We start from the raw sequence: 113,825 nt of genomic DNA, 5'->3' as shown, positions 1-113,825 counted from the left end.
AAGCTCGTGCAGGCCAGCACGGCGTAATTGGTGCTGACCCAGCCGCCCAGGCTGACCTGGACGATGAGCAGCGCCAGACACAGCCATAGCGCGATGCGCAAGCGTCCGGCAATCGGGGCCGCAGAGCGACCGGCCTGCTGCTGGCTCAGTCCCGATGCAGGAATGGCCAGCAAGGCCAGCAAGCCGGTACCGCCCAGCAGATGCAGGGTGACGATGGCCGGAAACAGCTTCATGGTGACCGTCAAGGCGCCGAAAGCGCCCTGTATGCAGACCCATACCAGAGCCAGAGTCGGCCACCAGGGGTTGGCCGCGCCGCTGAAAGACGCGTGCTGACCCTTGCGTCTGGCGGCCCGCGCCTGCTTCCAGCTCATGACCGTCATGGCAATGATGAGCACGCCGACCGTGGTCGCCAGATAGCGGTGAATCATTTCCACCCAGGCCTTGCCATGGGTGACAGGGCCGGTCGGCATGGCGGCTTGCGCCTCGGAGATCTGGGCATGTGCAGCGATAGGGCTGGCCGTGCCATAGCAGCCAGGCCAATCAGGGCAGCCCAGGCCCGAGTCCGTCAGCCGTGTGAAGGCGCCGAACAAGACCAGATCGAAGGTCAGGAACAGCGTCAGCACGCAAAGGGCCTGCAGACGTTTGCCGGGGCCGGTGCCGCGACTGCGCCACCAGACCCAGCATAAAGGTCCCAGGGCCAGCGCCAGGCCAAAAGCCATCAACTCCAGTGCAGGAGCCAGGTCATATAGCTGTTGCTCTGTCATGCCATTGCTCCGTGGGCCATCTTCCATCCCCCAGCGGCCTGCACTTCAGACAGGGCAGGGCAGTCAGCGGGCAGGAAAAAATCGCAGAAGCAAAGCGGCATGATTCGGCAGGGGCGGTCAGTACTTGGCCAGTATTTACAGAAATTATTGAAGATCTTGGTCAAGCGCAAAACGAGAGCAACCTGCTTGCCCGTAGCGAGACTTGCGTGCTCCAGGACCAGGACTTTGCTCGACGCTTGGAGCAGCAGTTGAATGCAGGCTCTTTGATCCCGCACAATTTTACCCATGTGATTTGAGGCTAGGCAGTCGTGACCGGAGTGTCCCTAACAACGAGGAAGAAAGGCTGGTCCTCAAAACCCTACTTTCGGGGAAACTCCGAGGCAAAAAATTGCCAAAATGCTCCGATTTTGAACGGAGGCTACACAGCCTTGATGTACGATAGCCCAAGCTCGCAGCCTGGAACTGTGAGTGTGTCGAAGACAGCTGCAGTCGTGGCTTCGTCGCAGACGCGGGTGTCGTTCAATGGTAGGACTCTTGCTTCCCAAGCAAATAACGTGGGTTCGATTCCCATCACCCGCTCCACTCCAGCCTTCCAGGGATTTCCACTAACGTCCGTGGAGCACTGCAAGTCATTGAAAACAAACTGTTTTTCTTCTGACTCAATCCAGTGACTCCACCGAAATCCAAGCCAAGCCAAGCCAAGCCAAGACTTTTTAGTCCATTATTTAGTCCATCTTTAGGACTGCGCGACTTTCGGATTGTTGCAGGGAGAGCGGATTGATCGTGATCAGCATCTGGTTCCTGACCCAGGTTCAGGAACTGGAACATGGCACTGTCCGATCTCGCCGTCCGCAAAGCCAAAGCCACCGGCAAGGCATACACCCTTTCCGATTTGGATGGACTCTCACTGGCTGTAGCCCCTGGCGGGGGCAAATCCTGGCATTTCCGCTATCAGTGGTTCGGCAGGCAAAGGCGGATGTCGCTGGGGTGCTACCCAGAGGTCTCTCTGCGAGACGCCCGGATCCTTCGGGATGAAGCCCGCGCCCTGTTGGCCAAGAGCACCAACCCTCACGCTCATCGCAAGCACAAGCGTGCCACTGCCTGACTGACCAACTTCAAGGCGGTCTTCCTAAAATGGCTCGTCCACCGGGGCCTGTCCTGCGACGAGGGGCGCCAGACCAGCCAGTCCCTGATCCCGCGCATCTTCGCCAACGACGTGCTACCCCTCCAGGGAAAGCGGTCCATCTACGAAATCAGGCGTGTGGACCGGCTTGAGGTCATCGGCAACATCGAGCGACGCAAGGCGCTTTCGGTCGCCGAGAAAGTCCGGACTTGGTTCAACCAGATGTTCCGCTATTCCCTGGTGGTCGTACCCGGCCTTGAGCAGAATCCTGCCTCTGACTTGGATGTGGTGGCCCAGCCACTGCCGCCAGTCAACCGCAACCCGTTCCTGCGCATGGCCGAACTGCCGAAGTACCTGCAGCGCGTACGCAGGTACCGTCGCCGGCTGCAAACGCATTGGGACTGCGGTTGCTGATGCTGACCGGCGTGCGCACCGGTGAGCTGCGCCAAGCCACCCCCGACCAGTTCAGCCTGGACCAGGGCCAGCGGTTCATGCCATCGACACCCTGTGACAGCAGATGCGCGCGCAGTTTGTCGGCCACAGTCTTGCTTACAAGCCACAGTGCATCTTGAGTCAGCCATGCGTCGGCCGGCCCTGCCGATTGGGCGGTGCGTGATGCCTCCATAAATGGAACGTCACCCGGCAAGCCGGAAGGCATCTGCCATGCGGTCCTGCTCCCACGCTGATAGGCCTAGGCCCTGAGCCAGGGCTCGCCATTGACCGACGATGTCTCGAAAATCCTCAATGATCTCGTTTGCCTCATGAAGGTTCAGCCGGAAGTAACCGGCAACCTCCCGAGCCAATTCAAGATCGAGAGCGTTATCCGCTTCGGTAATGTTGAGCTTGAGGCCGTCTGCATGAGAGACGGGGTTCATGTCGTAGGCTTGTGAAAGCTTCCAACCAGCGCCCGGCACCAGGATGAAGCCATGGTTGCGAAGGTGGTCGTCAGTGTTGGAGACCAGGATGTTGAAGACGATTCGCGACCATAGTTCGCGCAGATCCTCATTGGGCTGCGAGCCCTGATTCATCAGTACCTCCGCGAGCTCCAGGTAGCTCACCCCTGTCGAGGCATCGTCGCCATCGCTGTGTCCAGTCATGGTCATCGCCGAGGCAAAATGTAGCCGGCGCCCCGCATCGGTACGATCAAAGCGGCGCACCATGAAACAGTGGTAGTCGCTGGCAAACTTCCGAGCTTGCGCCGGAGCGACGTTGAGGCCGCAGCCGTTGGCCAAGGCATTGACCACCATCTCCCATCCACCGACATCGTAGGTATCCCGCGTGCTTGGGAACTTGGCGATGTAAAGATGCCCCGCATCGTCCGCAACGCTCGCCTTGGGCCTGGCACCGCCGAGCGAGCCCCCTGGCGCGATGAGCATGCGCAACCAGTCCTGGCCCTGGGCAGCGACGTTGTCGGGGTCCAGCTCAAGCGCGCGACTGGCCTGCTCCAGGGCGCGAATTTCAGTAAAAGGCGGGGCCGCGACGTTGACTCGGTCATCGAGAAAGTCTCCAGCATCCTCGAGGCGGTACCGCAGCGCGCCCACTCGATAGAGGTCATGCACCCCGAGCAGGAAATCCGATTCGTAGAGACGAGCTCCCGCAGGCACCAAGCCTGCCCGCTTGTCACGCTCGAATCTTCGCCCCATCAGGAGGCGCCCCCAACAGTCAGGGCTGGAGTCATCGAAAACCCCGAATTTTTCCCTGGGTGGGGCGGGGTACTGCGGACCGCCAAAGGGCTGAATGCTCGGGTCCAACTGCAGCCCGGCCAGGAGAGGATCGGCGAGCGCGGCATCGTCGTATTCGAACTCGAATCGCTCAGTCGCTCTGGTCCTACGGCTGTGCAAGAAGCCAAGTCGTCGGGGGCTCGGCAGTCCATCCCAGTCCGCATATACAGCGATCATGCTCATGACGGTGCGTTCCCTTTACGCTTCGGCTTCCGAAGCAAAGAGGCCAAACTGTGCGTGCTCGCGGCGTCGATGAACGCCCCCGTTTCCCCTTCGACTTTCTTCCACGTGCCTTCAGCCACCGGCTTGTCGCCATTCGCTTCCACTCTCTTTGCCTGAGCTGGAGAGGAACTGAGCGGCGCACGGGCTATCGGCTCCGGACCGCGAACGGTCTTCGAGGCAGCCCCTTGGCGGTTACGTACAACGTCATTCCTTATCAAGCGAGCGTCCTGGAGCTGTCGGCCAAGGTCATCCGCAACTGCAAGTTTCGCTAGGTCGCCGGCCAATCCAAGAACTTGCATGACAGACAGGTACGCACCAATCGTGACGCCGGATCCGCCACTCTCCAGCGAACGCAGAGTCATGGGAGACATCCCCGCGCGTTCGGCGACTTGTTTGGCGGTCAACTTTCGGCGCAGACGCGCAAGCCTGAGCCGCTCACCGAATTCGATGAGAAGCTTGTTTGTCGCCGGCAAGAGTGGGGCTGTCTTCTTGGCCATAGCTAATATTCCATCTCTTTTAACCAAAAACAGCCAAAATAATAGCACTTTTAAGGCTGGGAACCAACGTGAGATGCTGCTGGATCACCTCCCAGCAAGGCTTTGAGTGATAATATTTCATGCTTTCTATGAAAAAATAGCCACAATATTTACACTTTAGATCGCGAGCAAAATCGGCCTCCGTTAGAGTTTTTGAGCAGATTTCTGCCTACGTTGACGTTTTGCATCAAGAGTTAACGTTTTGGGCAGGCCAAGCAAATGCTCATTAGCTCTGGGCAGTCCGCTTCCTGGAGTCCGACCGAACCACACGGAACCGTTGGGGCACTGGCTATTGCCCGGCCTCCATCGGCCGGCATCGCCATAGTGAATGACCATACCGTCAGAACCTCGTGTCAAGAAGCGCTTAGCCATCCTTTCCCACCATGGGCAAGCTGCTTGTGCAGTCAATACCAACAGGATGCGCAGACCTGAGAAGAATCGAAACGCGATCAAGTTGACAACCGTGGGCGCAAAGTTGGTGTGCGCGTGGTCAATGATCTTCTCCACTTCCTCACAGTCGAACGGGTCGGGCGGTTCTCGCTCAGCAGTTTGTCGAGCACGGCCAGGTCCATAGCGGACCTGGGGGCCGACACATAGTTGTTGATGGTCTGCTCGCCCGCCAGTCGCACCAGTTCGCCGCGGTCTGAGGCAAGACTTCTTGGTGATTAAAAAAGCCCGCGTGTGCGGGCTGTTCCATTGATTGCATCCTTAATCTGGGCTTTCTTCGTTTAACGCTTCTTGAGCAATCTGTTCGGCTTCGTTCAGTAGCTCCTCTGTGCAGCCTTTGGCCATGAACATTTTTCGCTTGCTGATTGACAAAGCGCCATCGTTTTGCACGAGTAGTCTTGTGATCAGGTTCATGAGGTTGTTGTTCATGTCAATGGCTTTATTGAGCCGTGAATACACACGATCAAATCGGCCGAGGAAATGAACTTCTTCATGCAGGTCACGCTGGAGTGCCTCTTTGGCCATCTCCAGGCCAAACTGCACGCACTGTGTGGCGTCCCAGAAATGGTAGATCTCGGGTGAGCCCTCAAAGGCGCAGTCGTACTCCAGGTCTGAGACTTTGGCCACTGTCCATAGGTCGCGCGCGGGGGCAGAGAAGGACTTGAGGGCCCTCAGGTAGTGGCCTTCATGGCGTGCCATCGCTGTAGAGATGGGGAGTACCAGACCGTTGGGTAAATTGGCATTGCGGCAGGCAATTTTGTGGAACAAGAAACGCGATAGGCGACCGTTTCCGTCCATGAAGGGGTGGGCGAATACAAATCCAAAGCTGACCAGCGATCCCAGAACCAGTGGATGGATGCCGTTGTCTTTTTGGTTGGCCAGTGTGAGCAGGCCTTCCATTACGGGGAGGAGGTGCTCAGGTGCTGGCGGTACGTAGGTGATGCTGCTGTCGCGTCGCAGCCAGTTTTGCTGGTTGCGGTACTCCACTGCCTGATCCATGGCCGATTGCACGGTGAGATTTTGAAGCTCGACCAGATACTCTTCAGTGAGAAGGATCTCTTCATGAGCGCGAGCAAGAAGCTTGGCAAATGCTTCTGTGCGGTTGCCTGTAGGCGCTTCGCGCTCAATCGCGTATGAACCTTCGGTCTCGCTGAGATACGCCCAGCGCACCGCGCGCTCGACCATGTCGGGGTCCATGGATTGGATGAACTCGCGGGCCTGACCAAGGATATCTTCGGCCAGCAGAGCCTTGATTTCAGGTGTGAGTCTGACGGTGGGGCTGTACTGTATGGAACCTATGCCGTTGAAGTCCACGCGCCATCGGGTGTATTTGCTCGATGGGCCGGTGAGAAATAGATTGGGGTCAAATAGCGGCTTGGTCGCACCTTTGGCTGGTGGTGCATTCAAAGTTTGCTGGTTGGCTATTTCCCAGAGGAAGCAGGCTTGCTGGAGATAGCTGCTGCTGGTGGCCTGTGAAAACTGCTCCACCAGTGGTACTGGGTCGATTTTTTTGAGGGCTAGTATCGCGGCTTGCAGATCCAGCTCTTCATGCTTGAGGGCGAAGAGCAGATGCTCCAATGCACTGGCATCGGAGGCAGGAGCGGCGTGTTCAGGTACTTGCACGCAGTCAGACAGTCGCACAAATTTCTGGACAGGGTAGACTTTGGCAGGTTGTGACGGCTCGAATGCCCCTGTGCTCAGGCGCTCACGTAGATGTGCATAACCAACTTTACGGTGATGTGCCATCTGCTCCTCGAGGAAAAAAGTTATTTGGCAAATGCTAAACAAAATTTTTCCAACTTCACTGAAGAAAAAATTACTTTCTTTGTCTTTTTGAGGATTTTTCTTATCTCTGATGCCTCTGCTTAGCTGCGAAGCAATTGTTCGCGGTCTGAGGTGTCGGTCATCAAGATTCCTTGGGAATCAAGAAAGCCCGCCAAGTCTGGAACCTTGCGGGCTTTTGTTGGGGTGAGAGGTGCTTAGCTTTTACAGAAAGGCCTGTCTCTGCGATCTGAGCGCGTCGCGGTCGATGCTGGCGGCGAGCAACTCCATGTCGGACTTGCTGACCCCCAGCGCAGTAAAGTGCGCGGCCCAGCGATCGACGGCGGCGGCCACCTGCCGTATCAGTTCGACGGCGCGGGGCATTTTGATGCCGTACTCGTTGATCTGGGTGAGTGCGTTTTCCAGGCTGGATTCGGAGCCTGCGGTACCCACGACGAGTGCCTGATAGCCAAGGTTTTGCAGGCTGGGCACCACGTCATAGGCGGGCGTGAGGTCATAGTAGCCGTCTGCCAGATTGAGGCTGATGCTGTGGTTGCGCTCGTGGTCGTCGGTGTTGTCCATGAGGATGTTGAAGACCATGCGTTTGAACAGCTCCTCGCGCATGGCATTCTGCCGGTCCGGGTGGCCCAGGCGCAGCACGATGGTGGCCAGATTGCTGTAGCTTTGCTCCAGCCCCGCAGCGCGCAGGGCGGTGTGGGCGGACTGGCAGTGCACGCGGTAGGGGCCCAGGCGGTCGAAGCGCTCGATGGTGAGAGCGTGCCGAGCCTTGCCGTGGCGTGGCGGCAGTGGCAGCACGGCGGTGTCGGCCACATACATGCCGGCCTGTGCGGCCAGCGTCATGGTGGCGTGCTCGATAAGCGGGGTGTCCACGGGGTCGTCGAGCTCGCTGAACTTGATGACGCAGGGGCCGTTATCCGTCTGCAGCAATGCCTTGGGCCGCGCGCCGCCGAGGGTGACACCGGGCTGGATAAGGCGCTGTATCTCTGCGGTGATCGGGGCCTGGGTCTGCACGTCTTCCACCGCGGCGGCGAGCTGGGCCAGATCCTTCAACTGCGGATAGGGCCCGAGGTAGCGGGGAATATATTGCTCTGCCGAGGTCGACACGCCCAGCGCGCCAAAGCGGTCGTCACCCGCGAAGAGCAGCATTTCCAGAATGGACAGGCGGGCAGGCCGGTCGATGTGACGAATGATGCGCTCGCCCCAGCAGTCGGGGCGGGCGTCGTCGATTGCGCCGGGGGCGGTGTTCCTCTCGCCCGTGCTGAAGATCTGCCCTTGGACGATGGTCATGTCCTCGCTGAGCGCAAAGTTCCACCAGTCCTGTGTGTAGGTAAAAGTGGCGCAGTCTGCCACCAGCTGTGAGAGGCTGAGCTCGCCCACCAGCGTGGGCGCAGCAGGGTTGACCATGGCCCACACATAGAGCTGGTCTTGCGGCACGTAGGTGCGTGGCGAGACGGTGTTGATGGGCAGGCTCATAGCTTTTGAGGCGTTGATTTGTTCATGAGAGCGGCTAGTCCTGCTGCTGCAGCTGTCTTTTTGTCGCCCTGAGCTTGCATCTCTTGCTCTAAAGCGTACTTGGCCATCCGTTCAAACAGTCCTGCCAAGCCTTCCGGTTCTGAAGTCGATGGCTGAGGGAGTGCAGCTTTTGTTGCAGCCGCTGATGGCTTGTTCTTTTTGGGAGCGCTGCTCTTGCGCTTGCTGTCAATCTTTGCGACCTCCTTCTCCAGCGCCGCATGGTCGTTCTGCGGCGCGATCAGGTCGGCCAGGCCGCCGGCATGATTGATCAGCCACATGCACATCACATACGAGGCCATGGCGACGGACGGGTCGCCGCGCTCTATGCGCGCCATGGTGGGCTGCGATATGCCCAGCTTCTTGGCCCACTGCGCCTGCGACTCGCCGCGCCGTTTACGGGCGATGACGATGTTCTGCGCAAGCTGCTCGATCTGCTGGAGTACGGCTTGCGGGTAGTCTGCGGGCGATGTGTTCTGGCGTGGCATGCATAGATATTAGTGTTTTGGCTAAAACATGTAAATCTATGAATTATTTTTGTCTCTAAAGCATTGCTTGCATGCGACAGCAGGCGACTTCATTGTTGTCTGCGTGCTTGTTTGATACATAGATATATTTAAATATATATTTTTGATTCATCTATGAATAATTTTGTGCTTTCTATATATGAATTTGTGAGCACGTTGCGCTTTCTCTAACTGCATTTGAAAGCAGTTTGCTGCCGATAGCTTTGCTGGGATGGCGGTGGCTGCTTTGCTTTTCATAGCGCGTGGCAGGCGGCTGCGCTGGCGGTCGAGGTGCTGCAGCCCGTGCAGCACGGTGTCTATCGGATGCATCGGCAGGAGATCCTCAAGCCCAGGTGGCCCGGCGCGGCAAAGCCATGACCAAGCCATTGCCAGCGACGTTGGCATATGCCGCAAGACGCCAGTACTACTGGTGCAATGAACTTCTGGCGCAATGAACTACTGAGCCCAGAGGCTCTTTCAATGATTCATTCCTTGTTGAGGTAACTTTTCTGCAGCAAATACATGCGCAACACGCTTCGATATTGGCCGTTGGCAAAGAATTCATCGACCAGTTCACCTTCCGGCTGAAAGCCAAGCTTCGTATAGACATGAATAGCCTTGGCATTCTCCTTGTCCACATGCAAAAAGATCTTGTGCAGATTGAGAACCTTGAAGCCATAGTCAAGCGCCAGACGAGTAGCACGAGTGGCAATCCCCTTGCCCTGCTGATCAGGGGCAACAATGATCTGAAACTCCGCTCGGCGGTGTACCAGGTCGATTTCCACCAACTCAACCAACCCCCCACGGGCTCCTTCATGCTCGACTACAAAGCGACGTTCAGTTTGGTCGTGAACGTGTGAGTCGTAGAGGCTGGTCAGTTCATCAAAGGTCGCATAAGGCTCTTCAAACCAGTACCGCATGATGCTGGCGTTGTTATCCAGGTGGTGCACAAAGCGCAAATCGTCGCGCTCCAATGGTCTTAGCTGAATGGATGTCGTCATGGATTCTTTCGTTCAATGGTTGGAGAGGCCGCTTGAAGCGACCATGTTGCCAATGATCAATCAATTTTTTGTTTGAGAAAAGTTCAGATCAATCAGTAAAATTGATTTATGGAATGGACACTAGAACGTTTGAGCCAATTCGTCGCCGTGGCGGACTGTGGCTCGATGACCCAGGCCGCTCGGCGCCAGGGCCGAACTCAATCTTCAGTGAGCATGGCCATGGGACTGCTGGAGGCGGATCTCGGGCTGGAGTTGTTTCATCGTGTAGGCCGGTCGGTGCGACTCACGCAGGCTGGCGAAGTCATCTTGCTGGAGGCACGGGCCCTGCTCAATCAGGCCCAGGCGCTAGACCTGCGCGCGCGCAAGCTGTCACATGGCCAGACAGCCAAGCTTTGCGTGGCTATCGACGAAGCTTTGCCCTATCCGCCGATTGCCAGACTGCTGCAGGAGCTGGCGCACCAGTTCCCGGCTTTGGAGTTGACCCTGCTCAATGGCACGGCGGCCGAAGTCGCACGCCAGGTGCAATCAGGTCGAGCTGAGCTTGCCTTTCAGTTTGACCGGGGCCCGGCAGGCGCTCAGTTTGCTCAAACTTATGTGGCTGGCGTACCTCAGATGGTGTTCGTATCGCGCGACCACGAGCTGGCCAAGTGCAATGGAATCAAGCGCGAGGACCTGGCCTCTCACCGGCAGTTGGTGATGCACATCGAGGGTGTTGAAGACCTCGTGATCAGTCCGAGCATCTGGCGCTCGGAGAGCTTCTACGTGCTTGCCGACATGCTGGCCGACGGCATAGGCTGGGGAATTCTGCCGCGCAATATCGCCCAAGCACCCGATATTGAGCCCCGCATCGTGGCACTGGACTGCGCGGAACTGCAGCTTCCGCCGTTAGCCGTGCGTATGCTCAATTTGCAGGGTGCAGAGCTGGGCGCTACGGCCTTGTGGATCGAGCAACGGCTGGCAACGCTGCTGCGTTCGAGTTAGCAAGGAGGCCTCAGCACCTGGGAAGATGAAGCCATGAAGAGGTCGAGGGCGCGGTGAGGCTGGTGCAGGAGCCACATGGGGGAGGGCCCATCACTGTGGGCAAGCATCGAATCCGTCGCTTCCAGTATTGACTGCGTGTCGCAGACCTTGAACGAATGGGTCAAGCGTGCCGAGGTCGATGCCGGCGTACACGAAGGCACCACGACCGGCGAACTTCGGCGCAGGAAGGAACCGGAGCGCGGGTCAAGGAACTGCGCCGGCCCAGCGAGATATTGAAGCTGGTCAGCGCGTTTTTCGCCCAGGTGGAGCTCGGCCGCCGGCTCAAGTCCTGAAGGACTTCAAATCTTGGAGCCGGTAGCCTACAAGTAGCTCATGATGAATATCAGCTCTGAATTTGCTGTTCCAGGCTTGTATCTAGGCTCGTTTGTTAATCGGTAATAGTTCGCCTTCAGCGGTATCTGAAAACTACCACCTTGGCGGGAGTCGTATCCTGTAAATTTATGGGGAGTATCCAATGCAAGAGGTGCGTCATTGCCGTCTCTGATTTGAAGCCCGACTCCAATGGCATCTGATCCATTATTAAGCCCGACGATTCCCTGACTGGCGTCAATGACCTTTGTCAACGCAACAAACGTGTAGTTGACTTTGCCAATTCCAGGCGGACATCGGTTTAGATTCAGGTTGAAGGAGACCGGTATGGTACGGGTACCTGGTCCACCAAAATCAGATGAAATATAGTCATCCCCCATGGCAACGTTCACGTCCGGACTCTCGCAGGAGCCAGCGATAAAGTTTATGGGTCGAGCCAGTCTATACGTGACGAGGAAATCGGGTCCAATCTTTAGGGTTCCTATATCGCCTGCGTTGATCTGGCCGCTAGGCTCAAATGCCGAAGTCTTGAGAAGTTCCAGTGTCATGTTGCCGACCAGCATCCATTGGCCAGCTGATTGCTCTATTATCGGAGGAGGTATGATGTCATCGTTTCGCCCCTTTATTCGAAACGACAGTCCAGGTGTGCCGGTAGGAAAGTAAAACGAATCTACTGGATTAGGTCCTCGCGCAGGAGCGGCGTGAATCCCAAACGAAGTTCCGGTGTAGCAGGTGAAGCGGGTGTCCCTAGAGAGTGGCTTAATGTCAGTAAAGACCAAAGTCTCATCCGAGATATCACGAGGCACCATGATTTCCCCCGGGCCATCGAAGGTCAACGTTTGGGAGCCCCCAGTCACATCACACCGCGCCTTCGCCTGAGACGAGATTCCCATCAAGGCCACCACCAACCAACAGAACGTTATTCGCCCCCCCATTTGGCATTTGGCATTTGGCATTTTTTTACCAAGACCTTTTCGTGCGCCTTCCTGCCCGGCGTCTGCACGAGGGCGCTCCGTTTGAATGCCCGCACAAGTGCCCCAACTCGTACTGCAACATGGCTTGGGAGTGGTGCCAGCCCTTGCTGCTTCAAGCGCGGGCGTGGTTGGAGTGCTGGTCAGCCTGGTCGAACGCCGAGACGCCCAGGTCAATGCCTTGATAGGGCAGATGCAGCTGGACAGGCAACTGCTGGCGACCCACTGACCAAGCCCGCAGAAAAGGCGAAAGCCCCAGGCGTTCGGACCGACTGAGGCTTTCGTTCCCAACCCTTGAAAGCCCAAGGGTCGGAGCGCTGATGATGCTTTCCAAAGTGACCGTCACCACACCATTGAATGCCGCCGCCGCAGACCGCCATGCCCGCCGCATTGCCGTGGCCTATGTGCTGGTCGCATTGGGCACCACAGCCGCAGGCTTGGGCGGCTTGATCGCCGCCATTCGCGGGTTGTGAGTCGTTTTACTCTTTGACCACAGGCCTGTGTACCAGCACCGGAATGTGGCTGTTCACCAGCACGCGCTGGGTTTCGCTGCCCAGCAAAATGCCGGCAATGCCCTTGCGGCCGTGCGATGCCATGCAGATCAGGTCGCAGTGGCTTTCCTCGGCCTGCCGGATGATGGCCTTGTGCACCGAGGCGTTCATGGCTCGCGCAGTCTTGCAATACACCCCCTCGGCCCTGGCAATGTCCTGCACCTCCTGCAGCACCCTGTCGGCCGTTCTCTCGGCGTCCTTGTTCAGGTCGCTGGTGTTGTAAGTCATCATCGCCTCACCGCTATACATCAAGGCGGCATAGTCCGGCATCACATACAGCACCGTCACCTGGGAGTCTTGCTCCTTGGCCAGCTGCATGCCGGCGCGCAGCGCGGCTTCGGAGAGCTTCGAGCCGTCCGTAGGAATCAGAATGTGCATGAACATTTTCAGCCTCCTTGCGCGCCAGCGCCTGTGGGGTTGCCACGCAATCCAAACGATTGCCAAACCCATACTCACACTCCGGGGCGGCTGATGCAACACCCAGAAGTAGGTATTCAAGCGGTTTTTCTGATGGGCAAGAAAAGGCCTGAAATTCAGTGGGAATCGGCTCGGACCTCTTTGACCACAGGCCTATGCACCAGCACCGGAATGCCGCTGTTCACCAGCACGCGCTGGGTTTCGCAGCCCAGCAAAATGCCGGCAAGGCCCTTGCGACCGTGGGACGCCATGCAGATCAGGTCGCAGTGGCTGTCCTTGGCCTGTTGGATGATGGCCTGGTGCACCGAAAAGTTCATCGTCCGCTCCAACTTGCAATCCACTCCCTCGGCCTTGGCAATGTCCTGCACCGCCTTTAGCACTGTGTCGGCCGTTAGTTCGGCGTCCCGGCGCATCTCGCTGGGGTTGTAGGCCACCATTCCCTCGCCGCTATACATCAAAGCCGAATAGTCCGGCATCACATAAAGCACCGTCACCTCGGAGCCTTGCTCCTTGGCCAACTGCATGCCCGCGCGCAGCGCGGCTTCGGAGAGTTTCGAGCCGTCTGTCGGAATCAGAATGTGTTTGAACATTTTCAGCCTCCTTGGGCATCAGCGGTAGCTACGCAATCCGAACGATTGCCTACCCATACTCACACTCGAAGGCAGCCATTGCAACACCTGGCGTCAATATTCAAGCATTCCCCCGCTTGTGCTTGTTGCCGTATGACGGTGGCGGCGGCGCGACAGGGCGCAAGGCAAGCGCCAGGCTTGGGTAGCATGCTGGCAATGTCCTCATCTTTCGGATGACAAGGAAGTCCCATGCTCAATACGGATACCGTTGCGAAGAGGCTGTTTGGTGCCTCCGCAGATACCTTGGACGCCAGAGCGCTCAAGGTCGCCCAGCACATTGCCCGGCGCAAGCACATTTCACGCAATGTGGACCAGGAGCTAGATCAGACACCGCCCACCTTCGGCCAGCGCGCAGCCGATGCCGTCGCCACCTTTGGCGGCTCCTGGGCCTTTGTGGCGCTGTTTTGCGCAACCATGCTGGTCTGGGTGGGCCTCAACGCCTTTCTGCTTTGGGCGCGCGGCTCCACGTTCGACCCATATCCCTACATTCTGCTGAACCTGTTTCTGTCCATGCTGGCGGCCATACAGGCGCCCATCATTCTCATGTCGCAGAACCGTCAGGCAGACAAGGACCGCATTCGCGGAGAGCACGACTACGAAGTCAACCTCAAGGCCGAGCTGGAAATCATGCTGCTGCACCAAAAAATCGACGAGCTGCAGAAAACGCAGTGGAGCGAGCTCATCACCATCCAGAGCGAACAGCTCCAGCTGCTGCGCCGGCTGGCGGACGGGCCGCGGTCCGTTTAACTGTGCAGGTTTTGCGTAGTCTGAGGTGCTTGCCAGCGCCTCGTCGATGCCACACGGGGCCTGCCGCATCCGCAGTGCAGATCGCTACCAGCGGGTTGGGGCGGGAGGGGCGGTAGTACGATTCACCCATAGCAACTTGGAGAGGGTATGGGCAAATCGACGTATCGTGCATTGGTGATTGCTTCGCTGGGTATCCCGTTATTCGGAATGCTGGCGGAATATGGCTTCGATCTGGTGCCCCATGAACTGACCGATCTTTCCCAGAGCCTTTTGATGCAGTCGGAAGTCGGCCCCACGGACTGGATTTTCTTGCTGGCGCTCTCGGTGCTCGTGGTGCTCGGCCTCATTGCTTTTTACGGCCTGCTGCGGTTCAGAGCATGGGCGCCCCGGTTTACCCTGTGGTCTTCTGTTGCGACCGTAGTCGTTGCCTGTTTCAGTCCGCCGATTGTGCTGTCCGGCCTGGGGAACGCGACATCGGCCTTGGGCTTTGCACTATTTGGCGCAGTACTTGCCTTGCCGTACTACGCACCCGAAGTGCGAGAGATGTTCTGGCCCTCCAAGCCAGAGGCCTGAACAAAAGCCCCTGCCAGGGGCTTTTTGTATGGCCAGGGCAATCGGCTGGGCATGGGGCTGGGTAGGGCGGCCCTGGCTGTCGTAGTTCAGGTTCAGCAGATAGCGGCTGTGCTGCCACTCGACTGGGTCAGCTTCCATCACCGCATTGAACACCGTGCGGTGCACCTGGGCCGCGGCCTCTGCGGCCGGAGAAAAGGCCTGCTCCGTGTGCTGCGTGTCCGCAGGCTGTTGCACGGCCTCCATGCGGTTAAAGGCATCGATATAGGCGACCTTTCAGCGCAATGCCTCTGCCCATAAAGCCCATGGCCAGCAGCGTGATGCCGTCGTGGGTGATGAGGTATGCGGGGAGCGTATGGCCTGTTGAGTCCGTGAAATCGCTCAACGCAAAATTGCGTTCAGTGAATTCGGCAGGAGCATTGAGCCTTTTGATAGCACCAATCACATCAGCGTAGCGCTTGTCAAAGTGCTCGGCAATTTGAAGGCTGGTGGTGGTGGTTCCGTGATCGACGGAGGGCTCAGGGCGAGCGGGGAGGGAGGTTACGGACGAACCAATGCTGTTAGCAGCCATGATGAGGCTCCTATTGAGCAAGGTATGAGCCCATCACCTCACCGACCAAGAGAGGCCGGGTTGGTCGATCGGCAGTAGAACTGGCACACCCTCGTGGGTGTCCCCACACGGCCCACCGTAAAGCGGGAGCCATGCGCAAGCAGGCTTGGTGACCAAACTGCTACTTATAGGGAACACCTGTCACCACCTTCGAAACAAACAAGCCCGCGCGAGCGGGCTTTGTTAGGGGCGTTGTTTGCGTTACGCAACAAGCTTTGTCGCTGCTATAAGCTCCGTGGAGAAGTTGTAGATATCGTCCAGTTTGCTAAGAGGGTGGCGCACTTCCTTTTTTTCTGCATCCAAGATTCCAAGGTATTTTTGGCTGCGATTGAAGTGGAGGCGACAAACGGGCTTGCGGTTATTGTCATCTAGCAAAATGCCGAAATAGCTCTGTGTGTCCCTGTGACCAATGCGTTCCGGCTCAACACTTGTTCGCACTATCGACTTCACAATGAAGAACCCTTCCATCTCCTCAGGGGTTGTTTCGATGCGAGCGGTTTCCTCATCTTGTGATGCTATTGGCTTATCGGTTGATTTCTCTGACTTCACAGCATCATCTGTAGCAAGTGGCTGAGCCACCAGAGTCTGTGGTGCAACTCCAGTAATTGCTGACTTTAATCGATCATTGACCAAATCGCCGGTGAACTGGGTGACTGCTTTAAGTAGCAGTGGCTGGAACTGTTCACGCACACGCGCAGTGATTGCTCCGTCATAGACACGGGCAGTAAAGAATCGAAGAAATTCTTCGCATGGGTCGCTGAACTGATTGGCCAATTCACGTTTGAGTTGGCCGATATATTTCAGTTCGCCTGCTGCACTGATGATGGAGTCAACGTCAAATGCGGAGCGCGTGAGATTGCGAAGCTCTGGTGCCGCGTGCTCATCGATATCCAGTAGATCGAGCTCCAAAAATGGCTTTTCATCCATTTTGTTGGGAGCGTCTAGGTCTGTGAAAAACTTATAGACCCGTCCATTCGTGAGGATAGAGATTCTTGCGGTCGTGACGTGAAAGTAGCGGAAAAGCTGGCTTGCATGGTTGACATTCAGTGGCTCACCGAGCTTTTTGCATTCGATCAGCATTTGGACTTGACCATCTTTGAAAATGGCATAGTCGATCTTTTCCCCTTTCTTGGTGCCTACATCGCAGATGAATTCTGGAACAACTTCGGAAGGGTTGAAAACGTCATATCCCAATACGGATTGAATAAATGGCATGACGAATGCCGTTTTTGTTGCTTCTTCCGTTGAGATGTTTTGGCCCTGCTGTCGGATTTTTGCGGCAAGGTTGTTAAGGCTTTCATAGAACTCCACATTTCCTCCTTCAAGTTGTTTGTGAGGGCATCATATATAAGTGCTTACATGGGATTTTCCCAATTGCTTTTAGCGCTTGCATATTTCGAGTCTCAACATTTCAGCCGATACTGCTCATCCCGAGCAACCTTGCGTTCCCTTCGGACCCAATCCAGGTCGTAATACTGGCTGCCTGCACGTCCCATGCTGTCCAACGCTTTGACACGTTCTTCCAGCGCGTCACAGACTTGTTTTTTGCCGGGTTCGGCAGGCTGGGCAGGGCGGGTCTGATAGACAACCGCAGGGGCTGCGGTATTGCGCTGGGTTTTGCGCCATTGGGCTTCGGCTTGGGCTACTTTTTGATCCCAGGGCAGGCCGGAGGGCACGGTTTCCGTGCGTTCGAGAAAAGCGTTGTGCTGGCCGCATTGCGCGCTGCTCCAGAAAAGCCCGCCGCCATGGCCTTTGCACAGATAAACAGTGCTGCCTGAATGGCCGCTGTGCAGGGTGGTGGTTTTGTCTTCCACCACTTTGCCGCCTTTGCATGCTTCTTGAGAATAGGAATTGCCGCAGCGATAAATAGGCTGCGCTATGGCTTGATTCATAGCGGTGGCTGGCAGCAAAAATGCTGCGGCAGTCAAGGCAGGCAGAAAATGCATGCGGAGCATTATCTGTAAAAATTAGTTACTGGCGCATTAACCCCGGCCCGCAGTGCGATGTTGGGTCACTGTAATAAACCAAAGAAAAAGGCAATGTAGAGAGCTACATTGCCTTTCTTCGTGAGTGGGCGTTTTTTTGGCGCTAATCAGGTTTCAACGGCAGCCCGCGTTGGGCTGGCGTGCACTTGTGTTCATCTTGCAAAGCGCTTGATGCAGCTGGTGACGACACCCCAGATTTCCAGCGTCTGTCCTTCCTGAGGCAGGATATCGGGGTAGGTGGGGGCGCCTGCCTTGAGCTTGCAGGTGTCGCCATCGCTGTCCAGCACTCTGATGACGAGTTCGCGCTCGACAACTGCCACGACGATGCTCCCATCGCGAGCACGCAGCTCCCTGTCCACCACGACGATATCGCCGTCATCGATGCCGTGTTCCTGCATGGACGGGCCGGCCACGCGCAGCAGGAACGTGGCCTTGGGGTGCGTGACCAGCAGGTCTGTAATATCCAGTCGCTTGCCAGCGAAGTCATTCGCGGGCGAGCCCGCGCGTGCGCTGCGATCAGCCAGCGGCAAAGTAACCGGGGACGCGATCAGTTGGACGGGCATACCACTCATGAGACGATGACTGTGCATATGTACAGTGTAGCGGTTGATGCAACTCAGGTGTTGTGAACCCACGTTGATGTCGCATGCTTTCCACTCGATCTTGCACCCGGTTCTGTGCGAATCCGGGGATCCATGTTGAGTTGCATATGCTATGCCGAAAGCTGGCCAGCCCGCAGTGGCGACTGTGGCGGGCGGGCATTAGTGGGCATCAGCGGGGACTAGAAATTGACTAGCCGCATGCATTGCAGAGCACGCAGGCATTGTCCGAAAGACTGCGCTACGCGGCGGCTAGAGCGGCCAAGTGAATATCCGCCGCCCCTTGAGTGCTGGCTGCATTCACATGGTCAAAATAATCGTACCAGCCGCTGGCTTTGATGCCCGCCAGCAGAGCGTCACGAGCGTTTTGATCAGGAAAGCGCCAAATACCAAGGAATGTATGCGCGGTTCCCTGGTCAATGCTGGAGTCCGTTTCTGCCAGGGAGAGGACTTCGACACCGAGGCTGGAGAGTTGATTCAATGCGAGTCCGATGCCGCCAAGAAAGTGTTGCTTTTGTTCGGCAGGCAGTGCGAGCCAAGCCGAGTTGGGGGTGTAGAGCTCTACGAGGTAATGAGACATGGTTCCACTTTCACTTGAGATTGCGCAGTGCGCGTTGACATATACGATGTGTGGCGGCGGCTTGGGAGCTTTGAAGCCATTGGGCACAGATGTCACGCACCCAGGCAGGCTGGTCCTTGGCGGCATCATTGAGCCAATTGGCGACCGAGTCCTGCACATAGACCGAAGGGTCGTTACTCAGAGCTGAGAGCAAAGGCAGTGCTTGCTCGGGCGAGCGTTTGAGCTGCGAGATATGCGTGCTCCACACACCGCGGGGACGCAAAACCTCGCACGCGAATCGTCGGACACGTTCGGAAGGATCTTGTGTCCATGGCATCAGCTGAGCGATAGCCGCAGCCAGGTCTTGCACCAGGTGCGGCCGCATCGCCATCCAAGCCCATTCACGCACACCAAAATGGGCATCGTCTGCCAGCGGGTGCATTGCGGCCAGCCGTGCACTGAGATCCAGGTTAGGCCGGGCACCGATCATGAAACACGCCCAGCCTCGTGCCATATCGGCGCGGTGCGTTTGGCACTGTGCGATGCCCTTTGTACCCAGGTCCTCCAGCAAGACTGCGCCGATACGGGCCATGCGTTTGAGCACACCCAGTTGGCAGGCTTCATCGATCGTGCTCAGTGCTTGAGCCGTAAGTGACGGAAAGAGTGTTCGTGCCAGTACGGCCTGGTCGACTGCCAGGCACTCAGCCAGCGTCGCACATTGCAACTCCCCGCGCGATAGCGCATGAAGAACGTCCCGAGGAATGTCAGCGGTGCGCGTCGCACCCTTGCGGACTTGATCACTCATGATTCAACGTCCGATTCAGGGCCTCGTACTTTCTCCAGCAACGCTGCCAACTGCTTTCGCTCATCTACAGACAGGTTGCCAAACAAGCCTGCAATCCACCGACCATGCTGGTCGATAACGGTACCGGCTAGTTGTTTTCCTTTTGAGGTCAGCCGAATGCAAAGAGCACGGCGGTCTTCGGCGTTGGCGTGACGTTCAATCAGACCTTCGCGCTCCAGTCCGTCTAAGAGGCCGGTCACCGTGGCGCGTGTCACGCCAGCCTGTTCGGCCAGCGCGTTGGGTGCGAGTCCGTCAGGCGCCACATCGAGAAGGAACAACAGCACAAAGCGCCCCTCAGACAAACCATGAGGGGCCAGCAAGGCAGCGCAGTCGCGGTCGATGTTTGCAGCCATCGACAGCACTTGAAAGCACAGCTGGATGCCATCCACATCGGGAAGTTTGCGTCGTTGTGCCTCTTCAATTAGCGCCTGGTACTTCTGTTCAAGCTTCATTAGTTAGCCAAAATATAATATGGTGGCTAATTATATGGGCAACATCACTTCATGAATAGTGGACCGAGCACCAGCTCATCAGATGCCGGCTTGTCGATTGCAGACCTTGGCCTAGCTGAGCGCCGATTCAATGACCAAGCAGAGTAGGGTGGCGGTGAGCACTGAATCGTCAGGGGCGCTCAGGGACGGCGCTTGCGGGCGATCAAGTTGGGCAGCGATATCGGTGTGCTGGGAGCCTGTTGATCTTCATGGTCTTGTTCAAGCAGGGCAAGCGAGCCCTGCTTGCACTTGGGCGGGCCGAGGCCCGCGCTTTCATCCCGCTCAGTTGGTCGCAAAGCAGTACATCAGCCCGGCACTGCCGCTCTGCTGCAACTGCTCGACGCTGCAGCCGCGCGTGCCGTGCGATGAGTTCCACGAGGCATTGGCCACAGGGTCGGGGTTGGTGCCCTTGTGGTCGTGGTGGCCCACGATGGCAGAGCCGCCGTCGCTCTTGGTCCAGTTGCCGCAGGTGGTGTCCTTGCCGGGCTCGGGCACGGCCAGGGTGCCGTCAGGGCGCGAGCCGGTCAGGATGTCGTGGCGGTTGACCTCATCGCCAAAGCCCGAGATGATTTCGCCCTTTTCAGTCAGCGAGGTGTCCTTGCCAACCTTGGCATTGGCGCTGTGCAGGTCGGCCACGCTGGTGGCAATGACCACGCCCTTGGCGTTGCGCCACGGGCCGTTGCCGATGCGGTCGCGCGCATTGACGGCCGGTTGTCCGTTCAGCGCTGCATTGCTCAGGTAGGCGCGCCAGGTCTTGTTGCCTGCGCCCACGCTTGCGGCCAGCGACTGGCAGTAGCGGTCGGCCCCGGCCAGCCCGCCCAGGTCGCCGCCCTTGCCGGGGTTGGTGCTGGTGATGAAGAAGCTCATGGGGTTGCCGCCCGGCGCCCCCATGGCGCCGCAACCAACAATCAGTGCGGCAGCCGCAAGGGCGGTGCTGGCAGAAAGAACCAAACGACGGGACATGGCAGGCTCCTGAGCAATAGTGGAGCGTGCAGGCTAACGCAAGCTTGTGTCAGCGGCAATATGGGTGGGGCTGCAAGCTGGGCCAGGCACAGCGGGCTGACTAGCACTGCTTCAATCAAATATCCAGAAATAAGCACCCGCAGCAGCACATGCCAAAGCCATCACCAAGAAGACCCAGTGCAAGCCTGGAATTCCTTCAGCCCCGGTGTACTTGTGAGAGCGCGAAGCCCCTTGTTCTCCTACCGACAAGGGGTCGGCGCCCACAGCTCTGCCTGACACGGGGGGAACCGCCCAAACCCGATGATTCGCCGAATGGTGAAACTGAAATGCGTCGTAGGCTAAGTAGCCAAAAAAGGCGGCGAGCGCAAAGAGCCAAAGTGGTGACATTCAAGGCCTCGGTTGTTACGGAGAGAGCCTGATTATTGGCTCGATCCTGCATTTTTCTCTGTGGATAGGCTAGCGGAGCTAGGTAGCTCAGTGAGTTGCAGCGGTGACGGCTAGGGCCGGCCTGTCAGCAGTTAGCTAGGAGCCGTCATTCGTCAAAACTCTCCCGAGTTTGCTCAAACGACAGTTACACACTAATAGCGATCGCTCATTTAAGACAAGAAAAAATATGGGCGCTTCACAGGTGCTGAAGTAGGCACTTGGCCGTACTGTCAAAGAAATGAGTCTTTATTAGCTAGTGTCTAGCTCTAGGAGCTGGGACAGGTGTGAATTGCAGCGGTGCAATTTTGACATAGTGAGATATGCGCACAACTGATGCCACCGCCCAAGCCGATTGATCCAACAGCTCCGGCTGGACGGGGAGAGCGATTAATAGTTTCAAATTGCGATCGCCATCGGTGTCCATAGTGACTGTTGATCGCTGAAGGGGCGGGATGACCATATTTTGCTCCGTGCGAAAATGCGAGTTTGGAGCATCCGCTGGAAGCAATGGGTATAGCGGTGGGTACCTTTAGTGCTCCACCGTGGTGGCTCGCCACGAGATGGTTTATTCGGCTGATGGCCGTCATGTGCGCGTAAACCGATACATACTCCGCATCACTTGGTGCGAGGATATAGTCGGAACTAAATTCACTGTCATGCTGCGCTATGAATAATGCCAGTCCCGTATTATTGTTATTGCGCGGAACAGTGCCGGATGGAGTGCATTTCACGACCCAATCGCCGCTAATGCTCTGTACTCTTGTCATTAATGACGGCCAGATAAGGAGATTTCTATGTCGGTGTAGCGCTAACGCAAGCCGCCAGGCAGTTGGGGTGATTTTTTGACCAGATTGAAATCTTCCCTGATTTGGGACCAGCCAAGTTCGACTTGCAACCGCCCTTGGATCCCAGTTGATAACCAATCCTCGACTTCCATATAGGGGTTGGCCCAGCGCTGCACCTGCCCAGTGATCCATATCCCAATGAGACAGAATTACAGGAGCCTCCTGATTTACATATTTTGACCCAAGAGGGTCGATTGGCGGTGAGGGTTGCGTAGAGTAATTCCAGCCTGTAGGCACTCCAAAGTCGAAGAAAAGGTGGACAGGCGGAGGTGTATTTGGACAATTATCTACATCTACCAAAGCATGCCAATTTGCTTGTCCTACATCGTAAACGACTAGCATCCGTTTTTGTATGCCTATCATAGCATTATCAATCAGGATTTGCACTTGATTCTTGCTCGTCCGTGGTGAACCACTCAATCGAGAAAATGAGCGAAGTTTCTGAATGATTTTCTGGTTGTTGATTTTCTTGGCGGAAATAATTCTTACCGGAGATGGTATGGTTTCTTCATTAGCTTTCAAAAAATATAGCTCTGCATTAGCATGCTCGGATGGTTCGACTATGAAATCTACTTCATACCAATTACCCTGTGAATCGTCATCGACTTCTAGGTTTATACCGATCAACCTCGGATCCTTTACCATCAAGAGCCATGTTGCTGGATCCCAATCTCTTTCTAGTAACTTCCTTGGTGATGTCTGGAACGACCGTTTTTCTATTCCATCCAAGACAATTGACTCACCTCCCTTGGTCTCTTGGGAATTTTCGTCAATCAATGCATAAATGGTCTTAATGATGTACTGTTCTTCTTTTTTCAAATTTCACACTCCGTATTTATAGATCTATCAAATAGAATTCAGTATTAATTATTTTCCTGTATGCTGGCTGCTTAGTTCCAGAAAAATTCACCATAAATCGATGGACTCTAAATAACGCCACGGCCTAGCTTTACCGCCAAGACCTCTTGCGGTGATTTCTAGCGGGTATTGGTGTGGTATCTAGTGATCATGATTAGGTTGGCATCAAGTTTAAGTGCCCGGTGTTGGCTTGGGCGTATTCAGGCGGAGCAAAGCGGCTGCTTGTGTCGGTCTGTCTTGGAGACGCTCAGTCCAACCTCTTTCTTAAATGTCAGTTTTGCCAAGGCTTGCTTTGTGCACTCTCTAAATGCTTGCCCGTGCTCTGGGCAAAGGTACCTTTGACTCACCGGTGATCTATCCATATTACCTATAATCGCCGCATTGAGCACGTAGGAGGCGTCGTCTGAGCTACTTGGCGGTCGAGCATAGTAGGGGCACATTGAATCGCCAGGGGAGTTTTCTGGGGAGTTTAGGGGGCGTGACGGGAATTGAAATGATGGCGCTCAGAGGGAGATAGCCCCGCTGCACCCCCTTAAACCCCGGCCTTATCGGTTCGATTCCCATCGCATAGACACCGATGCCTCAGACCGTGTGGATCAGGCCAGATTTGTGGCCCAACTGCGAACTTGCTTTCGTGATTTGATCTTCCAGCCATCCTTTGTGCGCTCAAGGCTGTCTTCATACCAAAGGCCGCTCACAAAAGTGGTTTCTTTGCCTTCAGGCGTCTTGCCCGTCATGGGGACGATGGCCGCAGATCGAGCGGTGGCGCTATTTCCTGCCAGATCAATTTTGACGGTAGAGACTGTGTGCTGTGTCGAGGCCAGGCCGCCAAGGATTGGTACAAAAAATTCTTGCAGCTCGGCAGGAGAGCCTTTGGGTCCACCAAAGGCGGTGAAGTCCAAAATCGCATCAGAAAGAAATATCGCTTGAAACGAGTGCCAATCCTTTTCGTCTAAGGCATGACAGTACCGTGCCAGGAGTTCGTTGATTTCTACCTTGTCCGAGATGTCCTGAAGTGTCATTGCTGGCTCCGTTTGGAAGTCATGATTTGAACCAGTCAGGACAATACGTGTATCGGCTGCTTAGGCATCGTCTGTATCGACTATCGCGCATGTAGCGGTACCTTTTGAGGAACATTTGACTCACAAAGGCTGGCGAATGTCCGCAGCCGACAACCGATTGCGGCTGCCGCTGTTCGGCCCATTGCAGTCATACAACTGCCGATAGAACTTCTATATGACAGAGCTTCTACAGCCATCGAGTCGCTGAATATATGCTCTTGTCCGTCGTCATTTCTTCAGGTACAGATGCTATGAAAATCAGTGCTCGCAATGTCTTGCAAGGCAAGGTTATCTCGATTGTCACGGGCCCGGTCAGCACGGAACTGACACTAGAAGTTGCCCCTGGTGTGAGAGTCACGTCCTCTATCACCTCGACGTCGGCCCAGTCCCTGGGGTTGAAAGAGGGCGACAACGCATATGCCGTCATTAAAGCGTCGTCGGTGATGGTCGCTGTGGATTGAACAGCTCTTCTGTCTAAGCAAAGAGGCTCCTAAGGGAGCCTTTCTGATTCAGCCAGTTCAGATCAGTTGGATGCGCTAAGTTAAAAGCTTCTTTCGCAAGCAACGACCTCCAGACCGGCGCAGCGGATAGCACGGCGATGTTTGCGCAGACAGCCAACAGGCATCAGAAGCCGGACAAGGGATTGCTGCGCTTCTGAATTCCGGGGCATTGAGGTTCAATCAAGTCAGGTGGTCTTCCACAATCAACCAGCCCATGCTCCCAACCCCATCATTGATGATGTCCAGGTGGTTGCCGCCCTCGTACAGACGAATGTTCTGACCAACGAAGGCTTTGGGTGCAAGGCGCTCAATATGGGACAGGGCCAGCCTTATTTGCTCGCCAAGCTCAGAAAGTGACTTTTGAGAGTAGTCAATGTCGATAGCCTCGGCCAGCAGTCCATAGACAACTCTCTTTTTTCCCTCTTCGGGGAAGGCGAGCACCTTTGTATGCAAGAGCTCTGCATCCGAAAATTTGCGACCAGTGAGCTTTTCAAAAACTTCAATGCTTGGCAAAGTTCCCTCCTAGCGCTGCGTGACTCAATGTAACCAGCATAGTCGAGCGCATTGAAGAGATGCAAGCACCAAGAGCGCGTAGTTACGCCTACTTCCCTAATGAATTCAGGACTGCAAACGACGCAGATCAGCTGCTGGGCATGGTTTGTCAATCGCCCTCAGGTGCCTGATCCTGCCCGTGAAAGGCTTCCCATGCAGCTGCTTCCAGCTCACCGCAATCAGAGATGAGATTGCCGCTCTCATCATGAAGCGTATACGTTTGTTGCTCACCTCCAATGCTCGCGGCGCCATCAAGTCCCAGCAGCAAGGTATACATGGTGTCTCCCAGCACCGAATCCAGAATCGCTCGAAGTTGCTCGTGCTGCTTGGGCGTGAGCTCTAGGGCTGCGATCCGCGCTGCGACCTCCGACTCCTCATGAGCATTCATGAAAGACAAAAGAAGTTCTGATTTGAGCTTGACCCAGTTTTCAACAAATTGCTTGGCGTTCATCGTTACATGCGCAGTCATCGGCAGAGTCCTGGAGACTGAAGAAAAATTACCGCAAAAGTCCCGACTTGTGGCAACTCACTGCTGGCCAGCATTCGGTTTGCAGCTGTTCATCACAGCAAGCCTGAGCCAGGCCAGCGCGGGATCATTGTGCTTTCGCGCATGCCAGGCCTGTTGGTATGCCATTTTCGGCAGTTGCAATTGGCGTGGAGGCGCAAACTGCCGCAGATTCTTGAATGAGCGCAGCGGTCCGACAGCACGACGGGCAATCGTCAGAACCAGATCGGTACCTGGCAGCAATTCAACCGCAGCGCTCCAGTGTGGCAAGGCCACCGCAATCCTCCTTTTAAGTCCCTTGGCGGCGAGTGCGCGCTCGATCTCGTCGTTCGCATCCGGCTTCAATGCCAGCATGACATGAGGGCGCGTCAGCCATTCCTCCAGCGACAGTCCTCCTTTTTCCGGACTGACGGCCTTGTCTGCGAGACAGATGAAATCCTCTTCGAACAGTGTTTCGACCTGGATGTCTTGTGCAAGATCGGGAAAGATCCCCAGAGCCAGGTCCAGTTCACCATCGGCTAGCTGTACCAGCATGGCATCCCGGCTGGCCTGACTGATGGCGAAGTCAAAGCCGGGCGCATGTTTGCGGACGTATCGCATCAGGTCCGGAAGTACCAGACGAGCCGCATAGTCGGACAGTGACAGTCTGAATCGTCGTTGTGCCTGCAGTGGATCGAACTGAGGTGTTCCCAGCAGAGTATTGAGGCTGCCCAAAGCCTCCGAGAGCGGTTGCAGCAGCGCATTGCCTCGGGCCGTCAGCTCCAGCTTTCCCTGTTTGCGCACCAGCAATGGGTCATTGAAATGCTCGCGCAGCTGAGCTAGCGAATGACTCACTGCCGGTTGGCTCTTGTGCAGGCGCATGGCAGCCCTGGTCACGTGCTTCTCGGTCAGCAACGCGTGAAGTGCCAGCAGCAGATTGAGGTCGATACGGCGCAGATCATCCATGCGAAGAATAGTACACGTGCATATAAACGATTTCCATAATTAATCCGTATGAAAGACCATTCAGACATTGCTTAGACGTTTGAAGGAGTGGCAGATATGAACAGCAAGATGGCATTGATGACGGTCGCCTCACTGGGCATGGCCTTGCTGGCGGGGGCCATCCTGCCTTTTCAGGCCGCTGCAAATGCCAACGTAGGCCGTGCTCTTGGTCACCCTTTCTGGGGGGCTGCCACATCGCTGGTGATCAGCCTGGCCGTGATGGTGCCCATGCTGATTCTGGTCAAAGCCCCCATGCCGAATTTCAGCAACGCGTTTCACGGTCCCTGGTGGTTGTGGATAGGCGGTGTTCTGGGGGCTGTTTACGTCGCCAGTGCTGCAGCCCTGATACCCAAACTGGGTGCTGGCGGATTTCTGGTTGCCGTGGTCGCAGGACAGATGGTCGTGGCGGTATTGATCGATCACTTCGGTGTCATGGGGCTGGAGCCCAAGCCCATCAACGTCATGCGTGTGCTGGGTGTGCTCCTGATTCTTGGCGGGGTGTTCCTGATCCAGGGAGCGGGAGCAGCCAGGCCTGCCGCCGCTGCGATCCCCGCCACCTCCAGCGTGGGCTTGGCTTGAGCACAAAAATAGTGACGGCCCCACTGGCGCGGCGCCAGTGCGCTGAACACTTCTCGAAAGGAAATGGACATCAGCGCCTCACGCCGAAATACTCAATGCGAGCCTTTGGTTGGACATTGACGGCCTCATGCCGTAACTGCGTTTGACAAGATCAAGCAACCACAGGCCTTCCGATCAAGAAGAATGTCCCTGACGCTCGTCGAACGTCTGGGGTTCCGTCACACCAAGTGCATACGATTAGGAGTGTGCATGCCTGGAGCAGGAGATCGCCATGAGCAAATTCAGTATTCAGCACATTGATCACATCGTGTTGCGCGTCACTGACCTGGAGCGCAGCATCCGCTTCTACCAAACGGTCCTGGGCTGTACCTTGGTGAAGCGTCGTGAGGATTTGGGTATGGTTCACCTGCGAGCTGGTGCATCCATGATTGACCTGGTGGATGTTGAGGGCCCCTTAGGCCGTGCGGGCGGACCTGCGGCTTCAAGCGAGCGCAGAAATGTCGATCATTTCTGCCTGCGTATCGAGCCTTTTGATGAGCAAGCCATCCTCGCCCATTTGGCTGGCCATGGTCTTGAGGCGGATGGGGCGGTGCGGCGCTTTGGTGCTGACGGCATGGGCCTGTCCATCTACTGCAAAGACCCGGACGGCAATCAGCTTGAACTTAAAGGGCCCGCGAGCGCCGATTGACAACTCATGCGGCTGTCCGTACCCCTGGAGTGCTCGCTATGCCCGACCTGGTTGCTCGAAAGACAGCCTCTGGCTGTGGATTCAAGCGATTGCGGCTGTCGCCGTCCGGCCCGCAAGAGACGCTGCCCATCACGGTAAGGTGTCACCGCTCCTGTCCCTGTCAACTCAGGACGGGTTCGTTTGACCCTTAAACTAGCCGCATGAATCGACGTAGTCTGGTCTTATCCGCCCTGGCCGCAGGGTTTGCTCAAGTGACGGCGGCAGGCCCTCAGCCTCAAGAAATGGCCGAGTGGTCTCGGTTTTTCACAGAAGCCGATGCGCAAGGCAGCATCGTTGTTCTCGATGCACGCGATAACTCTGAAACTACCCACGTTTACAACGTGTCGCGTTCCGCTCGGCGTTACTCGCCAGCCTCTACCTTCAAGATTCCGCACAGCCTGTTTGCGCTTGATGCAGGGCTGCTGCGTGACGAATTTCAGCTCATTCAATGGGATGGTGTGAAACGACCTGTGGAGGCCTGGAACGTGGACCAGAATCTGCGCTCCGCGATGAGGAACTCCACCGTCTGGGTGTATGAGCGCTTTGCCAAGGAACTCGGCGATGCACGCGAGAGCGCCTATATGCGAAAGATTGGGTATGGCAATGCGGTCGCCACTGGCGACAAGCCATTCTGGGTTGAGGGCGACCTCGCCATCTCATCCTTCGAGCAGATTGCTTTCTTGCAACGGCTTTACCGCAATCAACTGCCTTTCCAGGTCGAGCACCAGCGGCTTGTGAAGGACGTGATGGTCAATGAAGCAGGGCCTGACTGGATACTGCGTGCAAAAACGGGCTGGACCGGAAAAATCGGCTGGTGGGTGGGCTGGGTAGAGTGGCCCAGCGGCCCCGTCTTCTTCGCCTTGAACATGGACACGCCCAACAGACTTGCCGACCTTGCCAAACGGCAAAGCATCACACGCAATGTTCTGCGCTCCATTAAAGCGCTACCCACTTCAGCATAGACCTGAACCGGGAGCAGAAGCCGGCAGAGCCATGTCTTGAAGAGCTCCTGCGGCCGGTTCCTGCCCCCCGTTTACATGCTCCAAAGGGATACTTGAGATGTGAGCCGACATGGATAGTCAGGCGACGATCTCTCCGTTGCGGATCGCCACGCGAATGGCCTGCGCCGTCGTGGCAACGCCCAGGCGCTTGCGGATGCGGCGCAGGTGGTTTTCCACAGTGCGTTCGGACAGGCCGAGGGTTGCGGCAATCTCCGTCTGCCGCCGGCCGGCGGCAGTCCATGCGAGCACCTCACGTTCGCGATCGGATAGGGGGCCGAGCTCTTCTTGCGCGGGCAACTCCAGCAGCCTGCGCGCCGTGCGGAATGCGGTTTGGGCGATCAGCTCCAGCGCCAGCCGGGCCTGCGGCGAGGCATCGATGCGCTCGCCGCCCAGGCTCATCGCGCCTTCCAGCCCCAGGAGGCCGAATACAGGCACTTGCAGACCGTGGATACCCGGGCCCTGCGGCGCGCGGACGACGCTGTAACGCTCGCCCTGAGCGCCGTTCGTCTTGGTCCAGAAGAAGGGCTGGTTCGTCTCCAGGATATGGCGCGTCACCGGGCAGTGCCGCACGTAGGTTTCAGCATCGACAGGCGCGCCCGTGCCGAACCAGTCGCCTTCGATCCAGTAGATGCGCTCCACCGCATCGTCCCGAGCGCTGGAAGCCGAAAACAGCACAAAACGGTCGTACCCCAGCGGCGCGCCGACAGCACGCACCGTATCCTGGATTGCGGCAAGGCTGCGGGCGCCCTCGATGGCGAGGGCTCCGTGCAATGCCGCCTGCGCGATTGCAGTGCTCATCTCAGGCCGTGACTTCCTTGAGCAAGGTTTCGGCCGCGAGCTTGCCAAGCGCATTGCCAGCCAGAGGGCTGTCGCCGGTGATCAGCTGGCGGTCCCGGTGCACGGCACCCGAGATGCCGTCGTTGACGATCTCGAAACCCAGGGTCTTGAGCCTTTCGCCGAACTTCCAGGTCAGGTGACCCGGCATGTAGCCGATGGCCGGGGTCTGCGCATCAAGTGCGTCGGGGAAGGCGCAGATCTTGTAGCCTCGGTAGATGTCGCTGTCGCCAACCGCTAGGAAGGCAGCAGGTCCGTGGCACAGGGAGATGACGAACCGGTTGTTGGCCGCAGCCCATTCCAGTACCGCACCTACGTCACGGCTGTCGGGGATGCCGATCAGCGCGCCATGCCCGCCGGGAACGAAGATGGCGGCGTACTGCTCCAGCCCCTGCTCAAGCACCGTCGACAGGCGCAGCGGCTCCTTGAATTGCGAGTGGTACTTGTTGAAGAAGCCCTTGACCGTCTCGTCTTCGGAAGGCATTGCCCAGAACTCGAACTTGACGGGATTTCCCGACATCGTTGCCACATCGAACGCGAATCCCGCCTTGTCCAGGTGGTACATGGGCAGAAGCGTCTCGACCGGGTGGTTGCCGGTGGAGAAAAAGCTGCCGTTATCGGTCAGCAGGTAGCGCTCGTCTGCGCCGATCATCAGGATCTTCTTGCTGCCTTGATAGGTTTTCGCGTAGTCGGCGCCGCTCAGGTCGGACTTGGGCGACGTGAACTGACTGAGCGAGTAGGGGGAGGGGAAGAACGCATTGAGTTCGGCCGGATCGGGTTGCGGTTGCTTGGTGGGAGTCGATGGTTCAGCCATGGGGCACCTCTGGGGTAGTTTGCGGAGGGCACAACAATGCGGCGGCAAGAAACCTGTGGCAATGAGGGATTTCCGTCAATGCGGGTCGGGCGAAGCCGGAATTTTGCTCTTGCTCCGTTTCAGGCTCGCACAGAGCCAAAGTCGGGAGCAGAAGCCTGGAGGCGCTCCGCCAATTCGCGTGTCTCAATGGTTGAGTCACTTTGGGCCGACTGCATTTGCGATGCTCGCCGCGCCTGTTTGTCCGCATACATGCACTGATCAGCCTCCTTGAGCACAGCCTGCGGAGAGCTGGCGGATGGATCGGCACTCACAATGCCAAAGCTTGCTCCTGGGTAGTCGAAGCTGCACTCGGCAAATTTATAGCTTCCGATCAGCAGCGGTGCCAATCGACTGCGCATGGCTTCAAGAGCCTTGTCCTGATCCATTGGGTCAGGTGGAGCAATCAGCCCGATGACGACGAATTCATCACCACCTAGTCGCCCCAGCATGTCACTCTTGCGCAAACCCGCAGACATGCGCCGGCCGACTTCGACGAGGAATTGGTCACCGACCACATGTCCGTAGGTGTCGTTGATCGCCTTGAATCCATCCAGATCGATGAAGGCCACCAGGACCCATTGCTGCGTGCGGCCCGCTAAAGCGAACAGCCGATCCAGCTGGGCCATCACATTGCGCCGGTTCGGCAGATTGGTCAGTGCATCATGGTTCGCCGCATGTCGCTCGTCCTGCCGCCGCGCCACCATTTGCCCGATCACGTGGCTGGAGAGCAGGATGAAAAGCAGGCCGATCGCCGCCACCAGCCCTGCCATCCAATAGTGCTGTCGACGCATGGCAGGCAGGTGATCCAGGGCCGCCATCGTGATCAGCTGGTACTGTGTTTTGGATAGCTGCTCACGCCGCAGCAGATAGGGTTTGCCATCGATGAGCCACTGATCAGCATGGCCGGAGCTGGCCATGGCTTGCACATCCAGAGCTATTCCTGGATCTTCTCCATTGTCTGACGAAGAGGGCGTGCTGGAAGACTGCGCGGTACCCGGCGAAAGAAGCCCTGCCGCATTGCGCAGCATGAATGGAGCGGACGAAGCGGTGGTCACTCTTCCCTGGCGATCCACGATCAGTGCAATGTGGTGTCCAGTCAGGTAGAGCGCTATTTCCGGGGCATCGAACTTCACCGTGACGGAGCCCAGAGGCATGTCGTCTTCGTTCTCGATGCGGCTGGCTACAAAATAGGACGGTGTCTTGTTCAGCCGGGCGATACCGAACGAATGGCCATTGCCGTCACGCAATGCATCGATCAGATAGGGACGGCCAGAGTAGATCATGCCCACGATGCTGTCAGGCTCGTCCCAGTTGCTGGCCGTCACCGTGTCGTCCGACATGTTGTTCATGTAGATGCGGGCATAGCGCAGATCACTGGAGAGTTCATGCATGAAGTTGCCGACCTTGCGCACCAACGGATCCTGCGTGAACTGCGCCGCGCGCTGCTGGCGCGTGAGCCTGGCCAGACTTGGCGGATCGTCGCGATACCGGGTGGCCAGCTGGATCACCGAGCCCTGGCGCGCCACCATATTGGCCACACTCGACATTTCCGTGAACAGCCGATCCATGATGCGTGCGGTCGTCTTGGCTTCGTATTCGGCGCTGGTCGCCAGGCGATCCAGCTCTGCACCCATGACTCGCTTTGACATCCACCACCCCAGACCAGCCACCAAGGTCAGCCACGCAACGGCCATTCCCAGTGTCGCCATGCGCACGGTGGGGCGCATTGACTGTTTGTGCTGAGCTTGCAGCGGTAATGCCTTGCCCACGTACTCCCTCCAGGCTGTTTTGAACGCATGGTAACAAGTACGTCTGGAGCGAAAAAGTCAGGAAAGGTCATCGGTGAAGCCGGTGTCGCGGCCGTATGAGCCCTCTGCGAAAAAAGCCGGCGCAGTCGAGGGTTGAGCCGGCCTGGATGCGACCGCATTGAGGGTGCTCCTGAATGGTGCGCCGTCTTTCCCGGGTACTTAAACCACCGCGGCGCTGAACGGCTCTGGCCTTCGTGCAAGCAGATGCGACAGCCTTTGAAGGCCCGTCTGCAAGCGTCCACGGTCCTTGATGCTGCCCAGCGAGATGCGAATGGCATTGACGGAGCCGCTGCCGGTGGCGCTGGTTGCGAATGCCTCCGCCGGCGTGACGGCGATGCCCTCGTTGTCGGCCGCACGCGCAAGCTGTGAGGAGTTCCAATACCCTGGCAACTCGAGCCATACATGCAGGCCGTCTCCAGTGCCGCTGTACCTCCCCGCAAGAATATCCCTGGCCATCCAGTGGCGCAGACGCGCCTCCTTGCGTACGCCTTCCATCAAAGCAGCAGCCGAACCGTCGAGAATCCACTGTGTGGCCAGTGCGGCCGTCAGAGGAGCGACCATCAGCGCAAATGACCTGAGCGCGACCAGGAAGCGTTCGCGTTCATGCGGGTCACGTATGAGCACGAAGGCGACACGCAAGCCGGGCGTCAGGCACTTCGACAGGGTCGAGATGTAGGACACCTGTTCCTGGGCAAACGTGGCAATAGGTGGTGGCGGTGCATCGGCAAGCAGCCAGTAGGGGTCATCTTCGACGATGCGTACATTGCAGCGCTTGGCGATGTTGGCGAGCTCCTTGCGCCGGCGCTCCGGAATGGTGATGGCGGTCGGGTTCTGCAATGTAGGGTTGAGGTAGAGCAGTCCAGGCTGGTGCTGATGGCAGGCTTGCTCCAGCATCTCGGGCACCATCCCGTGCTGGTCCGCTTCCACCGCAACGATGCGCCGGCCGAACTGGGTCGCAGCAGTACGCAGGCCCGGATAACTTGCTGGCTCTGTCAGTATCACATCGCCAGGCTTCGTCAGCGCCAGGATCAATGCGGCAATTGCGGCTTGCGCGCCCGGACAGACAACAACCTGCGCTGAATCCAGGGATCCAAACATCGGCTCCAGCCATCTGGCTCCTGCCTTACGGTCGGAGTCGCTTCCTCCGCCCAGGTGGTAAGTCATCAGCAATGCGGTGTCTGCCCCCATCATTACCTGAGAAAGGCCTTGTTTCAGCAGGTCGTCGAAGTCCACGCCAGCGGGTGGGGGAGGAGTGTTCATGCTTAGGTCGAGGACCGAGGTCAGTTCAATTCTCGGTGCCGCGACATAAGTACCTCGCGCGCCGCGGCCCTCCAGCAGATGGCGGCGTCTGGCTTCGTCGTATGCGCGCGTGACCGTCGTCAGGTCGAGGTTCAGCTGTGCTGCCAGCTGGCGCTGCGGAGGCAGACGATCACCCGGCTTCAGCGAACCGTCTGCCATTGCCGCCTGCAAGGCATCCGCAATCTGCAAGAAGCGTGGCCCGCCATGCACGGCCAATCGCGGCAGCCAAACTGGCAAACTGTCATCTTGTATGGTTTTCATACGCAGACATTTTGTCTCAATGTATGGAAATTGCTTTTAAGTAATATGCCTCAGAGCGTGTGGCGATCCCATTCTTGTATGGCAATCGCCGACGTTTTCGCCTCTCTCCTTCGGGAGGCGGTGTTCCTCACGGTAGACAGTGTCAAGTCATAGCTGGAAATTCTCAAAATGATCGATTGGGTCCCTGTAATCTTTGTTACGTTCAAGGTTCTCATCTTCGGCGCGTGCATGTTCTTCGCCATCAAGTGGCATTACGACCAAGGAAAGAAGGGAATGGACAGGCGCGCGCTGCTGCGCACGGGCGGCAAGGTGGCTGCCGCCTTCATGCTGGGGCTGCTGTTTGTTCTGCTGTTCACTTTCGGCCTTGCCAGAATGCTCGGCATGGACTTGAGCCTGCCATGACGGCAAAGGCTGGTCGGCCGATATCCAGCAATGCAATGAGCCTTGCATTCATCGCACGGCCATAATTGGTTGCCTTATCGAAGATGGCGATCTGCCTTGCGTGGCCTTTGCAGACGACCTTTGGCTCCAGGCATTCGGGAGACCACTTGCTTCGGATGACGAGGTCGCTCATTGCTCAACCGCCAGGCTGGCCCTGCTTTTCCGGGCCAGCTGGACAAAAGCCAAAGCAGCGGGCGAGAGCTTGTCAAAGCTCAGCGCGGCCAACGCGATTTTCCGGCGACAACGGGGCTTTAACGGGCGGTAGACAACACCTGCCGGGGGCTCGGGCAGAGCCAGACGTGCGGCAATGGTGACTGCCTCGCCTTGCGCGACAAAGCCCATCATCGAGGTGAGCTGCTCAAACTTGAACAGAGTTCTGGGTGAGGCGCCCTGGCTGACCAAAAAAGCATCGATATGGGGGCCCGAGCCTGCGCTGGTACGGATAAAGGGCTGTCCATGAAAGCCCATGGCAGCAATGGCCGATTGGGACGCAAGGGGGTGCGCAGCAGGCAGCACCGCCACCAGCTCGTCTTCAGCCAGGGTCAGGGTGTCGAAGCGCTCGTCGGGCAAGACGACAAAGCCCAGTTCCACACGCCGCTCCAGCAGCCACTGAACGACTGTGTCGTCCATGGCTTCCTCGATGTGCACCTCGACCAGGGGGTGCTTCTGCTGAAAGCGTGCCAGGAGCTTCGGCAGCAGACGCAGCGACGAGGTGGCGCCAAAAGATGCAATGCGCAAGGTGCCTCGGGCAATGCCATGCTCCGCATCGGCTTCCTGCTGCAATGCCTCTTTTTGCTGAAGAATGTCATTGGCGCGGCTCAGTAGCCTGGCGCCCACTTCGGTCAGTGTTGCCGCAGCCCCTTCGCGCTTGAAAAGTGAGACACCCAGCTCTGTCTCCAACTGCTTGATGGCATGGCTGACGCCGCTCTGGGAAATACCCAGCACACCCGCTGCGCGAGAGAAGCTGCCGACCCGGGCGAGCGCTGCAAAGACTTCGAGTTGTGTGAATGTCATGAGCTTTTACTCATTCGACGATGAATGCTGATTATCAGATAGTAACGTCTCATGAACACATCACGAACTTCCACCCATTTGGGATTGATTGGCATGGCTGCCCTGTGGGGCGCCTCCTGGCCCTGGGGACGCATCGTCGCGCAAACCATGCCTCCGCTGGCAGCGGCCAGCCTGCGCTTCTTTCTGGCTGGTCTCCTGCTGGTGCTGTGGCTATACCGTAGCGGGCGCATGGGTGCATTGCGTGTTCTGGGGCCTCGCCAATGGGGGGGCCTGGCCTGCGCTTCTGCCGTAGGCGTGCTGGGCTACTCCGTGTTCTTCTTGCAGGCACTCAAGACCGTGCCCGCGGGCAAGGCGGCCATGGTGGTGGCGCTCAACCCGGTACTGACCATGCTGTTCGCAGCGCTGCTGTTTCGTGAACGCGTGAACGCCGTCATGTGCCTGGGCTTGGGGCTGGCCGTGACGGGCGCCCTGTATGCGCTGAGCGGCGGCGCTTTGGGGGAGCTGGTATCTTCCTCGTCCGGCGTGGGAGAGTGGCTGCTGCTTGGCTGCGCCGCATGCTGGGTTGCCTATACCTTGATAGGACGCATCGTTCTGACCCGCGTGGATGCGCTGACCACGACGACGGCAACCGCACTCATTGGCGCTGCACTGCTTCTTATGGCCAGCATTGCCCTGGAGGGCTCGTCCGCCTGGACTGGCCTGGCAAAAGCCCCTGCCGTCGCCTGGTACAGCGTTGTGGCGCTGGCCCTGGGCGCTACGGCATTGGCTTACGCCTGGTACTTGAAGGGCGTCCAGGAGTTGGGTGCTGGCGCCGCAGCCGCGTATATGTCACTGGTGCCGCTGTTTGGCATGCTGCTGTCCAGCGTCTGGCTCGGAGAGCCCATCACCAACTCGCTGCTGGGTGGCGGCGCTGCGGCCATCTTCGGCATGTTGTTGATGAATGTCGGGCGCATACGACTGGAGAGAGCCTCTCACTCTGCGGCTGCCTGATTCGGGTCGAGTGCTGCTGCTTTCGGCCAGGAGCAGTCCTCGACTGATATATTCAAATGCAACAGCACTTGAGAAACCATCATGCCTGGCTTTGAGAATTGGCTTGCCTTCGGCCTTGTTTCCCTTGGAATGGTCCTCACTCCAGGACCGAACATGGTTTATTTGATTTCCCGATCGATATGCCAGGGGCGTGCCGCCGGTCTTATCTCCCTGGGGGGAGTTGCTCTCGGCTTCGTGTTCTACATGATGTGTGCGGCACTGGGCATTACGGCGATCGTCATGGCGGTACCGTATGCCTACGATGCGTTGCGCATTGGCGGGGCTCTGTACCTGATCTATCTGGCATGGCAAGCCGTCAAGCCGGGTGGCCGCTCTCCGTTTGAAGTCAAGAACCTTCCGCAGGACGGCCCAAAGAAGCTGTTCCTGATGGGGTTCCTGACCAATCTTCTCAACCCGAAGATCGCCGTGATGTATCTGTCACTGCTGCCTCAATTCATCAGCCCTGAACATGGCAGCGTGCTCTCTCAATCCCTGGTTCTGGGCTTTACCCAGATTGTGATCAGCGTCAGTGTGAACGCCACGATTGCCATGCTTGCAGGATCGATAGCAGTATTTCTTTCCGGCCGTCCGACGTGGATCCTGGTCCAGCGATGGCTGATGGGAACGGTTCTCGCCGGCTTGGCCGTTCGTATGTTGACCGAAGCAAGGAAATAGCACCTTGCCGAACCACCTTGGGACGTATTGCGACAGTCATAGAGGGACCATTTGCGGCCCTTCGCACATCTCAGAAGCGTTCACTGGAAGATGACGCCATGGACAATGACGATGCTGAACAGCCAATCGGCGTTCAGCATCGTCGAATGTTACACGCCTTGCCCTTGGGGCGGCTGGCACGACCCGGCAAACTCAAGACAGCTGCAGCCGGCCAGAAACTGTCCTTGAAACGGCCAATGGATTTTCAAGACACGCGAACGAATTGCTGCTCGGTCACCGTGCTTCCCCACTGCGCTCCTGGCTCCTCCTTCTGCAGCTTGAAGCCAAAAGACTCATACAGCTTGCGGGCGGCGTCCAAGCCTTTGAATGTCCACAGATGGACCTCACGGAACCCACGTATATCGCAGAATGTCATCGCCTCTGTCATCAACTGCCTGCCGACACCGCTACCGCGACAACCATCGTCCAAGATGAACCATCGCAGATGGGCTCTGTTGTCACCCAGGTCCTGCCCGTCAATCGCGAGCGAGCCAACAATTCGGTCATTGAGCAGGGCGGCCCATACCCTATTGCATGGCTCGTGCAGCCGTCCGGCGAACTCTGCCGCTCCAGCTGCGACCTGGCTCTCGAAGAACTGCCCGAAATTGGAGTGCTTCGAGTAGAACGCTGCATGCATTTCGGCAATACGTCCAACCAGTCCGGGGCGATATCCTGCGCTGACGGTGATTGGGCTTTGCTGCTTTTCTGCCATATTCAAGCGGTGGGCCTTAAGTGCTCCTGCATATGCAGACAAGCCCTGCGCAACCGCCTGTTGCTGGGAGCGATTGAGGTGCTGAAACGCAGCTTGTACCTGCATCTGGCCATAGGAATGGATCTGCCTGACCGTGCTGCGCCCCTGGGCCGTCAACTGCAATAGCTTGAAACGGCCATCATCGATAGCAGCCACTTCCTTGATCTCTCCTGCTGCAACCAGCTTCGCAAGCATTCGGCTGACGCTTGACTTCTCCAGCCCCAAAAGCTGCACGAGCTGAATCGAGGTCATGCCTTCATGGGCGTCGATTTCAAGCAATGCATGCACAGCCGATGCCGAGTAATCCGTTGCGGCCAGTGTCGGCTGCATGAATCCGAGCTCTCTTACCAGGGCGCGGGAGTCGGCTCGGATCGAGTCAATTTCAGACAGGGTGTTGGTCATCTGTGGTGTCAAGCAATCAATATTGGTTGCAATATACAACTATATAGTTGTAGTGTGCAACTGATTTGTGCTGAAGCCTGATAGGAGTGGATGGCTGTCCATGGCCAGTCCTGTACGTAAGCCATTCCGGCAGCTCAGCGAGCTGCACATCCGGGCTGCCGTTGCCCATCGATTCACGGAGCCGGGCCGCGCACAACGGCAGGCGGCGGCGTAGTCACGTCAGGGGTCGGGGCGGTGTGGCTCAGCTTAGAGCGCAGTCGTTTCAGGCGATTCGACTGCTGGCGCTGGCTTGCGGGGCGCCGCGTACCTTCTAGGCGGAAATGCTGCTTCTAACGATGTCCAGGGTTTCGTGCATGTCCTTGACAAGCAGGGTCAGCATTTCCCGTGACGCAGGAGTTTGTCCGTTGGACCTGATCTGATTTTCCAGGGATTCGGCTTGCGCAAGGAGGTCCTTGAGCGCGACAGCAGAAAGACCTCCCCGGATCCTGTGCAACACGGCGAGCATGGCTGGGGCATTGTCCCCACTGGCGGACTCCTCGAGCGTGTTCAGGTCCTGGCTCATGGTCTGGATGAAGACCTCGCGGTACTTCCTGGGGATCGCGGCAGCACTCGCCGAAGTGTCGCGCCTAGGATTGCTGGCGGGATCGTCCGAGCCGCCTGGCGGCGCTGCATCAGCGCTGGCTTTCGCATGCGCGCGCAAGTGCAGCCACAGCGATCGCAGATCGATAGGCTTCACTAGCCAGCTGTTCATACCGGCAGCCCGGCATCGGGTCTCTTCTTCCTTCATGGCATTCGCCGTCACTCCAATGATGGGCGTGGACACGCCACGCTCGCGCAGGGTGCTTGCCAGCTCATAGCCATTCATGCGCGGCATGTTCAGGTCGGTAAGCAGGAGATCGAAGTTGTTGATACTCCATAGCGCGAGGGCGTCTGCCCCGTCGGGGGCAATGGTTACCTGGCAGCCAAGCTGTTCAAGCTGGTCGCGCAGCGTGATCTGATTGATCGGATTGTCCTCGGCAACAAGAATATGCAGATTCAGCTGATGATAGGGCGGATGAGCGGGCTCCGGCGAAATCTCCAGCTCCCCGCTCACCAGATATTGAATGGCGAATCCGACGCTGCGCACAGAGTATCGGTTTGCCTGCGGCGGGAGCCTGCCAAAGTCCTCGTATCCCCTGGCCACGATCCGCGGGCCCGTCCATTCCTCAAGATCGACTCGATCATCAAGCACGACGTCCACGAGCACGCCAGGCGACTCGCTCTCGGGATAAGCATGCGGGGAGAGGGCGCTTGCCTGAGCCCCCCAGCGTGTCAGCCACAGGCACAGGTTATCGCTGAGCTCCTTGCGCGGGCTGCGTACATAGGTCGTGATATCTCGCAGCTGGGGAGCAGAGGTCGCAGGCGGGCTGCCCTTTTCAAGAACGAGATCCACGGAAAAACTGCTGCCCAAGCCGGGTTCGCTGGTGACATGGAGCTCACTGCCCATGAGCCTGGCCAATCTGGCGGAAAGGGCAAGGCCGATGCCCATGCCGCCAACCGTATGCGAGCCGCCGTTGATCCGATAGAAAGGCTCGAACAGTCGTTTTCGTTCTTCGGGGCCGATGCCCGGTCCGCTGTCCACCACCTGCAGGCACAGCCGCACCTTCTCGTCCTGCAAGGATTCGGCGCGCAGCCGGGTGATGACATGTCCGGCGTTCGTGAACTTGATGGCGTTGCCAAGCAGGCTGGTGAGAATCTGGCGTATGCGCCCTGCATCCCCGTAGACGCATGCCGGCACGGAGGTGTCCACGCAGCCATAGATGACCAGGCCTTTTTGCTCGCCGGCTGGCGCGCAGGACGCGACCGCACTTTGTACCAGCTCGCCGGGATCGAAGGCTGCTGCCTCGAGTGCAAGCTGCCCCGACTCGATCTTGGTGACATCCAGGATGTCGCTGATCAGCTGCTGCAGAATGCCCGATGAATTCTGGATGTGATCGATATGTCGGCGCTGTTCATCACTGAGTGGCGTCATGGCAAGAATCTCCAGCGTGCCCAGCAACCCATACAAGGGCGTGCGGATCTCATGGCTCATTGACGCCAGGAAGGTCGATTTCGCCTCTACGGCCCGTTGTGCCTGCACCTTGGCCTGTTCCTGGGTGCGCTCCATCTCGGCTCGTGCGCTGACGTCCGCGAACACGCAAAGCACCACGTCCTGGCTCTTGTAGCGTGTCGGCACGAATCTCACATGCAAGGGGCGGCCGTCCAGACCCTGAATGCTTTCGATGCTCCCCGGCTTCGTGGTGCCCATGATCTGCCGCAGCAGGCCATTGGCTCCCGGGGCGTTGTGCAATTCAGCGTCGGCTCCTATGCCCAGCCACTGCGCCGCGAGCTCATTGCTGAAGGCGACCTTGCCGGTCGAGCGGTACAGAACGCAGAGCGCGACCGGGACGGTGCCAAGCAGGGTGAGATTGAATGCATCCATTTCCTGCTCGCTCTGGGCTGCAGCCTGCGCAGGATCGGTGACATGCAGCCGATACCATCGCCTAAACCCCAATCCGCCTGCCAGAACCAGCAGCAAAGTGGTCAAGGCGCCCACCGGCAGCCAAGCATGGTTCTTGATGAAGCTGCTGTAGCCGAGCAAGTAGACCGCAGTCCAGTCGCCATTTTTGTCGGCAAGCCGAAGAATCAAGCCTTCGGACGAAGCCTTGAAGCCGATATCGTCGGCAGCCGGAAGCCGTCCCTCGCCTATCAGCACGCCGCTGTCGCGCCGCATCAACCAGAAATCATCGTAGGCCAGCTGGAAGGAGGGGCGCTCCGATGCACTGATTCGGTCTCGCGTGAACAGCGTCGCCGCATAGACATTGCCTGATGTGCCGGACTGCGCATCGTCTGCGTCCAAAGGCAGGGATATCGGAAGAACCCCAATCATCGCGCCGGGGAGATCTGCATCCCGTCGCCACTCGATCGGTGAATCTAGCCTGACTCCTTGCGGAACCTCGCTCGATGCGTGCTGCTGGATCGCCTGAACCACGCTCAGCAACACTCGGCGCGTCAGGGGCGTATGGCTTGAATCTGCGGCAACTGCCGGCACGCTCAGGCTGAACTGCCTGGCGGGCGATACGACAAAGACGGGCGCGGCCGGGAACGCCAGATTTGCCCAATACGTGGAATAGAAGTCTGAAAGATACGAGCCTGCCCCTGAGTGGACGCCGCTCGTCACCGGGCAGAATTCTGCCCGCTGGCAGAGCAGGGTGAACGGCATGGACGCCGCTGCGCGTTGCCCATCGAAGAATCGCCAGGAGGGCGACTCGGTGCCCGCAGCCGAGCTGACCGAAGTGCGTGAAGCAAGGCTGGCCCGTTCGGCCTGCTGGCTTTGCATGCGCAGTGTGCGCAGCATCTGCTCCTGGGCGTTGATGTTGCCCATCAGGAATGAAAAGTCCGCCTGAAGCTGGTCCTTTTCGTTCTGCAGGATATGCTGGCCGAGCCAATACACGGCACCAGCCAGCACAAGAGCAGCCGGAAAAACGTCGAAAAAAAGTGCTCTCAAGCGGCTGGAGGCGGGCATCACCATTTTTTGATGCTTCTGTCGTGTCATAGGTGGTGCACGCTTGACGCGCGCTCTTGTTTCAATGTGGCGCAGAGTCAGGGAAATGCAGCTTGGGCTCGTCAATCAGCAGCTCGCCGAATGCGGGCGCGTCGATGGCGGCTGAGATCAGGTATCCCTGGGCGCAGTCGCAGCCAAGCTGCCGCACGAATTGCAGATCCTCCATGGTTTCGACACCCTCGGCAGTCACCAGCAGGCCCAGTTGTTTGCCCAACTGAACCGATGACGCAAGTGCCGCGGCCAGCACTTCGTCGCTGGCGGCGCCATAGACAAAGGCCCGGTCAATCTTCAATTCGGTGAACGGGATGGAGATCAGGTTGTACATGGAGCTGTACCCTTTGCCGAAATCATCCTGAGACAGGCCAAAACCACGCAGTCGCAGGCGGCTGGCACCCATGTAGAACTGGCCGGCGTCCATGCTCATGTCGTCTTCGAGCAGCTCGAAAGTGACATCCTCTGTCGGCACGCCGCAATTGGTGACTATAGCGTGGAGCTCGTCCGGCAACTGCTGCTGATCCAGCAACGATGTCGGCAGGTTGATCGAGATCGGCACCCGATAGCCCTGGCGCCTCCATGTCCTGTAGGCATCGACTCCATCTTCCACCATGCGCATCAGCAACGCGTGGTCCAGTCCATAGTCATGCAGAGATTTCAGGAAGGAGGCCGGCATCATCAGACCGAAATCGCTGTGTTGCCAGCGAACCAGGGCTTCTGCCCCCACGATGCTCCCGGACAGCAGCGACTTCTTCGGCTGGAACCAGGCCCGGATGCTGCCGTCGCGAAGCGCAATCTCCATGCTCTCCTTGTCCAGGACCCTGTCGTCGCATGCGGCCGCGCTGGAGCGCTCTGCCGCGGGGCGGCGCAACAGGTTCCTGACCATCTCGTCGATCTGCTCGCGCACGATAGGCTTGACGAAGGAGCCGATGACGGCGAAGCCGCGTTCCTTTGCCATCAGGCTGATGCTGTTGGCCATGCGGCGCGAGCATGCCGTGACAATGGCCAGAACGGGATTCAGGTCCTGGCGCGCAAGCTGATCGATGAACTGGGCGCCATCCATCAGGGGCATGTTGACGTCCATGACGACGACGTTGTAGCCCTGTTCCTTGATCCGCGTCAGGGCAACACTGGCGTTTTGCTCCGCGTCGACGTGAGCGAAGCCTGCTTCCTCCAGCATGTCTTTCAAGCGGATACATTGAAAGGCGTGATCATCCAGGACAAGAACTTTGTATTTGGAAAGCATGGTCAGGTCAAATCCTCTACGAGGGTGTGCAAGGTTTGCGCCAGGGTGAGAAGTGGCAAGGGTTTGAGGAGCACCTGGTTCATGCCGGCCTCGACACCCCGGCGCGCGACATCGGGGGCGGTGCTTGCCGTCAGGCCCAGGATGGCGCCCTGGTAGTCCAGCTTTCTCAAGGCGCGGACCAGCTCGTTGCCGCCCATCAGCGGCATATTCAGGTCGGTAATGACGACGTCGTACTCCTGAGCGCTCCAGCGGCGCAGCGCCTCATGTCCATTGACGACAGTGACTACCTTGCAGCCCAGATGCTCCAGTTGCTCTCGCAGGATGATCTGGCTGATGATGTTGTCTTCCACCACCATCACACGCAATCCCAGCGATATCCGCTTGGCGTGAACCTTTGCGCTCAGCGGGCGCTCGATACCATCCTGTGCCATCCGGACGGCGCGCCCGATGCTGACCGGATTTGTGGTGCAGGTGATGCTCAGCTTGGAGCTTGTCGAGGCCAAGGACTCCTGGCCGGACCCGGGCGCCACGACGCGGACCCTCTTGTGTTTCCACGGCAGATCAGGCGGGGCCGGCGGCCAGGCCTGGACGAAGACGGCGTCTTTCGAGGCCGGAAGCTTTAGATCGCTACGGTACGGCAGCGCGACAGCGCCCCATGAGTTCAACCACTCGCACAGGTTTGCCACCACTTCCGGAGCTGCGCCATCGACATACACCGCGCGCTTGCGCAGTACCACCGGCGGGGCAGGGTCTGCCGCTGCAACATCCAGCGTGACGGCAAACGTAATGCTGGTGCCCAGGCCTTTTTCACTGACAACAGACAGGCTTCCGCCCATCAGGTCTGAAAGGCGCCGGCAGATGGCCAGGCCCAGCCCCGATCCGGAAATGTCTTCCTTGGCGCTGGCGTCGGCACGGAAGTAGGGCTCGAAGAGCTGAGCCTGGGCTTCGGCCCGAATTCCGACGCCCGTATCCGCAACCTGAAACTTGAGGCGAGCGCGCCCGGGCTGAAGATTCTCGGCGCTCACGCGCACGGCAACCCGGCCTGCTTCGGTGAACTTCACCGCATTGCCGACCAGATTGTTCAGGACCTGCAGTATGCGGGCGGAGTCGGCACGAACCGAGGAGGGAACCCCAACGTCGCAAAGCCCGTAGATCAGCAGCCCCTTGCCCTGCGCGCGCGCCGCAAAGTTCGCGACGACGCGCTCCAGCAGCTCCGCAGGCGAGACCTCGGCGATGTACAACTCTTGCCGGCCGGCCTCTATGCGCGACAGGTCCAGGGTGTCGTTGATGGTGCGCAGCAGCGTCGCGGAGGACTGCTGGATCGTGTTCAGGTATTGCTGCTGCTGCGCGTTCAAGCCTGTCAGCGCCAGCAGCTCCATCGTGCCCACGATGCCGTACAGCGGTGTACGGATCTCATGGCTGAGCGTGGCGAAGAACATCGTTTTCGCTTCGTTCACCTGGTCGGCGGCCAGCTTCGCACTTCGCAGCGACCGCTCGACCTCCTTTTGCACGGTGATGTCGCTGATGCCGCAGATGACCACGTCCTCGGACTGATAAGGCATGGAGGCGAAGGTCAGAATGACGCTGCGCCCGTCGCGAAGCTCACACTCGCGGCTGCCTGCCCGGGTCGTGGCCTGGCGGATATCCTCGCGCCAGCTGTCGTGCTCGTCGAGCAGGCGCCTGGCGGCGTCGTTGGACACAAGCAGCCTGCCATCTGAGCGGCGCACCAGGCTCAGGCCGACAGGGGCAACTTCAATGATCTTGTTGTTGAGGGCCAGGCTGTCGACAAGAGCCGCGTACTGGCGCAAAGCCGGCGCCACCAGCTTTCTCTTGATGTGGCGCACGGCCAGCAAGACGATGGCGGCCAGCACGGCTGCGACGCCTCCTGCCATCCAGAAGGAGTGGGCACTACGGGTCAGGACATCCCGCATCGGGACGTAGTAGACGAGCTTCCACTGCGCTTCCCCCACCGATTTGACCAGCACGAGATTCTCGGGAAACCACGTGCCGCCCTGGACTCCGAAAGAGTCCTGGGTCAGCTGCGTTGCAACCGTATCGCCCATCATGGGCAGCGGGCCGCCGTGCAGGGTTATGCGGCTGTTGGTGTCATAGAGCGCGTAGCTACCGCCATCGCTTGCGCATTCGGAGGCGATGACCGAGGCGACACCGTCGACCTCCAACCCGATCCAGGTTTGTTCAGGATGCGCTGCGTCCAGCGGGGTGAACAGAAAGATCCTGTCCATTTCATCTGTTGGCGGGCGCAGCCAGACTATGGGCGCACGGCTGCCTGCCTCGATTGCAGGCGCGCGCTCGGCCAGGGCTTCCGTAAGCCACGCCGTGGTGCCGGGCGACACCGGGGAGGGCCTTGCCGCCGTCTCTGCACCCAGGCGCTTTGCCGTGGAATGCTCCAGCGACAGATAGATGATGCGGGCGCTGGCCTGCTTGACATCGGCTCTATCGTGCGGGGTCAGAACCAGGGCCCAGTCATAGCTGTTCTTGTCCGTCAGCAGCGGCGTGACACTGATCTGGCGTGTTTCGCCAAATGTTTGCGGGGTACGCTCGGGCGACATGCGGTTGGTATTGCGCACGGACGATCCGGCGATCGACTTGAGCAAGGCTTCGCGCTGGTCAAAATAAAGCTGCGCGCTGTAGGCGGCTGCATTCATGCGTCGTCGGTAGTTGGAAACCTCCCCGCTGAATGCCCAATACAGATAAAGCGCGGTGCCAAACAGGATGCAGGCCAGCAGCGCTACAGCCAACAGATGAAGCAGCAGCATAGGCAAGCCGAGCGCGGTGGTGTTCAACCTCTCGGTGGGAGGGTTGGTCAAAATCATGCAAGGAATGATAGAAGTCGAGCTCTTTCACAGGTCTAGGAAAATTCTTAAAACATCGCTCTCTGAAAACAGGGCAGGGGAGAATCGGGCTGCAGATTGCCCTCGCACTCCAATATCTCAGTCCCATACCTCAGCCCAATCAATGAGAGGAGCGATTTCGGCCTCTCCTGGTCGCTGGCCGCGCGGGGGAACAACCCCAGCCCATAGTCCCGTAGTGATTGGCGGTAATGCGGCAAGCAGCACATGCTTGCTGCATGCGTGGCAGCAGGGCAGGGAAGACGCTGCTGCCGAATTCCTGCTCCGTGACGCAGAGTCTTGCTTTTCAGGTCGGCGCAGTTGCCCGGACGCGTAATTGCACTTAGTACTTGGTACTGAATACTTGGCACTTGGTAGTTGAATGACGGGCAGTGCCGGCTTAGTAGGCTTATTAGTTAGGCCATCAGGCGCAGCAATGAATTCAAGTCATCTCCATGCCCCGATTTTCTTGACCAGCTTTATAGTCCTCAGGAAATCTCCAGGCAGAAATCGAGCAGGTAGTGATGCGTGAATCTATCCCGCCGATCAATATTCAGAAAATGCCGTCCCGGCGTTTATCGGCGGCCTGCTTGATAAGATCAGGCGCAGTGAGGGCTGCAGAGCAGGGGGCTGACCATGAAACCCCGTCAGTCCTTATTTCGTCGAGCCGAAGACCGCTTTCGGCTGGAGCGCATGCAATGCCAAGGTAATCAGTCAGTTGAATGGCGAGATAAACAAACATACCAAGACGATGCGCTTTATTCGGTGTTCCCTGGTTCTCCTGATCCTGTCGCTGGCAGTCATGGCCCCAGGCCGGGCAGAGTTGAGCGTCTTCAATTTTGAACCGCGTATTACTTCGGCCTCCCGCAGTTGGCTGAGCGATGAGCAGCGCAAAACGCTGGACCAGCGTGGCCAGCTCACGCTGGGTGTTTCGCTGCCGGACTATCCTCCCCTGGGTATTTTTGATGCAGGCCGGTTTCGCGGCATCACGGCCGACTATGTGGGCCTGCTGTTTGCGTCTCCCGTGCGCGTGCAGCCGTTTCGCAGTCGAGAGGCCGCCTTGCAGGCTCTGCAGCGTGGCGAGATCGACATGCTTGGCGGCGGCACGCCCAGCGAAGCCCGGCTGGCAGGCCTGCAACTCACCCACCCCTATCTTGCGGACCAGCCTGTGCTGGTCTCCAGGATCGATGCCCCCTTTGACGCGAAGGCCCAGGGAACCAAAATGGCGGTCAACCCGGGATATCTGCCGGCGGCACAGACGGCCGAGGTATATCCCAACAGCCGTCTTCTGAACTTTGTGTCGCCCAAACGTGCGCTGGAGGCGCTGAGTCTGGGCGAGGTCGATGCGGTCCTGGCCGATGCCTCGTCAGCCCACTACCTCATCAGCGTCAACTATCTCGTGAATCTCAAGATCCAGGGCTTTGTTCCCGTGGACAGCGGTGGATTTGGTTTCCTGGTCCGCATGGGCGACGGCACGCTGCTCGACTACCTCGACCGGGCCATTCCGAAAGTTGCGGCGGAGTATGGCGACGATATTCTGTACTCCTGGAGTGGCGGACGGCCACTGCGCCTGGGCGAGGACCGCATTCCATTGACAGCATCCGAGAATCGCTGGCTGGCTGCGCATCCGAGCATTCCGGTGGTCTTGAATGGTTCGCTGGGCGCGTTGGGGCAGTTCTCCAGTGACGGGAAGGCCCAGGGCATAGGCCCGGAGTATCTGGAGTTGATCAGTCGCCGTACGGGCCTGAAATTCAACTATGTGCGCGCTCGCAACTACTCGGAGCTCAATGCCATCCTGCGCCAGCGGCAGGCCCTGCTGACCCCGGTTTTCGCGCCCTCGGATGAAGCGCCGCAGGGGCTTGAAATGCTCAGCCCCTATCTGAGGACCTCGGTCATCGTCATGGCCCCGGCAGGGGCGGCCCAGGGAGTCACGGACGACGGGCAGAGCATTCACCATCTGGCAGACCTGGAAGGGAAGAGGGTGGCCCTTGTCGAGGGTTACTTTCTCGAGGGTGTCATCCGACGCGATCACCCGGGCGTGAAGATTCGCGCGTTCCCGGACATGACGCAGGCCATGCAGAGTGTTGTGGAAGGGCGCAGCGATGCCGTTGTCGGCAGCGACTACGCGATGCGCTTCATCAACGCCAGATATCTTGGGAACCGGCTGGCGCCGATAGGCATTCTGGACGACTACATGCGCCGCGTCAGCATGGCGGTACAGGCGCAGGAGCCCGAGCTGGTTGCGATCCTGGAGAAGGCCAGGCTTTCAATCACGCCTGAGGATGTGGCAGAACTGGTGCGCAACTGGGAGCCCGGACATCCGGCCGATGGCTGGGGGTTCTGGAACGAGCATCGCCAGGCGCTTTTGCGGGTGGCAGGCGCGCTGGGCCTGGCGGCCGCGATCTCGCTGATCTGGGGGATCTACCTGACCCGTCAGGTTCGCCGGACCAGGCGTGCGGAGCAGCGTGCCGAAGCCGCCAATCAAGCCAAGACCCAGTTCCTCGCCACCATGACCCATGAGATTCGCACGCCTCTTGCGGCGATCATCGGCCTGCTGGATATGGCTCAGCAGCGAAGCCAGGGGCCGGCCGCAGAGGATGGCAGTCTGCCGGCGGCTCAGGATGCGGCACAGACCATGCTGCTGCTGCTCAACAATGTGCTGGATCTCAACCGGATCGAGTCGGGCCTGATCCACTCGAGTCCCAAACCGGTAGCGCTCAGGCCCTTGATCGAGGACATGGCTGTCCTGATCCGGGGCATGGCCTATCGCAAGCAGCTCACCCTGGAGATGTCGGTCGCACCTGAGGTCGATGCATGGGTGATGGCCGATCCGCTGCACCTCAAGCAAGTGCTGTTCAACCTTCTCAGCAACGCTGTCAAGTTCACTGCTCACGGGGGTATTGCCCTGACGGCGACTGCAAGCGCAGAGGGCGGAATGCTGAACCTGTGCTTGGAGGTCGAAGATACCGGAATGGGTATTGAGCCAGCCGATCAGGCTCGGCTCTTCGAGCCCTATGAACAGGTGGCCTCGGCTCAGCAGGGGCAGGCCTTTGGCAGCGGTCTGGGGCTGCACATCACCCGCCGTTTGGTGAAACATATGGGCGGAGCCGTATCTGTCGACAGTGAACCGGGACGAGGTTCCTGCTTCACGGTGAAGCTTGCGCTGCCCATTGTTGAGGTTAAGGCGCAGACCTTGTCGCAGCCAAAGCCGCGCACCACGCCCTGCTCGGCAGCCAGGGCGCAAGCCCATGGCGCGTCACTGCTGCGCACGCTGCTCGTGGAGGACCATGCGCTCAACCGCGAGATCGTCAAAGGCATGATGTCCGATCAAGGTGTGGCGCCTGATGTTGCCGAGGACGGCGCCCAGGCCTGGGAGCTATGCACCGAGACGGATTTCGATCTGATCGTCACGGACGGCCAGATGCCCCATATGAATGGCGCCGAACTGATCTCTAGAGTGCGCGCACGTGAAACCAGCGAGGCTCGACCTCGCTGCCGTATCGTGGCACTGACCGCCAGCATCGAAGATGCGGAGCGGCAACGCTATATGGCTGCCGGCGCTGATGAGGTGCTCTGCAAGCCCATCCGAGAAGAGGACATGGCGAGAGTGATTCGCGAGTCGATGACTCTCGTCAGAGGCTGAGCGATTTAGGGTGTGCTTGATGGCTTGGTGCGCGGCCACGGGGATTGCATGATTCAACATGGGCAACTCCTGGGGCCTGTTTCCAGCATTTGCACAGGGGGTTGATCCAGTGCTGTCGTGTGAGAGCCGTCAAGCAAGGTTTGCTGTGTAGCGATTGCTGCACCTCAACTATGACTACATGTGTTGCTGCTTTTTAGCGTGTAGCAGTCATTCATCAAGCCGCGACTGCAGAGCAGAGACATCGGGCTTTAGCTGCGCAGCTTGTGCGACGAGAATTGTTGGAAATGTCTGGACAGAGCGCTTGGCGCCGCTGTGGCTCGGTCATGGTTTTGTTGATGACCGCATCCAAAGGATGTACCCAGCATGGATTCAAGCTGGTGTCATAGCCAGCCGGCCCGGCGAAAGCGGTAGTAGACATAACTGCACACGCAGACAATCAGCAGCAATGCAACAGGGTAGCCATACTGCCACTTCAGCTCTGGCATATGCTCGAAATTCATTCCCCAGATGCCCACAAAGGCGGTGCAGATCGCAAAGATGCTTGCCCAGGCTGCCAGTCGCTTGGTGACTTCGCTTTCATCGATTGTGACCAGCGCGAGGTTGACCTGCATCGCAGTCGCTATGGTGTCGCGCATTCCCTCGATGAGGCCGTTGATGCGGACCAGGTGGTCAGCTACATCGCGGAAGTAGTCCTGCGATCCCGCGCAGACCTGAGGTACACGTCCGCCGTGGAGCTTGCTCACGGCCTCCAGCAATGGAGCAACCGCGTGCTTGAGGATCATGACACGTTGCTTCAGCCCATACAGCTGCTTGATGCTCTCGCGTGCAGCTCGCTGCGTGAAAATCTGTAGCTCGACTGCTTCCAGCTCGGCTTCCAGGGCTTCAATGATGGGGAAGTAGCGGTCAACCACCGCGTCCATCAGTGCATACAAGACGAAGCCTGAGCCGTGCTTAAGTAGCTCGGGCTCTTTCTCGCAGCGATCCCGCACTCCCAGAAAACCTTGTTTGCTGCGATTTCGGACCGACAGAACGTAGTTGGAGCCGATGAACACATCCACCTCACCCAGGTTGAAATGGCCGGGTTGAGCGGGATCAGGCTCCAGAAGATGCATGACTGTGAAGAGGGACTGGCCGTATTCCTCGATCTTGGGCCTTTGGTGTCCGTGGCTGGCATCCTCCACGGCGAGTTCGTGCAGGTTGAACTCTTCACGCATTTCGTCCAGCTCAGCCGACGTCGCATCGGACAAGGCGACCCAGACAAAGCAGTCAGGTCTTGCGATGTACTCGCTGATATCGGCGACAGCAATATCTGCCAGCTTGGATCCCTTTTCGTAGGCCACGCAATTGATCAGCATCGAGATCCTCTTTCCACAATCGAAAGGCTCAATGGTGCCATGCCTCTATCACGGCAGAGGGTAACAATGGACAGACACTGCCTGGGCTTGGGAGAGATGGACAAGTGTTGTTCAACGTCCTTTCTTCCACTGGTGCGGTTGTGGCAGCAAAACTGGCTGCTTGCCGGGAGCGGGATCGAACCGCCAGAGCCAGGTGAACTGACGCCTAGAGTAGGCGTCCTGCAGGCCACTGGCGACTGTGGATTCGGCTGGGCAGCAACGGCTTGAAGGACTGCTGTTGGAGTAAAGGACGAAATGGGGTTCTCGGCCAGGAGCAGTCGCTGACAACCTGCCGACAGGTGACGGTATTAGGCTGGTTGTCGACATCCCGTTGTATTGGACCGATGGCCGCTGCCATCTTTACCAGTCATTGGGCTTTCCCTTCGACCGCCAGCGGCTGTCGTCAGTTGACCTGCATCTGGGCCTTGCGTGCCACCTCGCCCAGTCGTTTGTATTCGGACTGTGTCAGCGCTTCAAAGCCCTGGGCCGCAGACCCCTTGGGGGTGAATCCGGCCTGCACCAGCTTGTCCTTGACGGCGGGATCGCTCAGGGCCTGGTTGATGGCGGTATTGAGTTTGGCTGTGATGGCTTGATCGAGCTTGGCTGGGCCATATACGCCGAACCATGGATCGACTGCGTAGCCTTTGAGACCGCTCTCCGCGATTGTCGGCACATTGGGTAACGATGGGCTGCGCTCGCTGCCTGCCACGGCCAGTGCCTTGAGCTTGCCTGCCTGAATGTGTGGCAGGGAAGCGGGCAGGTTATCAAACATGGCGGGTAGGTGGCCGCCGAGCATGTCGGTAATACCCGGTACGCTACCTTTATAGGGCACATGGACGGTATCCAGGCCAGTCATTTGCGCAAACATCACGCCAGCCAGGTGCATGCTGGTTCCGGCGCCGGCAGTACCGTACTGAAAGCCTGGGTTCGCTTTGATGTAGGCGATGAATTCCTGCACATTGTTTGCCGGGAAGCTCTTGCCCACCTCCAGCACGATGGTGGAGTAGCCCAGCATGGAAACCGCCGTGAAGTCCTTGCGGGGATCAAACGCCATCGATTTGTAGATGTGCGGGTTGAGCGCATTGGTGGAGATGGCTCCGAAACCGATCGTGTAGCCGTCAGGCTTGGACTTTGCCACCACATCCATGCCGATATTGCCTCCGGCGCCGGGCTTGTTCTCGATCACCACAGCTTGGCCCAGCGTACGTGCCATGTGCTCGCCCACGACTCGTGCCACGAGATCGGTTGTTCCTCCAGCCAGATACGGAACGACAAAAGTAATGGGCTTTTGCGGGAAAGCTGCTTCCGCGTGAGCGGTTGCCATGGTGGTGAGCGCACTTGCGGCGGCAATTGACGCGAGTATCTGTCGACGGTTCACGGGGTCTCCTTGGTAGTTCTATTGGGCAGCATTTGAAGTCGATATCCGGAATCTGCTTGAAGCAAGGCCTTGGAGGCCGTTGTCGCCCGAAGCAGGGTGACAAGCAGTGTATTTGTTCAAAGCAGTCCGTGGGAGCTCAATCTGGCAAGTGCTGACCAAGGACTGGGCTCAGGTGCGGATACACCCCCGTGCAGCACTGCCTTCGACTGCATGTTCCCGCTGACCTGATTATTTGTGCCGGCTATGACTGACCTGTCCGGTGATAGCGAGCAGCTGCGTTCGGCTAGGAGCTTTAGCCGGCGTCCGGCAGCTCCAGCAACACGCCGCTACCGTCGCCAATGGCCACCACATCGCAGTTGTGGCCGGGACCGCCGCGATCCACAACGAGAAAACGTGCGGGGGCCTGTAGGGCAATCAGGGAGTGATGCCAAACACCGCGGTGGTAGTTCACCCCCTGGCGGCCATTAGTCACGAAGGCCTGCAGATCGCAGGGTTGCACGCTTTCGCCCGCAGCCGCGACAACGACGACGAAAGGGGTCTCCTGCAATGGCACGAAGGCCTGGCTGCCCAGCGGGTGGCGCTCCATTTCCTCCAGCCGCAGCGGCAACTCGTAAGGCAGGGCGTGGAACAGATTGATCAGCGCGTGGCCTTCTGCGCCACCGGCATCCACCTGCGCCAGCGCGTGGTAGCGCTCGGTCATGCCGTGGTTGATCTGCAAGGGGGCATGCCCCGCGCTTTCGATCACGTCACCAAAGCGGGCAAAGGCTTCGGCAGTCAGGGGCTGAATGCTAAGGCGGTGGAGGACAGGGGCGCCGCAGGAGGCGGGCGTGGTTGCCAGGACAGTGGTCATAAAAGATTGTTGCTTGATTTGGTCTAACTGGTAATACCAGTATGTTTTGCCTTGGCGACTTTGTCAAATTGCAAATTTAAAGAGTGGCTAGGGTAATTGCGAGTGCGCAATGTTTTGATCTTGATTATGGTTGCGATCGTTAATTCATACCGGTAATACCAGTTACGAAAACCACCGCCAACAAGGATCCAAGATGTCATCCCTTTCCTCCACCCCTGACGCTGCCGCACCGGCAGCCACGCTTGCCGGCGAAACCGCCGCCGAGGCTGCGGTCTACCGCAAGGTCGCCTGGCGTCTGCTTCCCTTCATCATGGCCTGCTATGTGGCGGCCTACCTGGACCGGGTCAACGTGGGCTTTGCCAAGCTGCACATGCTGGCGGATCTGCAGTTCAGCGAGGCCATGTACGGCCTCGGTGCGGGGCTGTTTTTCATCGGCTACTTCTTCTTCGAAGTGCCGAGCAACATGCTCATGCACCGCATAGGTGCCAAGGCTACGATTGCCCGCATCATGATCATGTGGAGCCTGATCTCGGCAGCCATGATGTTCGTGACCACGCCCACGCAGTTCTATGTGCTGCGCTTCCTGCTGGGCGCGGCCGAGGCGGGCTTCTACCCCGGCATGATCCTGTACATGACCTACTGGTTCCCGTCGTACCGGCGTGCGCGCATGGTGGCGCTGTTCATGTGCGCGATCCCGGTCTCGGGCATTCTGGGCGGGCCGCTGTCGGGCGGCATCATGGACCTGATGCAGGGCGTGGCCGGCCTGCGTGGCTGGCAGTGGCTGTTCCTGATCGAGGCCATACCCTCCCTGCTGCTGGGCATTGCCGTGCTCTGGTATCTGGACAACAACATCCGCAGCGCGCGCTGGCTCAGCGAATCGGAAAAGACGCTGCTCGAGCGCAACATCGCCCGCGAGAACGCCAGCAAGGCAGACAGCCACATGACGCTGCGCGCGCTGTTCGCCGATCCGCGCATCATCAAGATGGCCATGATCTGCTTTTGTACGGTGATGGGTCAGTACGGCCTGACCTTCTGGCTGCCCTCACTGATCCGCCAGTCTGGCGTGGAAGGCGCCTTCCAGATCGGTCTGCTGACGGCCGTACCGTTCTCGGTGGCCGTGGTGTCCATGAACCTGGTCAGCCGCAGCTCGGACCGCATGCGCGAGCGCCGCTGGCACCTGATCGTGCCGTTCTGCGTAGGGGCCGCGGGGCTGATGCTGTCGGCCGTCTTCAGCGGCAACGTCTATCTGTCACTGGCCGCCCTGGCGCTGGCTGCAGGCGGCAGCCTCGCAACCTCGCCGCTGTTCTGGAGCCTGCCCACGGCCATTCTGTCCAGCGCAGGGGCAGCGGCAGGCATTGCGCTGATCAACTCCTTCGCCAATCTGGCTGGCTTCATCAGCCCTTACATGATCGGCCTGATCAAGGATGCGACCCAGAGCACCAATGCCGCCATGTTCGTGCTGGCCGGCGTGCTGCTGTTCGGTGCCTTTCTGACCTATACCGTGCCGGCCAAGCTGGTCAACAAGTAACCTCGCATCGCGGCAGTCACCGTCCGGAAGCACTGCCGCAGTGCGGTCTGGAACAATGTCAGGGGCAGTGTTCGAAGCGGGATGTGCTGCGCAGTCGTTAAGATGGCGCGCATCCCCCTTTTTGCGATGAACGATCTCCCCCGAATGGAACCCTCTGTCTCCCCCAATGTCGCCGTTGCCAGCCAGGCCGCCCGTTTGATCCGGGACTGGATCGAAGCCGGCACCTATCCGGTGGGCTCACTGCTGCCCTCGCAGCGCGATCTGTCGGAACAACTGGGCATCAGCCGGACGTCATTGCGCGAGGCCTTGTCAACGCTACAGGGGCTGGGGCTGGTCGTGGCGCGGCCCGGCAAGGGCATGTATGTAACCGAGGCGTCCGAGGCGCCAGCCAGCGAGGCCTGGCGCTTTGCCGATTCGCATGCGCTCACCGATGTCTATCAGCTACGCTACGCGCTGGAAGGCTTTGCGGCGCGCCTTGCGGCCCTGGTGGTACAGCCCGAGGACCTGACGCTGCTGCGGGCCAACCTGCAGGGCATGCAGCAATGCATAGAGGCCTCGGACTTCCTGCAAGCCAGTCGTCTGGATTTCGATTTCCACATGCTGATCGCCACCATCTCGGGCAATCACGCGATTGCCGACGTGCTGCGCGGCAGCGGCGAAGTCATGCAGGAGAGCCAGCGCCTGCCGTTCTACAAGCGCGGCGCGCGCCATGCCACCTGCGAGGAGCATGCGGCCATCATCGACGGCCTTGCACAGGGCCGGCCGGAGCTGGCGCAGCAGGCCATGTCAGCGCACATCGTGCAGGCTGCCCAGCGTGCTGGCGTGCACTTTCCAACCGGCTAGGAGCTGTTCTCCCGATTCAAAGGACGGCTTTTTACGCAAAATAAGGCGCTCATCGTTTGTGCTGAGGCGTGAGCACATTACCAGTGCGAGACGGCTATAGCGACGGGTTGGGCCTCAGGCTTGGTAGAGTCCCCAGCAGCCCGACCTCCCCAGCACGCCGCTAGATTGGCACTATCTCCCATGAATGCAGTTGAGCACTTCCCGACAGGGCAGACGCTAGAACCACCAGCGATGAAAACTGACTCGCATACCTATGAGCCCCGCAAAGGGCACGGACTGCCGCATGATCCCTTCAACGCCATCGTCGGCCCGCGGCCGATCGGATGGATTTCGAGCAGGAGCGCGAGCGGACAGGTCAATCTGGCACCCTACAGCTTCTTTAACGCCTTCAACTACGTCCCTCCCATCATCGGCTTCTCCAGCATCGGCTGGAAAGACACGGTGCGCAACATCCAGGAGACTGGCGAGTTCGCGTGGAATCTGGCCACGCGTGAGCTAGCCGATGCCATGAACCAGACCTGTGCCGCCGTCCCTGCGGAGGTGGATGAGTTCGAGCTGGCAGGGCTAGAAGCCGTGGATTCGGAGTTGATACGGGTGCCCAGAGTCGCACAGAGCCCGGTGACCTTCGAATGCCGATTGACCGACATCCACCAGTTGCGTACCGCCAGCCATGAGTCGATTCCGTCTTGGCTCGTGCTTGGAGAGGTGGTAAAGGTCTACATCGATCATCGGCTGCTCAAGGACGGTGTGTTCGACACGGCCAATGCCGGGGTGATTCTCCGCGCGGGAGGCCCAGCAGACTATTTCTCGATTGGCGATGAGCAGAAGTTCCGCATGTATCGTCCCTAGTAGCAGATGGCATGAGCCTACCCTCGCAAGCTCAGATTGAGCCCAATATCGGTTGCCTGGGTGTCTGCAATGTGGCCGACACCGTGAGTTCAGGTCTTCGCTACGACAGGCAACAACCGCTGCACATCAGACATTGCCGTGGAAGCTCGAACGAGAGCAACGGGTCGACACAAGCCTGTCAGGGCAAGCAGAAGCCGTCCTTCGTTTGGGTAAGCGGCGAATCACGCAAACGCATGACCGGTCCTGAGGGCGAAGCGGCCCTTCGAGGCAGACGACGTTCAACGGCTTGTGTTGGTGATTGCTGTCATTCAGGCGCAGGGCCGTGGATGGCTCAGATCAGCGTGAAGCAGTCAACTGAGGGAGTGCCTTCAAGAACAGCTTCTGGCCGGGAATGCAAGTTCGCGCCACATTGCAGGCTTTGACGGCGGCAGGTCTCCGTCTGCTCAGAGATCTCGCGTGCATCGTCGACCTTGATGTCCAGGTACCTCGGTGTCGACTCCGGCTTGGAGTGGCCGGGCAGCAGCTGCACAGCGCGCACCGGCTATTGCGCAGCGTCACGCAACTCCCTGAGCCAGGCCTTGCTCAGCAAGGTCTTTACCTCCTCATCCGTGGTCTGAGCGAAATCGCGGTACCACTGGCCCACGGAAAAGAAGGGCGCTGGAGTGAGCAGACAGATCAGTTGATCGACCAGAGGGCGCAGCATCGCCAGCGTCTCCACAGGTGCGACCGGTACGGCGACTGCGATGTGTGCTGGCGATTGCAAGCGTACCGCAGCAATTGCCGCACGCATGGTGGCACCGGTCGCCAGTCCGTCATCGACCAGTATCACCCGTTGCCCAGTCACGGCTGGCGCGGGGCGTTTGCCCCGATAGGCCAGGTCACGGCGCTGCAGCTCTATAACCTCCTCTTGCACGGCCGCTTCGATGGCCGCAGGGGGGATGTGCAGGCCACGGATGAGATCATCGTTCAACACCCGCACGCCGCCGCTGGCAATGGCGCCCATCGCCATCTCCTTATAACCGGGTGTGCCTAGTTTGCGTACCAGCATCAAATCCAGCCGCAGGGCCAGTGCGCTGGCAACTTCATAGGCGACTGGCACGCCGCCCCGTGGCAAGGCCAGCACGAGTACATCGGCTTGCTCACGCCACGCCGTCAATGCCGCGGCCAGGGCCTGGCCCGCCACCGCCCGGTCACGAAACGAAGCATCCGATTTCATGTCTTCGGCTCCTCAGCACCCACAGCCTTACTATGCGCCTGATTTGTGCGCCTCAGGCAATCCCCGCCTATGACCAGCTTCATCGAGCCGCGACTGCAGAGCCGAGGTACCAGGCTTTAGCTGCGCAGTCTGCACCCCCAAGCCTTGTTGGAAGTGCTTGGATGGAGTGACCGGTGTTTCAATTGGACACGGCTGCCCAGGGTGTACCCAAATGCCAAGCTTTTGAGAATATTCCTAGGAATCGCCATCTGAACCACAAATACCATGCTCAGAAAGATATTTGTGGAATCTCAATGGCAAATCAACGATTTCGAAAATGCAAATTGATGCCAGTCATTTTGCGATTCATGTGGGCTTCTTTTCTTGTGGCCGCGCCAATGGCGGCAAAGGCTCAAGACGCCTGCGTTATCAAGCTGGGCGGTGGCCGAGTGGTGCCGACGGTTGACTGGTGGCTGGAACCGTGGGAGACAGGGTCTTTTGATCCCTCGGTTCCACCGGGAACAGTTATTTATTCAAAGCACGTCGAAGCCTTTGGCATCGGCGGTTTCGTCCAGTGCAACAGGACAATCGGTAAAACGCTCTACACCGTGGCGACCAGTAGTGAGTCGGACGGGTATTCCACCTTCAAGACCTCTATCGCCGGCGTGGGGATCAGAATCAGGGGAGGCATCAAGTCCGGGAGTTGGTGGCCTCAATCGCGATATGACGACCGTACTAACTATTTTCTCGCCGAAGCCGAAGACTTTGTCGTGGAGTTGGTGAAGACTGGGCCCATCACGACAGGGGGATATATTAGAGGACTGATCGGTGAGTCCAGATATGTCGACCTGCAACATACTTTTAGAAGAATATCGGTATTAGGAGGCGGCATCGTAGTTGAGCCTAGAGTGCCGACATGCAAGCTCAATACCCCACTGGTTCCGGTATCTCTTGATAGCATCAGTGTCTCCGACCTGATGGATAACGGAAAAGGGCCGTGGAAGGATTTCAGCCTGAGCCTTGCATGCGCTGGGGGCGATATCGGGGCAAGTACAAGAATGTTCGTTGTATTTTCGGATTCACAGAATCCGGATAATCGATCGACTACTCTGTCCCTTTCCAAGAATTCGGTGGCCAAGAACGTAGGTATCGAGATTCAACGAGAAAATGACCAGCTCGTGAGTTTCGGGCCCGAGTCGGGGGAGGCCAATCAATGGGTGGTTGGCGAATTTGGTAATGAGCCGGTGAATATCAAACTGAAGGCCCGTTATACCTCGACGTCGCTGGAGCCGACTCCCGGCAGCGCGAATGCAGATGCTACCTTTGTCATGAGCTACAAATAAGAAGATAGAGATCGGGAAAGTGCCCGCCTTCCGTGATGGAGGCGGGCACTTTTTTGTATCTGCAATGCAGTGCCTTGAATCGCTGTAGCTGCTGTGCCCGGTGCGAGCTGCAAGCATGTTCCGAGGAATTCGAGGGCTGTCGGACCAGGATTTGACAGATTACGCGCTGGCTAGCGATGCTCTTGTCCTGATCTTCAAGGCCCTGGGTATTGAAAATCGCTGGAGCGCTAACCAGGGCATGAACCAGAGCGAGCTTGCAGGCTCTGGAAAGCTGCGCAGCCACTTGAAAGGCGATTGGATATTCGCGAGGCCTCGCTTGAAGCTGGTTGCTGTTGCGATCCTCTGCGCATGCGCGTTAGCAGAGGTGGTTTGGAGCGCTCTTAGGCCGCTCTTGGGTCGCTCTTGGGTCGCTCTCAAATCGCGAGGCTGTATGAGCGTCTCAGCGCGGTTGGTTCACTCCATTCCGTTTGCCGGCATAAAGGGCTTGCTGGCGAAGATGGCGTTCTGGCTGTCGCCAAGCATGTGGAGGGACTATCGCTCTATGTGGACCTGGCGGGGGAGCTCAAAAAAGGGCGGGAACCGCTTCCCGCCCTTTGGGCTTATGAGGCGTCTTTTATGAGGCGCCAGGCCTTGGAGCCCCGGCTTGGGGCGACCGTACATCGCTTGCTGCAATGGAGCCGGGGTCTTTGCGCGCGGGGGAGGGTGGAATGGGGGTCGAGCAGGTAAGTGCGTGGCGCTGGTAGTTCTCGCCTTCGACCTTCGGCGGCAGCGTATAGGCAACACGGCATGTGGCTTTATCCCAGCGTACGTCCAGTTCGCCGTGTTCGCGGTCTGCAGGCAGCAAGGTCAGGGCACGGCCGCGCGGGTCGGTAATCCCCAGCCTTGTGCCGTCCAGCTCGTCGAGCGTTGCACCAAAGGGCAGGGGCTGGCCGTCGGCCCCGCGCAACTCGAACTGCACGCGGCGTCCGGTCACTGCCGTGAACCTGGCCAGCCCGGCTGCGCCCCTTGTAGGCACCACCATCTGCGTGCCGTTGGTGATATCGACGTCTTTGGACAGTCCCTGTGTCCTGAGCGTCACCCAGTTGCCGCGGAAAGGGGTGGCGCTGGGGATGACTGCATAGCCATTGCGTCCTGTCTCGACGCCGGAGAAGCTCGAGATTGCCACGCCCGGCACCGGCGGCTCGATCTTGGCGAGCATGAAGGTTTCGCCCAATCCCTGCCCCAGGTTGACGCCGCCCGCGTGGGCCACGACGGACCCCGATGCCGAGAAATTGCTCGCACGGTATCGGTCGCCATGGGTGTAGCTGGCATTGAGGCGGCCAAATGAGGTCGCGGTGCCCACGCCGATAGAGGCTTCGCGCTGGCCGTCCGCATCCCTGTTGCCGGCCACGGTGTAGCTGACATTGCGTTCGAAGGGCAGCGTGCCGGAGACGCCGGCCTGCGCACTCGTACCGGCACGTTGTCGACTCAGCGTGGAAAATGCGTGCGTGGAGTTGCCTGGGCCGCCCAAGGGCATGCTGAGCGTGAGCATCAAGGTGTTGTCATGACGGGGCAGGGGCCCGCTTGCCCATGACGAGTTCAGGTTTCGTGATTGCGTGAACGAGATGTTGTAGTTCAGCTTGCCGATCGAGTTGCTGTACGCCAGCGACAGGCTGCGGGAGGCGGTTCCATCCCAGTTCTTGCCATAGGACCCGTTCAGGTAGACATAGCCACGGCCGACAGGTTGAGAGAGGTAGCCGTCCAGACGCTGCCGGCTGCCTTGTCCCAGGCGCCAGTGCGGGTTGGGCCGCGAGCCGGCCAGCGCGCCGTTTCGCTCGACGTGATCAGAGAGTGTGCGGAACCCTTCACGTAAGCCATGCTGCACATTGAAAGAGACATGGGATCCGGTCGTCTCGACGAATCTTGCATAGCGAAGGTTGAGACGGTCCCCGCTTGCGGACGAGCCGCCGGCGTTGCTGCGCGAGTGGATGGCATCCAGGGAGAGCGCGCCAAGCGGCGTGTTCAGGCCCGCACCCAGCGAATACGACCAATAGCCGGGCGAGGCCTGCAGACCGGCAGCCAGGCTGGTGTTGGCCGTCAGGCCGTAGATCATCGATCCGCTGACAAAACCAGGCCGCTCCTGCTGGCGACGATCCAGGCGCACCTGGCCGGCAGCAATGTCGTACTTGATCCGGCCTTCGCGGACCATCAGCGGAGGGCTGGCGAATGCCTGCCGAAATATGCGCCGGACTCCGCTGGCCTCGATGACGGCGATCTCCAGGTCGCCGTTCGTGCCGGAGGGCTGCAAGTCAGTGATTGCAAACGGGCCGGGGGCAACGGTCGTCGTGTAGATCAGATAGCCTTTCTGGCGGACTTCCACGGTCGCGTTGCTTTCCGCCGTCCCTCGGATCACCGGTGCATAGCCTCGCTCCTCGTCAGGTCGCATGGCCTCATCGGAGGCCAGTTGCATGCCGAGAAAGCGCACGCTCTCGAATAACGGCGAATAGGTGTATGTCTCTCCCACGACCATCTGGCTTTTGATGGCGTTGAAGCCGCGCTGCAGATAGGTGTTCTGGCTCCGAAATTCCGTCGCTCGGCGGCTTCCAGAAGTCAGGTATGAATCGTTGCGCAGGCGCCATTCACCCAGGTTGACACCTGAGCGGATGCTGGCGCTGAGATCGTTCCGGGAGCTGCCGTGCTGCAACTCGCTGCGGCGTGCGTTGAGGCTGTAGTTGAGAAAGGCGACGTCGGCGCCTGTCTCCCACAGGGAGGGGTCGATATAGCCACGACGCAGCGAGGTCATGTAGATCTGCGGCACGCTCACGTTCAGGCGCAGGCTTGCCATATCGTATGCAGCGCTTGCGTCCGGTATGACTTCTTGCAGGCGCAGACAGCTGGCGCCTGGCTCCAGCGGGCTGGGGAGCTTGCCCAGATCAACACCGCCTTGTTCCAGCATGGCCACGGTAATGCACGGTTCGATTTCGTCGCTTTTGGGATTGTGCGAGAACTCGACATCCATGCGGCCGGCAAGCATCTGGTTGATGTAGAAGTCGACGCGTTGAAAGCCCGGTGGAATGCCAGAGCCGGCCAGCAGTGTCCTGATGTCGGTGGTGGACGTCATTCCGTAGAGGAAGGCCGTGTTGTAGCCGACGACGACCGGGGCGTCCAGCGCAGCAACCTGCATCGCTTGCGGCTTCTTGAGGGGCGCCGCAGCCCCGCCTGGTGCCTGGTGCACGGCTTCCTGTTCTGTCCACGCTGCTGCGCCAACGGCCTGAGAGGCGCACAGCACGCCAGCCAGCCAGCGGCGAAGAACAGGATGAGGACAGAGGTCGTCGCGACGGTGTTCGTGATTGTTCGGCATAGGTGGGCGAGCAAATTGGCGGGTGGCCTCAAAAACAGGGCGCAAGAGAGCCCCATCCGCTGATGCATAGCGGAATGCTTGTCCGAACCCAGGGATGTGGAAGACAGGACGCAGACGAGGGTGCGCGCCCCGCCGCTACTGGTCTGCCTTGACTGCTGAAGAAGGCTTTGCGGACTCCTCAGACGGTTGAACGTCAAAGGCGTCAATACCGCCGAAGTCATTGATGATCTTGACGGTGATTCTGGCGTTGGGCATAACGCCGTCGACGCTATGCAAGCTCGTTTCGCCCGGAGCGATCATGGCGGGCGAAGGCAGTTCCTTGCCGCCAGCAATGCCCAGGTAGGCGAACGACACGTGGTACATGCTGGGGTTGGTGATCTTGAGCGCCTGCTTTCCTCCTGCATCCTTGACAAGGGCCCAGCGCAAGGAGCCTGGTGCATCGGCGACGGCGCCCACGATTCCGGTCGGGCGGAAAAATACCTTGATCCGCTGCCGAAGCGCGATCTGAAGCTGGTTCTTTCCTGCCGTTGACTGCGGGATTTCCTGCACGTTCAACCACATGACCGATTCGCGGTCGCCGGGAAGGCCGGTGTTGCCTCCGGCATAGAGTACGCGCATGAGCTGTTGACCGGGCGCAGCAACCTTGGCAAGTGGCGGTGTGACGGCAAAAGGAAGGTTGTCGGCAGCGTCGGGCGTATTCGAATCCAGCCATGCCTGGACAAGAACCGGGGTGCCGCTATTGCGTACCGTGATGGAGGCCTCTTGCTTGCCCTCTTGCACAATGACCCGGGTGGCACTCAGTGATATTGATGCTTGTGCGCAAGTTCCGTAAAGCATGCTCACTGCCGCAAAGCCGCCGACGAAGACGCGTTGGAATTGGGCGAAAGATGTCATTGCAATCTCTTTTTTGAGCCGCGGCGCGGCCGGCTCACCGGCTTGCCGCGGCATTTCGATATTTACTCGTACTTCAGGACGTAGTTGACCGTTGCGTTGGCGGCACCCACCTTGACGTCGGCCACTTCCTTGCCGTCAACACGGGTGTAGTAGGCCTTCAGGGGGATGCGGAACTTGCCGTCGACCGCAGGGCTGGCAGCCACATCAGCGGAGCCGGCCGTGAAGTCCAGCGCATTGCCGTCGCGCGTCAGCATGATCTGGACGTTCTCGGCACCGCCTTCCACGGCGATACCCTTGCCGGAGACGGCAGACGGAGTGATCGTCATCGACACCTTGGTGCCGGTGGCGCACTGCACATCCAGATCCAGTTCCTTCGCCTCAGCGGTCAGGGCGGTGCCGGACGTAGTAGGCGAGGCTTCGGTACCCAGCGAGGAGGCGGAGACCTCGTCCATGTTCACGGTCAGGGTCTTGCCGGCAACCGTACCGCTGGGGCTGGTCAGCTGGCACGCATCTGCATTGATCACGCCGGTGAACTTGATAAGGCCTTTGGCGCCGATGGTCGGGGCGGCTTGAGCAATGCTCGCAGCACCGAGTGCAGACAGGACGGCCAGACTCATAACGAGTTTTTTCATAATTGACTCTTTGTGATTGAAGATTGAGAAAGTGTTTCCTGTTTGTTTCCGGGCGTTGGAGTACGGGTGCGGAAACTCCCTCAAATCGAATGCAAATGCATTGCGACTTGCTTGCGCACCTTTTGTTGAGGTGCCTGGAAAGGATATGAAATCGGGGGGCTCGAAACTCTCAGAAAATTCTTAAAGTTGCCTTGCGCAAGCCTGGAATTCTGAGTTTGAGGAGGATGCCGGGCGCAATATTTGTCAAAAGTTTGCTTGCTGCAGCCAATAGTCCGGCAGTTGTAGATTTTTAACTATTGTGTTTCTGGATTATCTTTTCTAATCGGTCTTGATTGGCTTCAAGAAGCCGCGCAGTGCACTCCTGAAAGTTAATGTCGTCTTGAGACACATCTTGATAGGCAGGGGTTTGTGCCGTCAGAATTGGGGTCGAATTGAGAAAAGCATGACGAAACTACGAATAGTCCTGGCAGATGATCACCCACTAGTGCTGATGGGGCTTGGCGACCTGCTCAAGCAAAACCTCCATCTCACGCTGACCGCCACTGCCAGTTCCTCGACGGAACTTGTGGCGGCGCTGACGAAGTCTCTTCCCGACATCGTCATCGTCGACTATCACATGCCTGATTCGCAGTACGGTGACGGCATCAAGTTCATCGGCTATCTGCTGCGCCAGTTCGAGGGCCTGAAGGTCATCGTGCTGACGATGCTGTCGAACCCGATGATCGTGAAGGAGCTCTACAAGGCCGGCGTCAAGGGCGTGGTCTTCAAGCAGGACGACCCCTTCGAGGTTTTCAAGGCCATACGCCTGGTGTCGCTAGGAAACATCTACACCCCGCCATCCTTTCTGGAGACGAATGTTTCGCTTCAGCATCAGATGCTGCAGGAGCGCTTCAAGTCATTGACTCCGCGCGAGTTCGAGGTCCTGCGCTACTACGTGCGGGGAGGCAGCCTTGCCGAGATTGCCGAGCGTCTTAACCGCAGCATCAAGACAGTCAGTTCGCAGAAGATGACCGCGATGCGCAAGCTTGAGGCGAAGTCCAATCAGGAGCTGATGGCGTTCTGTCTGAATAGCGGCGTGTTCCATCAATGAGATGAGATCGCCTGCCCGGGGGGCCCCAACCGGGCATGAGATCGACATGACGCGCGGTGTCCACAATAAGAACGCCGTGAGTTCAGGCTTCTCTAGCAAAGGCTGGGCGGTTCAGACCGCCATCGCATCAATACCTGCGTGCCTCCGCCATGGCGGGGGTGGATGTGAAGGTCGCCGCCGATGCTTCGCATGCGATGAAACATGTTGATGACGCCGTGCCCGGACTTGCTGGGGTTGTCGAGCACGGCTTGAAGATCGAAGCCCTTGCCGTTGTCTTCAATGCTCAGATACCAGTCCCAGCCGAAGCTTTGCAGATCGCCCTGTTGATAGGGCTCCAGTGTCAGCCACATCTCGGTCGCATCGGCGTGCTCGATGGCGTTGCTGATACCGGCCTGAACGATGGCCAGGATTTCATGCGCAACGCGGTCTCTGGGAAGCGGCAGCGTTGTCTGCTGGCCGACCCCGAGCTCAGGGTCGGTCAACTGCCAGTGCAGTACAAGGCCTTTGCGTTCAAGCGCGGGCTCCAGTCGATAGCGCAATCGCGCCAGACGCATGGCCAGGTTGTCGGATTGGGCATCCATGGAGTCGACGATCAGGCGCAGGTCCAGCAGCGATTGCTCCAGTACCTTTCTGGCAGGGCCGTCTTCAACCGAGGACTGTGAGTTCATCAGGCTCAAGGCCTCTACCAACTGGCTGCCCAGGGTGTCATGCAGGTCTGAGGCGATGCGCTTGCGCTCTTCCTGGACTTCTTTTGAGGGTTGGGCACGGACGCGCAGCCTGGTCTTGATGAGACGATAGATTCCAGGAATGTAGCGAAGCGAGATAAGCAATCCGCTTAAAGCCACCAAAATACTGAAGACAACAAACCAATTCTGATCTCGCAGCGGCGTGAGAAAGCACCAGCTGAGTATGGTAATGGCCTGAAGGAAAATGGTTGTTGCCTTCCAACCGATATTTCTCAGCGATTCCATACGCTTGCCATCTTGGGCTATAAATAAAGAAAATGCTTCCAAATCTATATCAACCCACGCAAGGAGGCAGCTTTCACAGCATGAGCTCTTGTCTTGGCCTGCAGCTTTCGGTACATGTTCTTGACGTGCGTGGATACTGTCAATGTGCTTATTTTGAGCTGCGTGGATATTTCAGGAGAGCTGTAACCGCAGGCAATGAGCTTCAGTATTTCTATTTCTCGCTCAGAAAGTTTCTCTTCTTTGGTGAGGTTTGATGCTGGAACGACATAAGTTTGTGATCTGCTAACCAGCGACAGAATTTTCTTGGCAAGAGACGGAGTAATGGATGCACCACCATTGGCAACTTGCAATACTGCTTGTGCGTAGTCGCCAAACCAGGAGTTTTTCAGCAAATAGCCTACAGCACCTTTCTCAAAAGCCTGAAAGACCTTTTCATCTCTTTCAGTTACTGAAACGATAATGCTTTGCACATGCGGGTGTGTGCCTTGGACGAGTTCAAGCAGATCCAGACCTTCGCCGTCGCCCAGGTTGAGATCTATCATCAGAACGTCGAAGTCGTGCTGTTGAATGCTCTTGCGTGCCTCACGCAAGCTGCAGGCATGACCAACCAGCAGGGTTCTTGAGTCACCCATCAGATCCTGGGCAATCACTCTGCGGATATGGCTGTCGTCGTCTACCAGGAAGACGCGAACGGGCTGCTCTCGCTGGCCCACCATGTGCCCAGGCCACATCGAGTGGCTAAGCGATGGAGGAGGGTCATTGTGATTGCTAAACAAGGGCGGGCAAGACGAAGTCTGGACGGCTGGCATAGATGGCTCCCGATGAAAAAACAGGGGGCTTGAATACTTTAAGAAACTAATTAGTGCTCATTGGGAAATCCATAGAAAATGTCAAATAATGTCAAATTTTACTGAACTTACAAAATGAATCCTTAGAAGTGGGTAGATGCTTGCATTGTGTTTAATGAGTTAATCTATAGATTTAATTAATTAAACTAACTATGTTTATTTAATTTTTCAATATATATAAAATGAAATAATTCGTCGTTGATTTTGTGCTATCTCAGTTCTGTTTTTGGTTATTGATAGCGTATTTGAATGAGCCATTTTCTATTTTTGGTATATGTTCTTTAGAAATTCAGTTGATTATTTTTTTTGGGCTATTGAAATCATTCAAATGATTTTCTATACACCTCATTTATTATTGCGCGATTGAAATTAAAGATTGAAGGTCATTTTTTGATATTTCATTTCTGAAAAATCTTTTTTGAACGAGATGGAGGATACTCAAGGCTTGAAGGTGGCTGTTTCGGGTCATTGCCGTCGCATGCCGTGGCATGCCGGGACTATTGATGAAATACCTTCAGTAGCTTGGAAACTGCGATTCAGAAATGGCATGAATAATCGCTGATTGCCCTGGCGGTTATTGCGTCGTCCCGTATTGCCTTTGATGCGCTGAGACACTGCGGCATGGCTGTCACAAGCACGATGTCGAGTGCAGCATCTGCCTACGCTTGAGAGTAGAAGGCTTGGGCAAGGCGAGTGCGCTGAGCAGGGACCAGAGGCTTCGCCCTAGCCGGGAATGCCGGTTGACTCGTTTCGAGCAGCCCGCAGGGCAGCAGGGCATCTGCTTGCGGCCTTACTGGGCCGCTTCTGCGCGAATCCAGTCCAGGAAGGCGTGCACTTCGGGGCGGTCAGCTGCTCCAGGCCGGGTCACGGCGTAGCAGGCGAATCTTGCAGGCCAGGGCTTGTCCCCGGAGGGGCGTTCAGGCCGCACATGACGAACGAGTGGACCGATCTGGTGGATGATTCCGGCTATCCTCGGACCCACCTTGCACGGTGGCTATGTTCTGCGCACCGGGCGAAGAGGGCTGATGGCCTTGCTTGAAGAGTGGCAGGCGGCAGGGGTGAACCATGCCGCGCTTGGCATTCAGTTTTCACAGCGCCCGCCAACCGAGGTGCTGGAGGAGCTGGCCAGGGAGGTGCTGCCGCACTTTCCCTCGCACGAAGGACCGTCGGCGGCGCCCGCCTTCTGGTGAGAAACACAGAACCGGCTTGGGAATGACCAAGCCGGAGCAACCATGGACAAGAGAACCCCAATGCTGAGTGCAGTGACAATTCGCCCCCTGGAAATGAGTGATCGAACGCCATGGTGCGATCTCTACCGCCAGTACGCCCATTTCTACCAGTCGCCCATGACCGATGCGATCCTGGATCGAAGCTGGTCATGGCTGATGGACCCGCGCCATCCGATGGAAGGGCTGGTCGCAGAGTCGGAGGACCGCCAGTTGCTGGGACTGGCGCATTTTCGTGCATGTCCTGACCCGCTGATCGCGCAGGACGTCGGCTTTCTCGACGACCTTTTTGTGGCTCAAGACCAGCGAGGCTCAGGCATAGGCCGCAGCTTGATCATGGGCGTGGCTGCCAAAGCCCAGGAACGCGGCTGGCCCGTGGTGCGGTGGATTACCGCTGGCAGCAATGCCCGGGCGCGCCAGCTCTACGACAAGCTTGCGTCGGCGACCGACTGGGTCACTTACGACCTCGATGTGCAGCGATAGCGGGCATATTCGGCGGCCCGAACCTGCATCCGAGTGACTGCAAGGTAGTCATTGAAATGCCGGGCTGTAGCAGGGCTGTGGAGATGAACCCGTGTCAGTGCTCTTGTGAGGCAGCGATCGCCTTGAGGAACGTCGAGGCCTCTGAAGGCTCGGAAAATTCAAGCCATTGCAGATGCGCGAACTCGCCATGCTCGCGCAGAGCGGCGAACTTCGACTGGTTTTTTGCATAGGTGGATAGCGACCAGAGCAGGACTGAGTCTTTGGAGAAAAACGCCATCCGCAGTGACTCCCGGTTTCCGTGCGACAGACGCTTGCGGGTGATGCCATCGCCAAGAGTGCGCCGGAGCAGGCGAGAAAATACGGTGAAGCGACCGTAGTTGAGCCAAACGACGTGCGTAGCTCGTGACCAAAGCTCGTCTCGAACAGCACTGTAGTTCCCATCGGCTACCCAGCATGTTCCTTGAGTAGCTTCAACAACTGAATGCTTGAACTGCTCGGGCGGTACTGCTTGCCAGTCTTGCCCCCAGTAGTGCGAATCCAGTTCGATATATGAGGCTCGGATCTTGCGCGCCAGCTTTTTTGCAAAGGTGGATTTGCCTGCGCCACTGGTGCCGATCACTAAATAACGCATCCGAGTCCTGTGTTGCTGATAGCGGCTGGCACGACCCGGCAAACCGAAGGTTTGCGCTTGAGACGAGGCGCGAAGCCGCGGGTAGTGCGGACGTGCGACAAGGCGATGCAACGACGTATCAAGGCTTGGTAACGGCTCTCAATGACTGTCGGTCATGCTGACCATAGGTGAGGGAAACGACGAATTTCAATGTACGCGAATCACGCAGCAAATCACGCAGTACAGCCGCTGCTGGCCAGGCTGTGACCGTTGCAAATCGCTCACTGTTTCCGGCTGGATTCTAGTCCAGCGACTGCGTCTGGCTGGTAGGCGAGAGCCTCGGAACGACCCAGAGGGTACAGTGCATAACCCACCTAAAATTGATCAAAGGTACACGATAAGGCATATCGGTAGGAGCCATACATGCCCAATGAAAGAATTGGTTTCTTCGGGAGACTTCACCGTATGAAGGCTGTGCAACTCATTGTTGTAGTGCTTGTCGTTGGTGCGCTTTTTCTTGTGGTGAACGGATTATTTTCGGCGTGGGCTTTGCTTGAGCTGGCCTGGTCGACGGTTCTCAGCTTTGTAAATCTCTTTTGATGCTGGCCTGCAATAATGCGTTTCGCGCCATATGCCTGTCACATCCTTGGATCCTCCGACCCAATTTTTCATTCCATCGGATGCATAACGGCACCGTTATCCCCGGCCTGGTGGCCTGACGCTTTCGCCCGTTTAGCTGGGACGTTGAGGGTCTGCTTTCATCTGCCGGGAGCGACTGTTATTGGCCGCTAGGCAAGCGTCTCAGAACGACCCAAAGCAGAAATTCATTCAAGTCTGAGCCGAAGGCCGTTCACTGATCCGTACAGTGCCGAACATGGCTCGATAGTCCCTGGGGGACAAGCCTAGTTTGGTGCGAAAGTGATGCCTCAGGACCTGGACACTGCCGAATCCAACCCGTGCAGCAATGTCCTCGACCGGCATTGCACTGCCCTCGAGAAGGCGTTGGGCCTCTGTCACCCGCTCAGCGATCAGCCATTGCCCTGGGGGTACACCTGTCGCCCTGATGAAATGGCGCAGGAAAGACCTGGAACTCATCAGCACGCTCTGCGCCATCCGATCAACTGTCCAGTCGCCTTGAAGATCCGCACGCATCTGTTCCAGCACGTCAGAGAGCCGATTGAGCCGGTCCGGCTGCACCGGGCGTTCGATGAACTGAGCTTGCCCACCGCTGCGATGGGGAGGCATCACCAAGCGCCGGGCGACGCTGTTGGCGGCTTCCACGCCGAAGTCTCCTCGCACGATATGCAGCATCAAATCTATGCCCGCGGCGCTTCCCGCCGAAGTCAGAATACGGTCTTCTTCGACATAGAGCACGCTGGCATCGACTTCGATTGCGGGGTGCAGTTGGCTCAGCGTCTCGGCATAGCGCCAGTGTGTTGCAGCCCTTCGCCCGTCCAACAGGCCCGTTGCGGCCAGCACGAAGGCCCCAGAGCATATTGATGCCAACCGGGCGCCGCGCTCCCAGGCCAAGCGCAAGCGTCGCGCAAACTCCTGTGGTACTGGTACATGTGGGCCTTTCCATCCGGGCATCACGATCAGATCTGCACGCTCTAGCAAATCGGCTTGACCATCAGCCATGACGTGCAGGCCGCCATGAGCCCGCAGTAAGCCAGGCTCAACTGCTGCACTGGCAAAGCGGTACCAGCCCGGGCCCATCTCCGGACGCGCCAGACCGAAAACCTCTGCCACGATGGAGAACTCGAAGGTGCATAGGCCATCGTAGACCGGTGCCACAACCAGCGGGCCGCTGGTGGCCTCGGCGATTGGCGTAATCTTTTCGATAGATGTCATATACGCCAATTGTGACTCGACTGGACTCTCGGCACGATAAGCATCACTGCCACAAACACAGTCTTCTTTGTTATGACCTTCTCCAGCACCCATGTAACCGCAATTCCCGCTGCGAAGCCGTCCATTGCCATAGCTCATTTCGCTGCTGAATTCAGTTTCGAGACCGATTGTTGGGATGTGCATGACGGGCTTCTAAAGGGCCCCGATTTCGTGCTCCTCGACGTACGCTCGCCGGCACTGTTCGCCCTGGGCCATGTGCCAGGGGCAATCAATTTGCCTCATGGGAAGATCGTCGAAAGCAAGTTGGCGGCCTGGGCAGAAGAGACCCTATTCGTCATCTACTGCGCAGGGCCTCATTGCAACGGCGCGGCACGTGGTGCCTTGCGTCTGGCGAGACTGGGGCGGCCCGTGAAAATAATGGCTGGCGGTATCACGGGCTGGCTCGATGAAGGGTTTGAACTGAATGGGACAATGCTCGAGGACCACTCCGCCTGAAGCTTTGGCTTCCTGCTTCAGAAGACAGCCCTGAAGAAATAGGGACCGTCAGCTATTGGCCGGTTGCGGCTGTCGCTGTTCGGCCCAAAGTAGGTATTCAAGTTGACTTGGCTTTACTGGCTGCAACTTTAAGTGGCTGAATTTTCCCTGCCAAGGCCGCATGCATTAGCCGTTGAAACGTTGGGCAATCGAGATGATTTTTCTCGGGGCAGTTGGCCGCATGCCGTAAGCCGTCACGCACTGCCTTTAATTGCTTGATGGATCTCTCTACTAGATCGGCCTTGGCGAGCAACATTTCTCTGTGCACCTGAATTTCTCCATCAGGAGGCAACATTGCTCTAATTTCGTCGAGTGAGAACCCGGCTGCCCGTCCGAGAGCGATGACCGATAAGTGCTCTAGGACTTGAGCATCAAACAGTCGCCGCTGCCCATGTCTTCCGATAGAGCGGATCAACCCCTTCTCTTCATAGAAGCGAAGTGTTGGTGCAGATAGTCCTGTTCGCTTTGCTACTTCTGTGATGTCCATATTCAGGCCTTGCGCTCAAGTGCACTTGAGCTTTTAAAGTGGTTCACATCACTGTAAATCACCAGAAGCAATACGAAAAAATGACTAAGCTTACAAACGGTTGGACGCTGGTTTTTGGTCTCGGCGTTGGCGCAACATTACTGATGGACTTGTGGTCTGCCGTGCTCCGCCGCATGGGAATAGCCACCTTGAACTACGCAATGCTCGGGCGCTGGTGCCTTCACTGGCGCAACGGTATCTGGTTTCACAAGTCAATCAAAGAGGCTCAGCCAATGGGCGGCGAAAATGTCGTTGGCTGGACGCTGCACTATCTGACAGGAATTGCTTTCGCGCAGGTGTTTGTGCTCGTTATAGGGCGCCAGTGGATAGAAGTGCCAGCTTTGGCCCCAGCGCTGATTTTTGGCGCGGCGACAGTGCTTTTCCCGTGGACCGTCTTGCAACCAGCGCTAGGGGCTGGATTCGCAAGTGCGAAAACACCTCGTCCATGGCTCAGTCGCGTCGTGAGTCTGGCGATGCATCTGGTTTTTGGAGGCAGCCTATACCTTTGTGCCAGAGCCTTCACGGCACTTTAACGACTGCTGTTGGCCGGAAGGCGACCGTCTCAGACCGACTGAGGATTCAACCAGAGCCATGCCGCGACCCCCGTGGCGACCCACAACACGATGATCATGATCGCCCCCGCGCGACTGCTTGGCTTCGACCCTTTTTCGGCCATCCACGCATCGGCCTGAACACGGCATTCAGCAAGAACTGATTCGGGTAGCAACTTGACAGTCAGCCAGATCAGCGCCGGAAGCAAGAGGATATCGTCCACATATCCAAGAACCGGGATGAAATCAGGAATCAGATCAATCGGGCTGGGCGCATAAGCACGACAAGAAGTCCCAGTGCTTTCGCATGCCAAGGCGTGCGGGGTGCTTTCCGGCGAACCAGAGTGTCACGCCATCGCGCTTGATCCGCTTTGCCCAAGCCTTTAAGTTGCCATTGAGATTCATAGAAATTCCGAGGACAGGTCAGAATTTTCGCTCCTTATCGATGACGGCCACGCATGTTCCGATAGCTGCCGACGCAGTTTTTGGCAGTTGGAAAAGTACGAAGCATCTACGCGCATCAAGTTACAAATGCTTGGTCAACGTTCCCAAATTCCCCTCGTTAAAGAGGCCAAGCATGGCGAGCGCCATTGCCTTGAAAGTCACTTGATGAACTACACGTCACTCTCGCTGCTTGCTGCACTTGCCATGGCTGCGGCACCTGGTCATGCAGAGGTCTACCTGGGTATAGGCTACGGTGCTCCGGCTCCCTACGTTGCTGCGCCTTCGCCTTCGTACTATTACGCGGCACCGCCCGTTCAATACGGACCACCGGCTGTTCAATACGTTCCACGGCCAGTCTATGCCCCTCGACCCGTGATAGTCGCGCCGCCGCCGGAAGCGGTTCCGGGATGGCGCTGGCAGGAGGACGGCCGACGTTGGAACAGGTGGCACAGACACCATCATCGAGGCTGGCGTGAGGATGACGACGAAGATTGATGGCGACGCCAGACGTCGGCATTGGATCTCTGTGTGGCCGCGAACGGCAGGTCCAGGGTGAAAGCTTTTTTAACGGGGCTTACTTGCGCACAGGTGTCGCCGGCAAGCACCCCATACCTTCCAAAGCAGCCTCCACCGCCTCATCCAGCGGCGTATGCGGCTCATGCCCGAGCGTCGAGACCAGCTTGGCGTTGCTCATCTCTATCCGCGTGCTCCACAAATAGCGCATCTCACGTAGCTCACGCAAGGTCGGTACAAAGGGCGCTGCAAGCGCGGTAAGCCACCAGGGAAAGGCTTTCACTTTGGGCTGGACTCCGCCGCGCTTGACGACCACGCGGCAGATCGCCGCGGCCAACTGGGTGCCGTCGGCGTCGCATTGGCCTGCCATGTGGAAGGCAGCAAAGGGGGCCAGTGTGTCGCGCCGCTGCACCAGCTCCACCATAGCGCGGGCTACGTCGGGCAGGTAAGCCCATTGGTGGCCCATGCCGGGCGTGTTGGGCATGCTGATGGACTTGACCGGCTGGCCCGGCTTTAGCATGCCCTGTGAGAACCAGCTATTGCCCGGCTTGGGTCCGAAGAAGTCCCCCGCGCGCACCACGATCACTCGGCAGCTTCGGTTGCTGGCCTGCTGCAGACGCCGCTCCATCTCCGCACGGATGGCACCCTTGGGGGTGACGGGCTGCTGCGGCGAATCTTCGTGTAACGTGGGAAAGGCGCCGGGACCATAGTTGTAGACTGAGCCAGGCAGCACGATGGTGGCGCCGTTGGCCTGCGCGGCGACAATGGTGTTGTCCAGCATGGGCAGTACCAGCTCACCCCAGCGACGGTAGCCGGGCGGGTTGACGGCGTGAACAATGACGGAGCAGCCTTCGGCGGCGGCCAGCACATCGTCGCGGTTCATTGCGTCGCCGCGCACCCAGGTCATGCCGTCGCGCAGCTCAATTTGCTGCTCGCAGTTGCGGCGCAATGCGCGCACTGTCCAGCCTGCGTCGCGTAGCTGCCGTGCCACTTCGCCACCGATACCGCCGGTGGCGCCTAGAACCAAGGCCGTGTTGCTTTCCATCCCGTTACCCCTGAATTTGTTGCGATGAGAGGGAGTTTCGGGCGGGCGCCGCTATTAAGCAATTGACCAATATATGGTAGCTGTCATACATTTTTGTATGACTAAGGACAACACTACCGAGATAGGCTGGGAGCTGTACCGCTCCTATTTGGGCGTGCTGGAAGAGGGCTCACTGTCCGGTGCGGCGCGCGCCATGGGAATTGCCCAGCCCACCGTGGGGCGGCATGTGGACGCGCTGGAAAAAGCGCTGGGAGTGACGCTGTTTACACGTTCGCAAATGGGGCTTCTACCCACCGAGGCGGCGCTTGCGCTGAAGCCGTTTGCCCAGACCATGCGCAGCGCTGCCGCTGCGCTAAAACGTGTGGCCGAAAACCAAGGCTCGGGCATCCAGGGCACAGTGCGCGTGACGGCCAGCGAGGTGATAGGGCAAGAGGTATTGCCAGCCATCCTGGCGCAACTGCAGGACACACACCCGGGCCTGACGGTGGAACTGGTGCTGACCAGCCGCGTACAGGACCTGCTGCAGCGCGAGGCCGACATCGCCGTGCGCATGACACAACCCAGACAGGAGCAACTGATTGCCAGGCGCGTTGGGGTGATGCCACTTGGCCTGCATGCGCACAAGCGCTATCTGGACAAGCACGGGACGCCAGCCTCGCTGGCCGATCTGGCGCAGCACGCGCTGATTGGCTTTGATGAAGAGGCTCCGTTCGTGCGTGCCGCACGCAAGGCATTCCCGATCTGGAGCCGCGAAAACTTTGCGGTGCGCACCGACAACGACATGGCACAGATGGCGCTGATCCGGGCTGGCTGCGGTATTGGTGTGTGCCAAGTGAATCTGGCGGCGCGCGACCCGAATCTGGTGAACATATTGCCTGGAAGCATTCCGCTGAGCCTGGAGACCTGGCTCACCATGCACGAAGATCTGCGCAACAATCCAAGCTGCAAGGTGACATTTGATGCGCTGTTGAAGGGGCTGCAGGACTACATGCTTGCCTAGTAGGTCGACACGTCTGTGGGCCAGATGCGGTTGCTTGCCAATGACCTGAGAACCTCACTTTGCTATCGGCCCCCGGAATCGACGTGAATCATGGGCAGCTCAGGCAGCAGGGAACACGCGTGCGCACAAGAAATCAACCAGAGCCCGTACCTTCGGCGACGGGTACTTGCTTGCGGGCCACAGCACATAAAAAACGCCTCTGCGCTCCATATGGTCGGGAAGTAGCGGTAGCAGCCGGCCATCGGCCAGTTGTTCACGAATGGAAAATTCCGGCAGGTAGGCAATCCCCAGTCCCTGCAAGGCAAAGCACACGCGCGTCTCGATGTTGTTGCAGATCATCGGAGTGGGCCGCTGCAACTCGGTTTCGCCGGACATGGTTCGCAGAGTCCATGGCTCCAGCTTGCCGCTATGGGGGAAGCGGTAGTGCAGACAATGGTGTTGCATCAGATCCGCAGGCTCCCGAGGTGTTCCTCGCCGAGCCAGATAATCTGGCGAAGCCACCAGCAGCGAACGGAAAGCCCCGAGCCTGCGCGTCGTGAGGCGAGAGTCATTGGGCTCAGCCACATCCGCTCGCCGAAGGTGAAGTGGTTTCGCCATTCGAGGGCGCAGTCGGTATCAGATACAGCCCGGGCCGTATCTTCGATGCCCTGGCTTTCCCTTCGGGCGGAGCCGGAATGGCTGGCACGGCCTGAGACTTTCTGCGCCTGCTGGAGGCCTTGCGGCAGGGTACACCGCACGCAATACGGACGATACGCCTGCGGTTGACGATCTATGGAAGGCGGTTCAGGAAATGGATTCCTGGTGCACCGGGCTTGTCGATTCCTGGTCGGACGAAGGCCTTGTGAAAGTCGTCCATTTCGAACTTGTGGGAGGGGGACAAGGCGCCATGACGCGTGAGCAAATCGTGCTGCATATCGTGAATCACAGCACTTATCACCGAGGTTTTGTCGGCGACATGATGTATCAGATACCTTTTACGCCGCCATCGAATGATCTGCCCGTATTCATCCGAGATCACTATCGCAACACTCGGTGAGGCGTTCAATTTCGACGGGGTGCTCTGAAATCGTGTGGTGTCGACGGTAGGGCGGAGGGTATTGGCCTGTGCCACTGCAGGCCACAGCGACATGGCGTCTGGCGCCAGGCCTACGCTCTTGAATCCCTATTCATGCCCTGCGAACTCTCTCGTGGTGTTGCAACGTTCCGAACGAAGTCAGCCACTACCGCCGCGGCCTCTTGCGGAATGGCTTGCAATAGGCAGTGTGGAGCATCAAACGCCTGAACTCTTATCTTTCGAAAACACTGCTCTGCATCAGACACGGAAGACTGCGTCACCAAGCGGTCACGTATCCCTTTCAAGTAGAGAACCGGAGCATCAATTGCTTTGGCCTGTGCTCGCACATCTACGGATACCACGGCTCTCAGCCTTGAGCGTAGAACCGTCGTTTGCACCTTGGCCAAGGCGGACCGTAGCATAAACCGAAGGCCCGGCGTCGCAAACCGGCCCAGAAGCATCAGGTTCAGTATTGGAGCAGGGGGAAGCGGAACGGGCATGGTCGCCAGGCCGCTGAGCCAGCGAAGCCCCGGCCTTGGATTGCGAACGAACGAGCAGCATAGAACAACGCCCACAACGCGTCCCGGGTATGCCGCTGCCAGTGAAATGGCAATAGGTCCTGAGAAGGATTCTCCCAGCAAGACCAAACGGCCATTGGGCGGCAAGGCTGATGTGGCAAGTTCCGTTAAATCGGTATAGGTCTGTGGCGCACCAGAAGTTGGATAGCTCACCACGACGACGGGCGTCGTCTTTGCCAATGCGGCAACGAACGGTGCGAAAAGCGCACCCGTGCCATCCATTCCAGGAAGGAGAACAAGGACCACGGGCTCAACCTCGGCAAGAGATGGCGGCTGCAAATCAGAGAATCCTGCTGAAAGGTTGTTCATGGCCGGGGGCGGTAGTTGCAACCCGGTCCATTACAGCACTTTGACTAGTCTCATTCAAAGGTCAAAGGAGCTTGTTGAGAGGGGCTGCTCGGAGGAGCAGAAGTTTTGCAACGGCCACCATCGCTCAAAATTGCGATCTTCCTGATTCCAGGCACTTCGGGGACGCGGCCGCATACAACTGCATCGCACGTCGGCACTTACGCAGGCAACGCGTTTACAAAACGGGTCTGCCATTGCAGTATCGGCTGCCTTCCCGCTCCTTCTCTGTACAGATATGCCCACACGCCTTCATGCCATCTGCTCTGACATCACAACGCTTCATGTGGGCGCCATTGTCAATGCCGCAAATTCGTCTCTCCTTGGCGGAGGTGGCGTCGATGGCGCAATCCATCGCGCGGCAGGTCCGGACCTTGTGCATGAATGCCGGCTGCTCGGGGGCTGCAAGACTGGCGATGCAAAGGTGACCAAGGCTTATCGCCTATCAGCCCACTACATCATTCACACCGTCGGACCCGTGTGGAGAGGAGGGGAAAGCGGAGAAGCAGAACTGCTCGCCAGCTGTTATCGCCGATGCATAGAGTTGGCGGAGGAGAAGTTGGTTACCTCGATTGCTTTCCCAAGCATCAGCACCGGCATATACGGGTATCCGATCGAACTGGCTGCGCAAGTGGCTGTCAGGACCGTCCAGGAAAGCCTGTCGGAACATTCGCCAATTGAAGAGCTTGTCTTCTGTTGCTTCGCACCTGCCGACTTGCTTCAGTATGAATTGATTTTGAATCGACTTGCGCCATCCGGATCCAAGTAGCACCTGAGCCTGGAGTCCTGTTTTCATGACCGCTCCTGGCCTGTAGTGGGTGCGTGACAAGCTGATCATCTCTGCATGGCGAACCCTGAAGACATCCAAGGACCCATTTACGCATGACAGGCAGGGACCAGGGCAAGCCTGGTCCATTCACATTCGTAGTTGCAGCTAGTCCATTTGCTCATCCAGGCTCAGCAGGGTAGCCGCGAGCACCTGGGTGCCGGCCAGCACCTGTCCCGGCGAAGCCCATTCCACCGCGCTATGGCTGCGTCCATCGAGACACGGGATGAAGATCATCCCCGAGAGTCCGGTCTGAGCCAGGTACATGGCATCGTGGCCGGCACCGCTCGGCATGCGTCGACAGCCCAGCCCCAGGCGCTGGGCGGATTGCTCCACGGCAGCAGCAATCAGGGGCGCGCAGGCAACGGGGTCTACATGGGTGCGAGGCTCCACGCGCCAATTCACGCCCAATCGCCCGATAGCCGGGCCGCAGCGCCGCGCCAGAATCTCCCAGAACTCCTGCAGCAGGGGGGCATGGTTGCTTCGTACCTCCAGCGTCAGGTCCACCTGGCCAGGCACGGTATTGCTGGCGTTGGGGGAGATGCTCATGCGACCTACCGTGGCAACCACGTAGTGAGGTGTGCTGCGGCTCCATTGCAGCGCCAGGCGCTGGGCCTGGCGTATGACTATTGCTGCAGCCACGAGAGCATCGCTACGCTCATTCATGGGGGTGGTGCCCGCATGATCGGGCCGGCCTTCGAAGAACAGCTGAGCGCGGCGTATGCCCACGATGTCGGTCACGGCGCCTATGTCCAGGCCTTCGCGCTCCAGCACTGGCCCTTGTTCGATGTGCAGTTCCACAAAGGCCGCAAAGCCGTCCTGTCGGCGGTCGGCCTCGGCCAGAGCTTCCGGGCGGGCGCCCAGGCGCTGCAGGGCCTGCCCCAGGGTGTCGCCCTGGCCGTCGCGGGCGGCCAGCATGTCGGCGCTGAGCTGGCCGGCCATGGCGCGGCTGCCCACACAGGAGATGCCGTAGTCACTGGGCTCTTCGCAGAGGAAGTCTATGACCTCGAAGGGGTGCTTCAGCGTGATGTCCGCGTCCTTCAGGGCATGGGCCACTTCCAGGCCAGCCAGTACACCCAGAATGCCGTCGAAGCGTCCTCCGGCGTTCACCGTATCGGTGTGCGAGCCCGTGGCCAGGGGCTTCAGGTCGTCGCACCGGCCGTGGCGGCGGCCGATGAGGTTGCCTGCTGCATCCAGGCGCACCTGCAAGCCCGCGGCTTCGAAAGATTCGCGCAGCCAAACGCGTGCGGCCTGGTACTCCGCGCTGAAGGCGCGGCGGGTCCAGGGCATGTCGGCCCGGGTGAATTGGGCGAGGTCTTCGAGGCGGCGCCACAAGCGGTCGCTGTCGATCGGCGGCAGAGCCGGGGAAAGAAGAGGGGAGCAAGTAGAAGCGTTCTGCATGGAGTAATCTTCGCCCGAGATTTACCAATAAGGAATCTTTTGATGTTTATGCAAGGTATTAGTGAAACTTTGGCTAATGCCCCCGGTTTGATGCTGTTGAGGAGTTTTTGCCTGGTCGTTCAGGAGGGCAGTTTTTCGCAGGCTGCGGAGCTGTTGCAGCTGTCCCAGCCGGCGGTCAGCCTGCAAGTGCGCCAACTGGAGCGCCATCTCGGCACACGCCTCATAGAACGCGTGGGGCGGCGTGCCGTGCCGACGGCTGCCGGGAAGACCTTGCTGGAGCAACTGCCTGCCGTGAGCGTGGCGCTGGAAGGCCTGGCCCATGCGCTGAGTGCGCATGCGCGCGAGGTGAATGGTCAGGTGCGTATAGGTACGGGTCTGACCGTGTGTCTCTATCTTCTGCCCGCCGTGTTGCGCCAGATACGGGCCAGCCATCCGGGCATCGACATCGTGGTGGTCACGGGCAATACCGAGGAGTGCGTCAAGCGCGTGGAAGACAACAGTCTGGATCTTGCCCTGGTCACCTTGCCGGTAAACCGCCGCGCCTTGCTGGCCACTCCCGTGCTGCACGACGAGCTGGTGGCCGTAGCTCGCCCGGAGATGCTGATGCCGGGCGATGCGGTTGCTGCGCCAGAGCTGAGATCCCTGCCTCTGCTTGCATTGCAGAAATCAGCCAGCACGCGCGGCGTGGTCGATGCCTGGCTGCGCCGTGCCGGTGAACTGCCGCATCCTCAGATGGAGCTTGACAGCGTCGAAGCGCTCAAGGAGATGGCGGCCATAGGCCTGGGTTATGCCGTGGTTCCGCGCATGGCCATGCAGGGGCGAGGCGCTCGAGATGACCTGGTCTCACGCTCGCTAACACCCGGATTGCAGCGAACACTGGCGATGGTATTGCGTAAGGACAAGCCATTGAGCCGTTCCTTGTCGTTGGTTTGCCAGGGTATTCAGGCTCATTGTGCAGCCTGGATGCAGCGACCAGAGGTTTGAAAGTAGTTTGATCGAATCTATCCTGGCTGCGCCAGTACCGATGTCTGCCATCGGCGAGGCAGGAACTCACTGCCTTTTGCATCGGGGTCATCAATTGGTGCACACTGGCTCTTCTGTTGCCAAGTCTCCAGTGTGGGCAGCCGCTGCCGGACGAAAGCAGCGTAGGTACATGACCTTGAGCTGACCTCCGTTAGAGGGGCTGAAGGCTGAAGACCATTGGGTTTGAGTCCGGGGGCTCGGCCCTATGGACCATGTAGCAAGAAGGTCCCAGATAATCTGTCCGCAGAAGATCACGGCTGCTCCGTCAATGACCAGCATCCATCTTGGAGCAGCCAGTAGTCGAGCCGGTGCGTCGATGCTCATCAACCGAGTAAGTCAAGCATCAAACAGCAATGAATCCGTTGCAGCACATGTTGTGCAAACGCGGGGAGGCTGCTGCCGGCCGATCCACGACGCTCGTGATCAGGGCCTTTCCGCCATAGGATCCGGATTCCAAGCCTGTCGCTGCCCTGAGTCCTCAAGAACACCCAAATGAACACTTTCTCCTTTCGCGCAGCCTGCATCGTCACAAAAGACCCGGAGGACTTCTGCCACCTTGTCGGCTTTGCCGACAAGAAGCACGACACCGAGCATTACCTGATGCTCCAACGCGCCTTCGAAGAGGATGAGGACGAGCAGGATGAAGAACTGGGCATGGATACCTACCATGTCGAGTGGAGTAGGCAGCAGAGACCTCGCTATGGCGGCATTGAGCGGTTTGTGCTGAAGCGTACCGGTGCGGAGCTCACGTTCAAACGCGAGGCGGAGGAGGGCATGGATGAGCCGAAGCAAATGTCCATCGCCTTTGATCTTTCAGCCGGCGAGTACGAGGAACTGAAGGCCGCCTTGACGAATATCTTTGCCGGGGAGAGCTGCTTTGAGATGAGCGACGGCCAGGCCATCGGGGGCGCATAGGCGTGACGAACGCAGCCCTTCGGCCAGGGTGCACTATCAAGGGAAGGACGGATGCGACGCAGCCGTGATGGTCATGGAAGCTGCTAGGCAGCATCCAGCATTGGCAATAGTTGCTGCAGACAACTCATTGCGGCGTCTCCGTCGACAACCCACATTTGGGCCAACGGTTCGGCATCATCTACCGAGAGGTAAGCCATGGTCCAGCCGGAGAAAAGGCGACTCGTTATACCTCTGGCCTCGTGCTGCGGAGTGAAGTTGGTATGGCGATTGTCCAGGGATATCTTTTTGGCCAATGCAACCACCTGCTGCTGAGGGCCCTCCATGTATTGGACGAAGCGCTGACCGTCAAAAATCAGGATTCCTGTGATCCCATGGGCCTCATTGAAGCGGCGTGAGACTCTGGTGATATCTGCGACACAGCTCGTACTGGCGTCACTGGCGATTTCACTGTGGTAGAGAAAACATCCGAGCAGGTGTTTCAAGGTTGCCTCTTACTTTTCAGCGCTGCATAGGTGCGGTTGGTGCCGGTATCGAGATCGGTTGAAGCCAGGTACCCAGAACCTATTCCTTGCAGACAGAGTTGGAGTGGTGATCAACGGGCCGATTGCTTGTCACCGGGCGACATGTGCCAACGAGACAGGTCGAGATTGATGGTGGCGCAATGCGAAGTAAGCTCCATAACAAGGGGCACCATTCTGCTGCCGCAATTCATTTGCGAGGGATGCCTGCTCTTGTGCTGCTCTTTTGGAAAGATACCAGCGCCAAGTCCATCAGCAGAACCATCGACATGCCCAGGGCCAGTACAGCCACCACCATCGGGAGTCCAAGTGCGCTGAGCACATACCTTCCCGAAGGAATTGCAAGACGATTTTCCGTCGTGCAAATGAACTCGGCTGCACTCATGCCCGTGTAGTGCATGGCACAAACGGCAAGGGCCATGATCGCTGCGGCAAGCAGGCGCATGCTTGTCTGTGCGGTATGAAATGCCAGCCACAGCGCCGCAGTTGCAGCCACGAGAGCAATCAGCACAGACATGGCGATTCGCTCATAGTCCCACTCCAGGTGGCCTCCAAAACGCATGCCATACATGCCAAGGTAGTGCATGACAACGGCGCCCAGCCCAAGCATTGATCCGGCCAAAAGCAAGCGGCCAATGCTGCGCGGGTTGCGAGCCACGATATGAAAAGCCAGAGCCGAGATTGCCACCGCGGCAATGAGCGACACACCGGTCTCCCATATCGAGTAGCCGGTCCCAAGGTCCATGCGCAGTGCAAGCATGGCAATGAAATGCATTGACCATACGCCAATGCCGCCAAGAGCAATCCCTGTGCTGCCGAGACTCATCAGATAGCTCTGACGGTCATCAATCTCCGGCTCAAGTCGCTTGGCAGAGATCAGCGCAATGAAGGCGCCAATCATTGAAATCGCGTACGACAGTACAACCAATTCCATGCTGTAGCTGGTGCTGACCACTGCATCCATGAGTCTCTCCTGGTTGCCGAACAAGAAGAATCTAGAATTTGTAAATTGACTTGTATCAAATTAATTCAAATCTATCAAGATGATTCTATGAATCAGATCTGATTCGATGCTGGGTGGATACATCAGATCTGATCTCTATTCAAAAATTGAGACAAGTCAAGGAGTATGTAAGCACTTGATACGAGAAAGCGCTCAAGGAGCGGTTGCACGGGTGCCCAAGGCGTACCGGCATCACTCTAACTGGGCGGTATCTCGCTTCGTCAGGCCATTGACCATAGAAGGCACATATGAGAGTGAACGCACCGGTAACTCAGCGGGAGTACAGCTTTGATGAGCACGCGACTCTGATGTCCACCACGGACACCGAGAGCTACATCAAATATGCCAATCAGGCGTTCATGGAGGTCAGCGGCTTCGAGCCGCAAGAGATCCTCGGCCAGACGCACAATCTGGTGCGCCACCCGGACATGCCCCCGGCCGCTTTTGCCGACATGTGGGCCACCCTCAAAAGCGGCGAGCCCTGGAGTGCACTGGTCAAGAACCGGCGCAAGAACGGGGACCACTACTGGGTACGGGCCAACGCCATTCCCATCATCCGCAATGACAAGGCCAAGGGCTATATGTCGGTGCGCACCCAGCCCGAGCGTAAAGAGGTCGAGGCGGCGCAAAAGCTGTATGAGTCCATGCACGACCAGGGCGGCTCCGCCCCCGAGCTGCACAAAGGCATAGTCTCCAAGAGGGGGCTGGGGAAGCTGCTGTCGATCTGGCGGCACATGGGGGTGCGCCGGCGCATTCGCCTGAACTCGCTGGCTTTGTGGGGCGCCCTGGTGCTCGGCGCCTGGCTGCTGGGCCAAAGCCAGATGCAGTTCCTGTCAATGGCAGCCTTCATGACGTTCGCCCTGATGGTGATGACGCTGTTGCTGGAGAGCCAGTTCGCCACGCCGCTGGAGCTGCTCAAGCGTCAGTCGCTGAACGTGGCAACCGGCAACAACCGGCAGACGGAATACTTGCAGCGCTCGGATGAAATCGGCACCACGCTGCGCACGGTCAACCAGATCGGTCTCATGTTCCGCTGGCTGGTGGACGATGTGAACCAGCAGGCGCTCAATGTTCAGCAGGCCTGTAACGAAATCGAGCAGGGCAACAGCTATCTGCACGGGCAGACGGAGCAGTTGGCGGTGAATGTGGCCCAGACCTCGGCCTCCATGGAGCAGATCACGGCCCGGGTTCAATCCAGCGCCGATACGGCGCAAAAAGCCGGTGTGCTGGCCAGTGAGGCCAGCGCGGCGGCCTTGCGCGGGGGGCAGTCCATGGATCAGATCGTCTCCACCATGGAGTCGATCACGGCCAACTCCCGCCGCATTGCCGACATCGTCGGCGTGATTGACAGCATTGCCTTTCAAACCAATTTGCTGGCGCTGAATGCGGCCGTGGAGGCCGCCCGCGCGGGCGAGCATGGCAGGGGGTTTGCCGTCGTTGCCGGCGAGGTGAGGGCCCTGGCGCAGCGCAGCGCCGATGCGGCCAAGGAGATCAAGGCGCTGATTCAGGCCAGCACGGCCACCATCGAGGCCGGCTCTCTGGTGGTCAGCGATGCGGGGAGCAATATCGGCGACATCGTCTCCCAGGCCCGCAGCGTGGCGGACTTCATTGCCGAGATCAGCAAGGCCACGCGCGAACAAAGCGAGGAGATCAGCCAGGTCGGGAAGTCGGTGGCGGACATGGACTATCTGACACAGCAGAACGCGCAGTTGGTGACCCAGGGGGCGCAGGCTTCCAGCAGCATGCAATGGCAGGTGAAAAATCTTGTGGAAGCGATTGGTGTGTTCCGGTGAGCGGCCACGCCAGCGAACAATCCTGACGACTGCTTCTGACCAGCGGGCGACTGTCTCGGAACGACCCTAGGAGGACTGCTAGGGTATTAGTGACTCCAGGCGGAGCTTGGGTTCTTCATAGACCGAGTCCTCGGCGGGATAGCGCAGGCCAGAAATGCCGCGAGCTTTCGCGCTTGCCCATACGACGCTTTCGCCAGCAGGCAATGTGTCTGGCTGCGAAGAGTAGATAGGATCTTTGAAGGCGGTTGTTGCTGGTACGAACGTCCAGCCTTGCTTGCGAAAAGCCGAAACGATATCAGGCAAGGCTGCCGCATTGATCTCATTGGTGTGCAGCAGCATCACATGCGCAGGGCTTCGACCAAGTACCTGCTTGGCCAGGCCTTCATAGTAAGTAGCCCGGTCAAGCAGGTGTTCAATGTAGGCCATCTTGACCCGGACAGCCTCGTCGTGTGAACCAGCTCGTAGAAGCGAGGAGTAGATCTGGTTGTAGTACCAATCGCTGGCATCAACGGAGACTGGAGCAGGTCTATAGCCATTTGATTTCATCCAGGACCGGATGCCGTCACGCTTTTCCTCCGTATCACCTTCTTTCAGGTAAGGAAAGCGAAGCATCGGCGCCCAAGTCGGAATGTGACGCAGAGCTGCATCGGCCTTTTTCACGTCCGCAATGAATTCGTCCAGTGTCGTCTCGGCGGATGCAAGACTGCGGTGTGTCGCCGTATGGTTGCCTACTGCATGACCTGCCTTGGCCCAATCCATGATGAGCCCCATTCCTCGATCACCGCCTATGCGAATCAGCGAGGGGAACACCATCGCTGTGATGCCAGAGTCTTTGAGGCTGGAAATGATCTGCTGATTCCAAACCTGCGCTTGGGCCTGCTTGTCGGGGTTCAGTCCATCATCAAAGGTCAAACTCAACGTCTGGGCAAAGCCCAGGGATGAAAAAAACAGAGCGGTCAGCGATGCAATAGCGCGAAGAATGGTTGTCATGAGAGCTTATGAAATACGCAAGCAGTGAACCTGCAAGTCGTTGACTGTGGGTTGACCCATTGCAGACGCCCTAGGATGTCTGCCGGCTGTCCCTAGGCGTTATCACTGCCAGAGCGCACGAAAGAATACCGGCGAATGTCCGTCCTCCGCTTCCATCCTCTGCCTTCCCAATAAGCGTGGGCAGAATGGTTCTCTTGGAGAACATCAATGTGACTCTTATGAATGCCGAGTCTTTCAAGTCCGTCCAAGCACAGCTCCACCAAGCGGGAAGCAATGCCGCGTTTTCGGTGTGTAGGCCGGACGACAAGGTGCTGCAAGTAGCCGCGGCGGCCATCGTGGCCTGACATGATGCATCCAACGATATGCTCGCCTTCTAACGCAACGAAGCTCAAACCAGGGTTGCGCAACAAGTAGCGCTGGGTAGCTTCCCGTGAATCGGCATCCCGAAAAGTAACCCCATCTGTTTTCTTCATCATTGCGGTGACGCTGTCGTAGTCCCCAATGCTCATTGGTCGGATAGATACCTGATCCACGGTGTCAGGGCAGTAGGGTGTTCTCACCGCTGTCTCCAATTTCTGGCAGTCCAACGGCGAGAGCACAATCTGCTTGAAACACGTGGACCGCTTGTGGCCGGGAGCCGCTGTCTCTGTTCGACCCATGCCGGCACTTCCCATTTCGAGCCATATGAGTGAGAAGCTATTCGCCAGAAGAAATCATGCGGCGAATCTTTGTCGCTTTTTCAAAGTGATCAAGCTTGTGTTGCTTGATCCACCATTCAGCCGCCTCCATCAGCAGGTCTGGATCATCATTTCTATTGGCGAAGAAAGCGTAAAACGAAAGGCCTACAGTTTCCCCTTTCTTCATGATTTTCTCATCGCAGATAGCAATAGCCTTGGCTCTTAAGCTCGATCTCATACCAATTTTTATCCTCAACTTTTCAAAAAAGAATTGTCATCTAGGCTAGAGACTTCAACATCAATTTCCCTGCCTCTGTCTATCTTGGAGATCAGCATCACCGTATTACACAGGATCTCAAAGTCGGCTTCTGGCCGGTTGCCGCCGTCGCTGTTCAGCCCTAGGCAGATGAGCACTTGAGCCCTTGCATCCAATCAACAAAGAACACCAGCCTCTGATGGAAAACGTCGTTCGTTGCAGAGGGCGTTTTCGCATGCTCAAGAAAGAACTCCATTTGTTCGGTCATTGCGGGAAACCGACCCGAGAAAAACCTGGCGTATTCCTCCAGAGATTCAGGCCATAGACGGTCTGCCTCAAGGCGCAGAACGTTGGTTGTGCGAACCAGCTTTTTTGCAGCCTCTTTTTTCAGCCGTCTCGTTGCGTCTTCGTCATGTGCTTGAGAGATACGGGTCATGTAGTCACGGAGAACCTGGACATAGTCTCCATTGACCGCTTTCGCAACTGCGGGTGAGGGCTGAAACGCCTGAAACCGAAGTGCCAGATCTGAACCATGAATACAGCGGCACTCATGCTTGAGCCAGTAGCCCCAGCTATGCAAATTGGCCGGGTTCAGCACATCCTCAAGTACACCTAGATCCAGATCGATCTTGGTGACTTCAGGATGACCCGCTTCCAGATTGGAACGGACACGCTCAAGAGATTCAGCCTCTGGTGTGGAAAGCGGCCTCGACAGCACCAACGTCAAATCCAAGTCCGACTTTCCGGGTTGGGCCATCGCTCTGGGCACGCTGCCGTACAGATACAGACTGTCGAGGAGTGCCCCGAGCTCCTGCACTAGACTGTCGCGCGCCTCGTCAATCAGGTTGACGAACTCGGGTTGTAGAGGTCTAGCAGGGAGAACTTTGATGAAGGTGGGAGCGGCATCACGACAGCTTTTCATCGGGTTAAGGATAGCGCAGTGGTTCACGCTGGTGCATCCCGGCCGGCAGTAGCCAACCACTGAGGGTGGTTCACAGCCCCAGGTAGTCAGTTGCCGCCATTGGCAAAGATGAAGATGCCGATGAGCCAGGCAGGAAAAATGAGCGCGCTGTGCAACAGCGATACGGCCATGAAAGTTTTCATGCGCGATAAAACCTCCGCTGCAAACGCCGTGTCCATCGCATTCCTTGATTCCTACATGTCGCATGTGCCCAAAGTCGAACCAGCTGACTTCAATGTCTGCCCTGTCTTGCTGACGCAGCCCGCCGATGATCGCTGGACTCCTCTGGAGCTAAGCGAGCCTGTAATCGGCCAAATCGGCAAGGTACCGGTTCGAACCATCATGCTGGAGAACGCAGGGCACTATCCGATCGAGGAGCCGGGTCTGTCGCAAATGGTCGATGCAATCGATGATTTCTTCCGTGAAGTGACCGGCACCGAGAGGGGGCGCTGAGTTCGGCATTCTTTCAGGCAGTGCGGCTCGCCCTGTAAATAAAGCTCAGCCCATGAATGTCTGCCTCTGGGATCCGGGCACGGTCGGCTGCTTGGCGGAGCAGAAGCTTTGCAACGCTCACCATCGCTCAAAACTGCGATTTTTCCGTTGCAAGCCCTTTCAGGGACGCGACCGCACACGGCTGCATCTCCTCGATAGCGCGGAGTAGCGAGAAATCGACAAGTCTCGGCCTTCGTCGGAGGCCTCATAATGCGCAACCATGCAAGCGCTGCGTAACTCCCTGTCACTGACCCGCCTGGTTCTGGCGTGGTTCATGCTGACGTTGAGTATTGCAATGGCTTCGCCCATAGTGCATCCAAAGGCCATCGAGGTGGTCTGTACCTCAAGTGGCAGCATGCAGGTGATCATGCTTGATGAGGACGGCCAGGCCGCGCCAGGGCTTCATCATTCGTTGGACTGTCCCTTGTGTCTGACCATCACGACACCGCCGAGCTATTCATCACCGCATCTTGAGCAGCCACAGCCGCTCGGCTTGGCGCTACAGCCTGTAGTTTCAGCGCGCATTGCCGCGCTGGTGGGGGCGCCTTTGCCCCCGCGAGGGCCGCCAACGCTCGTGTAAGTCCACTGTGCCGCCAATCGATGGCGGATACAGCCTATCGCCGTCGGGCCCAGTCCTGCACGGCCGATCTCACTTGCACGCAGATAATTCATGACCCATCCCTCTTATGGCGCGATGCCCAATGGCAGCGCGAGTTCTCTTTCGCTCGCCTTTTTTCAACGCAACAGCGTGGCCCTGGCTGTGGCCCATCTGTCATTGGCCGTTCCTCTTGCAGTAGCGAGCTCTGCCAGTTGGGCGCAAACCGACGTCACCCTGGACACCGTTACCGTACGTTCATTGGGGGACACTCCTTTGGAGCGCCCAGTGGGCACCGGCAGCCGGCTCGACCTCAATGCACGCGACACTCCGGCGAGTGTCGAGGTGACCACGCGCGAGCAACTGGAAGCTCGCGGCGACACTTCTCTGGTTGACGCAATCACGCGATCTACCGGCATCACCAGTCTGGGACATCCGGGCAACAGTGGCAGCGCGCTCTCGGTACGAGGTTTCACGGACTCCACCTCGGTCATGCGTCTATACGACGGTACGCGCCAATACGGGGGAGTCGGCGTGAGTTTTCCCTTCGACACCTGGTCTATCGACCGCATAGAAGTGCTGCGCGGACCCGCATCCGTGATCTACGGTGACGGCGCTATTGGTGGCGTGGTCAACGTGATCCCCAAAAAGCCAACGCGCGGACCTGTTCAAAATGAAGTCCAGGCCACGCTGGGAACCAGAGGCAAACGTGCATTGGCCTTCGGCAGCGCAGGCGCGATCAATGAGCAATGGTCCTATCGACTGGATGTCAGTGGCGACCAATCGAATGGCTGGGTGGATCGTGGCGATTCCAGCAATCGGACGATCTCCGGCGCTCTGCGCTGGGATGTGACACCTGACTTCAACCTGCAACTCTCGCACGCACAAGGCCGGCAAAAGCCGATGCGCTACTTCGGTACACCGCTGATCAACGGAGTACAAGACCCGGCGCTCCGAGAGCGCAACTACAACGTTGCCGACAGCCGCATCCAGTTCAAGGATCGCTGGACCGAACTGGCTGCCCAGTGGGCCCTCGGCAGCAATGTCGTCGTACGAAGCAAGCTCTATCACATTGGCAGCGACCGCTATTGGCGCAATGCTGAAGCGTATCGGTACAACGCCACTACGGGATTGATTGACCGCTCGGACAACACCGAGATCGGTCACGACCAGACGCAGACAGGCAACACCACGGATGTGAGCTTCCATGGCAGCTTGCTCGGACGTCCAAACCAGCTCTCCGTGGGCTTCGACGTGAACCGCGCATCGTTTCAGCACACCAACAACACTTACACCGGCAGCTCCGGTCCGGTCGATCCCTACAACCCCGTCCCGGGCTACTACAGCAGCTCGGTACCCTTCATTCCCCGCTATCAAAACAAGGCCGAGCAATATGCGCTGTTTGCGGAAGACCGGCTTGAACTGACGGATCGCTGGTCTGTCGTGGCGGGCACGCGCTTCGACCATGCGGACCTGTCGCGCCAGGATCTGGTGGCGGGCAATCAGGCTTTCAAACGCAGCTACTCCAACACCGGTTGGCGACTTGGCTCGGTCTACAAGCTAAGTCCTCAACTGTCCCTGTATGCGCAGGCATCCAAGGCCGCAGATCCGGTGAGCGGCCTGCTGATGTTGTCGGCGGCTAATTCCGCCTTCGACGTATCGAGCGGCAAACAGTTTGAGGTCGGTATCAAGCAATCCTTCTGGGACGGCAAGGGTGACTGGACGCTTGCGGCGTATTCCATCACCAAAAACAACTTATTGACGCGAGACCCAGCAAACCCCGCTCTGCGCATACAGGTTGGCGAACGCTCCTCCAAGGGCATCGAGGGCACCCTGTCGATGCAAGTCAGCAAGGCCGTGCAGATTGATGCCAACTTTGCGCTGCTCAAGGCTCGCTATGAGGATTTCAGCGAGTCCGTGGGCGGCATCGCTGTTTCACGCAATGGCAATATTCCCACCGACGTGCCGGAGCGTGTCGCCAATGTTTGGGTGAGCTGGAAAGTCGTGCCTGACTGGACGCTGTCCGGCGGCCTTCGCCATGTGGGCAAGCGCTATGCAGATAATGCGAACACCTTGAAACTGCCTGCCTACACCACGGCAGACCTGGCGCTGCAATGGAAGGCAACCAAGGCCACCACGTTCACGCTGCGCGGCTTCAACATCTTCGACAAGCACTACTTCACGACCTCCTACTACACCAACACGCAGTGGTTCGTCGGGGAAGGGCGACGTGTTGAGCTGACACTGAACCATCGCTTCTGAGCGCGCCGCCGATGTGGACTTCCGCCCAAGCCAAGCGGCTTGTGTTTCTGGTGCATCGATGGACCGGGGTGGGTGCATGCGTGCTGATGGCGCTCTGGCTCTTCAGCGGAGTGGTGATGCTCTTTGTCGGCTACCCCAAACTGTTGCCGACGGAGCGCCTGCAGGCATTGCCTTCCCTGAGCACCGGCCAGAGCTATCTGCCTGTTGAGGCAGCTCTGAAGCAAAGCCAGTCTGCCGACAAGGTGCAGCAGATCGTGCTCACCACCATTGCGGGCCGCCCCAGCTACCGGCTCAAGGAGGCGGACGGCACGCTGCGGGTGGTTGATGCCGGCACGGGCGTTGTTGTGCAGCCGCCCGACGACGCAACTGCCTTGCGCACCGCCAAGGCGTTCCTGTCCGGAGCAAATGGAGTGCTGCAAGGTCGCACGCAAGACGATCGCTGGACACACTCCGCATCGCTCGATCCCCATCGGCCTCTCATCAAGGTCCTGATGGACGATTCCGCATCAAGCCTGTTGTACATCTCGTCGACTACTGCCGAGGTGGTCCTGGATGTACCGCGCCATCAACGCTACTGGAACTACGTGGGAGCCTGGCTTCACTGGGTGTATATGGTGCGTGAAGGCTCCAAAGACCCTGTATGGAGCTGGCTGGTCATCGGGCTCTCGGCATTGGGAACCGTCTCAGCCATTGCCGGTGCCTTGGTGGGCATCTGGCGATGGCGCTTCAACGGTCGCTACAAATCCGGAGCCAAGACGCCGTACCGGGAGTTCCAGATGCGCTGGCATCACATCACCGGCCTCGTATTTGGAGCGATGATGATCTGCTGGATCTTCAGCGGCCTGATGTCCATGAATCCGCTTGGGATCTTCAGCCCGCAAGGACCTCGTCCCGATCTGCGCGCTTATCAGCATGCAGGTCCAGGAAGCAATCCCTTCAGGCTCACCATGCACGAAGCGCTGACACTGCTCAGCGCCGAGGGGTTTGACACGCGCGAGGTCGAATGGGAAGTACTGGATGGGCAGCCCTATCTGCTGGCATTCAATGGACTAGGGGAGACCCGCATCGTGTCCGCAAGCCTTGCTGCGCCCCAGGTAGAGCGGGAACTTGACCGTTCGAAACTAGAACAGGCCGCGAAGAAGCTGTTCCCTTTTGCCATTCGCTCGACCACGTTGCTGAACGAGTACGACGCCTACTATTACCGTCGGGGTGAGGCCTCGATGTATTCAGCAGCGGCGCGTGATCTGCCCGTGCTCCGGATGCAATTTGAAGATCCGGGAAACACCATCGTATACATCAGCCCTTACTCAGGTGATGTTGTGCTGAGCCTGGACCAAAGGCAGCGTGCAGGACGGTGGCTGTTCAATTTCCTGCACAGTTGGGACCTGCCGTGGATGCTGCGCCACGCCTGGCCGCGTGATGCCATCCTCGTTTTGCTGAGCATTGGTACGTTGGCTCTGGCACTGACCGGCATCGTGCTGGGATACAGGCGACTGAAGCTGCTCATCGGGCATAAACGCCGATTTTGATCTGGGGGATGGTGCAATCGAAGAGCGTCTCTTTACAGCCTGCCGCAAGACCCGAGCTACTTGCCTCGTGGAGCTTCGGACGCAAGCCAGACTGGTAAATGCTTCATCCTGCCTTCATTCGATGCCTTGTCCCGAAGTCTGCAATCAGGCCGGCTGCGGGAACAGCCCCACCTCCAAGCATCCAATCGCGTCACGCGGATAGCTTGCTTGCGATGTATTTCAGCGCACCTTGAAACACCCAGTGCCATCGCTCATTGGGTGGCTGGGCAAGCGGATGCCAAAAGAACTTGAAGTCATGACCGCCATCATCGCTGGTTTGATGGGTCCAGGATTCGGGTGAATGACGCACATCACACAGATGGAATGCCCAGATCTGGTCCTCGTAGCCAGATGCCCATATTCCCAGATCCAGCAAGACTTCAGATGCTTCAAGTCCACTTTCTTCGCGCAATTCGCGCAATGCCGCTTCTCTTGAGTTCTCGCCCGGTTCAATCGTGCCTTTGACAAGTTGCAGACCTGCCAGCGGGTGCTCAAATGCCAGTATTTCGATAGAGCCTTGGCCCCGAATGACCACTGGACAGGCCTTGCTTGGGCGCAATGGAGTTTCCGATCTCATCGAACTATTTTCATGCCATAGCCTGGGCTGCTCCCGCGAGTACCAGGCACTGAAGCCAGCCGAGGCCGGTTGTCCCTAAAGCACAACCTTCATGTGGTGCGCCGCGAGCCGCCACAGAGATAGCCAATCAGCATCTCCACGATGGCCTGCTCGGTCTTCTGGATCGGGTGGGGCGTTCCGGGAGGAATGACCGCGGCATGAATCAATGACTCCATGGTCCGCAACACAATCCAGGTGGCGAGATTCAGGTCTTCCTGAATGACTTCATCCCGGTGCTTCTCCAGCAGCTGACGAATGCGGCAATGAATGCTTTGATCGGCCGCGCTCTGATCCGATGGGGCATCAAAGAACGGAAACTCTTTCTCCAGCACCTGGTGCAGCTCGGGAGCAACCTGATGCGCCGCCAGCCATGCATGCACGATGGCTGCCAGCCGCTCCAGCAATCCTGGCGACGTGGTGCCCGCCAGGACGGTTTCCATGGCTGCGTGCATTTCTACCGCGTGCCGTTCATGCAGGGCCGTGATCAGGGAATCCTTGTTGGGAAAGTACTGGTAGACGGAGCCGACGCTGACCCCGGCGCGTTCGGCAACCAGATTGGTATTGGTTCCTGCATAGCCGCGCTCGCTCAAAACGCGAGCCGTGGCTTCAAGAATTGCATCGACCAAGGCCCGTGAGCGGTTCTGGCGAGGGATTCGTCGTGGTTGTGGCAGGGTCGGCATAGGTCTGTCCGCACGCGAGTTTTCAATGCGAGCAATGGCTCATATTCTTTCACATATCGAGCAAATGCTCATATTTGGAGTGATCGATGTCCATTCGTTCTCATGAAGCGGTGGCAGCAGCGGCCTGTCAGCCGCCCGCCATCAATGCATTAATCAAGCTGCTGCCAGTCACACAGGCAGTGTTCACCGGATTTCCGATCATCGGGGCGAAGTCTGTGGCGGCCCTGCTGTCTCGGGCATGGTTCGGCATCTTTGTCGCCCCATCCCTGCTGGTTGCAGTGCGGTTGCTGAGCTTCTTGCCCCAGGGAGTGCGCCATGCATGAAATCGACCACAAGCCGCGCACAGCAAGAGCCGTGGGAGTCGTGCAGGCAGTTCATTCCATCACTCACATATGCGGCGAATCACGGTGGGCGGTGACGAGATTGCAGCATTTCTTCAAGTGCAGGGAGTCGATGAACCAGCCGCCTGGGTCAAAGTCTTTCTTCCCACCGGGGAAGGGCGTGCGTACACGATACGAAGTATCGACTTCAAGGCCGGAACGCTGGATCTGGACTTTGTTCTGCATGGAACAGGATCCGGCTCCGGTCCGGCCTCTGAGTGGGCATCTCGGGCTTTGATTGGCGAACACATCGGAATCGCAGGGCCTCGCAGCGGCGGTTTCCTGCTCCCCGGCAATACACAATGGGTCATGCTGGCAGGCGATGCAACCGCTTTGCCCGGCATCCAGAGCATTGCCAGCCGTTTGCCCGCCGACATCAATGCCAAGGTCTATGCGGAAGTGCTGTCGCCAAGTGAGCATCAGCCTATCGACAGCCTGGCCAAGCTGCGCGTCCAATGGATCAATGCCCAGCCGGAACCCGGCCTGAGCCTGTGTCAGGCACTGCTGCACCGCCCCTTGCCGACAGGGCCTGGCTACATCTGGATTGCGGGAGAGTCTGCGGCCATCCGTAGCCTGAAGCATCATTACTTTCAAGAGCGAGAGCTGCCCAGGCACGGCTTGAGCGCGAAGGGATACTGGAAGTCCGGGGCGGCCGACCACCGGGAAGCGTGATGTGTTTCTCGAGTACCTGCTGTCGGCGGGGCTGATGACGGGTAGCTGCGCTCACCCGGATTCGAATGTGAGCAAGCCGGCAAGTCCGCTCAGGCGATGCCGGCGTTTGAACTCCTGTCCTTGGAATCGTCGGCTGCCATCGGGCCTGGGAAGATGGTTTGGCGCCGTGATCCACCCAGCCGGCATCATGCAAGCCGCCAAAGAAAAAGCCCGCGTCATGGCGGGCAGGTCTTTGTTGCGCAACAAGTCAAGGGCGCAAGTTGACGGTCTTCGAATATCTGTCGAGGTGCTCCAGCAGGCGCTCGTAGAGCTCATCTGTCGCCATCGAGTTCAAGACCTCCGCCTTGATCTCTTCGGCGCGCTGGCTGAAGTTGTGTTGCAGATTGCTTTTCTTGTTGTCATCCAGCGTTTCGATCAGGGCAATGAGAAGTGCTTCTTGCGCCATGATCTGGCCTTTCATCATCCTCAGCTGGGCGCTTTGATTGCCTAGGAACTCCATCCAACCCTTTCTCTTTCATGATGTGTGTCAAGTTTGAGGAATTATGGTGACTGTAGCTGTCGCGGAAATTTCACCTCCCTCGTTCTCCGAGCCACAGAAAGTGCCTGGAAGTGTGCAATTGATGCACAGAGGCCGTGGTGTGGCTTGAATCCTGAATCCGGACCGCAGGCCTGTTGTTTTGGCGACCGGGGCTTTGCTCTTCAAGGCAGCTCGTGAAGCTGATGGCGCTTGCTGCGCCCGGCCGCGTTCTTCCAGCCTGCCGGGCTGAATCTCCGATCCTCCGGTACAGGGCTGGCGCCGGCAGCAAGGCGGGGCTATCTCCATCAAGACAGCAGTTGCTTTGTTACGGACGGATGACATGGAAAAATACCGGGGTTGGTCCATCTACGAGGTTGTGATGCCCTTGTTTCACACCACTGTGTTGACTGGTCTGGCGATGCTGGCCTTTGCCGGCAACTCGCTGCTGTGCCGCCTTGCGCTCCAATCCCACTCCATTGATGCCGCGAGCTTTACGGCAGTGCGCCTGGCTTCGGGCGCGGCCATGCTGGCGCTGGTCGTGAGCCTGAAACGCGCTCCCTCTACCGGTGTTGGCAACTGGACGTCGGCGGGCTTGTTGTTCGCTTATGCGACGTTGTTTTCCTTCGCCTACGGGAGTCTGTCGGCCGGTGTCGGTGCCTTGCTGCTTTTCGGCGCGGTGCAGGCGACGATGGTGGGCGTGGGCCTTTGTCGCGGCGAGGCACTTTCACCCCGGCAATGGGGTGGATTGGTGCTGGCTTTCGGCGGCCTGGTGGTGTTGCTGCGACCCGGACTCTCGGCTCCGCCCCTGGGAGCGGCTTTGCTCATGCTCCTTGCAGGGGTTGCCTGGGGGCTGTATTCCTTGCTCGGCAAGGGCGCAACCGACCCGATCGGCGTGACGGCAGGAAATTTCTTGCGGACGGTGCCGCTTTCGCTGCTGATGCTCGTGTTGGTGCAGGGGCAGGCCTCATGGAGCACGGCAGGATTGATGTATGCGCTGTGCTCCGGAATGCTGACTTCCGGACTGGGCTACGTCGCATGGTATGCGGCGCTACCTCAGCTGAAGGCGGGGGCTGCAGCATCAATACAGCTGAGCGTTCCCTTGCTGGCCGCCATCGGTGCCGTCTCCCTGTTGGGAGAGCCCTGGACCATGCGGCTGACTCTGGCTGGTGCGGCCATACTGGGCGGTATCTCATTGGTTGTGGTGACCCGGTCTGGCGGCAGGCCTGCTGTGGCAAAAGAGTAGTTGTGCAATCCTTTCCCTAGCGCTCTTCAGGAGCCAGGGGATCAGTGCTTGCAGCATCTTTGCGCTGCTGCGAATGTCACGAGCTTGAATGCACGGGGTGGTCGATGCACAAGCTCCCATGCGCATCCCTGCCGTCGTGCCGACGAACATCGCTTTACACGGGTATCCACCGGCAGGAATAGGCTGTCAGTGCCACTTGTAGAAAGGGCTGCCATGAAAGAGCTAGTTGCACTGACTGCGTTCGCCTTGATATTGACCGGATGCGTGATGCAGAGGCCGGTCAATGGGCAAGGAATGGATCCAGGCTCCCATCAGGTTGAGAAGAATGCGGATCGGGATCTTAGAAACAACGATATTCAACAGCGGGATCGCCCGATCGACTTTGAAAACGACTGGGACCGGGACCACTTTCGTGACCGCGGAAACGAGGGCCGTGAAAATCAAGGCAGCCTGTGGCCGTGGCCGGGCTCCGGATTGAGTGGCGGGCGCACCTATCCGGGAGGCCAAAGCTGGGGCTATTAGCGCAGCGTCACGCGTCAACTATCACGAAGTGCTGCTGTGCTGCAGTGCCGCAACCCGGCAGCCGGGCATGCATGCCTGGTCGGGCGAACCCATTGCGCGGCGCCTTTGCCGGGATGAGGGGAGGGCACAGCTGCCATCCCACATAGCTGCGGCGCCCAGGCAGAAGACGAAAAAGCAGGCCGGCTTGCCGTCAAACGGCCACTTGGCCATTTGCATGCATTCCCCGGATGTAAACGGAGCTCCTTCGCCAGCTGGCGGGCATCGCGGGGCATGTCAAAAGAAAATTCCTCAAGATGCTGGCAGTTGTTTGCGCAAAACCGGGCTTACACATTGAAAAACCGCGCGAATTCGGTCCGTCTAAACTTCGTACATGAAAAAACTGTTTGGAGTCTCTGCCCTCGTCTTGCTGTTGTCGGGATGCTACGCGGTGGGCCCTGGATACAGCTACGGGTATAGCGATACCTACATCTATCAGCCTTATGGCGGCTCGTACTACTACGGGCGGCCTGCATATAGGCCTGGGTACTACCACCATCATCACGCGCACCGCCCACCGCACTCAGGCCACGGAGGGCATGGAAATCACCGTCCACCGCATGGAGGCCATCGCCCGGGTGGCGGCCATGGTCACGGCCATCGCTGAATGACAGGCCTCGACTGGCGCGGTCGAGCGAAGGCTGAGAAACAGATAACGTCGCGGTTTGCCAGGTCAGGGAGGCAGCAATCCAATATGTCCGGGCTGACGCAAAACGCCGTGTCACCTGGTGTGACTACCGGAGGGCTCGCCGTGATCGGGCGGCTGCCTGGTTAGAGATTTCCGCCCGAAATCTCGATCAGGCTACCTGTGGTGTATGGCGACTCGTCCGAGATGAGCCATACAATTGCATTGGCAACCTCCAGAGCGGTCCCTCCGCGCTTCATGGGAACGCCAGCGGCCAGGCGCCGAACCCGGTCCGGCTGCCCCCCGCTGGCATGAATATCCGTTTCAATGAGGCCGGGACGGACAGCGTTGACGCGGATGCCTTCCGCGGCCACTTCCTTGGCCAGCCCCAGAGTCATCACATCCACAGCACCCTTGGAGGCCGCGTAGTCGACGTACTGGCGTGGCGCGCCAAGCCTTGCCGCAATGCTGGACACATTGACGATGGCTCCACCATGGCCGCCATTGGCAGTGCTCATGCGAAGCACCGCTTCGCGAGCACAAAGAAAAGCACCTATGGTGTTGATGCGAAACATTCGCTCAAGGCGCTGCAAACTGAACTCGGCCAGCGTCTGTGCCGTGTCCACAATACCTGCGTTGTTGACCAGGGCGTCCAGGCGCCCGAACTGTACATCTGCCACGGCAAAAAGACGGCGAATCTGCTCTTCGCAGCCCATATCCGCCTGAATGGCCATGGCGTGCCTGCCCATTTCCGTGATTTGCGAGACAACCGCATCGGCTGCCGTCTGGTCTGTATTGAAGCTGAGCAGCACGTCCCAGCCTGCCGCTGCTGCTTGCAGGGCGGTGGCTGCGCCAATGCCTCGGCTGCCTCCGGTGATGAGCACAACTTTGTTTTTCATGGGGCTCCTTGGTGATCCATTTGATTCTGCCGCGAGTCTCGTCTCCAGCTTCACGGTTCTCGATTCATCTTATCGCCGCATTTCCTCTGCGGCCTAGGCTTGATCCGGTCCAAGTGCTCATGCTTTTGTATCTCAAGGCAACAAAAAACCACCTGTAGAGGTGGTTGAAAACCAATCGCAAGGCTGGATTCAAGAGACAGGGCTACCAGTATCGGTAGTTGTGGCGCATGCGCAGCAGTCTCTCTTCCTCCTGCTTTTTTTCCATGTCTGTGGGCTCTTGCGAGTCTAGTTGGGGCGGCGCAGGGAAATCCTTGTCCATGGAGAACAGCTCCTTGGTGGTTTCCCAGAACTTCTGGATTGGCGGGGGAATACGGCTATCTGGCATATAGACCTCCAGTCCTGGATGACGAATCAAGATTGATCGCCGAGCTCCACAGTACTCTTTTTAATAACCTTGAAGCCCTATCCATTAAGTAAAACGTCAGCTTTGGTGCATAAACAGGATGGGGGCGAACGCCAGGAAAAGCAGCGATGCCTCGTTTCCATCGGCTCTGACAAGGCTTCGGGCTGATGGCTCTTGATGCACGGGTTCGGCAATTCAGGTGCCACAGGCTGTCCGAGACTGGCGAGCAGATGCGGCTAGCATGCAAGGCTCAACAGTGGAGCAGAAATGGAAAAGTACCGATTCAATGTGTTTGGCGACATCCTGGCCATAGAGCGCAGCAACTCGGGATGGCGCTGCTTTGCGGTTGGGCTCGATGGAAAGCTTGGCCCGGTGGATCTGGTCGTTCCTCCCGAGATCACTTATGAGGAGCTGCCTCAGTACCTTTATGACATCTACCATGAGAGCGCGGCATTGTCGGATGGCGACATCTTCGAGATATCCTGAGCCTCATCCGGATGCTGTCCGCAGCTCGTCAGAGATCTATGGTGCTGCTCCCCATTGTGTCTGTGACTCATTCGCCAATCTGTTCGGCACCGACTTCATCACTGCAAGGAGATGGCCGCCATGACTCTTCAGAAGAACCCGCTCAAAGAACCGGAACCCAAGCCGGATCCGATTGATCCGCCCAATGATCAGCCGCCTGCAGAGCTGCCGGGCGATCCGATAGAGCAGCCCAATGTGTAGCTGCTAAAGCCCGCGAAGTGCAAGCTGTCTTCATTTGCTGGCGAACATCCGAAGTGGGACCATGACTGCATCAATGCACTCAAGGAGAGCGGCGATGTCTACTCTCATGATTCAACTGATTGGTCTGCAACTGGTCGTCTTGCTGGTGGCCTGGGTCATTTACGAGGTCAGAGACGATTGGACGTAAAAACCGGCTGCAGCAAGCCTCTGCCGCTCGATCAAGTCACTTGCTGATGATCGAGCGCAAAGCGTCAGGTGGGCAAGTGGCCTATGTGCCCCGCTGATCTGTCTGTGGCAAGCATGGATGCCCTGCAATCTTCGGATGACCGGGCTGAATGGAGTTTTGGGCCGCGCCAGCATCGACACAGCCGGGGAGCTTGCCTGACCTTGTCTATCTGCTTGCAAGGCAGCGGTGCATGGCGCCGGATGCGCAGTCAATACCAGCCGGCGTGGCCCGGGCCGGCTCAAACCCTTCTATAGCCAGCGTCGTACCTGCCGACAATAGGCCACGAACAAGGCACCAAATTTCGCCTGCAGCGCTCTTTCCTCTGGTCGTATCTGGAAGTGCTGAAGGTAGGCCATGAACAGCGGCACAAGCAGCAATCCCGATAACTTGCCCAAATACATGGCGAGTGCCAGCAATAAAAGCGCAAAGCCCAGATACATCGGATTGCGTGTCACCCGATAGATCCCGCTGACCACCAGCGCCGTCGATGCTGCCGGGTTGATGGGGTTCACCGTGGTCCGGGCATGCTGAAATGCCCGAACACCGGCGAGGCAGAACGCTCCGCCCACTGCGGCGAGCATGAGGGCCACCATCCATGAAGCAGTGAATCCGATCGGCAGGATATCGGGCAGAAACCACATTGCCACGGCAAACACAGCGAACAGCGCCATCGGCGGCACCCGAAGCATGAGTAAAGAGGGTTTGTTCTGCGGTGGGGATTGAGAAATCATGCATTCAAGCCTAAAGCTTAAAGTGGCTTCATTGTCAATCATGTGCTGCAGCATGACCTGGGTGCATGCCACGCCATTGAATGCAAGCGGGGCTATGACTTCTGATGCTCAAAAAATACCGCGCTATTGCGGGCTTGCATTACCCAGATGTTGGCAGATCAGGACGTAAGCACGGATGCATCAAACCTGGCATTCAGTTTTCGTGGCATATGAACGATATTGCTGAGTTTTCAGTTTCTAAAAATAAGAATTTTCTTATCCTCATCATCGACTGCTTTGATTAGCATGTTCTCTGTCGTCTGATGCTTGCTTGGGTCCATCTCCATATTTCGTCAGTGATCGCTGAGAGCGCCGTCTTATTTTTGCTTGTCTTGATAAATGGGGAACCGATTGATACGCCGGTTTTCATACTCATTCAAGAGTGCATTGACTTGCATGAAATCGTTGGCGTAGGCGGGCACTGAGGCCGCTGAGTGCTTCAGTCCGGAACCCTGGCTTCAAGGGTGGCAGCCGGTGTAGAAATAAAAAATTCGCCGTTAGCGAAGCTACTTCTCAAAAAAATAAAAAAGTCACGAGTGAAAATTGGATTTCACACTTGGCCTGGCCACGGAAAACAGTGAAAGCTCTTTCTACTGCTGTGGAGGTAATTCACTGCAGGAAACTTGTTATTCATTAAATATGCTGCTGTTGTAGCTTTTGTATGCCGGCCATCAGCCATAAACATGGCTGCTTTCATGCGAGAAATAATGACACAAGAAATAAATAGCTCTTTTATGAGGGAGACAGCGCCTGGCAAGCGTTTTCAATTGACGTCACTATTTGTTGCCGTACTCAGCTTTGCAGCTCCTGCCATGGCGCAACTGTCCGGTTCAGCCATTGAACAGCAGCAGTTGCAACGACAGCAAGAGCGTGAACGGGAACTGCGTGAGCGCATGGCTCCCAATGCAGATACCTTGCAGCCGCGGACCAAGGCCATTGCGCTGGAGATGCCGACGAGCGAGATTCCCTGCTTTGCGCTGCACTCCCTTGAATTGACAGGAGAAAAACTTGATCAAGTGCCGTGGCTCAAGGCGGCAGCGGGTATTGATCTGAGTGCCAGGCCTTGCATTGGGGCGAAGGGTGTCGAAGTCATCCTGGCTCGGCTGCAGCAGGCAGTGCTTGAGCATGGCTACGTTACCTCCCGGGTCATGGTGGCTCCGCAAAACCTCCAAAGCGGGGTGCTGACCGTTGCTTTCATTCCCGGCGTTCTCAGGTCCATCAGATTTACCCCGGACAGCACAGGAGACACTTCACTTATTGCAGCGCTGCCGTCCAAACCTGGCGAGCTGCTGCAACTGCGTGATATTGAGCAAGGCTTGGAAAACCTCAAGCGTGTTCCAACGGCAGATGCCGATATTCAAATCACTCCCGCCGAAGGCCCGGATGTCGAACCCGGCCAAAGTGATTTGATGATTACCTATAAGAAAATAAGCCCGCTGCGCTTTAACGTCGCCTTGGATAATGGCGGCACCAAATCCACAGGAAAAGTCCAGGGCACGGGCACCGTGTCCTGGGACAACCCGCTGGGCCTGAATGATCTGATGTATTTCAGCTTCGGCGGTGGTATCGGCAATGGTGGCAACCGTGGCACCGAGACCCGTGCTGCGCAGTATTCCGTGCCTTTGGGATACTGGCTGGCAGCCCTGTCCGGCTCCTATAACAAGTACCACCAAGGCGTGGCCGGTGCCTATCAAAACTACACCTACAGCGGCGAATCCAGCAACCTGGATTTCAAGCTAAGCCGCGTAGTGTTTCGCAATGCCTCCTCGAAGACAACGGTTGGCATCAAGGCGTTCCAGCGGACCTCCAACAACTACATCGACGATGTGGAAATCGATGTCCAGCGCAGGCGCACCTCGGGCTTTGAGCTGAGCCTGAACCAGCGCAGCTATCTGGGCAATGCCATCCTGGATGCCAATCTGGCCTACAAGCGAGGCACAGGTGCTTTTGCGGCCTTGCACGCGCCAGAGGAGCCCTTTGGTGAAGGCACTTCGCGCATGAAGCTCTTCATTGCCGATCTGGCATTGTCCAAGCCCTTCGAGCTGGGCGGCACCAAACTCAGGTTCAGCAGCAACTGGCATGGCCAGTGGAACAAGACGCCGCTGACGCCACAGGACCGCCTCGGTATCGGCGGCCGTTACACGGTGCGGGGCTTTGACGGAGAAAGCACCTTGCTGGCGGAGCGTGGCTGGTACTGGCGCAACGAACTCAGCACCTCCTTGAGTCTGGGCGCTGCGGGCAATGCCGAAGCCTTTTTGGGCCTGGATACCGGCCATGTCAGCGGGCCCTCTGCGAAGTACCTGGTGGGCCATTCATTGACCGGCGCGGCCATAGGCCTGCGTGGGGCCTGGCGAAAGCTCTCCTATGAAGTCTTTGTGGCAACGCCTGTCAAAAAGCCGGAGCACTTCCGAACCTCCCACACCAACCTGGCTCTGAGCCTGGCCTACAGCTTCTGAGGCGTCGTCATGAACAAGAATCTTCATCGCGTTATCTTCAACAAAGCGCGTGGCATCCGGATCGTGGTGCAGGAAACAGCCTCCAGCGAAGGCAAGGCCGGCAATGGCAGCACACAGACAGGGGCTGCCCACTCAGGTGTCTCGTCGGCGGGAAGTTTGCGCACTGCCAGATCCTTCCTCAGCGATTTCCCGTTCTCTGCTGCAGCCAGAACAGCAGGCATGCTGGCACTGGCTCTGGGGGCTCCTGCCGGTTTTGCGCAAATCATTGCCGATCCCTCGGCCCCCAACCGTCAGCGCCCCACGGTTCTGGAATCAGCCAACGGCACGCCCACGGTCAACATCCAGACCCCTTCCGCGGGTGGCGTGAGCCGCAACACCTACCAGCAGTTCGACATCGGGCAAAAAGGCGCCATCCTCAACAACAGCCGCAGCAATGTGCAAACCCAGATTGGTGGCTGGGTGCAAGGCAATCCATGGCTTGCCAACGGCGGCGCCAGAGTCATCGTCAACGAAGTCAATTCAGCGGCCCAATCCCGCCTGATGGGACCGCTGGAAGTGGCAGGCCGGCGGGCAGACGTCATCATCGCCAACCCTTCGGGTCTGGTGGTCGATGGCCTGTCCTTCATCAATGCTGCAGGCGTGACCCTGACGACGGGCAGACCGCTGTACGGAGCCAATGGAGCGGTTGACGGCTTGAATGTGCAAGCCGGTCTCATCAGCATCCAGGGCAATGGGCTTGATGCCACCAAGGCAGATTACGCCAACATCCTTGCAAGAGCCATCTCGCTGAACGCCGGGCTGTGGGCTCAAGACCTCAAGGTCGTCACAGGCGTCAACCAGATTGCCATCGATGGCAGCGTCCAGCAAAGCAAGCCCAGTGCGACAGGCGCAGAGCCTGAGAAACCCCAGTTCGCCCTGGACGTCGCTCAGTTGGGCGGCATGTATGCGGGCAAGATCTTTATCGTAGGCACCGAGTCTGGCTTGGGTGTTCGAAACTCCGGCCTGCTCCAAGCCGGTAGCGGCAGCCTCACCTTGAACAGTGAAGGCTGGCTCAACAACAGCGGCTCCATCCAATCCACCAGCTCCGATGTTGTCGTGAACACGCGTGGCGCGGTAGAGCAAAGCGGTGCCATCTATGGCGGCGGCAATGTCCAATTGAGTTCGCAGGCGAGCCAGGCACACAGCGGCACAGTGGCTGCATTGGGTGATGTCTCCATTCAGGCTGCAGGGGCTGGAGCGCAGATTCAGGCCCGAGATGCAACAGTCTGGGCGGCTGGCTTGCAAACGGATGGCCGGTTGCTCGGGGATAGAAATCTGAGCGTGCATGCAGATGCACAGCTGCAGACCTCAGGCCAGGCGCTGGCCACCCGCAATGTGCAGATGCGATCTGCAAGCCTTGACCTGACTTCGTCTCGCCAGCAGGCTAAAGCCTTGCAACTGCATGCCACAGCAGGTGATTTGCAAGCCCAAGGCAGCCAGTTGCTGGCAACCGAGCAAATGTTTCTGCAAACGGGCCAGACACTCACGACAAATGGCGCGCGAGTGCAGGCCTCCAGTCTCGGCATCCATGCCAACGCTCTGAGCAATGTCGGCGGACAGATCATCCAAAGCGGCGGCAGTGACCAGACAATCGCTTTGCAAGGGGATCTGGACAACAGAGCTGGTCTGATTCAAACAGCAGCCGGTAACCTGAACATTGCTGCCCGGAACATCGATAACACGGCAGGCCAGCTGCTGCATGCCGGTGGCGGAAGCTTCAACTTGAGCAGCCAAGGCCAGCTCCTCAATGACTCCCGAAGCAGCAGTCAACCGGCTGTCACGGATGGTGCGCGCATTGTGAGCAATGGCTCCCTGTATGTGCAAGCCCAGGCCTTGAGCAACAGCGGCAGCGTCCATGCGGCGCAGGCGCTTGAGACACATGCCTCGACCCTGAACAACAGCGGAGTCATGTATTCGGCAGGCAGCCAGGCACTGACGGTTGATGGCAGCATGAGCAGCAGTGCAACGATTGGCGCAGCCCAGAACCTGACTGTGAAAACAGGCAGCTTCAATGGCGCAGCCACTCATGTACTGGCTGCGGGCATGGCCGCTGACGGCAAGCTTGCCGGAGCTGGTGTCCTGACCGCAACTGCATCCGCACATTTGCAGAGCGCCGGGCAAATTCTGGCAGCAGGCAACGTCAGTCTTGATGCCGCAAGCCTGGACCTCAGACAGAGCAGCGCGGCCAGCACAGCAGGCAATATGAGCCTGACGGCTCAAAGCGGCGACATCCAGACGGGCGGCGCCCGCATCAGCAGCGCAGGTCTTTTGGCCATCCGAGCCGACGGCTCGAGCAGCCAGCGCCTGGACAACACCCTCGGACAGATCAGCGCAACGCAGCTCAGCATCGACGCGGGCAAGCTCGACAACACAGATGGATTGATCTCTGCGGTCGAGCAACTCGACATTACCAGTGCTCAATTGATCAATGGCGCCACCCCTGCGGCAAGCACAGCCAAAGGCATTCAAAGCCAGGCGGGCGATGTTCATCTGAACGTTCAGCAACTCGATAACAGCGGGAGCATCCAGGCCGCGAAGAGCCTGATTGCGGCAACTTCAAGTCTGAGCAATAGCGGCACCCTCTACGCAGGACGCGCGCAGACGCTGAATGCGAGCGGTGCAATCACCAGCAGCGGGACGATTGCCGCTGCCCAGGACCTGAACGTGACAGCCGCCTCGTTTGCAGGCGCTGGCAGCAATGTGCTGGCTGCAGGCATGGCTGCGGACGGAAAACTCGTCAATCCCGGGACTTTGAACGTCACCACTTCGGGTGGATTGCAGACAGCCGGCCAGGCATTGGCTGCAAACAATGTCAACCTCGGCGGCGGCAGTCTGGATCTGGGAAGTGCAACGGCAGGCAGTGCCAATGCAGATGTGAATCTGAGTGCCGCCCAGAGCAGCATTGTCACGGCGGGTTCCAAAGTCAGCACGCCAGGCAAGCTGTCCATTACCGCCAACACGGTTGCAGGCCAAACGCTGGACAACACCGCAGGCCGCCTGGCTGGCCAGCAATTGCAAATTCAGGTTGGGCAGTTAGACAACCATCAAGGACGCATTGAACAGTCCGGGGGCGCTGATCTGGACATCAATCTGAGGGGCGGCGCACTGAACAACAACGCCGGGCGCATTGTTGTCAATGCGGCAAATCTCAAGCTTCAATCCGGTGCGCTGGACAATACAGATGGACTGATCAGCCATGCCGGCTCAGGGCACGGAGCACTGCAGGCATCCAGCCTTGACAACAGCCGTGGACAGATCCTTGGCAACGGAACCTTGTCTTTGGCCAGCAGCGGCAATGTCGGCAACAGCGATGGACTGATCTCATCCAATGGCGACCTGCAACTGACAAGTGCAGACCTGGGCAACACCCGTACAGGCACCTCAGGAAACGCCACAGGCATTCAAAGCCAAAGCGGCAACCTCACGGTCAATGCCCAAGCCATCACCAACAGCAGCAACCTCTATGCTGCCAAGGATCTCAGAACCACGGCCGCCAGCTTGGACAACAGCGCAACGCTGTACGCAGCTGGTGAGCAGACCTTGGATGTGGCCGGCGCGGTTGGCAATCAAGGAACCATTGCCGCAGCCAAAAATCTGTCGCTCACTGCAGACAGCTTTGCCGGCGGTGCTGCCAATGTTCTGGCGGCCGGCATGGCCGCCAACGGACAACTAAGTGGCAGCGGCGCATTGACGGCAGTGACATCCGGCAGCCTGCAAACCAATGGGCAGGCACTGGCGACAGGCTCATTGAACCTGAAAGCCGCCAGCCTCGATCTTCAAGGCAGCACCACTGGAAGCACCGGTGCAGACGTGACCCTGAGCGCGACGACGGGAGATATTCAAGCTGCTCAGGCCAGGATCAGCACACCCGGATTGCTGAGTATCTCCAGTACTGCCGGACAAAAACTCGACAGCTCCAAGGCGCAGCTCAGTGGTGGGCAGCTCAGCATCGATGTCGGCGAGATAGACAATACCGAAGGCGTCATCCAGCAGACGGATACGGCTTCCGGAGCCGCCAACCCCGTTGCAGGCATTCGCAGTGCTGGCGCTATCAACAATAACGCGGGACGCATCGTTGCCAATGCGCAGGACTTCGCTTTGGCCTCCGGTGGGGTGCTTGACAACACGGACGGGATGATCGGTCATGCTGGCTCCGGCCAGCTTCGCGTGGATACGGGCGGATTCCACAACACACGTGGAAAAATCATCGGCAACGGGGCAACCACGCTCACCAGCTCTGCGGATGTCGACAACACCAGCGGCATGGTTGCAGGGCAGCAGAGCGTGACGGCAACAGCCACGGCTTGGGACAACAGCCAGGGTACCTTGGTTGCAGTTCAAGGCGACCTCAATCTTCACACCACAACGAATGCCGTCAAGAACGCTGCAGGCCTGATCCAGGCGGACAACGATATTCGGCTCACATTGGACGGCGCGGGCAATCAACTGCACAACGGCCAAGGCAAGATCGTGTCGGGACGAGACGCCATCCTGTCGACCGGCCAGATGGGCAACGATGCAGGCCTGGTGGCCGCAGGTCGCAATCTCGGCATTGACACCCACCAGCAATCTCTGAGCAACCAGGCAAGCCGCAGCAGCGCAGGTTCTCTGGGCCTGGTCGCCGGCGCACAACTGGACATTCACAGTGGCACCTTGAACAACCAAGGGGGTCTGATCAGTGCCCAGACCGACCTGAACATCACGAGCAGCGGCGCGATCAACAGCACCGAGAAGAATGCTCAGGCTGCGCAGATATACAGCGGTGCACAGCTCAACCTGCAATCAACAGGTATCGACAACTCGGGCAGCCAGATTCTTGCGGTGCAAGGCGCAGGTATCAACGTCGGTAGCGGCACACTGACCAATCAGGCAGGGCTGGTCCGGGTAGGGCAGGCATTGACGATTCAGGCCGCAAATATCGATAACAGGAACACCCTGGCTTTGAACGGCGATGGGAGCGCACAAGCGCTGGGCCTGGAAGCCAGCACGATTTCCGTGACCGCTGCCAAGCTGGACAACGGCCAAGGGGCTGTGCGTGCAGGCCAGGACTTGACGATTCTGAGCGACGGCCAACTGATCAATGATCGGGGCGAGCTCAGTGCCGGCAAGCAACTGAAGATTGCAGCCGACCAGGCCGCCACTCCCACACTGAACATCAGCAACAACGTGGGTCAAATCGTTGCCGATCACAAGGTGGACCTTCGCACAGGCAGCCTGAACGGCGCAGGAGAGATTGCCTCGCGCGGTGACGTAAGCCTGAATTTGCAAGGGGACCATACCCTGGCGGGCACCTTGCAGGCTGGTGGCCACTTGCAGCTGCAAGCCACGGGCACATTGACAAACCCGGTCACTGTCCAAGCCGGAAAGAACCTGACTGTCAACGCCAGCAACCTGGACAACCAGGCGACGGGCGAGCTGCTGAGTGGGCAAACAACGCAGCTCACGATCGCCAACACCTTGACCAATCGCGGGCTGATCGACGGTGCCGACACCCGCATTCAGGCTGGCAATGTCAACAACGTTGGCACCGGCCGCATCTATGGTGACCGGGTAGCGATTGCAGCCAGCGCGCTGACCAACCAGGAAGAAACCGTTGCAGGCATCACCCAGGCTGCAACGATTGCTGCGCGAGAGCGGATCAACCTGGGCGTTCAAAACATCACCAACCGGGAAAATGCGCTGATCTATAGCGCAGGAGATCTCTTCACTGGTGGGGCGCTCGATTCAAATTGGCATGCCACAGGCGCAGGGCAGACGCTCAACAACAACAGCGCCACGCTGGAGTCTGCCGCCAGCATGGTGCTGGGGCATGACCAGGTTCGCAATACCAATGAGCATCTGCAGTGGACATTGGTTGATGGCCAGCGTCAAAAGATTGTTGAATTTCAAGCACCCAATGGTCAGCGCTACAAGGGCAGCGACGTTCTGCTGATCTCCAATGGCAATGTTGGAGGCTCCGGGTTGAAGGACATTAGTTTCGTGGTCAGCGGCAATGACTGGCGGTGCAGCATGGGCGGAGAAACCTGCTCATTCACTACCGGTGAAACGACAGCCTTCGATCAGTATTACAAAGGCCTGCTCCTGCCTTCTGAGCGATATCCGTTCGAGAAATATGCGCCTTACTACAACCCCAGCTATGTCGATGACAACGGCCAGCGGGTTCAGGGCTATATGCAATACAGCGGCGACCGAATCATTGGATTCATGAACGTCGTGCCTCAGATCATCAAAGGGGCGCACTACGCAGCCGACCACCGAATCTGGAGCGACTTTGGCGTGCAGCCCTATACCGGGCCTGCGCCTGTTTTAAGCAGCACCAATCCCTGCGCCGCTCTGGCACGCTGCACAGTGGGCTATCACACCATCGACAACTGGGATAGCGGGAGCCGGTATGTCCAGGTCACCCAGGCTCACGTAGATGAATACAACGCCTACAAACCGCTGCTGGACGCGCGCAACGCAGCGGATGCCGCCCTGGACGCGAAGCTGGATGCCTTCTACCAGGATATTCGCAATCGCTGGATTGGGGATTTTGTCTTCTACGACTACAGCAGCACCGAGCAAAGTGCGCAAGTGACGCAATCTGCCCCCGGAAAAATCGTGGCAGGCGGCAATCTGCAATGGAATGGATCGAATCCATCCAGCAAGCTCCTGAATCAGGACAGCACCATTCTGGCGGGTGGATCGATCAACGCGACGGGCGGCTCACTCGATAACCGAGCTACGACCGTGGATGTCAAATCGGTCGTCCAAGGCTATGTCTACAGCACATGGAATGGAGGCTCCAGCACTCCAAACCGCAAGTACAGCGGCTCGGTCTATGCACCTGCAGGCGCAATCAAGACGCAGACACTGGCCTCCTACACATATACGGAGCACGCTGCGAACCCCTCGACCGGCGCAGCGCCTGGAGCCAGCGCCATTTCTGCGGTGCAGGCACAAGCATCTGCTGCGGGCGCGGTGGATGCCATCCATCATTCCGTGGCTCCTGGAGCCGTTCAGGGAACGCAGGCCGGCCCGGCTGCCGGTGCAGCCACTGCAACGCAGACCCAGGGGCAGATCACCAGCAATGCCGTAGCGGGCGTGGCGGCGCAAGGGGGCAGCGCTCAAGCGCAGGCCTCTGCCAAGGTTGGTGCAGCCGCGATCCCCGAGAGCACGGCGGCGGATGCATCCAATGCCAGATCAGCGTCCTCTCAATTCAATATTCGCACCACCCCGCCCAACACCCAGATACCTGGGACCTCCCTGTATCGCCAGCGCCCTGAAGCAGGCGCGCTATACCTGGTCGAGACAGACCCCAGGTTCACGCAATATAAAAACTGGCTGTCTTCGGACTACATGCTCCAGGCTCTGCAAATGGACCCCGGCACCGTTCAAAAGCGACTGGGCGACGGGTTCTATGAGCAGCAACTGGTGCAGCAGCAAATCGGGCAACTCACGGGTCGCCGATTCCTGGGCAACTACACCAGCAATGACGAGCAATACAAGGACTTGCTGCAAAACGGCGCAACCTTCGCCCAGGCCCAAGGCTTGCGCCCAGGTATAGAGCTCAGTGCGACACAGGTGGCGCAACTGACCAGCGACATCGTCTGGCTGGTCACCAAGGAAGTGACGCTACCCGATGGCTCCAGGCAAAGCGTTCTGGTTCCGCAAGTGTATGTAAGGGTCAAGCCCGGCGACCTGGACGGCACAGGCACCTTGCTGGCAGGCTCGGATGTGAACCTGAACCTTTCCGGCAATGTCGTCAACAGCGGCAGCATTGCGGGCCGCAACACCTTGAGCATCACGGCCGAGAACATCCAGAATCTGGGCGGCCAGATGTCCGGCAACGACGTCAAGCTTGCAGCCCGGCAGGATTTTGACAACCTCGCAGGCATGATCAAGGGCGTGGACTCGGCCGCGGTGTCCGCAGGGCGTGACCTGAACCTCACAACCACCACGCAAGGCAGCGCAAACCAGGCAGGCGGCAACCGCTTTACCCAGACAGGGATCGATCGTGTCGCGGGCATCTATGTATCGGGGCCGGCCGGCGTGCTGGTCGCCAGTGCGGGCAACAACCTCAATCTCACGGCGGCGCAGATACAGAATGCGGGCACCGGCGCTACCGTGCTCACCGCTGGCAACAAGCTGAACCTCAACACGGTTGCGGTCGGCAGCAGCCAGGATATCAACTGGGACAGCAAGAACTACTTGCGCCAGTCGAGCACGCTGGATGTGGGCAGCCAGATCACCGGCGCTGGCCGCGTGACCCTCAGCGCAGGTCAGGATATCAATGCCAGGGCAGCCACCATCGATGCAGGCAAGGCCTTGAGCCTGTCCGCCGGCAACGACATCCAGATCAGTGCAGGCCAGGCAAGCCAGAGTCTGGACGAGGCGCATCAGCACACCACCAAAGGCTTCCTCTCCAGCAAGACCGTCACCACGCGGGAGCAACTGCACAGCACCACGGCAGTTGGAAGCAATCTGGGTGGAGATACGGTTGCTATCAACGCCGGCCGCGATATCGCCGTGACGGCAAGCAATGTTGTCTCAGACACGGGAACCAGCTTGCTGGCGGGCCGAGACGTCACCATCGCCGCCGCCCAGGAAACCTCCAGCGAACAGCACTACCGCAAGGAAACCAAGAGCGGCATCTTTGGCGGCGGCGCAGGCATCGGCTTCACCATCGGCAGCCGTATGCAAAGTGCCGATCAGACGGGCAGCCGCACCACGGCCGCTGCATCTACGGTCGGCAGCGTGGGCGGCGATGTCAACATCATTGCGGGCAATGCTTACAAGCAAGTCGGCAGCGATGTCATGGCCCCAGGCGGTGATGTCAATGTCGTGGCCAAAGAGGTTCAGATCGTCGAGGCCCGCGAAACCGGCAACTCCGCCACCGAGCAACGCTTCAAGCAAAGCGGCTTGAGCGTCAGCATCGGCAGCCCCGTCATCAGCGCCATACAGACAGCCGACAACATGGCGGATGCTGCCCGCAACACCGGCAGCGGCCGCATGCAGGCCCTGGCTGCAGCGGCGACGGCGTTGAACGTCAAGAACTCTGCGGGCGAGTTGCAGGGCGCTGCCCAGGCTCTGGCTGGTGGCGACCCCTCCAAGGCTGCCTCCATCTCCATCAGCCTGGGCTCCAGCAAAAGCCAGAGCAACACGGCACAAACCAGCGACAGCGCACGTGGCAGCACCGTCAAAGCCGGTGGCAATGTCAACATCCTTGCCCAAGGGGCGGGGGCGGACAGCTCCATCCTGGTTCGCGGCTCGGATATCACTGCCGGGCAGGACGCCACCTTGGCCGCAGAAGGCGATATCCGTCTGCAGGCGGCTCAGAATACGGCCAGCCTCGGCGGCCGCAGCAGCTCAAGCTCCGGCAGCATCGGCGTGAGCGTGGGGCAGCAGACCGGCATTACCGTCAGTGCCAGCAAAGGCCGTGGCAATCAGGCCGGCGACGACCTCACCCACACCAACACCCACATAGCGGCAGGCAACAGCGTCACACTCCAGTCCGGCGGCGACACCCACCTCAAGGGGGCGGTGGTCAGCGGCAAGCAGGTCATCGCCGATGTGGGTGGCAATCTCAATATCGAAAGCCTGCAGGACAGCAGCAGCTACGCCAGCCGCAACCAGTCGGCCGGTGGCAGCCTCACCATCAGCCCCGTGGGCGTGCCCATTGGCGGCGGATTGAATGCCGGTCGGAGCAAGGTCAACAGCAACTACCAAAGCGTCACCGAGCAAAGCGGCATCCAGGCAGGGGACGGCGGCTTCCAGGTCAGCGTCAAGGGCGACACCGACCTCAAGGGCGGTGTCATCGCCAGCAGCCAGACGGCGCTGGAGAAGGGCAAGAACCGTTTCAGCACCGGCGGGGCGCTCACCACCAGCGACCTGCACAACAGCGCCCACTATGACGGCCAGGCCGTGGGGGTCAATGCCAGCGTGGGCAACGATGCGGGCAAGTTCGGCGTCAAGGGCGTGGGAGCCGGCGTAGGCCAGGACAGCGGCAGCGCCCAGGGCACCACCACGGCGGGTATCTCGGGCATCGCCGGCGACCAAAGCGTGCGCACGGGCGATGCCACGGGCATCGAGCGGATATTTGATCAGAACAAGGTGCAGCGCGAGATCGATGCGCAGGTGGCGATCACGGCAGAGTTTGGGAAGCAGGCCAGCAAAGCTGCAGGA

99 protein-coding genes, 1 tRNA gene and 10 pseudogenes (1 of these 110 running past the window's edge) are annotated in these 113,825 nt (G+C 58.4%); 46 read left to right on the top strand and 64 right to left on the bottom strand.

Features of this window, described 5'->3' with window-relative positions; all coding sequences use genetic code 11:
- On the bottom strand, positions 1–764 hold the 5' portion of the coding sequence (locus AAIL67_RS08590; protein WP_343483784.1) for a COX15/CtaA family protein. 415 nt of this gene lie to the left of the window's left edge; 764 of the gene's 1,179 nt are visible here — the first part of the coding sequence; its start codon is at positions 762–764; its stop codon lies off the left edge, out of view.
- An 11-nt stretch (positions 765–775) separates the two neighbouring features.
- Between AAIL67_RS08590 and AAIL67_RS08585 the strand changes: the two genes are divergently transcribed.
- The 3 genes and pseudogenes from AAIL67_RS08585 to AAIL67_RS08575 all read left to right on the top strand — a co-directional run.
- Entirely contained in the window at positions 776–1,060 is a 285-nt protein-coding gene (locus tag AAIL67_RS08585) for a hypothetical protein (protein WP_343483783.1), read from the top strand.
- Between the two features lie 212 nt (positions 1,061–1,272).
- Positions 1,273–1,346, top strand: a tRNA-Gly gene (locus AAIL67_RS08580).
- A gap of 244 nt (positions 1,347–1,590) precedes the next feature.
- Positions 1,591–2,369: pseudogene (locus tag AAIL67_RS08575) on the top strand (integrase family protein); the annotation flags it as partial.
- An 8-nt stretch (positions 2,370–2,377) separates the two neighbouring features.
- On the opposite strand, the pseudogene AAIL67_RS08570 reads toward AAIL67_RS08575, so the two are convergent.
- The 7 genes and pseudogenes from AAIL67_RS08570 to speG form a co-directional block, all read right to left on the bottom strand.
- A pseudogene (locus AAIL67_RS08570) lies at positions 2,378–2,533 on the bottom strand (TraI domain-containing protein); the annotation flags it as partial.
- Positions 2,523–3,791: a HipA domain-containing protein gene (locus tag AAIL67_RS08565; RefSeq protein ID WP_343483782.1), complete on the bottom strand. Its 1,269-nt coding sequence runs from the start codon at positions 3,789–3,791 to the stop codon at positions 2,523–2,525. The pseudogene AAIL67_RS08570 and the gene AAIL67_RS08565, both read right to left, overlap by 11 nt.
- A complete protein-coding gene (locus AAIL67_RS08560; protein WP_280042759.1) occupies positions 3,788–4,327 on the bottom strand; it encodes a helix-turn-helix domain-containing protein in 540 nt (179 codons plus the stop codon). The genes AAIL67_RS08565 and AAIL67_RS08560 overlap by 4 nt, the downstream gene beginning before the upstream one ends.
- Before the next feature lie 747 nt (positions 4,328–5,074).
- On the bottom strand, positions 5,075–6,559 hold the full coding sequence (locus tag AAIL67_RS08555; protein ID WP_343483781.1) for a Fic family protein: 1,485 nt from the start codon (positions 6,557–6,559) through the stop codon (positions 5,075–5,077).
- A gap of 240 nt (positions 6,560–6,799) precedes the next feature.
- Entirely contained in the window at positions 6,800–8,068 is a 1,269-nt protein-coding gene (locus tag AAIL67_RS08550) for a HipA domain-containing protein (RefSeq protein ID WP_343483780.1), read from the bottom strand.
- Positions 8,065–8,442 (bottom strand): XRE family transcriptional regulator, encoded by a 378-nt coding sequence (locus tag AAIL67_RS08545; RefSeq protein ID WP_224648295.1) that lies wholly within the window; start codon positions 8,440–8,442, stop codon positions 8,065–8,067. The genes AAIL67_RS08550 and AAIL67_RS08545 overlap by 4 nt, the downstream gene beginning before the upstream one ends.
- A gap of 653 nt (positions 8,443–9,095) precedes the next feature.
- Entirely contained in the window at positions 9,096–9,611 is a 516-nt protein-coding gene (speG, locus tag AAIL67_RS08540) for a spermidine N1-acetyltransferase (protein ID WP_034354104.1), read from the bottom strand.
- Positions 9,612–9,719: 108 nt separating this feature from the next.
- On the opposite strand from speG, the gene AAIL67_RS08535 reads away from it, so the two are divergent.
- Complete coding sequence (locus AAIL67_RS08535) at positions 9,720–10,592, top strand: LysR family transcriptional regulator (protein ID WP_034354101.1); 873 nt, start codon at positions 9,720–9,722, stop codon at positions 10,590–10,592.
- A gap of 53 nt (positions 10,593–10,645) precedes the next feature.
- Positions 10,646–10,932: pseudogene (locus AAIL67_RS08530) on the top strand (IS3 family transposase); the annotation flags it as partial.
- 19 nt (positions 10,933–10,951) lie between these two features.
- Here the strand turns inward: AAIL67_RS08530 and AAIL67_RS08525 are convergent.
- The gene (locus tag AAIL67_RS08525) at positions 10,952–11,509 is read right to left on the bottom strand and encodes a fimbrial protein (RefSeq protein WP_280042750.1); all 558 of its coding nucleotides are present in this window, start codon (positions 11,507–11,509) and stop codon (positions 10,952–10,954) included.
- Positions 11,510–11,993: 484 nt separating this feature from the next.
- Here AAIL67_RS08525 and AAIL67_RS08520 point away from each other — a divergent pair, with 484 nt between their 5' ends.
- Both AAIL67_RS08520 and AAIL67_RS08515 read left to right on the top strand, forming a co-directional pair.
- Positions 11,994–12,161 (top strand): hypothetical protein, encoded by a 168-nt coding sequence (locus AAIL67_RS08520; protein ID WP_280042748.1) that lies wholly within the window; start codon positions 11,994–11,996, stop codon positions 12,159–12,161.
- A 91-nt stretch (positions 12,162–12,252) separates the two neighbouring features.
- Positions 12,253–12,405 (top strand): hypothetical protein, encoded by a 153-nt coding sequence (locus AAIL67_RS08515; RefSeq protein WP_280042746.1) that lies wholly within the window; start codon positions 12,253–12,255, stop codon positions 12,403–12,405.
- Between the two features lie 6 nt (positions 12,406–12,411).
- On the opposite strand, the gene AAIL67_RS08510 is transcribed toward AAIL67_RS08515, so the two are convergent.
- Both AAIL67_RS08510 and AAIL67_RS08505 read right to left on the bottom strand, forming a co-directional pair.
- Entirely contained in the window at positions 12,412–12,867 is a 456-nt protein-coding gene (locus AAIL67_RS08510; RefSeq protein ID WP_003062356.1) for a universal stress protein, read from the bottom strand.
- Positions 12,868–13,016: 149 nt separating this feature from the next.
- On the bottom strand, positions 13,017–13,490 hold the full coding sequence (locus tag AAIL67_RS08505) for a universal stress protein (RefSeq protein WP_343483779.1): 474 nt from the start codon (positions 13,488–13,490) through the stop codon (positions 13,017–13,019).
- 228 nt (positions 13,491–13,718) lie between these two features.
- Between AAIL67_RS08505 and AAIL67_RS08500 the strand changes: the two genes are divergently transcribed.
- Complete coding sequence (locus AAIL67_RS08500) at positions 13,719–14,276, top strand: DUF1003 domain-containing protein (protein ID WP_057092427.1); 558 nt, start codon at positions 13,719–13,721, stop codon at positions 14,274–14,276.
- A 147-nt stretch (positions 14,277–14,423) separates the two neighbouring features.
- Positions 14,424–14,849 (top strand): hypothetical protein, encoded by a 426-nt coding sequence (locus AAIL67_RS08495; RefSeq protein WP_057092426.1) that lies wholly within the window; start codon positions 14,424–14,426, stop codon positions 14,847–14,849.
- Positions 14,850–15,096: 247 nt separating this feature from the next.
- Here the strand turns inward: AAIL67_RS08495 and AAIL67_RS08490 are convergent, their stop codons facing one another.
- The 10 genes from AAIL67_RS08490 to AAIL67_RS08445 all read right to left on the bottom strand — a co-directional run bounded on the left by AAIL67_RS08490 (position 15,097) and on the right by AAIL67_RS08445 (position 24,048).
- Positions 15,097–15,417 carry a Rha family transcriptional regulator gene (locus tag AAIL67_RS08490; protein ID WP_280042744.1) on the bottom strand — a complete coding sequence of 107 codons (321 nt, stop codon included), beginning with the start codon at positions 15,415–15,417 and terminating at the stop codon, positions 15,097–15,099.
- Positions 15,418–15,657: 240 nt separating this feature from the next.
- Positions 15,658–16,767, bottom strand: a complete 1,110-nt coding sequence (locus AAIL67_RS08485; RefSeq protein WP_280042742.1) for a type I restriction endonuclease — start codon at positions 16,765–16,767, stop codon at positions 15,658–15,660.
- Between the two features lie 92 nt (positions 16,768–16,859).
- Positions 16,860–17,402, bottom strand: coding sequence for a hypothetical protein (locus tag AAIL67_RS08480; protein WP_231879672.1), 543 nt, complete (start codon positions 17,400–17,402; stop codon positions 16,860–16,862).
- Between the two features lie 191 nt (positions 17,403–17,593).
- Positions 17,594–18,004, bottom strand: a complete 411-nt coding sequence (gene umuD, locus AAIL67_RS08475; RefSeq protein WP_224648283.1) for a translesion error-prone DNA polymerase V autoproteolytic subunit — start codon at positions 18,002–18,004, stop codon at positions 17,594–17,596.
- 277 nt (positions 18,005–18,281) lie between these two features.
- Positions 18,282–18,620 carry a DUF6616 family protein gene (locus tag AAIL67_RS08470; RefSeq protein ID WP_280042740.1) on the bottom strand — a complete coding sequence of 113 codons (339 nt, stop codon included), beginning with the start codon at positions 18,618–18,620 and terminating at the stop codon, positions 18,282–18,284.
- A 10-nt stretch (positions 18,621–18,630) separates the two neighbouring features.
- Positions 18,631–19,404 carry a DNA alkylation repair protein gene (locus tag AAIL67_RS08465; protein WP_280042738.1) on the bottom strand — a complete coding sequence of 258 codons (774 nt, stop codon included), beginning with the start codon at positions 19,402–19,404 and terminating at the stop codon, positions 18,631–18,633.
- On the bottom strand, positions 19,401–19,895 hold the full coding sequence (locus AAIL67_RS08460; RefSeq protein WP_046462351.1) for a MarR family transcriptional regulator: 495 nt from the start codon (positions 19,893–19,895) through the stop codon (positions 19,401–19,403). Before AAIL67_RS08460 ends, AAIL67_RS08465 begins: the two co-directional genes overlap by 4 nt.
- A gap of 321 nt (positions 19,896–20,216) precedes the next feature.
- On the bottom strand, positions 20,217–20,897 hold the full coding sequence (locus AAIL67_RS08455) for a hypothetical protein (protein WP_343483777.1): 681 nt from the start codon (positions 20,895–20,897) through the stop codon (positions 20,217–20,219).
- Positions 20,898–21,589: 692 nt separating this feature from the next.
- Positions 21,590–22,987 carry a hypothetical protein gene (locus AAIL67_RS08450; RefSeq protein WP_280008800.1) on the bottom strand — a complete coding sequence of 466 codons (1,398 nt, stop codon included), beginning with the start codon at positions 22,985–22,987 and terminating at the stop codon, positions 21,590–21,592.
- Between the two features lie 635 nt (positions 22,988–23,622).
- Positions 23,623–24,048 carry a nuclear transport factor 2 family protein gene (locus AAIL67_RS08445; protein ID WP_280008801.1) on the bottom strand — a complete coding sequence of 142 codons (426 nt, stop codon included), beginning with the start codon at positions 24,046–24,048 and terminating at the stop codon, positions 23,623–23,625.
- A gap of 290 nt (positions 24,049–24,338) precedes the next feature.
- Here AAIL67_RS08445 and AAIL67_RS08440 point away from each other — a divergent pair, with 290 nt between their 5' ends.
- Entirely contained in the window at positions 24,339–24,548 is a 210-nt protein-coding gene (locus AAIL67_RS08440) for a molybdopterin-binding protein (protein WP_003062306.1), read from the top strand.
- 219 nt (positions 24,549–24,767) lie between these two features.
- On the opposite strand, the gene AAIL67_RS08435 is transcribed toward AAIL67_RS08440, so the two are convergent.
- The 3 genes from AAIL67_RS08435 to AAIL67_RS08425 form a co-directional block, all read right to left on the bottom strand.
- Positions 24,768–25,100, bottom strand: coding sequence for a hypothetical protein (locus AAIL67_RS08435; RefSeq protein WP_057092418.1), 333 nt, complete (start codon positions 25,098–25,100; stop codon positions 24,768–24,770).
- 148 nt (positions 25,101–25,248) lie between these two features.
- Positions 25,249–25,608 carry a hypothetical protein gene (locus AAIL67_RS08430; RefSeq protein ID WP_343483776.1) on the bottom strand — a complete coding sequence of 120 codons (360 nt, stop codon included), beginning with the start codon at positions 25,606–25,608 and terminating at the stop codon, positions 25,249–25,251.
- A 57-nt stretch (positions 25,609–25,665) separates the two neighbouring features.
- Complete coding sequence (locus AAIL67_RS08425) at positions 25,666–26,589, bottom strand: LysR family transcriptional regulator (protein WP_343483775.1); 924 nt, start codon at positions 26,587–26,589, stop codon at positions 25,666–25,668.
- 96 nt (positions 26,590–26,685) lie between these two features.
- Between AAIL67_RS08425 and AAIL67_RS08420 the strand changes: the two genes are divergently transcribed.
- From AAIL67_RS08420 to blaOXA, 3 genes are all read left to right on the top strand, one after another.
- Entirely contained in the window at positions 26,686–27,207 is a 522-nt protein-coding gene (locus tag AAIL67_RS08420; protein WP_224648267.1) for a DMT family transporter, read from the top strand.
- 271 nt (positions 27,208–27,478) lie between these two features.
- On the top strand, positions 27,479–27,895 hold the full coding sequence (locus tag AAIL67_RS08415) for a VOC family protein (RefSeq protein WP_003062290.1): 417 nt from the start codon (positions 27,479–27,481) through the stop codon (positions 27,893–27,895).
- Between the two features lie 200 nt (positions 27,896–28,095).
- Entirely contained in the window at positions 28,096–28,896 is an 801-nt protein-coding gene (gene blaOXA, locus AAIL67_RS08410; protein ID WP_034361410.1) for a class D beta-lactamase, read from the top strand.
- Positions 28,897–29,013: 117 nt separating this feature from the next.
- Here the strand turns inward: blaOXA and AAIL67_RS08405 are convergent, their stop codons facing one another.
- The 4 genes from AAIL67_RS08405 to AAIL67_RS08390 all read right to left on the bottom strand — a co-directional run bounded on the left by AAIL67_RS08405 (position 29,014) and on the right by AAIL67_RS08390 (position 33,990).
- Entirely contained in the window at positions 29,014–29,733 is a 720-nt protein-coding gene (locus AAIL67_RS08405) for a PA1136 family autoinducer-binding transcriptional regulator (RefSeq protein ID WP_034354045.1), read from the bottom strand.
- A 1-nt stretch (position 29,734) separates the two neighbouring features.
- A complete protein-coding gene (gene hchA, locus AAIL67_RS08400) occupies positions 29,735–30,583 on the bottom strand; it encodes a glyoxalase III HchA (protein WP_003062284.1) in 849 nt (282 codons plus the stop codon).
- 119 nt (positions 30,584–30,702) lie between these two features.
- Entirely contained in the window at positions 30,703–32,349 is a 1,647-nt protein-coding gene (locus AAIL67_RS08395) for a diguanylate cyclase (protein WP_343483773.1), read from the bottom strand.
- A gap of 240 nt (positions 32,350–32,589) precedes the next feature.
- Positions 32,590–33,990, bottom strand: a complete 1,401-nt coding sequence (locus AAIL67_RS08390) for a PLP-dependent aminotransferase family protein (protein WP_314353655.1) — start codon at positions 33,988–33,990, stop codon at positions 32,590–32,592.
- A gap of 168 nt (positions 33,991–34,158) precedes the next feature.
- Between AAIL67_RS08390 and AAIL67_RS08385 the strand changes: the two genes are divergently transcribed.
- Positions 34,159–34,392: a hypothetical protein gene (locus AAIL67_RS08385; protein WP_003062279.1), complete on the top strand. Its 234-nt coding sequence runs from the start codon at positions 34,159–34,161 to the stop codon at positions 34,390–34,392.
- A gap of 168 nt (positions 34,393–34,560) precedes the next feature.
- Here the strand turns inward: AAIL67_RS08385 and AAIL67_RS08380 are convergent, their stop codons facing one another.
- Entirely contained in the window at positions 34,561–35,445 is an 885-nt protein-coding gene (locus AAIL67_RS08380; RefSeq protein ID WP_343483772.1) for a LysR family transcriptional regulator, read from the bottom strand.
- Between the two features lie 51 nt (positions 35,446–35,496).
- Between AAIL67_RS08380 and AAIL67_RS08375 the strand changes: the two genes are divergently transcribed.
- Positions 35,497–36,435: a DMT family transporter gene (locus AAIL67_RS08375; protein ID WP_343483771.1), complete on the top strand. Its 939-nt coding sequence runs from the start codon at positions 35,497–35,499 to the stop codon at positions 36,433–36,435.
- 81 nt (positions 36,436–36,516) lie between these two features.
- Entirely contained in the window at positions 36,517–37,149 is a 633-nt protein-coding gene (locus AAIL67_RS08370; RefSeq protein WP_054075677.1) for a LysE family translocator, read from the top strand.
- A 244-nt stretch (positions 37,150–37,393) separates the two neighbouring features.
- On the opposite strand, the gene AAIL67_RS08365 is transcribed toward AAIL67_RS08370, so the two are convergent.
- The 4 genes from AAIL67_RS08365 to AAIL67_RS08350 all read right to left on the bottom strand — a co-directional run bounded on the left by AAIL67_RS08365 (position 37,394) and on the right by AAIL67_RS08350 (position 45,998).
- On the bottom strand, positions 37,394–38,341 hold the full coding sequence (locus tag AAIL67_RS08365; protein ID WP_343483770.1) for a bifunctional helix-turn-helix transcriptional regulator/GNAT family N-acetyltransferase: 948 nt from the start codon (positions 38,339–38,341) through the stop codon (positions 37,394–37,396).
- A 310-nt stretch (positions 38,342–38,651) separates the two neighbouring features.
- On the bottom strand, positions 38,652–41,915 hold the full coding sequence (locus AAIL67_RS08360) for a response regulator (protein ID WP_343483769.1): 3,264 nt from the start codon (positions 41,913–41,915) through the stop codon (positions 38,652–38,654).
- A 31-nt stretch (positions 41,916–41,946) separates the two neighbouring features.
- Positions 41,947–43,164, bottom strand: coding sequence for an EAL domain-containing response regulator (locus AAIL67_RS08355; RefSeq protein WP_343483768.1), 1,218 nt, complete (start codon positions 43,162–43,164; stop codon positions 41,947–41,949).
- A gap of 2 nt (positions 43,165–43,166) precedes the next feature.
- Entirely contained in the window at positions 43,167–45,998 is a 2,832-nt protein-coding gene (locus tag AAIL67_RS08350; RefSeq protein WP_280008814.1) for an ATP-binding protein, read from the bottom strand.
- Positions 45,999–46,836: 838 nt separating this feature from the next.
- On the opposite strand from AAIL67_RS08350, the gene AAIL67_RS08345 reads away from it, so the two are divergent.
- Positions 46,837–49,656 (top strand): transporter substrate-binding domain-containing protein, encoded by a 2,820-nt coding sequence (locus AAIL67_RS08345; protein WP_343483767.1) that lies wholly within the window; start codon positions 46,837–46,839, stop codon positions 49,654–49,656.
- A gap of 380 nt (positions 49,657–50,036) precedes the next feature.
- Here AAIL67_RS08345 and corA read toward each other — a convergent pair whose 3' ends face one another.
- From corA to AAIL67_RS08330, 3 genes are all read right to left on the bottom strand, one after another.
- Positions 50,037–51,011 carry a magnesium/cobalt transporter CorA gene (gene corA / locus AAIL67_RS08340; RefSeq protein WP_034381008.1) on the bottom strand — a complete coding sequence of 325 codons (975 nt, stop codon included), beginning with the start codon at positions 51,009–51,011 and terminating at the stop codon, positions 50,037–50,039.
- A gap of 442 nt (positions 51,012–51,453) precedes the next feature.
- The gene (locus AAIL67_RS08335) at positions 51,454–52,428 is read right to left on the bottom strand and encodes a tripartite tricarboxylate transporter substrate binding protein (protein ID WP_343483766.1); all 975 of its coding nucleotides are present in this window, start codon (positions 52,426–52,428) and stop codon (positions 51,454–51,456) included.
- A 292-nt stretch (positions 52,429–52,720) separates the two neighbouring features.
- Positions 52,721–53,278 carry an ureidoglycolate lyase gene (locus tag AAIL67_RS08330; RefSeq protein WP_003062254.1) on the bottom strand — a complete coding sequence of 186 codons (558 nt, stop codon included), beginning with the start codon at positions 53,276–53,278 and terminating at the stop codon, positions 52,721–52,723.
- A gap of 193 nt (positions 53,279–53,471) precedes the next feature.
- On the opposite strand from AAIL67_RS08330, the gene AAIL67_RS08325 reads away from it, so the two are divergent.
- The 3 genes from AAIL67_RS08325 (at position 53,472) to AAIL67_RS08315 (ending at position 56,498) form a co-directional block, all read left to right on the top strand.
- Positions 53,472–54,806 (top strand): MFS transporter, encoded by a 1,335-nt coding sequence (locus tag AAIL67_RS08325; protein WP_003062252.1) that lies wholly within the window; start codon positions 53,472–53,474, stop codon positions 54,804–54,806.
- A 144-nt stretch (positions 54,807–54,950) separates the two neighbouring features.
- Positions 54,951–55,649, top strand: coding sequence for a FadR/GntR family transcriptional regulator (locus AAIL67_RS08320; protein WP_063662873.1), 699 nt, complete (start codon positions 54,951–54,953; stop codon positions 55,647–55,649).
- Between the two features lie 231 nt (positions 55,650–55,880).
- Positions 55,881–56,498 carry a flavin reductase family protein gene (locus tag AAIL67_RS08315; protein WP_034380996.1) on the top strand — a complete coding sequence of 206 codons (618 nt, stop codon included), beginning with the start codon at positions 55,881–55,883 and terminating at the stop codon, positions 56,496–56,498.
- 433 nt (positions 56,499–56,931) lie between these two features.
- Here AAIL67_RS08315 and AAIL67_RS08310 read toward each other — a convergent pair.
- Both AAIL67_RS08310 and AAIL67_RS08305 read right to left on the bottom strand, forming a co-directional pair.
- Positions 56,932–57,036 (bottom strand): annotated as a pseudogene (locus tag AAIL67_RS08310) (integrase); the annotation flags it as partial.
- Between the two features lie 3 nt (positions 57,037–57,039).
- Entirely contained in the window at positions 57,040–57,714 is a 675-nt protein-coding gene (locus tag AAIL67_RS08305; protein WP_253232649.1) for a phosphoribosyltransferase, read from the bottom strand.
- A 173-nt stretch (positions 57,715–57,887) separates the two neighbouring features.
- Between AAIL67_RS08305 and AAIL67_RS08300 the strand changes: the two genes are divergently transcribed.
- Entirely contained in the window at positions 57,888–59,036 is a 1,149-nt protein-coding gene (locus AAIL67_RS08300) for a fimbrial protein (RefSeq protein ID WP_253232648.1), read from the top strand.
- A gap of 613 nt (positions 59,037–59,649) precedes the next feature.
- Here the strand turns inward: AAIL67_RS08300 and AAIL67_RS08295 are convergent.
- The 3 genes from AAIL67_RS08295 to AAIL67_RS08285 all read right to left on the bottom strand — a co-directional run bounded on the left by AAIL67_RS08295 (position 59,650) and on the right by AAIL67_RS08285 (position 63,902).
- Positions 59,650–62,376 carry a fimbria/pilus outer membrane usher protein gene (locus AAIL67_RS08295; RefSeq protein ID WP_343483765.1) on the bottom strand — a complete coding sequence of 909 codons (2,727 nt, stop codon included), beginning with the start codon at positions 62,374–62,376 and terminating at the stop codon, positions 59,650–59,652.
- 135 nt (positions 62,377–62,511) lie between these two features.
- Positions 62,512–63,270 (bottom strand): molecular chaperone, encoded by a 759-nt coding sequence (locus tag AAIL67_RS08290; RefSeq protein ID WP_082877326.1) that lies wholly within the window; start codon positions 63,268–63,270, stop codon positions 62,512–62,514.
- Between the two features lie 62 nt (positions 63,271–63,332).
- Complete coding sequence (locus tag AAIL67_RS08285; RefSeq protein WP_343483764.1) at positions 63,333–63,902, bottom strand: fimbrial protein; 570 nt, start codon at positions 63,900–63,902, stop codon at positions 63,333–63,335.
- A gap of 442 nt (positions 63,903–64,344) precedes the next feature.
- Here AAIL67_RS08285 and AAIL67_RS08280 point away from each other — a divergent pair, with 442 nt between their 5' ends.
- On the top strand, positions 64,345–64,992 hold the full coding sequence (locus AAIL67_RS08280) for a response regulator transcription factor (RefSeq protein WP_063662866.1): 648 nt from the start codon (positions 64,345–64,347) through the stop codon (positions 64,990–64,992).
- A gap of 92 nt (positions 64,993–65,084) precedes the next feature.
- On the opposite strand, the gene AAIL67_RS08275 is transcribed toward AAIL67_RS08280, so the two are convergent.
- The 3 genes and pseudogenes from AAIL67_RS08275 to AAIL67_RS08265 all read right to left on the bottom strand — a co-directional run.
- Positions 65,085–65,963, bottom strand: a complete 879-nt coding sequence (locus tag AAIL67_RS08275) for an ATP-binding protein (RefSeq protein ID WP_343483763.1) — start codon at positions 65,961–65,963, stop codon at positions 65,085–65,087.
- 44 nt (positions 65,964–66,007) lie between these two features.
- Positions 66,008–66,679: a response regulator transcription factor gene (locus tag AAIL67_RS08270; protein WP_034359278.1), complete on the bottom strand. Its 672-nt coding sequence runs from the start codon at positions 66,677–66,679 to the stop codon at positions 66,008–66,010.
- 922 nt (positions 66,680–67,601) lie between these two features.
- Positions 67,602–67,715 (bottom strand): annotated as a pseudogene (locus AAIL67_RS08265) (transcriptional regulator); the annotation flags it as partial.
- Here AAIL67_RS08265 and AAIL67_RS08260 point away from each other — a divergent pair.
- Positions 67,710–68,001, top strand: a pseudogene (locus tag AAIL67_RS08260) (LLM class flavin-dependent oxidoreductase); the annotation flags it as partial. The pseudogenes AAIL67_RS08265 and AAIL67_RS08260 overlap by 6 nt on opposite strands.
- Positions 68,002–68,043: 42 nt before the next feature.
- Positions 68,044–68,520, top strand: a complete 477-nt coding sequence (locus AAIL67_RS08255; RefSeq protein ID WP_237734985.1) for a GNAT family N-acetyltransferase — start codon at positions 68,044–68,046, stop codon at positions 68,518–68,520.
- 94 nt (positions 68,521–68,614) lie between these two features.
- Here the strand turns inward: AAIL67_RS08255 and AAIL67_RS08250 are convergent, their stop codons facing one another.
- A complete protein-coding gene (locus AAIL67_RS08250) occupies positions 68,615–69,151 on the bottom strand; it encodes a toxin (RefSeq protein ID WP_343483762.1) in 537 nt (178 codons plus the stop codon).
- Between the two features lie 402 nt (positions 69,152–69,553).
- Between AAIL67_RS08250 and AAIL67_RS08245 the strand changes: the two genes are divergently transcribed.
- Positions 69,554–69,730 (top strand): hypothetical protein, encoded by a 177-nt coding sequence (locus AAIL67_RS08245; RefSeq protein ID WP_156507063.1) that lies wholly within the window; start codon positions 69,554–69,556, stop codon positions 69,728–69,730.
- A gap of 228 nt (positions 69,731–69,958) precedes the next feature.
- On the opposite strand, the gene ftrA is transcribed toward AAIL67_RS08245, so the two are convergent.
- Positions 69,959–70,981 carry a transcriptional regulator FtrA gene (gene ftrA / locus AAIL67_RS08240; RefSeq protein ID WP_343483761.1) on the bottom strand — a complete coding sequence of 341 codons (1,023 nt, stop codon included), beginning with the start codon at positions 70,979–70,981 and terminating at the stop codon, positions 69,959–69,961.
- 72 nt (positions 70,982–71,053) lie between these two features.
- Between ftrA and AAIL67_RS08235 the strand changes: the two genes are divergently transcribed.
- Positions 71,054–71,476: a rhodanese-like domain-containing protein gene (locus tag AAIL67_RS08235; RefSeq protein WP_063662855.1), complete on the top strand. Its 423-nt coding sequence runs from the start codon at positions 71,054–71,056 to the stop codon at positions 71,474–71,476.
- Between the two features lie 97 nt (positions 71,477–71,573).
- On the opposite strand, the gene AAIL67_RS08230 is transcribed toward AAIL67_RS08235, so the two are convergent.
- Positions 71,574–72,002 carry a helix-turn-helix domain-containing protein gene (locus AAIL67_RS08230; RefSeq protein ID WP_053281734.1) on the bottom strand — a complete coding sequence of 143 codons (429 nt, stop codon included), beginning with the start codon at positions 72,000–72,002 and terminating at the stop codon, positions 71,574–71,576.
- 38 nt (positions 72,003–72,040) lie between these two features.
- Here AAIL67_RS08230 and AAIL67_RS08225 point away from each other — a divergent pair, with 38 nt between their 5' ends.
- Positions 72,041–72,574 carry a DUF2938 family protein gene (locus AAIL67_RS08225; protein WP_231905843.1) on the top strand — a complete coding sequence of 178 codons (534 nt, stop codon included), beginning with the start codon at positions 72,041–72,043 and terminating at the stop codon, positions 72,572–72,574.
- A gap of 29 nt (positions 72,575–72,603) precedes the next feature.
- Here AAIL67_RS08225 and AAIL67_RS08220 read toward each other — a convergent pair.
- Together AAIL67_RS08220 and AAIL67_RS08215 are read right to left on the bottom strand one after the other, a co-directional pair.
- Positions 72,604–72,997: pseudogene (locus AAIL67_RS08220) on the bottom strand (YkvA family protein).
- A 613-nt stretch (positions 72,998–73,610) separates the two neighbouring features.
- A complete protein-coding gene (locus AAIL67_RS08215) occupies positions 73,611–74,594 on the bottom strand; it encodes an NAD-dependent epimerase/dehydratase family protein (protein ID WP_063662852.1) in 984 nt (327 codons plus the stop codon).
- Between the two features lie 97 nt (positions 74,595–74,691).
- Here AAIL67_RS08215 and AAIL67_RS08210 point away from each other — a divergent pair, with 97 nt between their 5' ends.
- Complete coding sequence (locus tag AAIL67_RS08210) at positions 74,692–75,594, top strand: LysR family transcriptional regulator (protein WP_063662850.1); 903 nt, start codon at positions 74,692–74,694, stop codon at positions 75,592–75,594.
- A gap of 99 nt (positions 75,595–75,693) precedes the next feature.
- Here AAIL67_RS08210 and AAIL67_RS08205 read toward each other — a convergent pair.
- A pseudogene (locus AAIL67_RS08205) lies at positions 75,694–76,149 on the bottom strand (LysR substrate-binding domain-containing protein); the annotation flags it as partial.
- 2 nt (positions 76,150–76,151) lie between these two features.
- Here AAIL67_RS08205 and AAIL67_RS08200 point away from each other — a divergent pair.
- A pseudogene (locus AAIL67_RS08200) lies at positions 76,152–76,283 on the top strand (serine hydrolase); the annotation flags it as partial.
- Between the two features lie 35 nt (positions 76,284–76,318).
- Positions 76,319–76,630: pseudogene (locus AAIL67_RS08195) on the top strand (DinB family protein); the annotation flags it as partial.
- Positions 76,631–76,740: 110 nt separating this feature from the next.
- Here AAIL67_RS08195 and AAIL67_RS08190 read toward each other — a convergent pair.
- Positions 76,741–77,448, bottom strand: coding sequence for an alpha/beta hydrolase (locus AAIL67_RS08190; RefSeq protein ID WP_231905858.1), 708 nt, complete (start codon positions 77,446–77,448; stop codon positions 76,741–76,743).
- Positions 77,449–77,809: 361 nt separating this feature from the next.
- On the opposite strand from AAIL67_RS08190, the gene AAIL67_RS08185 reads away from it, so the two are divergent.
- Positions 77,810–78,340 carry an O-acetyl-ADP-ribose deacetylase gene (locus AAIL67_RS08185; RefSeq protein ID WP_343483760.1) on the top strand — a complete coding sequence of 177 codons (531 nt, stop codon included), beginning with the start codon at positions 77,810–77,812 and terminating at the stop codon, positions 78,338–78,340.
- A gap of 165 nt (positions 78,341–78,505) precedes the next feature.
- Here the strand turns inward: AAIL67_RS08185 and AAIL67_RS08180 are convergent, their stop codons facing one another.
- Positions 78,506–79,798, bottom strand: a complete 1,293-nt coding sequence (locus tag AAIL67_RS08180) for a Zn-dependent hydrolase (RefSeq protein ID WP_343483758.1) — start codon at positions 79,796–79,798, stop codon at positions 78,506–78,508.
- A 90-nt stretch (positions 79,799–79,888) separates the two neighbouring features.
- Between AAIL67_RS08180 and AAIL67_RS08175 the strand changes: the two genes are divergently transcribed.
- A complete protein-coding gene (locus tag AAIL67_RS08175) occupies positions 79,889–80,782 on the top strand; it encodes a LysR family transcriptional regulator (RefSeq protein ID WP_224648225.1) in 894 nt (297 codons plus the stop codon).
- A 531-nt stretch (positions 80,783–81,313) separates the two neighbouring features.
- Complete coding sequence (locus AAIL67_RS08170) at positions 81,314–81,736, top strand: Imm10 family immunity protein (RefSeq protein WP_224648223.1); 423 nt, start codon at positions 81,314–81,316, stop codon at positions 81,734–81,736.
- Between the two features lie 83 nt (positions 81,737–81,819).
- Here the strand turns inward: AAIL67_RS08170 and AAIL67_RS08165 are convergent, their stop codons facing one another.
- Together AAIL67_RS08165 and AAIL67_RS08160 are read right to left on the bottom strand one after the other, a co-directional pair.
- Positions 81,820–82,218: a BLUF domain-containing protein gene (locus AAIL67_RS08165; protein WP_224648221.1), complete on the bottom strand. Its 399-nt coding sequence runs from the start codon at positions 82,216–82,218 to the stop codon at positions 81,820–81,822.
- A 226-nt stretch (positions 82,219–82,444) separates the two neighbouring features.
- Positions 82,445–83,218, bottom strand: coding sequence for an MHYT domain-containing protein (locus AAIL67_RS08160; protein ID WP_343483757.1), 774 nt, complete (start codon positions 83,216–83,218; stop codon positions 82,445–82,447).
- Between the two features lie 287 nt (positions 83,219–83,505).
- Between AAIL67_RS08160 and AAIL67_RS08155 the strand changes: the two genes are divergently transcribed.
- Positions 83,506–85,050, top strand: a complete 1,545-nt coding sequence (locus tag AAIL67_RS08155) for a methyl-accepting chemotaxis protein (protein ID WP_343483756.1) — start codon at positions 83,506–83,508, stop codon at positions 85,048–85,050.
- Positions 85,051–85,128: 78 nt separating this feature from the next.
- On the opposite strand, the gene AAIL67_RS08150 is transcribed toward AAIL67_RS08155, so the two are convergent.
- The 4 genes from AAIL67_RS08150 to AAIL67_RS08135 form a co-directional block, all read right to left on the bottom strand.
- The gene (locus AAIL67_RS08150; RefSeq protein ID WP_343483755.1) at positions 85,129–86,040 is read right to left on the bottom strand and encodes a polysaccharide deacetylase family protein; all 912 of its coding nucleotides are present in this window, start codon (positions 86,038–86,040) and stop codon (positions 85,129–85,131) included.
- Between the two features lie 92 nt (positions 86,041–86,132).
- Positions 86,133–86,513 carry a GNAT family N-acetyltransferase gene (locus AAIL67_RS08145; RefSeq protein WP_343483935.1) on the bottom strand — a complete coding sequence of 127 codons (381 nt, stop codon included), beginning with the start codon at positions 86,511–86,513 and terminating at the stop codon, positions 86,133–86,135.
- A 223-nt stretch (positions 86,514–86,736) separates the two neighbouring features.
- Positions 86,737–86,904 (bottom strand): DUF6500 family protein, encoded by a 168-nt coding sequence (locus AAIL67_RS08140; protein WP_224648214.1) that lies wholly within the window; start codon positions 86,902–86,904, stop codon positions 86,737–86,739.
- Positions 86,905–87,115: 211 nt separating this feature from the next.
- The gene (locus AAIL67_RS08135) at positions 87,116–87,922 is read right to left on the bottom strand and encodes a nucleotidyltransferase domain-containing protein (protein WP_343483752.1); all 807 of its coding nucleotides are present in this window, start codon (positions 87,920–87,922) and stop codon (positions 87,116–87,118) included.
- 93 nt (positions 87,923–88,015) lie between these two features.
- Between AAIL67_RS08135 and AAIL67_RS08130 the strand changes: the two genes are divergently transcribed.
- The 4 genes from AAIL67_RS08130 to AAIL67_RS08115 all read left to right on the top strand — a co-directional run bounded on the left by AAIL67_RS08130 (position 88,016) and on the right by AAIL67_RS08115 (position 92,812).
- Positions 88,016–88,387, top strand: coding sequence for a lysophospholipase (locus AAIL67_RS08130; RefSeq protein ID WP_231905782.1), 372 nt, complete (start codon positions 88,016–88,018; stop codon positions 88,385–88,387).
- A 259-nt stretch (positions 88,388–88,646) separates the two neighbouring features.
- Positions 88,647–89,006: a DUF2946 family protein gene (locus tag AAIL67_RS08125; protein ID WP_034398669.1), complete on the top strand. Its 360-nt coding sequence runs from the start codon at positions 88,647–88,649 to the stop codon at positions 89,004–89,006.
- Between the two features lie 90 nt (positions 89,007–89,096).
- On the top strand, positions 89,097–91,283 hold the full coding sequence (locus AAIL67_RS08120) for a TonB-dependent receptor (RefSeq protein WP_253233612.1): 2,187 nt from the start codon (positions 89,097–89,099) through the stop codon (positions 91,281–91,283).
- An 11-nt stretch (positions 91,284–91,294) separates the two neighbouring features.
- Positions 91,295–92,812, top strand: coding sequence for a PepSY domain-containing protein (locus tag AAIL67_RS08115; RefSeq protein WP_343483751.1), 1,518 nt, complete (start codon positions 91,295–91,297; stop codon positions 92,810–92,812).
- A gap of 190 nt (positions 92,813–93,002) precedes the next feature.
- Here the strand turns inward: AAIL67_RS08115 and AAIL67_RS08110 are convergent, their stop codons facing one another.
- Entirely contained in the window at positions 93,003–93,428 is a 426-nt protein-coding gene (locus AAIL67_RS08110; protein WP_063661335.1) for an NUDIX domain-containing protein, read from the bottom strand.
- A gap of 89 nt (positions 93,429–93,517) precedes the next feature.
- Entirely contained in the window at positions 93,518–94,147 is a 630-nt protein-coding gene (locus tag AAIL67_RS08105) for a TetR/AcrR family transcriptional regulator (protein WP_343483750.1), read from the bottom strand.
- Between the two features lie 86 nt (positions 94,148–94,233).
- Here AAIL67_RS08105 and AAIL67_RS08100 point away from each other — a divergent pair, with 86 nt between their 5' ends.
- Positions 94,234–94,470: a hypothetical protein gene (locus AAIL67_RS08100; RefSeq protein WP_034395483.1), complete on the top strand. Its 237-nt coding sequence runs from the start codon at positions 94,234–94,236 to the stop codon at positions 94,468–94,470.
- An 84-nt stretch (positions 94,471–94,554) separates the two neighbouring features.
- Positions 94,555–95,199: a siderophore-interacting protein gene (locus AAIL67_RS08095; protein ID WP_343483749.1), complete on the top strand. Its 645-nt coding sequence runs from the start codon at positions 94,555–94,557 to the stop codon at positions 95,197–95,199.
- Positions 95,200–95,446: 247 nt separating this feature from the next.
- Here the strand turns inward: AAIL67_RS08095 and AAIL67_RS08090 are convergent, their stop codons facing one another.
- Positions 95,447–95,698: a hypothetical protein gene (locus tag AAIL67_RS08090; protein ID WP_034359117.1), complete on the bottom strand. Its 252-nt coding sequence runs from the start codon at positions 95,696–95,698 to the stop codon at positions 95,447–95,449.
- 397 nt (positions 95,699–96,095) lie between these two features.
- On the opposite strand from AAIL67_RS08090, the gene AAIL67_RS08085 reads away from it, so the two are divergent.
- The 3 genes from AAIL67_RS08085 to AAIL67_RS08075 all read left to right on the top strand — a co-directional run bounded on the left by AAIL67_RS08085 (position 96,096) and on the right by AAIL67_RS08075 (position 98,128).
- Positions 96,096–96,959, top strand: a complete 864-nt coding sequence (locus tag AAIL67_RS08085) for a DMT family transporter (protein ID WP_343483934.1) — start codon at positions 96,096–96,098, stop codon at positions 96,957–96,959.
- A gap of 213 nt (positions 96,960–97,172) precedes the next feature.
- A complete protein-coding gene (locus tag AAIL67_RS08080; protein WP_034395478.1) occupies positions 97,173–97,481 on the top strand; it encodes a hypothetical protein in 309 nt (102 codons plus the stop codon).
- 479 nt (positions 97,482–97,960) lie between these two features.
- Positions 97,961–98,128 carry a hypothetical protein gene (locus AAIL67_RS08075; RefSeq protein ID WP_165572393.1) on the top strand — a complete coding sequence of 56 codons (168 nt, stop codon included), beginning with the start codon at positions 97,961–97,963 and terminating at the stop codon, positions 98,126–98,128.
- Positions 98,129–98,288: 160 nt separating this feature from the next.
- Here AAIL67_RS08075 and AAIL67_RS08070 read toward each other — a convergent pair whose 3' ends face one another.
- Positions 98,289–99,041, bottom strand: a complete 753-nt coding sequence (locus AAIL67_RS08070; RefSeq protein WP_343483748.1) for an SDR family oxidoreductase — start codon at positions 99,039–99,041, stop codon at positions 98,289–98,291.
- 202 nt (positions 99,042–99,243) lie between these two features.
- The gene (locus AAIL67_RS08065) at positions 99,244–99,426 is read right to left on the bottom strand and encodes a hypothetical protein (protein WP_034359111.1); all 183 of its coding nucleotides are present in this window, start codon (positions 99,424–99,426) and stop codon (positions 99,244–99,246) included.
- Positions 99,427–99,711: 285 nt separating this feature from the next.
- On the opposite strand from AAIL67_RS08065, the gene AAIL67_RS08060 reads away from it, so the two are divergent.
- Complete coding sequence (locus tag AAIL67_RS08060; RefSeq protein ID WP_034359109.1) at positions 99,712–99,930, top strand: hypothetical protein; 219 nt, start codon at positions 99,712–99,714, stop codon at positions 99,928–99,930.
- Positions 99,931–100,644: 714 nt separating this feature from the next.
- Here AAIL67_RS08060 and AAIL67_RS08055 read toward each other — a convergent pair.
- Positions 100,645–101,169 carry an isoprenylcysteine carboxylmethyltransferase family protein gene (locus AAIL67_RS08055; protein WP_343483747.1) on the bottom strand — a complete coding sequence of 175 codons (525 nt, stop codon included), beginning with the start codon at positions 101,167–101,169 and terminating at the stop codon, positions 100,645–100,647.
- Between the two features lie 809 nt (positions 101,170–101,978).
- Between AAIL67_RS08055 and AAIL67_RS08050 the strand changes: the two genes are divergently transcribed.
- Entirely contained in the window at positions 101,979–103,622 is a 1,644-nt protein-coding gene (locus AAIL67_RS08050) for a ShlB/FhaC/HecB family hemolysin secretion/activation protein (protein WP_343483746.1), read from the top strand.
- A 9-nt stretch (positions 103,623–103,631) separates the two neighbouring features.
- Positions 103,632–113,825: hemagglutinin repeat-containing protein (locus tag AAIL67_RS08045; RefSeq protein WP_343483745.1), on the top strand; the 10,194-nt coding region annotated here is incomplete at its 3' end.

Origin of the sequence: Comamonas sp. A7-5, from assembly GCF_039581385.1 — a bacterium.
In the GTDB taxonomy this organism is placed as follows: Bacteria; Pseudomonadota; Gammaproteobacteria; order Burkholderiales; family Burkholderiaceae_C; genus Comamonas; species Comamonas thiooxydans.
The sequence above is the reverse complement of the archived record's forward strand: the minus strand, read 5'-3'. Positions and strand labels throughout refer to the sequence as shown.

What these genes read in the sequence shown, in the direction of transcription:
- AAIL67_RS08060 (WP_034359109.1), top strand. Translation starts at nt 99,712, where the DNA reads ATGGAAAAGTACCGATTCAATGTGTTTGGCGACATCCTGGCCATAGAG.
- AAIL67_RS08365 (WP_343483770.1), bottom strand. Translation starts at nt 38,341, where the DNA reads ATGACCAACACCCTGTCTGAAATTGACTCGATCCGAGCCGACTCCCGC.
- AAIL67_RS08055 (WP_343483747.1), bottom strand. Translation starts at nt 101,169, where the DNA reads ATGATTGACAATGAAGCCACTTTAAGCTTTAGGCTTGAATGCATGATT.
- AAIL67_RS08360 (WP_343483769.1), bottom strand. Translation starts at nt 41,915, where the DNA reads ATGACACGACAGAAGCATCAAAAAATGGTGATGCCCGCCTCCAGCCGC.
- AAIL67_RS08270 (WP_034359278.1), bottom strand. Translation starts at nt 66,679, where the DNA reads ATGGTGGGCCAGCGAGAGCAGCCCGTTCGCGTCTTCCTGGTAGACGAC.
- AAIL67_RS08075 (WP_165572393.1), top strand. Translation starts at nt 97,961, where the DNA reads ATGGCGGCTCGTACTACTACGGGCGGCCTGCATATAGGCCTGGGTACT.
- AAIL67_RS08525 (WP_280042750.1), bottom strand. Translation starts at nt 11,509, where the DNA reads ATGACACTGGAACTTCTCAAGACTTCGGCATTTGAGCCTAGCGGCCAG.
- AAIL67_RS08275 (WP_343483763.1), bottom strand. Translation starts at nt 65,963, where the DNA reads ATGGAATCGCTGAGAAATATCGGTTGGAAGGCAACAACCATTTTCCTT.
- AAIL67_RS08320 (WP_063662873.1), top strand. Translation starts at nt 54,951, where the DNA reads ATGGAACCCTCTGTCTCCCCCAATGTCGCCGTTGCCAGCCAGGCCGCC.
- AAIL67_RS08235 (WP_063662855.1), top strand. Translation starts at nt 71,054, where the DNA reads ATGACCTTCTCCAGCACCCATGTAACCGCAATTCCCGCTGCGAAGCCG.
- AAIL67_RS08440 (WP_003062306.1), top strand. Translation starts at nt 24,339, where the DNA reads ATGAAAATCAGTGCTCGCAATGTCTTGCAAGGCAAGGTTATCTCGATT.
- AAIL67_RS08505 (WP_343483779.1), bottom strand. Translation starts at nt 13,490, where the DNA reads ATGTTCAAACACATTCTGATTCCGACAGACGGCTCGAAACTCTCCGAA.
- AAIL67_RS08215 (WP_063662852.1), bottom strand. Translation starts at nt 74,594, where the DNA reads ATGGAAAGCAACACGGCCTTGGTTCTAGGCGCCACCGGCGGTATCGGT.
- AAIL67_RS08315 (WP_034380996.1), top strand. Translation starts at nt 55,881, where the DNA reads ATGAAAACTGACTCGCATACCTATGAGCCCCGCAAAGGGCACGGACTG.
- AAIL67_RS08420 (WP_224648267.1), top strand. Translation starts at nt 26,686, where the DNA reads ATGAACAGCAAGATGGCATTGATGACGGTCGCCTCACTGGGCATGGCC.
- AAIL67_RS08455 (WP_343483777.1), bottom strand. Translation starts at nt 20,897, where the DNA reads ATGTCCCGTCGTTTGGTTCTTTCTGCCAGCACCGCCCTTGCGGCTGCC.
- AAIL67_RS08170 (WP_224648223.1), top strand. Translation starts at nt 81,314, where the DNA reads ATGAACACTTTCTCCTTTCGCGCAGCCTGCATCGTCACAAAAGACCCG.
- AAIL67_RS08210 (WP_063662850.1), top strand. Translation starts at nt 74,692, where the DNA reads ATGACTAAGGACAACACTACCGAGATAGGCTGGGAGCTGTACCGCTCC.
- AAIL67_RS08070 (WP_343483748.1), bottom strand. Translation starts at nt 99,041, where the DNA reads ATGAAAAACAAAGTTGTGCTCATCACCGGAGGCAGCCGAGGCATTGGC.
- AAIL67_RS08120 (WP_253233612.1), top strand. Translation starts at nt 89,097, where the DNA reads ATGACCCATCCCTCTTATGGCGCGATGCCCAATGGCAGCGCGAGTTCT.
- AAIL67_RS08565 (WP_343483782.1), bottom strand. Translation starts at nt 3,791, where the DNA reads ATGAGCATGATCGCTGTATATGCGGACTGGGATGGACTGCCGAGCCCC.
- AAIL67_RS08445 (WP_280008801.1), bottom strand. Translation starts at nt 24,048, where the DNA reads ATGACACTTCAGGACATCTCGGACAAGGTAGAAATCAACGAACTCCTG.
- AAIL67_RS08350 (WP_280008814.1), bottom strand. Translation starts at nt 45,998, where the DNA reads ATGATTTTGACCAACCCTCCCACCGAGAGGTTGAACACCACCGCGCTC.
- AAIL67_RS08150 (WP_343483755.1), bottom strand. Translation starts at nt 86,040, where the DNA reads ATGACAACCATTCTTCGCGCTATTGCATCGCTGACCGCTCTGTTTTTT.
- AAIL67_RS08555 (WP_343483781.1), bottom strand. Translation starts at nt 6,559, where the DNA reads ATGGCACATCACCGTAAAGTTGGTTATGCACATCTACGTGAGCGCCTG.
- AAIL67_RS08535 (WP_034354101.1), top strand. Translation starts at nt 9,720, where the DNA reads ATGGAATGGACACTAGAACGTTTGAGCCAATTCGTCGCCGTGGCGGAC.
- AAIL67_RS08145 (WP_343483935.1), bottom strand. Translation starts at nt 86,513, where the DNA reads ATGAAGAAAACAGATGGGGTTACTTTTCGGGATGCCGATTCACGGGAA.
- AAIL67_RS08545 (WP_224648295.1), bottom strand. Translation starts at nt 8,442, where the DNA reads ATGGCGCGCATAGAGCGCGGCGACCCGTCCGTCGCCATGGCCTCGTAT.
- AAIL67_RS08125 (WP_034398669.1), top strand. Translation starts at nt 88,647, where the DNA reads ATGCAAGCGCTGCGTAACTCCCTGTCACTGACCCGCCTGGTTCTGGCG.
- AAIL67_RS08100 (WP_034395483.1), top strand. Translation starts at nt 94,234, where the DNA reads ATGTCCATTCGTTCTCATGAAGCGGTGGCAGCAGCGGCCTGTCAGCCG.
- AAIL67_RS08130 (WP_231905782.1), top strand. Translation starts at nt 88,016, where the DNA reads ATGAGCCAGGCAGGAAAAATGAGCGCGCTGTGCAACAGCGATACGGCC.
- AAIL67_RS08550 (WP_343483780.1), bottom strand. Translation starts at nt 8,068, where the DNA reads ATGAGCCTGCCCATCAACACCGTCTCGCCACGCACCTACGTGCCGCAA.
- AAIL67_RS08250 (WP_343483762.1), bottom strand. Translation starts at nt 69,151, where the DNA reads ATGCGTTATTTAGTGATCGGCACCAGTGGCGCAGGCAAATCCACCTTT.
- AAIL67_RS08355 (WP_343483768.1), bottom strand. Translation starts at nt 43,164, where the DNA reads ATGCTTTCCAAATACAAAGTTCTTGTCCTGGATGATCACGCCTTTCAA.
- AAIL67_RS08375 (WP_343483771.1), top strand. Translation starts at nt 35,497, where the DNA reads ATGAACACATCACGAACTTCCACCCATTTGGGATTGATTGGCATGGCT.
- AAIL67_RS08105 (WP_343483750.1), bottom strand. Translation starts at nt 94,147, where the DNA reads ATGCCGACCCTGCCACAACCACGACGAATCCCTCGCCAGAACCGCTCA.
- AAIL67_RS08155 (WP_343483756.1), top strand. Translation starts at nt 83,506, where the DNA reads ATGAGAGTGAACGCACCGGTAACTCAGCGGGAGTACAGCTTTGATGAG.
- AAIL67_RS08065 (WP_034359111.1), bottom strand. Translation starts at nt 99,426, where the DNA reads ATGCCAGATAGCCGTATTCCCCCGCCAATCCAGAAGTTCTGGGAAACC.
- AAIL67_RS08190 (WP_231905858.1), bottom strand. Translation starts at nt 77,448, where the DNA reads ATGGATGGCACGGGTGCGCTTTTCGCACCGTTCGTTGCCGCATTGGCA.
- AAIL67_RS08370 (WP_054075677.1), top strand. Translation starts at nt 36,517, where the DNA reads ATGCCTGGCTTTGAGAATTGGCTTGCCTTCGGCCTTGTTTCCCTTGGA.
- AAIL67_RS08175 (WP_224648225.1), top strand. Translation starts at nt 79,889, where the DNA reads ATGCTGTTGAGGAGTTTTTGCCTGGTCGTTCAGGAGGGCAGTTTTTCG.
- umuD (WP_224648283.1), bottom strand. Translation starts at nt 18,004, where the DNA reads ATGCCCGTCCAACTGATCGCGTCCCCGGTTACTTTGCCGCTGGCTGAT.
- AAIL67_RS08325 (WP_003062252.1), top strand. Translation starts at nt 53,472, where the DNA reads ATGTCATCCCTTTCCTCCACCCCTGACGCTGCCGCACCGGCAGCCACG.
- AAIL67_RS08085 (WP_343483934.1), top strand. Translation starts at nt 96,096, where the DNA reads ATGCCCTTGTTTCACACCACTGTGTTGACTGGTCTGGCGATGCTGGCC.
- AAIL67_RS08560 (WP_280042759.1), bottom strand. Translation starts at nt 4,327, where the DNA reads ATGGCCAAGAAGACAGCCCCACTCTTGCCGGCGACAAACAAGCTTCTC.
- AAIL67_RS08495 (WP_057092426.1), top strand. Translation starts at nt 14,424, where the DNA reads ATGGGCAAATCGACGTATCGTGCATTGGTGATTGCTTCGCTGGGTATC.
- AAIL67_RS08255 (WP_237734985.1), top strand. Translation starts at nt 68,044, where the DNA reads ATGGACAAGAGAACCCCAATGCTGAGTGCAGTGACAATTCGCCCCCTG.
- AAIL67_RS08110 (WP_063661335.1), bottom strand. Translation starts at nt 93,428, where the DNA reads ATGAGATCGGAAACTCCATTGCGCCCAAGCAAGGCCTGTCCAGTGGTC.
- AAIL67_RS08295 (WP_343483765.1), bottom strand. Translation starts at nt 62,376, where the DNA reads ATGCCGAACAATCACGAACACCGTCGCGACGACCTCTGTCCTCATCCT.
- AAIL67_RS08330 (WP_003062254.1), bottom strand. Translation starts at nt 53,278, where the DNA reads ATGACCACTGTCCTGGCAACCACGCCCGCCTCCTGCGGCGCCCCTGTC.
- AAIL67_RS08080 (WP_034395478.1), top strand. Translation starts at nt 97,173, where the DNA reads ATGAAAGAGCTAGTTGCACTGACTGCGTTCGCCTTGATATTGACCGGA.
- AAIL67_RS08510 (WP_003062356.1), bottom strand. Translation starts at nt 12,867, where the DNA reads ATGTTCATGCACATTCTGATTCCTACGGACGGCTCGAAGCTCTCCGAA.
- AAIL67_RS08430 (WP_343483776.1), bottom strand. Translation starts at nt 25,608, where the DNA reads ATGACTGCGCATGTAACGATGAACGCCAAGCAATTTGTTGAAAACTGG.
- AAIL67_RS08160 (WP_343483757.1), bottom strand. Translation starts at nt 83,218, where the DNA reads ATGGATGCAGTGGTCAGCACCAGCTACAGCATGGAATTGGTTGTACTG.
- ftrA (WP_343483761.1), bottom strand. Translation starts at nt 70,981, where the DNA reads ATGACATCTATCGAAAAGATTACGCCAATCGCCGAGGCCACCAGCGGC.
- AAIL67_RS08515 (WP_280042746.1), top strand. Translation starts at nt 12,253, where the DNA reads ATGATGCTTTCCAAAGTGACCGTCACCACACCATTGAATGCCGCCGCC.
- AAIL67_RS08230 (WP_053281734.1), bottom strand. Translation starts at nt 72,002, where the DNA reads ATGGACATCACAGAAGTAGCAAAGCGAACAGGACTATCTGCACCAACA.
- AAIL67_RS08115 (WP_343483751.1), top strand. Translation starts at nt 91,295, where the DNA reads ATGTGGACTTCCGCCCAAGCCAAGCGGCTTGTGTTTCTGGTGCATCGA.
- AAIL67_RS08185 (WP_343483760.1), top strand. Translation starts at nt 77,810, where the DNA reads ATGCCCACACGCCTTCATGCCATCTGCTCTGACATCACAACGCTTCAT.
- AAIL67_RS08305 (WP_253232649.1), bottom strand. Translation starts at nt 57,714, where the DNA reads ATGAAATCGGATGCTTCGTTTCGTGACCGGGCGGTGGCGGGCCAGGCC.
- AAIL67_RS08140 (WP_224648214.1), bottom strand. Translation starts at nt 86,904, where the DNA reads ATGAAGAAAGGGGAAACTGTAGGCCTTTCGTTTTACGCTTTCTTCGCC.
- AAIL67_RS08470 (WP_280042740.1), bottom strand. Translation starts at nt 18,620, where the DNA reads ATGTCTCATTACCTCGTAGAGCTCTACACCCCCAACTCGGCTTGGCTC.
- AAIL67_RS08385 (WP_003062279.1), top strand. Translation starts at nt 34,159, where the DNA reads ATGATCGATTGGGTCCCTGTAATCTTTGTTACGTTCAAGGTTCTCATC.
- AAIL67_RS08480 (WP_231879672.1), bottom strand. Translation starts at nt 17,402, where the DNA reads ATGCATTTTCTGCCTGCCTTGACTGCCGCAGCATTTTTGCTGCCAGCC.
- AAIL67_RS08390 (WP_314353655.1), bottom strand. Translation starts at nt 33,990, where the DNA reads ATGAAAACCATACAAGATGACAGTTTGCCAGTTTGGCTGCCGCGATTG.
- AAIL67_RS08380 (WP_343483772.1), bottom strand. Translation starts at nt 35,445, where the DNA reads ATGACATTCACACAACTCGAAGTCTTTGCAGCGCTCGCCCGGGTCGGC.
- AAIL67_RS08460 (WP_046462351.1), bottom strand. Translation starts at nt 19,895, where the DNA reads ATGAAGCTTGAACAGAAGTACCAGGCGCTAATTGAAGAGGCACAACGA.
- AAIL67_RS08490 (WP_280042744.1), bottom strand. Translation starts at nt 15,417, where the DNA reads ATGGCTGCTAACAGCATTGGTTCGTCCGTAACCTCCCTCCCCGCTCGC.
- AAIL67_RS08415 (WP_003062290.1), top strand. Translation starts at nt 27,479, where the DNA reads ATGAGCAAATTCAGTATTCAGCACATTGATCACATCGTGTTGCGCGTC.
- hchA (WP_003062284.1), bottom strand. Translation starts at nt 30,583, where the DNA reads ATGGCTGAACCATCGACTCCCACCAAGCAACCGCAACCCGATCCGGCC.
- AAIL67_RS08290 (WP_082877326.1), bottom strand. Translation starts at nt 63,270, where the DNA reads ATGACATCTTTCGCCCAATTCCAACGCGTCTTCGTCGGCGGCTTTGCG.
- AAIL67_RS08050 (WP_343483746.1), top strand. Translation starts at nt 101,979, where the DNA reads ATGGCGCAACTGTCCGGTTCAGCCATTGAACAGCAGCAGTTGCAACGA.
- AAIL67_RS08425 (WP_343483775.1), bottom strand. Translation starts at nt 26,589, where the DNA reads ATGGATGATCTGCGCCGTATCGACCTCAATCTGCTGCTGGCACTTCAC.
- AAIL67_RS08465 (WP_280042738.1), bottom strand. Translation starts at nt 19,404, where the DNA reads ATGAGTGATCAAGTCCGCAAGGGTGCGACGCGCACCGCTGACATTCCT.
- speG (WP_034354104.1), bottom strand. Translation starts at nt 9,611, where the DNA reads ATGACGACATCCATTCAGCTAAGACCATTGGAGCGCGACGATTTGCGC.
- AAIL67_RS08090 (WP_034359117.1), bottom strand. Translation starts at nt 95,698, where the DNA reads ATGGAGTTCCTAGGCAATCAAAGCGCCCAGCTGAGGATGATGAAAGGC.
- blaOXA (WP_034361410.1), top strand. Translation starts at nt 28,096, where the DNA reads ATGAATCGACGTAGTCTGGTCTTATCCGCCCTGGCCGCAGGGTTTGCT.
- AAIL67_RS08245 (WP_156507063.1), top strand. Translation starts at nt 69,554, where the DNA reads ATGCCCAATGAAAGAATTGGTTTCTTCGGGAGACTTCACCGTATGAAG.
- AAIL67_RS08405 (WP_034354045.1), bottom strand. Translation starts at nt 29,733, where the DNA reads ATGAGCACTGCAATCGCGCAGGCGGCATTGCACGGAGCCCTCGCCATC.
- corA (WP_034381008.1), bottom strand. Translation starts at nt 51,011, where the DNA reads ATGCTGATCAATTGCGTGGCCTACGAAAAGGGATCCAAGCTGGCAGAT.
- AAIL67_RS08395 (WP_343483773.1), bottom strand. Translation starts at nt 32,349, where the DNA reads ATGCGCCCCACCGTGCGCATGGCGACACTGGGAATGGCCGTTGCGTGG.
- AAIL67_RS08500 (WP_057092427.1), top strand. Translation starts at nt 13,719, where the DNA reads ATGCTCAATACGGATACCGTTGCGAAGAGGCTGTTTGGTGCCTCCGCA.
- AAIL67_RS08180 (WP_343483758.1), bottom strand. Translation starts at nt 79,798, where the DNA reads ATGCAGAACGCTTCTACTTGCTCCCCTCTTCTTTCCCCGGCTCTGCCG.
- AAIL67_RS08280 (WP_063662866.1), top strand. Translation starts at nt 64,345, where the DNA reads ATGACGAAACTACGAATAGTCCTGGCAGATGATCACCCACTAGTGCTG.
- AAIL67_RS08285 (WP_343483764.1), bottom strand. Translation starts at nt 63,902, where the DNA reads ATGAAAAAACTCGTTATGAGTCTGGCCGTCCTGTCTGCACTCGGTGCT.